Consider the following 114,695-nt stretch of genomic DNA (forward strand, 5'->3'; position numbering starts at 1 on the left):
AATCGCCCAGAAGAACGGCGACACCAGAATCAGCTACGAAGTCATCGGCGAAAGCGGACCCGACCACAGCAAAACCTTCACAGTCGCCGTCAGCGTCAATGACGTCCGTCTCGGCACCGGCACCGGCAGGAGCAAAAAAGAAGCCGAACAAAGCGCCGCCGGCCGGGCGGTCGAACAACTGGGCGCCACCGACTAAAACCGTCAGAAGGATGTTTAAAAGCTCCACCGGGGACTTTTAAACATCCTTTTTGCCTTCAACCGCACCAAGCGCATATTCTTCAGGATGTGAAACAATGAAACACCGCATCATCCCCGTCTTCATCCCCCATCACGGCTGCCCCCACCGGTGCGTCTTCTGCGACCAGCGCACCATCACCGGCGTAGCCCGGCCGCCCGGCGGGGCGGAAGTAGCCGCCCTCATCCGCGAGTGCCTTGCCGCCCCGCGCCCTGACGGCGCCTGGGAAATCGCCTTCTACGGCGGCTCCTTCACCTGCCTGCCCGCCGCCCGCCAGACCGAGCTCCTCGCCCCCGCCAAAGCCGCCCTCGACCGCGGCGAAATAAGCGCCATCCGCCTTTCCACCCGCCCCGACGCCATCGACCGCCAAACCCTCGACCGCCTGATCGCCCACGGCGTCGGCACCGTCGAACTCGGCGCCCAATCCCTCGACGACGCCGTCCTCGCCGCCGCCGCCCGCGGCCACACCGCCGCCCACACCGCCGCCGCCGCCGCCGCCCTCAGGGCCGCCGGCCTCAAATGCGGCCTTCAGCTCATGCCCGGCCTCCCCGGCGAAGACTGGCCCAGCCTCATCGCCACCACCATCCGTACCCTCGCGCTCGCCCCCGACTTCATCCGCATCTACCCCGCCGTCGTCCTCGCCGGCACCGAACTTGCCGCCCTGGCCGCCGCCGGCGTCTACCGGCCGCTCGCGCTCGAAGCCGCCGTCGCCCGCGCCGCCTACATCAAAAACACCTGCGAAAATAACGGCATCCCCGCCATCAGAGTAGGTCTCCAGGCCAGTGCCGAACTCAGCGGCGGCGCCGTCCTCGCCGGCCCGTACCACCCCGCCTTCGGCGCCATGGTCGAAGCCTACCTCTTCAAAATCCTCATCGCCGGCCTCCTGGAGCAAACCGGCCGCCCCCGGCCGGACGCCATCCTCATCCGCCACCACCCCCGCGACGCCTCGGCAGTGCGGGGCATCAACAACGCCAACCTCCTCGGCTGGGCAAAAACCTATCGCCTAGCCGGCTGCCGGCTCGTCCCCGACTGGCCGCGGCGCGGCGAAATCGCCGTCGTACAACGCAATCTGACATATATACTAAATAAAGCGATGATATTTAGCACTTAAAAAATACCAAAGAAGGAATTTTTAGGAAACATGGCGAATAGGTTATACCCAACGAAGCTCCAACCGCAAGGAGGTTATAGCATGGAAGTACTCAAAGTTTCCGCGCAGTCGAACCCCAAATCAGTAGCAGGCGCCCTCGCTGCCGTTCTCAGAGAGAGAGGCACGGCCGAAGTGCAGGCAGTAGGGGCGGGAGCGGTCAACCAAGCCATCAAGGCTGTTGCCATCGCTCGCGGCTTTGTCGCGCCCAACGGCATCGACCTCATCACAATTCCCGCCTTCACCGAAATCTCCATCGACGGCGAAGAGCGCACCGCAATCCGGTTCATCGTCGAGCCGCGTTGAGCGGAAAGGATGTCTAAGAGGTTCATCGTCACGATGAGCCTCTTTTTATTTTGCGGACGCCGCATATCGCCCGGCGCAGAACAGGGTTTTTCGATAATATGTCGTATATACAATAAGACGTGGTAAAAACTTGGTATAGATACTACATCTAGTAGTAAGGGTGGTTTTGGGCTTGTTGCTCCGTAAACTTGAAGCCTATGGCTTCAAATCATTCGCCGAGAAAACCGAAATGGAATTCAAGACCGGCATCACCGCCATCGTAGGCCCCAACGGCAGCGGCAAAAGCAACATCTCCGACGCCGTCCGCTGGGTCCTCGGCGAACAGAACATCCGCAACCTCCGCGGCAACAAAATGGAGGATGTCATATTCTCCGGCAGCGCCAAACGGCGGCCGCTGGGGGTCGCCGAAGTATCACTCGTCTTCGACAACGCCGACGGCCTCCTGCCGCTCGAATTCAACGAAGTCACCATCACCCGGCGCGTCTTCCGCTCCGGCGACGGCGAATACTTCATCAACAAAGCCCCCTGCCGCCTCAAAGACATCCACGACCTCCTCCTCGAAGCCGGCCTCAGCCGTGAATCCATGACCGTCATCAGCCAGAACAAAATCGACGAAGTCCTCAACAGCAAGCCCGAAGAACGGCGCCTGCTCTTTGAGGAAGCCGCCGGCATCGTCAAATACAAGAACCGCAAAAAAGAAGCCCTGCGCAAGCTCGAGGACACCGAGCAAAACCTCACCCGCGTCCTCGACATCACCGCCGAAATCGAAACCCAGCTCGGCCCCATGGCCGAAAGCGCCGAGCGCACCGCCCGTTACAACGAACTCGCCGCCGAGCAGACCGCCTGCCAGGTCACCCTGCTCCTCCACAGACTCACCCAGGCCGAAAAAAACCTTGAATCCGTCACCCTCGAACAAGCCGCCCTCACCGACGAAGACATCGCCGTTGGCACCAGGCTGTCTGTCGCCGAAACCGACAAAGAAAAATACATCGACAACCTCGCCGCCCTCGACGAAAGCCTGCGCGACGCCGAAAGCGCCCTCGCCCAGACCGCCACCGAGCTCGAACGCCTCGACGGCAAAACCGCCGTCCTCAACGAACGCATCGGCCAGGAGCAGAAAAGCCGCGACCGCGTCATCCAGGACATTAGCCGCCTCGAAACCGAAAAAGAGGAAACCCGCGCCCGCCTCCAGGAATGGCAGGCCAGCCACACCGGCAAAAACGCCCAGGCCGAAGAACTCCGCGCCGCCCTCGCCGGCCAGGACCAGGCCCTTCAGCAGGCCGCCGCCGCCATCGACGCCGCCCAGAGCAAAATCAACGCCGCCAAAGACGAAACCTTCGGCCACCTCCAGGAGCTCGTCACCCAGAAAAACGCCCTCCGCACCCTCGAACGCGACCAGGAAAGCCAAAAACTGCGCGAAGGGCAGCTCATAAAAGAACGGGAAAGCTTCGCCGGCCAGTTCCAGGAAACCACCCAGTCCTTAGGCAGCGTCCAGTGGGAGAAACAGGCCCTCGACCAGGACCTCGCCGCCACCGACACCACCGTCGCCGGCCTCGCCGACCGCAAACGCCAGCAAGACGCCGCCTTCAGCGACAACAAAGCCGCCGAAGCCCGCCTCACCGGCGAAATCGGCCAACTCGCCTCCCGCCTCAAAGTCCTCAGCGACATGCAGGAAGAATACGAAGGCTTCGGCCGCGGCCCCAAAAGCGTCCTCAAAAGCGACCGCCCCTGGCGGCAGGGCGTCCATGGCGCCGTCGCCGAAATCATCACCGTCCGCGATCCCCACATCGTCGCCATCGAAACCGCCCTCGGCGGCGCCCTCCAGCACATCATCGTCGCCAGCGACGACACCGCTAAAGCCGCCGTCGAGCACCTCAAAAACCACAACCTCGGCCGGGCCACCTTCCTGCCTTTGAGCACCATCAAGCCAGCCCGCCCCAGAGACGCCGAAACAGCGGCCGCCCACGCCCAAGGCTCAGTCGGCTTCGCCGCCGGTCTCGTCGAATGCGAGCCGCGCTTCAGGCCGATAATCGACTACCTCCTCGCCCGCACCATCGTCGCCGCCGACATCGACGCCGCCCTCCGCATCGCCCGCGGCGCCGCCTTCGGCGTCAAAATCGTCACCCTCGACGGCCAGCTCATAAACCCCGGCGGCAGCATCACCGGCGGCAGCGTCGGCCGGCGCGAAGCCAGCTTCCTTGGCCGCAGCGGCGAAATCGCCGCCCTCAAAGAAACCATGGCCGCCCGCGAAACCGACCTCGTCGCCCGTCGCCGCCAGACAGCCCAGCTCCAGGCCGACATCGCCGCCCTCGACGAAAAAATCGCCGCCGCCCACGGCCGCCGCCGCACCCTCGAAGTCCGCCAGGCCGAACTCACCGTCCACGCCGAAAAAACCGGCCAGGAAATCAAACGTCTCGACCTCGCCCTCGTCACCATCGATGGCGAGCTCGCCGCCAGCCGCGGCGAAGCCGCTGCCATCGCCGCCAAAATGGCCGACGTCGCCGCCGCCATCGCCCTCATGGAAGAACGCGACAACGAGCACAAACGCCTCATCGCCGGCTGGCAGGAAGACCTCAAAAAGCTCCAGGCCGACCGCGAAACCATTTCCGGCGCGCTCACCGACAGCAAAATAAAACTCTCCGCCTTAGAGCAGGAAGTAAATGCGATCGCCGTAAACTGCGAACAATATAAACAAGCCGAAAGCCGCATCAATCGCCAGATCGACGCCCAGCGCGGCGACATCGAAAGAATAGCGCAGGAGATCGCCCGCGCCGAAGCCGACCTCGCCGGCGTCGTCCAAGCCAAAGAAACCCTCGCCGCCGACAAAGCCGCCCAGGAGAAAACCCGCGACACCGTTCTCAAAGACAAGCTCGGCATCCTCGCCAAACAGCAGAAACTCGAACGCGAAGTCAAAGACCTGCGCCGCCGCCAGAACGCCAGCCAGGCCCGCCTCCACGAACTCGACCTCCTCGCCGCCAAACACGGCTACGAAGTCGCCAGCTGCACCGAGCAGCTCCGCGACCACTTCAGCCTCGACCGCGAGCAGGCCCAGGCCGTCTTCCGCGACGACGACCCCGCAATCCTCGCCGCCCGCGTCGACGAACTCGCCCTCGACATCGAAGCCCTCGGGCCCATCAACCCCGCGGCCATCGAAGAATACGCCCGCCTTCAGGAACGCTACACCTTCCTCCGCACCCAGTACGACGACCTCACCGCCGCCAAAGACTACCTCCTCACCATCCTCAAAGACATCGACGCCACCATGGCCAAACAATTCAAAGCCGCCTTCGCCCAGATCAACGAACACTTCGGCGAACTCTTCGTCCGCCTCTTCGGCGGCGGGAAAGCCCAGCTCATCCTCGCCGACCCCAACGACATCCTCGGCACCGGCATCGAAATCGTCGTCCAGCCGCCCGGCAAAAAGCAGCAAAACCTCGCCCTCCTCTCCGGCGGCGAGCGGGCCCTCACCGTCATCGCCCTCCTGTTCGCCTTCCTGTCGTACCGGCCCACGCCCTTTTGCGTCCTCGACGAAATCGACGCCGCCCTCGACGAAGCCAACGTCCAGCGCTTCAGTGAATTTTTACAGGACTACGCCCGCAGCACCCAGTTCATCGTCGTCACCCACCGCAAAGGCACCATGGAAGCCGCCGACGTCATGCACGGCGTCACCATGGAAGAATCGGGCGTATCCAAACTCATCTCCGTCAAATTTATGGACAAGGCAGGTTAACGCACCATGGGCTTCTTCGACCGCCTTAAAGAAGGCCTCACCAAAACCCGTAAAGGCTTCACCGAAAAAATCGAGCAGCTCGTCAGCGGCTACGCCACCATCGACGACGAATTCCTCGACGACCTCGAAGCCGTCCTCATCGCCGCCGACGTCGGCGTCAAAACCGTCGCCGCCCTCATCGCCGACATCAAAGCCGGCGTCAAAGCCAAACAGATAAACAGCCCCGACGACCTCGTCCCCTTCCTCAAAACCCGTATCGCCGCCATCCTCGCGGCAGGGGAGGGCGCCCCCCGCCAAGCCGAAACCGGCCCCACCGTCGTCATGGTCGTCGGCGTCAACGGCGTCGGCAAAACCACCACCATCGCCAAACTCGGCCACTACTACCGCGAACAGGGCCGCCGCGTCCTCCTCGCCGCCGGCGACACCTTCCGCGCCGCCGCCAGCGAACAGCTCGAAATCTGGGGCGGCCGCATCGGCGCCGAAGTCATCCGCCACAAAGAAGGCTCCGACCCCGCCGCCGTCGCCTTCGACGCCGTCCAGGCCGCCAAAGCCAGGAACGCCGACCTCCTCATCGTCGACACCGCCGGCCGCCTCCACACCAAATCCAACCTCATGGAAGAACTCAAAAAAGTCCACCGCGTCATCGCTCGCGAACTGCCCGGCGCTCCCCACGAAGTCCTCCTCGTCCTCGACGCCACCACCGGCCAGAACGCCCTCAGCCAGGCGCGGCTCTTCAAAGAAGCCGTCGAAATCAGCGGCCTCGTCCTCACCAAACTCGACGGCACCGCCAAAGGCGGCGTCATCGTCGCCGTCAAAAGCGAATTAGGCGTGCCGGTCAAATGGATCGGCGTAGGCGAGAAAATGGAAGACCTCAGGCCATTTGTAGCCTCAGATTTCGCGGACGCTCTCTTCGGCTCCAAATAATATAGGGCGACCGCCCATAAGCGCCCATCTGCGGCGTTGCTCCTCGGCTGCCATCCTCAGCGTACGTCCGTGTACGCTTCCGGTGTCATCCTCCGGTGCGCCTTGCATCTGGGCACTTCTGAACGGTCGACGGCGCAAGAATACGAGAAAACGAATAAACGAAGCACCGGGTTTATCCCGGTGCTTTTTGTTTGCATTATATGCATTTAGGTACTTGCAATAGATTTTAATTTACCTGCCCGCGGCTATCTTCAGCAGCGCCGCGCGGTTGTGGCAGTATTCCAGCTCTGCCGCCATCACCGCCGCCTTCACCCGGTCGAGCCGGCCTGTCTCGCCGCCCGCGCCGGCGGTCGCGAGGCGATGCCACAAAGCCTGGAGCAGCCGCGTCGCCCCCGGCAAGCCGTGGAGATAAAACACCTTCTTGAAAATCAGATTCACGAAAAAATGCTCCAGCAGGATATCCGCCGGGGCGAGCGCCGCCACTCCGGCGGCCTCCGCCGCATCCAGGCGGTCGTAGTTTCCGCGGATCAGCCGGTCGACCTCCCGGCCAACGGATGGGGAAGAGGGGAGGGAGGCCAGCGATGCCGCCGTCGCCGCCAGGAAATCCAGCCGCGCCGCCACAGTCAGGCCGCGGCACTGCATAATATCGATGAAATGATGCTCAAGCTCGAAATAATACCCCAGCACGCTATGGAGCGGCTGCTGGCCGGGGAAAACCTCGGCCGTGTAGCCGTCCGCTTCAAGCGGGATAGGCGGCTCCTCGGCGCGGACCACATTGAGCGGCTCCGTCCTCTCCGCCAGCCGCAGCACCTCCGGGCAACTGAAGCTCAGCGTCACCTCCACGCCCCGCGCCGTCCGCATCGGGTAACGGGGAAAAAGGCGGCACACCCCGTCCAGGTGCTCGTGCCCCGCCTCGCGGTGAAGCAGACACAGGTTGTCCTCCCGCAAAAACCAGCAGCCGCCGCCCAACCGCTTGGCGATCGCCGCATACTCCCCGGCGGCCCTCTTTCCCGTCAGCGGCGTAAAAGCCGCCTGAAATTCCACCTCGCGGCCCGTCCGCGCAAAAAAATCGCGGTTGCGTTTATAGCCAGCCTCGTCCACCGTCACCAGCCAGTCGTTGCGGCAGCACGTGCCGCAGCAGGCGCAGGTGAAGTGGGGCACAAAATCAAGATAAATATACATTCTCTTCTCCTTGGTACTTGGGGACCGCCCATAAGGCTCCATCTGCGTTGTTAGGGCTGCGCGTGCTTGCTAGCGTACGCCCAAGTACGCGTCGCTGCGCATGCTCGCCCTGCCTAGCATCTGGGGCCTTCTGAACGGTCCCGGCATTTCATTGTTTTTGGATCCGTAGGGGAGAGGGGGGTGAATTTATAGTTGTCTCGGTAGTAATTCTCCAGTTATAGCATAATAAATTAGGTCTACTGCCATTTCATAGTTTTCATAGAAATCTTCACTATCGAGTTCAGGAACCCAAGATGTTCCAGTTCGAGACTCAGGGTGAACAATTTGTATGCGTTTTTCGTAAACGTCTTGCAACATGTAGACATAGCCAGGGGCATGCTTAAATACTTCATAGATGTGCTCAAGAACAGGTTTTATTTCGAAAGTCCTTAATTTGGCCCGATCTTTACTAATCAATTTAAGGCATCCTTCAATACCAAAAAAAAGATTTGCACATGCGTCTTCGCCGTATATCCGCCTAGGGTCATTCCAAAGAGTCTGTGCCTTTAATAAAAGGAAGCATGTTCTTACAACTAACCGATTTGACTCTTTAAAAGAGTTATATATATTATGTATTTTTTCAGGTTTATTGACTGTAGACGAAAACTCGTAAGGAACCGAAATCTGATAACTGTTTTTATACCCCCAAAACTCTTTAGCGCTTAGTCTTGCTAGCATACACGTAACTGCTTGGGCGCGACGCAATGCATTTTCAGAAAATCTTGTCTCATTATTCATAACTAAATCGTACGGTACATCGTAACACTCATCGGACGGTTGAAATGTTAATGTTCCAATTTCAGTTGAGAGTGCTAAAGATGATAATACTCTTACCTCTTGACGAGTCATGTGCACGAACCAATTTGGGAAAGGCGTTTCTTTGGACTTCGTAATTAATATTGGCTCATAGCCCCAAAACGTATATATCCCTTTTGATGTTTCAACGGTACGTCCGTAATAATAACCACCGCTTGAAAGGAACTTACGAATCCGAATAAACTGCCCCTTCATGTTGAAATATTGCCCATACATTTTTCCTAGCCGCTTTCTGCGTTCTATTCCAATATTATTTCCAAGTCCTAATGATAACGCATAGGCACATTTCGTAAGAATGAAAGGATGCTCATATAGTGAGTCCATAATTGAATCGTGAGGTAGTAGCAACTCCCTCTTTATAGTCTCGATTACGTTAGAGGAGTTTTTTGTAGGGTTATGTTCCAAAACATCCAAAATCAGGTCAATAGCTTCGATATCCGCAGATACTTTAAATGAGGTCATGCTATCGCCCCCCTTTGATATGAGCCTTTTCGACACTTTTCCGACATAACCTGCAATATGACCTTGCAAAGAGTACGCAACTCATCCAAAGACCCAGCTTTCACAAAAAATTTTTAGCGCTGATATGTCTTTCCCTGTCAACCTTCAACCCTTGACAGTCGCCGCATTTTCCTCTATACTAATCAGGTGTAAAGGTATTCACCTTGTCAGCGAGGTTAAACGACATGCTCGATAAGGTACTCAGGATAGCCGAATTGTACGACTTCTACGGCGCGCTGCTTACCGACAAGCAGCAGCGCTGCATCGAAATGCACTACCTCGGCGACGACTCGCTCGCCGAGATCGCCGAGGAATTCCAGGTCTCCCGCCAGGCCGTCCACGACATTCTCCGCCGCGGCGAACAGCTGCTCGCCGAATACGAGGAAAAGCTCGGCCTCGTCGAGCGCCACCGCCGCGACCTGGCCGTCATCGCCCAGGTGCGCGCCAGCCTCGAAGCCCTGCCGGCGGAAGCCCGCAGCCTGCCCGAGACGCGGCAGGCTCTCGATCTTCTCCACCAACTGACCGACCGCTGAAAGGAGGCCCCTCATGGTATTCGAAGGCTTGGCCGATAAACTGCAGCAGACATTCAAAAAGCTCAGGGGCCGTGGCAAACTGTCCGAGTCCGACGTCAGCGATGCCCTCCGCGAGGTGCGCATGGCCCTCCTGGAGGCCGACGTCAACTTCAAAGTCGTCAAAGACTTCGTCGCCAAAGTCAAGGAACGGGCCGTCGGCCACGAAGTGCTCGAAAGCCTCACCCCCGCCCAGCAGGTCATCAAAATCGTCAACGACGAGCTCACCGCCCTTATGGGCGGCACCCAGAGCCGTATCGCCATCTCGCCCAAGCCGCCCACCATCGTCATGCTCGTCGGCCTCCAGGGCGCAGGTAAAACCACCACTGCCGGCAAACTCGCCCTCCTGCTCAAAAAGCAGAACAAGCGCCCCCTGCTCGTCGCGGCCGACGTCTACCGTCCGGCGGCCATCAAGCAGCTCGAAGTGCTGGGCGAAAAGCTCGAAATACCCGTCTTCACCCTCGGCGACCAGGAAAAGCCCGTCGTCATCGCCAAGAAAGCCATCGAACACGCCCAGGCCTACGCCAACGACATTGTCCTCATCGACACCGCCGGCCGCCTCCACATCAACGCCGAGCTCATGGACGAGCTCAAAGCCGTCAAACAGACCGTCCGGCCGCACGAAATCCTCCTCGTCGTCGACGCCATGACCGGCCAGGACGCCGTCACCGTCGCCGAAAGCTTCAACAACGACCTCGGCCTCGACGGCGTCATCCTCACCAAACTCGACGGCGACGCCCGCGGCGGCGCGGCCCTGTCCGTCAAAGCCGTCACCGGCTGCCCGATCAAGTTCGCCGGCATGGGCGAGAAGCTCGAAGCCCTGGAGCCCTTCCACCCCGACCGCATGGCCTCACGCATCCTCGGCATGGGCGACGTCCTCAGCTTCATCGAGAAAGCCGAGCAGGCCATCGACTTCGACAAGGCCCAGGCGCTGGAGAAAAAACTCCGCAAAGAAGAATTCACCCTCGACGACTTCCTCGATCAGCTCCAGCAGGTCCGCAAACTCGGCTCCATCGACCAGATCCTCGGCATGATCCCCGGCATGGGCGGCCTCACCAAAAAGCTGCAGGGCGCCGAATTCGACGAAAAGCAGCTCACACAAGTCGAAGCCATCATCCGCTCCATGACAAAGAAAGAGCGCCGCGACCCCAACATCATCAACGGCAGCCGCCGCAAGCGCATCGCTGCCGGCAGCGGCACCCGCGTCCAGGACGTCAACCGACTTCTAAAACAGTTCGCCGACGCGCGCAAGATGATGAAGCAGCTCCAGCAGCACCAGAAAAGCGGCAAAAAAGGCGGCTTCAAACTGCCTTTCATGCGATAAAACCCAGCTAATTGGTTATTTTATAAAGGAGGTGAATTGTAAAATGGCGGTCAAAATTCGACTCAAACGTATGGGTGCCAAGAAAAGCCCCTTCTACCGCGTAGTCGTCGCCGACGCCCGTTCCCCGCGGGACGGCAGGTTCATCGAAGCCCTCGGCCACTACGACTCCACCACCGAGCCGGCCATCATCAAAATCGATGAGGAAAAGGCCATCGAGTGGCTGCAGAAAGGCGCGCAACCCACCGATACCGTAAAAGATCTCTTCGGCCAGGCCGGTATCATGAAAAAGTGGGATGAAGTCAAGCGCTCCAAGAAAGAGGCGTGATAACTAATGAAAGAACTGATAGAAGTTATCGCCAAATCCCTCGTCAAAAACCCCGGTCAGGTAAGCGTCACGGCCACTGACGACAAAGGCGTCACCGTCTACGAGATCAGGGTCGCGCCGGAAGACATGGGCAAGGTCATCGGCAAACAGGGCCGCATCGCCAAAGCGCTGCGCACCGTCGTCAAAGCCGCGGCCACCCGTGACAACCAGCGGGTCATGGTGGAAATCATCTGAAAAGGTGCTGAACAGAATGGAAAGCATGACTTTGAAATGCCCGGTGTCCGTCAAAGCCAAAGTCACCGAGCAGCTCAAGGGCCAGATGGCGGCCGAGATCCAGGACGCCATCCAAAAAGCCGATATGGAGCTGCAACAGATCGAATTCCACGCCAAGCGCGTCCTGACCGAGCAGGCCAGGGTTGACGCCCAGGGACTCACCATGCTGCGCCAGCAGATCGACGCCGAGAAGGCCAAGCGGGTCGAATTCAAGACCCACATGACCGAAAAGCTCAAGGAAACGGCGGCCCTCGAAATCGGCGCGGAAATCGTCCAGGGCACCATGGAAAGAACGATCACGGTCAGCGTCGGCGACAACCTGCATGAAATAATGGCTGCCGAGATTTTGCTCGAAGACGGCAAAATCATCGCTTTTCGCTCTTAGCCATGACTGACGCGAAACTCATAGCAATAGGCAAGGCAGTTGCCCCGCACGGCGTGCGGGGTGACGTTCGTGTTGTCCCGCTGACCGATTTCCCCGACCGCTTCCGGTCGATGAAGAAAGTCCAGTTCGAGGACGGCCGTACCCTCGACATCGAGAGCGTCAAATACCACAACCAGTACATCCACATAAAATTCCGCGGCATCGACGACCGCGACGCCGCCCAAACCCTAAAAGGCAAGCTGCTCATGGTCGGCCGCGCCGACCTTGTCAAGCTGCCTGAAGGCCACTATTACATCTTCGACATCATCGGCCTCAGCGTCTTCGACGAAGCCGGCGTCAGCCTAGGCACCGTCACCGACGTCCTGCCCACCGGCGCCAACGACGTCTACATCACCGAACGGGAGGGCCAAAAACCCCTCCTCATCCCCGCCATCAAGGACGTCGTTAAAGAGATCGACATCCCCGGCGGCAAGATGACAGTAAGATTGCAGGAAGAATGGGATTGACATGCGCATCGACATTGTCTCGCTCTTCCCCGAGATGTTCGCCGGCCCGCTCGGCCACAGCATCATCAAACGGGCCTGCGACGCCGGCCACCTGACCATCGGCGTCACCAACCCCCGCGACTTCGCCTTCGACAAGCATCGCATCGTCGACGACTACCCCTTCGGCGGCGGCTCGGGCATGGTCATGAAGCCCGATCCGCTGTTCCTGGCGGTCGAAAGCCTCACCGGCGACGACAGCGGGCGGCGGCGCGTCATCCTGCTCTGTCCGGGCGGCAGCCGCTTCGACCAGACCAAGGTGCGCGAACTCGCCGGCTACGACCACCTCGTCCTCGTCTGCGGGCACTACGAAGGCGTCGACGAGCGGGTCAAAGAGCATCTCGTCGACGAAGCAATCTCCATCGGCGACTATGTCCTCACCGGCGGCGAACTGCCGGCAATGGTCATCGCCGATGCCGTCGCCCGCATGATCCCCGGCGTCCTCGGCGCGTCCGACGCCGCCGAGCACGACTCCTTCGCCGGCGGCCTCCTAGAATACCCGCAATACACGCGGCCCCGCGAATTCAGAGGCTGGGAAGTCCCCGAGATACTTGTCTCCGGCGACCACGCCAAAATCGCCCGCTGGCGCCGCAAGGAATCGCTCAGGCGGACCCTGGCCGTCCGGCCCGACCTCTTGGACGAAATCGAGCTCGAAGGCATGGACGCCGTCCTGCTGAAAGAAATCCTCGCCGAGCGGGAGGGAGGCTGACATGGCCGCCCCCGTATACATTGGCCTCGTCCATTACCCCATATATAACAAGAACGGCGAAACGGTCGCCACCGCCATCACCAACTTCGATATCCACGACATCGCCCGCACCGCGCGGACCTACGATGTCGCCCGCTACTTCGTCATCCACCCCCACGACAGCCAGGCCGACCTGGCGCGCGACATCCTCGCCTACTGGCGGGACGGCTATGGCGGCGAATACAACCCCGACCGGCGCGAAGCCCTGTCGGTGCTGGACATCGTCCCCGACATCCCTGCAGCCGTCGCGGCAATAACCGCCGAAACCGGGCGGCCCCCCGTCATCGTCACCACCGACGCCCGCCGCTACGCCAACACCGTCAGCTACGTCGGCCTCCGCGCCCGACTTCAGGATGACGACCGGCCGTGCCTGCTGCTCTTCGGCACCGGCTGGGGCATCGACAAGCAAGTGATGGCCAGCTTCGACCACATCCTCGAACCCATCTGGGGCCGGGGCGAATACAACCATCTGCCCGTCAGGGCCGCGGTCGCCATCATCCTCGACCGCCTGCTCGGCGCCGCCTGGTGGGATAACGGCGGCCAAAGGGAATAATTGTTGTCAATTCGGCAAACATATGTTATAATCCACTGTGTAAAACGGACGGTCCGCTGCCCGCTGCGGCATGAACGTCTAGTATGAGGAGGAACCCCCTTGGACATTATCAAAGCACTCGAACAGGAACAAATGCGCAGCGACATCCCGGTATTCAATCCCGGCGACACCGTCCGCGTCCACGTAAAAGTCGTGGAAGGCACCCGTGAGCGTATTCAGGTTTTCGAAGGCGCCGTCATTAGGCGTCAGGGCAGCGGTGCCCGCGAAACCTTCACCGTCCGCCGCATCTCTTACGGCGTCGGCGTAGAACGCACCTTTCCCGTCCACTCGCCGCGCGTCGAGAAAATCGAAGTGGCGCGCCGCGGCGTCGTACGCAGGGCCAAGCTCTACTACCTGCGCAACCTGACCGGTAAAGCGGCCAGAATCAAGGAAAAACGCTAGCGAAAATGGGACTGGCAGCAGTCCCTTTTTCTTCATCCCCTGGCTTCCGCCCACACCCCTAAACTTGGCGAAAGCCAGGTTTTCCAATCGGCAGGGAGGTATACCGTTGAAAACTTCTCTCGGCGAAGAAATCAAGGATTGGGTAATATCAATCCTGATTGCCGTAGTCCTGGCCTTCTTCATCCGCTATTTCATCGTCGAACTTTACATGGTCGAGGGACCGTCGATGCGTCCGACCCTCGTGAACGGCGAACGGCTGGTCGTCAATAAATTCCTCTACCGCTTCAAAACCCCCGAGCGGGGCGAAATCGTCGTCTTCCGCTACCCGCGCGACCCCAGCCGCGACTTTATCAAGCGCGTCATCGGCGTGCCGGGCGACACTATTGAAATCAAGGAAGGCCGGGTGTTTCTCAACGGCCAGCTGCAGAACGAGACCTATATACTCGAAAAAACCAGGGGCTCGTTCGCGATGGTTACCGTGCCGGCAGGCCACATTTTTGTAATGGGCGACAACCGCAACAACTCGGAAGACAGCCGGTTTCGCGACGTTGGGTTTGTGAGCAACGAGCTGATAAAAGGCAAGGCAGTGTTCGTCTTCTGGCCGATGGAACACCTTAAATCCCTACCCTAAACCATCTGACATTGGCGTGCATTCTCTGGCATTTTCTCGTACACTAGCTGACATTTTTTTCGAACATCCACCCTGACAATTCTTTGACATGGGTTGTGAAGTATAAGACAATGCATATCAACTGGTTTCCCGGCCACATGGCCAAAGCCCAGCGGATGATCCGCGAACAACTCAAACTGGTGGACGTGGCTATCGAGCTGCTGGACGCCCGCATCCCGGCCGCCAGCGCCAACCCGGTCATAGACGAGGTGGTCGGCGACAAGCCGCGGGTGGTAGTGCTTAATAAGGCTGACCTGGCCGATCCGGATGGGACGGAGCGGTGGTTGGCCTTTTTCCGCGCCCAGGGCCGGGAGGGAATCGCGGTGGAATCGCTGGGCGGCGGCGGCACGAAACAGCTCGCCACGAGGGTGGAGAAGGCGGCGGCGCCGATGCTGGCCAGACTGGCCGCCAAAGGCATCAGGCCGCGGGCGGTGCGGGCGATGATTCTCGGTATCCCGAATGTCGGCAAGTCGTCGCTGATTAACCGCCTGCTGGGTACGGCGACGGCGCGGACAGGCGACAAACCGGGCGTCACCCGCGGGCAGCAGTGGCTGAAGATCGGCCGCAATCTCGAACTCCTGGATACGCCCGGTGTGCTGTGGCCCAAGCTCGAAGACCAGGAGGCGGCCTTCCGCCTGGCGGTGACCGGCGCGATCAGCGACGAGGTCTTCGACCGGGAGAAGGTGGTGGCGCTGCTGCTGAACATGCTGCGCAACGATTACCCCGACCGGCTGGCCGCCCGTTACAACCTGACCGGGTCGCTGCCGGAGGACGGGCTGGAACTGTTGGCGCTTGTCGGGACGAGGCGCGGCTGCCTGAGAAGCGGCGGCGTCGTCGACTACGAGAAGGCTGGCCGGATCGTGCTGAGCGAGTTCCGCGACGGCAAGCTGGGGCGGTTCACACTCGATCTGCCGCCCGAATTAGGGTAGAATGAAGGAAGCCGGCTCTGCGAGCCGGCTTTTTTATCGGCAACCGGTCGGCAGGATTTGGGTTGAAGGCCAAGAATACTATTAGGACATATATTTTTCGCCGTTCGGAGGGAGAGCCGTGGCTAACGGTCGGATGACGGTGGCTGAGGCGGCGGCGATGCTGGCCGTCGATGAAGTTGCCCCTGAGACGCTAGATATGCTGTGCGCCGATCCGCGGGCGGCCGTGGCCAGGCTGGTGGCCCGCTGGCGACGCCGGCGGGAGGCTGCGGCCGCGGAGGAACGCCGCCTCGATAAGCTTTTTATGTACGAACGGGCGCTCTATGGGCAGGGCCGGATGCTGGTGGCGGGCGTGGACGAAGCCGGCCGGGGGCCGCTTGCCGGCCCGGTGGTGATTGGGGCTGTTATCCTGCCGCCCGCGTGCCGCCTGCCGGGGCTCGACGATTCGAAGAAGCTGACGGCGGCGGAGCGGGAAGACCTGTATGAGCGCATCAAGGCGTCGGCGGTGGCGGTGAGCCATGTTGTCGTAGGTGTGGAGGATATCGACCGCATCAATATTTACCAGGCGACCGTCCAGGGCATGTACGCGGCCGTGGCCGGCCTGGAACCCGCCCCGGAGGCGGTGCTGGTGGATGCGGTGCCGCTGAAGTTTCTTGCCGTGCCTCACCAGGCGATCATCGACGGCGACGCGCTGAGCGCGTCGATCGCCGCCGCTTCGGTAATCGCCAAGGTGGAGCGCGACCGGATTATGGCCGCCCTCGACGCGGAGTATCCCGGCTACGGGTTTGCCCGCCACAAGGGCTACGGCACGCCGGAGCATCTCGCGGCCCTGCGCAGAGTCGGTCCGTGCGCCATCCACCGGCGGAGTTTCGCGCCGGTAAGAGGGGAGGGGAGTCTATTTGATGAAGATTAATGCCGGTTTGCCGGTCGACCCGGCTGCGACCGCCTCGATCAGCGGCCAGGCCGAAGCGACGAACGGGCCGGCGGCGTCTTCGCAGGCGGCTCTCCGCAGCACGGTCGAACTGATTGCGGACGGCAACATCAAAATGCTTCTCGACGCCCTCGGCAAGACGCTGGGGGAGTTTAACAAGCTTGCGGGGGAACTGCCTGCGGAGGCGGCCAAGGAGGCGCAGAACCTCGGCCGCGCCGCGATGGGGGCGGATACTGTCGTGCAGCGCGGTTTGGCGGCGATGGTGCGCGGGGCGCGGAGCGGCGGGGAAACGACGGCCGCTTTCGCGCAGACGATGGCCGATGCGGCGCTTTTGAGCAAGGCTTTTCCGGAAGGCCTCATGCCGGAGACGGCGGCGGCGGCGACGGTCTTTGCCCGCGCCCTCGGCGAGAGCGGCGATTTGACCGCTCGGCTGATGACGCTGGTTCGCCAGCTGATCGCAACTCCGGAGGACGAGACGACGCCGCTCGCGCTGGCCAAGGCGCTGCTGGCCGAGCTTCCTGAGGATATCAAGGCGCCGGCCGTGCGGGCGCAAATCGAAAAGGCGGCCGCGGCGCTCAGCCGCTCGATCCCGGATACGGTGCGCCAGGCGGCGGCTCTCCACAGCCTGCCTGAGCTTCAGGAGGCGCTGGTGTGGCAGAAGGTCGCCGACAGCCTGCCGTGGCTGAAGATGCCGACGGAGACGCTGGAGCAGGCGAGCCGGACGCTGCGGGAAATGGCTGGCGCGATTAATTCGTCCAAGCAATCGGCCGCAGATACGCCGGGCGGGCAGAAGGTCCTGGTGATCACCATGCCGGTGTTTTTTGCGGACGGGCGCGCTTATCCGGCGTATATTCATATTTCCCGCGACCGGGAGCAGGCGGATAATCCCGCGGCGCCGGTGCGGGAGACGTGGCTGAGGATGTGCGTTGCCACCGATAACCTTGGGGTGGTGGATATGGTTTTTCACCTCCGCGGCGAGCAGCAGCTAAGCATTCGCGTGACGTTCTCGAACCGCGAGGCCGGCGAGGAGTTCCGCGGCGTGCTGCCCGAGCTGCGCGGCGCACTGGCGGAGTCCGAGCTGACGGTGGCGGATATCGCCGTTGTGGCCACAACCGAAAAGTAAGCGCCGAGGTGACATATGGCCGAAACCGACAAGCCCCGCAAGGAAGCGGTGGCTATCCGATACGACAGCAAGGAAGACAAGGCCCCCAAGGTCGTCGCCAAGGGGGCGGGGCTCGTTGCCGAGCAGATATTGGCCACGGCCGAGAAGCATACTGTTCCTGTTTACCGCAATAGAACACTCACATCCATGCTGATGGCGGTGGACCTGGACCGGGAGATTCCGCCCGAGATGTATAAGGCGGTGGCCGAAGTGCTGGCTTATGTGTACCGTCTTGACCAGAAGCGGCGCAGACGGTAAACTGGAGGGCTATTATGCGACGGATATTGCTGGAGAACGTCACTTCGGGGATGAAGCTGGCCAAACCTCTTTACACGGCGGATGGCAAGATATTGCTCAATGCCGGGCTGGAGATGAAGGACCGCTACATCGGGCGGCTGCGCGCCCTCGACGTGACGTATGTGTATATCGAGGACGACCTGACGGCCGATATCGACGTTCCCGATGTGGTCAGCGAACAGGCTCGCGTCGAGGCGGTGGCGAGTGCCAAGCAGGTGATGGAGCAGATTAAGCTAGGCCGCAAGGTCGACGCCAGCGAGGCGAAGAAGGTCGCCAATACGCTGGTTGACGAGTTGTGCCGCAATCACGGCACGCTGGTCAATTTCATCGATATGCGGACCAAGGCCGATTATCTTTTCAACCATTCGGTCAATGTGTGCATTTTGTCGACGCTGACGGGCATCAGCCTGGGCTTCGACGAGCTGCGCCTGCGCGATCTGGGCGTGGGGGCGCTGCTCCACGACACCGGCAAACTGATGGTGCCGCCGGAGATACTGAGCAAGACCGAGCGGCTGACCCTCGCCGAGCTTGAGGAGGTGCGCCGGCATGCCGAATACGGCTTCGATATCCTCCGCAAGAACCCCGATGTCAGCCTGATGTCGGCCCACTGCGCTTTCCAGCATCACGAACGCTTCGACGGCAGCGGCTACCCCCGCGGCCTCAAGGGCAACGAGATCCATCAGTTCGCTCAGATCGTCGCCCTGGCGGACGTGTACGACGCGCTGACTTCCGATGTCATATACCGCAAGGCGGTGCCTGTCTATGAGGCGCTGGCGATCATCACCAAGGCGGCCGGCATGTATTTCGATCCCGAGCTTGTCGACCATTTCGCCGGCAATATCGCCCCGTACCCGATCGGGTCGGTGGTGAGGCTGAGCAATAACCACATCGGCGTGGTGGTGGACATGTCGCGCGAGAGCAAGACCAAGCCGGTGGTGCGGGTGATCGCCGACGCGCAGAAGCAGCGGATGAACAAGATCGTGGAGATCGACCTGTCGAAGAACAGCCAGCTGTATATCGCCGACGTGGCCGAAAGGTAGGGCGGCGATGGAGCATATCCGCACCGGCAACGCGGGAGAACTGGCGGCCGCCGAACATCTGAAGGCGGCGGGCTACGCCATCCTGGCCCTGAAGTACCGTGCCCGGCCGGGGGAGGTCGATATCGTGGCCTCCCAGGGCGGGACACTGGTGTTCGCCGAGGTGAAGACGCGGCGGAGCGGGGCGTACGGCACGCCGGCGGAAGCGGTGACGCGCCGCAAGCAGGGCAAGCTGATGGCGACAGCACTTTGCTATATGAAGCAGCACGGATTATATGATAAGCCGATGAGGTTTGATGTTATCGAGGTAATGATGACTGGCCGCGAGGCGAGTATTAATCATATTATCAACGCGTTTGGACGCTGAGAAGCCTCATCTGCGGCGCGAGGAGAGGGGCGATGAAGGCAAGTTTATAACCAATTAACATGGATATTTCGCTTGAATTCTTTTTGGAGTGTGTAAATATGTCGAGTATTACAGAAATTCAAAAGAAAAGATTCCTGTTCTTAAAAAAACTTTATGAGGTCACAGGTGGAGATCAACATTATTTTATCAACATGTCCAAAATTGGTAATGATTTAGGCTATTCAATAAATGACACTGAGTTGGTATTTCAGTATCTGTATGGACAAGGTTTAGCGAAACTTCAAGCAAAAGGCGGCATAATCTCGATCACGCATAATGGAGTGGTTGAAGTCGAAAAAGCGCTGACTAATCCAGAGGAATCTACACATTATTTCCCCTCAGTAGTCAATATAATTAATATTAAAGAAATGTCCGGCTCACAAATACAGCAAGGAACTTGCAATAGTATACAAGAAGTCAATTATAATCTTTTAGACATTGAAAATATAAAAATTGCCATTGGTGATATAAAGTCACGGATAGATAGTCTTAGTATGAACATAAGCGATTATCAAGAAGCAAAAACTCAAATAGCAACTGTTGAAGCTCAGCTAACTTCAAGGAACCCAAATCCGGCAATAGTAAGTGAATGTGTGAAGACCTTGCGGAGTTTACTAGAAGGGGCTATTGGAAGTGTACTTGCAGCCGAAATTTTGCAACCTTTACTCAAACATATTTGTAATTGACTCAACAGTAAGGTTGCGAGGACTAGCATTGGCGGAAGGCGCAAACAAGTGGCGAGGTTGTGGAGGGTGAATACGCGCCGTTGGCGAAGCGGAGAGCGCCGCCGCACGCGAGTCCATGGACGGACGAGCGAGGAGTCCTCTGCCACGGACGGCAGTGGACGACGGTGCTCGCGGGCGCGCGGAGCGAGCTTACGGCGCGTTCGCCCGGAACATGGGAGCCGCGGTTTGCGGCTGGAGCCGGGGGATAGGCGCCGTCATAGCTCAAGCGCCGCTGTTTTGCGCCTTTTGCCGGGATGCAACCAGAAAAACATACACTCAAAAGACAACCTCCGCGTTATCGCGGGGGTTTTTCGTTTTCCATCCAGTGTTTGGCAGCCGCACGGGGGTAACCGCGCCCATAGGATTGACATAGGATAATATGACTCTGGATAAAGGAGGAATGGGCATGGGTCGTGGCTTTGGCGGTTGCGGCGGAGGCGGCAGCGGGATCGTTGTTGTGGTCATAATTATAATCTTGCTGCTGCTGTTCCTGGGAGAAGAAGACAGCATCTCGATCTAACGGGGCTAGTGAACATGTAGGTGTAAGACGGCGTCCGCCGTGAGTAACTACTTACCGCAAAAAAGCTTTTCCCCCTACCAATATTGCAGCGAGCCCCCCGAGTATGCCGCGGCTTGTGCCGTGGCTGCCCGGGGGGCTCGCTGCATTTGTATCCTCAAGGGTTTCTTTTCATGTGGGTTCCAGTTTTCGCACCCTTTTCGGCCTTGGATTTCTTTTTCTGGCCGTCTTTGTTGCCGCCCATCAGCATCACCTCCGGGGTTAATATTTACCAATAACCGCCGAGAAATACCGCGCAAACGGCAAAGGATGAACGGAACGGCGTTTATGCAGGGAGGGTTTTGGGGGGCGGCTGTAGAATTTACCTATTCAGGCGCCTTTTCGGGTCGCCAGCGAAAAGTAGGAGGTAAAACTGTGCTCGTTATCGCGGAAAAACCTGTTAAACGGATGGCCGTTTTTATTGCCGCACTGTTTATGGCAGCCGTATTCCTGACACTCGCCCCCGCCGGCACGGCCAGCGCGGCGCCCGCCGACGGCATCGGCTATGTCGACATGGTATTACTGATGTCCCATCACCCGGATGCGGTGAAGGTAGATGAGACGCTGAAGACCGCCGCCGAGGAGGCGGAGAAGGAGTTTGCCGCCAAGTCGGCCGGCATGAGCGACATCGATAAGCAGGTGTTGATGAATCAGATCCAGATGCGGCTTGACGTCCAAGGGGCCGAGCAGATGGAGGCGCTCAGGGCCAAGGTTGCCCAGGCGGTCGGCGAGGTCGCGGCCCAGAAGGGCCTGCATGTGGTTTTTGACAAGGGCCTGGCCATCTACGGCGGCGAGGACATCACCGCCGCGGTCGGCAAGAAGCTGGCCGGCCAGTAGCATACATAATGCCGTGCAGCCCCCGCTATTTGCGGGGGCTTTTTACTGCCGGTTTGACAGGCTTGGCGGAAACCGGCCGGGCAAGGAAGGATATGGTCGTTTTTCCTCGAAATGTAAATAAAAATGGCAGTCTGTCGCTTATCGCCGCCGGTATGGGGGTGTGCGCGTCTGACGGAGAAGCCAATCCATGAAGGCCACGGAGAGGTAGGCCCAGATCGTGGTCGCCGCGGTGACGGGCAGGAACAAGCCATCCGGGATTATGATAAGGCCGTGGGCGGCGCCGACGAAATACAGGAGGAAGAGGGCGGCGGCCGCCAGGGCCTTGCGGAGGAGACCGGGCCGCGCATAGTACATATACAGGGCGGCGGCGGCGCCGGGGACGGTGTAGACGGCCAGGACGAGAAGATAGCGGCTGTCGACAGGGTCGGGCAGTATCGCGGCGCTGAAGGAAAGATGGCCGGAGACCATGAGCGCCCATACGATGGTGACGATGTAGAGCGGGAAGAGCCCGATGAAGATACAGCCATAGAGGACGGCAGAGCTGATGCCTCTCAGAAGAAGGGCGGCGTTAAGGTTTTTCGCGAGTTGGAAGTAGAGGAAGAGCCCGATGACGGTCATCCAGGTGCGATACCAGTTGTGGCTGTATATGCCCAGGGCGAGGAAGAGTTCTTCCACAAGGCCGTAGGCGGCGGCCAGCAGGAGCGACCAGCGGAAGTCGAGGCCTAAGATGGCGACGAGCAGCGCGGTGGCGGCGACGGAGAACTGGGAGAAGAGGTTGCCGGCGAGTACGCGGTCGAAGGGGTCGGGGCTTGTCTGGAGGAGCATCGGGTAGTAGGTGTAGGCTTTGCCAAAAATGAGGATCATCGTTTCGAAGCTGAGCACAACGCCGGCGAGGATGAAGTACAGGCCGAATGCCAGCCGGCGGTTGCGGGCCAGGAGGAAGGCGGCGGCCAGTTCGCCGACGGTGGTGAGGCCAAGGAGTATATACCAGAGGGTGTAAGTCCAGAAGTGGTCCAAGGGTTTTCACCCCTTAAGCCTGTTGTCGCTTTGATATTATTTCCGCTTGCGGTTGATAGATGCTCTTTCCAAGGCAATTATCAGCCTGTGACGGATAATGGGTTAACGATGATGATGGCGGGAGGTACGCGGCTATGTCTTACGCGCAGGTGTACGGCGCGGCGACGCTGGGCATCAACGGCGCCCTCGTGACGGTGGAGGTGGATATCGCGAACGGGTTGCCGGGGCTCGATATCGTCGGCCTGCCGGACGCGGCGGTGAAGGAATCGAAGGAGCGGGTGCGGGCGGCGATTAAAAACGCCGGGCTGGAGTTTCCCGTGCGCCGGGTGACGGTGAATCTCGCGCCGGCCGATATGCGCAAGGACGGCTCGGGCCTCGATCTGCCGATCGCCATCGGGGTACTGGCGGCCAGCGGGCAGGTGGACCCGGAGAGCTGCCGGCAGAGTGTGTTTGTCGGCGAGCTGTCACTGGAGGGACGGCTGAGAGGGATCGCCGGTATTTTGCCGATGGCGATGGATATCGCCGCTCGTGGGCTGGGGGCGGTTTTCGTCGCGCCCGACAACGCCCAGGAGGCGCTTTTTGCCGGACAGCTGACCGTTTTTGCGCCGGCGACGCTGGAGGAGACGGTGGCCCATCTGCGGGTCGAGCGCCCGCTGACCGGGGTGGCATGGGCGGGGCGTCCGCCGGCCGCGGGCGGGCCGAACGACGATATGGCGGAGGTGCAGGGCCAGGCGGCGGCTAAGCGGGCTCTGGAGATCGCCGCCGCCGGCGGGCATAATGTGCTGATGGTGGGGCCGCCAGGCTCGGGTAAGACGATGCTGGCCCGCCGTCTGCCGTCGATCCTGCCGCCGCTTACCGACGCCGAGGCGCTGGAGGTGACGAAGATCTACAGCATCGCCGGTTTGCTGCGCGCCGGGGGCGGCCTGGCGGCCCACCGGCCGTTCAGGAGCCCGCATCATACGGTGTCTGACGCGGGAATGATCGGCGGCGGGCGGGTGCCGCGACCGGGGGAGGCGACGCTGAGCCATCACGGGGTGCTGTTTCTTGACGAGTTGCCCGAGTTTCCCCGCATGGTGCTGGAGGTGCTCCGCCAGCCGATGGAGGACGGCGAGGTGACGATTTCAAGGGTGAACGCGACGCTGTCCTATCCGGCGAAGTTTATGATGGTGGCGGCGATGAATCCCTGCCCGTGCGGCTACTTCGGCGACAGCAGCCGCCAGTGCAGCTGCACGCCGGGCGATATCCGCCGTTATTTGAAGAAGATTTCCGGCCCGCTGCTGGACCGCATCGATATCAATATCGCGGTGCCGCGGCTGGAGTACGGGGAGATCGCCGGCGATTCGCCGGCCGAGTCGTCGGCGGCTGTCAGGGAGAGGGTGGAGCGGGCGCGGGCGGTGCAGCAGCGGCGTCTTGCCCGCTACGGGCTGGGGGCCAACGCGCAGATGGGCCACCGCCACGTGAAGGCTACCTGCCTGCTGGAGGATACGGCGCAGAGCCTGCTGAAGCAGGCGTTTGAGCGGCTGAATCTGAGCGCCCGCGGCTACGACCGGGTGCTGAAGGTGGCGCGGACGGTCGCCGACCTGGCCGGGGAGGAGAAGATTTCCGCCCAGGCGGTGGCCGAGGCGGTGCACCTGCGCATAATGTGAAGGAAAGTTTGTTGCGTTAGCTGACGAAACGCAACGCCTGGAAGAGATGTGTCCGATTGTCGTCGACGCCAGGGCACTATTTATTCGCGGTGATATAGAGGCTTATACCGGAAATTTGATGAAAAAGGTTGTCCCTTCATGCGAACTGTTCACATCGATTTTCGCGTGATGGCGCTCGGCAATGCGGTAGCATACCGACAGTCCCAGTCCGGTGCCGTTTTCTTTGGTGGTAAGAAAGGGAGTGCCGATTTTCTTAATGATGTGCTTGGGAATTCCTCGGCCAGTATCTTGCAATGCAAGGATGACGCGACCACCTTCGAAGCTGGTTGAGATGGTCACTGTGCCGCCCGCCGGAGACGCTTCGAGGGCGTTACGGGTTAGGTTAAGGACAAGTTGCCGCAATTCCTTTTCATCGAAGTTGATGTCGGGCAGGGGACTGGTTTTAAGTTCGACGGAGCAGCCGGACAGCAGGGCATCGGCCTGTAGGAGGGGGAAGAAGGCGGTAAGCAAATCATTCAGACTGCCGCGTTTGAATTCGGCAATCTTGTTTTTGGCCAACGAGAGATAATCACTGATGATGGCGTTGGCCCGATCCAATTCATCAATCATAATGCTAAGCTGTTCGCCGTGCTCGGTATATTCTTTTTTGCGCTGCATGATTTGTAAGTAGCCACGTACCGTTGTGAGCGGATTGCGAACCTCGTGGCCAATCGCTGCCGCTATCTCGCCTACCGTGTTTAGTCGATCCAGCCGCAATAGGTCTGCCTCAGTTTTCTTGCGATCAGTGATATCTTGAACAATTGATAGGAGCGATTCGATTCGGCCGTTTTCGTTATATTCAGGGGTAATTTGATTGAGCATATCCCGGACGGCGCCTTGCTTGTCTGGAAATTGAACCTCAAAAACCACGGCAGTACCAGATTGCAGTGCTTCGGTCATATGCCTATGAAACAATTCACAATACTCCTGAGGGATACCAATCTCCGGCAAAGTCTTACCGATTATGGCGCTGTCGTAGCCAAAATCGCGCAATCCCTGGGGGGAAACATAGCGGATGCGAAAATCCGTACCGTATTGCACGATGTACGTCGGGATGTTCTCAACAAGCATCCGGTAGGCTCGCTCGCTGTGTTTAAGTTCCCTAGTCCGCTCTTTGACAAGACCTTCGAGGTTTTCTTTGTGCCGACGAAGCTCATCCTCCATCTGTTTGCGGTCGGTGATATCCACATTAATCCCAACGAGCCCGTGCATCTGGCCGCGCTCGTCGGTTATCGGGGCGGCATATGCACGGATTACTCTGCTGCTGCCGTCAAAGCGGCGAATAGTTAGCTCTACCGGTTCGGTGGGGTGGCCTGTCTGCAATACCTTTACGAAAGGGTAGTCTTTGAGCGAAAGTCTCTTGCCGCTATCGGCATACCAGGCGACGTATTCGGTATACTCGTCGATGCTTTTACAAAGGGGCGCGTCGCCAGACCAAATGATATCAGCCGCCTTGTTTTTTTGGATGATCCTGCCGTTCTGATCGGCTACCCACACACCTACAGGCAGATTATCCGGGATAGCTGCTAACCTGGCCCGTTCTACAGCCAGTGAGTTGGCGAGTTCCGCCAATTCGTCAAGTTGCCCCCTCAGTTTCAGCGAAGGGATAATGTGGTTCAATTTACGAAGTAGCCACTTCTGTATGTTGTTTCCTAAACCCAAGGTCAATCACTCCAACACATAATTTTTATGAGTTGTCCATCAATTTTGACAATTTTCGTAATTGACAGCATCTTCCTGCAAAACTAAAAGAAAAATCATTATTTCCACCCCAGCGGGGGCAGTGGCGATGCATCTGCGAAATAATTTGAAGGAGAGTGTGATGGGCGTGTAGGCTGGGGCGGGGATAAATGAGGCTGGGAATAACCGGGGGAGGGGAAGGTATGGCTGTTTCCGACCGATCGTGGCGAGCGCCTGAGTACACCGTTGTAGTGCTGGTCAGTTTTATTGTGCTGCAAACGCTGCTTGTTATCATGCACGAGTTTATTCACAGCACCGTCGCGTGGCTGCTCGGGCATATGAACAGCCCCTTCGGCATCGTCTGGGGCAATCCCCTGACTTTGACCGGATGGGATGAAGGAGTGGAGTATTCCAGACTGTTCGCGGCCGGGCACCGACATGCCGCCGCCGCGATCGGGGCGAGTCCCCTGGTGGTGCATGCGGCGATTGTGGCCGCCGGATTCAGGCTTATGAAGGCTGGACGTCCGGAGAACAGGTGGCTTTTTCACGTTCTTTTCTGGTTCGTCATAGCGAATTTTATGGAGCTTTTCGCTTATATCACTATGGCATCGTTCGTGCCGGGCGGGGATGTAGGTATCTTCAACCTGGGCCTGATGGTTTCGCCATGGTTTCTTTTTGTCGGCGGGTCGCTGACAATCGCCGCCGGCCTGAAGGTACTGTACGAGCAAGTCTTGCCCCGTATGTACGCCATTTTTGCCCGCGGGAACCGGTCGCTGGAATGGACGATTTTGCAACTGACCGGCTGCGCGCTTTTCTTGTGGGGCAGCGGGCTGAGGGTCGCGGTTTACAGATACCCTGATCCCCAATGGCTTTTCGGCCTCATCGGCGTTGCCGCTTTTTGCCTGACAACGGTTTTGTACAGGCCTAGGTGAACAGGCCGCCGTATATGCCGGCGCGGGGGCGGAGTGCGCCAGCAGCTGCAAATGTTGTTCGTTGAGGACCGTTAGCCGTGGATAATGAAGGTAGTTTGCAAAATAGTACTAATTCACAGGGGTTACTATTATGTAAGTCGTAAATGTTAATTAACTTACGACTAGCAAAATAAGACATTATACGGCAATAAACGACATTGACGGGAGGAACGCGTCGGGGCTGGTGAAGCGCGAGGGTAAAGGTTGGGCAGTGATTTCCTGGAAATATGTGGATATTATTACGGCCTGGACAGTGTAGCTGGCGGCCGGTTTAATGCATTTGGCTGTTTGGATATTGATTTTTTACGGACAGGGGTTATACTTAAAATTGGTATTTATGTATTTTTCAGATAAAAAGAGGTGGCGTCAGTGTCGGAAATGTTGACGAAGTTATGCGGGGCGGCGGAGATTGTTCCTAAACTAGTTACCGGCAGGATCGGGATGGTTGTATGCGACAAGGAGAAATGGCTGGTGTGCAATTCGATTGCCGAGCTGGCCAAACAGGTTGTGGCCGGCGATCCCGTGAAGCCCGGCTCGGCGGCCCATAAGGCGATGGAAAAGCGTGAACGGGTTGTCGTGGAGGTGGCTAAGGAGGTTTACGGCATTCCGTATATCGCAATAAGTATGCCGGTGATCGAGGACGGGGCCGTGGTGGGCGCTGTGGCTATCCACGAGTCGCTGGAACGCCGGGAGACGCTGCTGAATGCGGCCAGGCAGCTTTCCGGCTCGGCGGGCGAGCTTTCCGGCTCGATCGAGTCGATTCTCGCCCAGGCCGAGGAGCTGGCGGCAAGCGGCCGCTGCCTGAAGGATATGTCGGTGGAGGCTACCCGCCAGGTGGGGGATACCGATAAGGTGGTCGGCTTTATCAAGGATGTGGCCAGCCAGACGAATCTGCTCGGCCTTAACGCCGCGATCGAGGCGGCGCGGGTCGGCGAGCTGGGGCGCGGCTTCGGCGTGGTGGCCGAGGAGGTGCGCAAGCTGGCGGTGAACAGCGCCGGTTCGGCGACGCAGATTACAAGTATTTTAGCCGAGATCCGCGATTCGATCGCCAAGATCGCGTCCGAGATTTCGCAGATCGAGGCGGTGGCCGAGCATCAGGCGGAGACTATCCAGCGGCTGACGGCCCATAGCCAGGCGCTGGCGGCGATGTCTGATCAGATGGCGGGTATGGCAGCCAATTTGGGAAGCGAGAGTAAGTAAAAATAAAACCCCGCTGTTGGCGGGGTTTTTGTTTTTACTCTACGATAGCAAGGCGCGGATTCGGTTTGTAGCTGCGGCCTGCTTTGGCGCAGTGCCGGCCGTCGACCATGACGATGTCGGCGGTGAAGTTGACGTTGTCGGCGAAGAGGCTGGCGCCGACGGCGTAGATGTCGGCAGGGACGCGGGCTGCTTCGAATTCGGCGATGCGGTCGGCGTTGAAGCCGCCGGAGACCATGATTTTGATGTGCGGGTAGCCGGCTTCGTCGAGGGCGCGGCGGACGTTGGCGACGAGGGGGGCGCAGACGCCGGTGGGACGGAAGGCGCCCATTTGCGGCAGGACGGAGGCGTCGACGAGGGTGTCGCTGGTGTCGAGGCGGACGGCGAAGAGTTTGCCGTCCATGGCGCGGGCGACGGCCAGGGAGGTGGCGACGCAGTCGTTGTCGTAGTCGACGAGGGCGACGCGGCTGACGGCGGGGTCGATGTGGCGGTCGAAGGCGCGGGTGGCGGCTACGGTGTCGCCGCCGTAGGTGGCGATGAGGGCGTGGGGGATGGTGCCGATGGCTTTGGCGCCCCAGTAGAGGCCGTTGGCGGGGGTGGAGACGCCGGCGGCGCCGCCGATGTGGGCTGCGTAGCCATCGCCGGTTTGGGTGCCCCAGGGGTCGAAGCGGGAGGAGAAGAAGAACAGCGGTTTGCCGGCGGCGGCATTGGCGCAGCGGCGGGTGTTTGTGGCGACTTTGGTCTGGCGGGCGAGGACGCCGAGGTAGACGGTTTCGAGGTGGGAGAAGTCGGCGAGGTCGCCTTCGATGGTCATGACAGTTTCCCAGGGGGCGATGTCGTCGCCATCGTAGAGGGCTTTTATGACGAGGTTTTCGGGGTTGTGGGCGCATTTTTTGATGATGGCGATTGCTTCGTCGACGCCGCAGATGACGGCGTGTTGACGCTGGAAGATCTGCATGGTGACGCGGGGGTGGCGGTTGGCGGCGAGGAGGATGTCGCGGGTGCGGTTGAAGTAGCAGTCGCTGTAAAGGCCGCTTTTTATTTCCTCGGCCGGGAAGGTGAATTTGTCGGGGGAGAGACGCTGTTTCATAAGGGAGACCTCCGCAGGGTTTTTCGGGTGCTTTTTTCCGTTATTGGGCAAATTTGTTTAATACATATACCCATGATACAATAAAATTGTATTTACCAGCAAGAGGAGGGCGGCAATGAATTTTAACCCGCGGTTATTGAATATCGGCAGCGAGGCGCAGGCGCGCGCCGAATTGGCTAGGCTGGGGTGCGATCCGGTCGGGATTAATATTATGTCCGCGAAGGCGGTTTTTAAGATAGTGAGACTGGAGAAGGTGCCGGCGAAGGCCGCGAATCTGCTGAAGCAGACGTTCCTGGCCAAGGGTGGCGAGGTGGCGCTGACGCGGGGGACGGCCGATCTGAGCGTGGCGGAGAGCGATGTGCTGATTTGCGCTACGCTGAAGCAGTACCGCCTGGCGCTGGCCCAGCTGAAGCTTCAGCCGTGGGGGCTGCCGAAGGTGGCGGCGGCGGTTGAGGCGGCGCTGGCGGCGGAGGCTTTTCCGGCGCGGCGGTATGAGTGGCCGGGACGCGAGCTGGCGATAGGGCCGGGTCGGACGGTGATTATGGGGATTTTGAATGTTACGCCGGATTCGTTTTCGGACGGCGGCCGGTTTAATCGCCTGGACGATGCGCTTCGCCACGCGGAGGCGATGCTGGCCGACGGCGCGGATGTGATCGATATCGGCGCGGAGTCGACCCGCCCGTATGGGGGAGCGGTGCAGGTGAGCGCCGCGGAGGAGATGGAGCGCCTGCTGCCGGTGGTGGAGCGGGTGCTGGCGGTGTCGCCGCTGCCGGTGTCGGTGGATACGTATAAGGCGGCGGTGGCGGCGGAGGCGCTGCGGCTGGGGGCGCATATGGTGAACGATGTGTGGGGGCTGCAGCGCGACCCTGATATGGCGGCGGTGTGCGCGCGCTATGGGGCGCCGGTGGTTGTGATGCATAATCAGGAGGGGACGGCGTATGACGGCGATGTGATGGCGGCGGTGTGCGCTTTTTTGCGCCGCAGCGTGGCTGTGGCGACGGAGGCGGGCGTGGCGGCGGATAAGGTTATCGTCGATCCGGGGATCGGGTTCGGCAAAACGCCGGCCCATAATCTGGCGGTGCTGAACCGCCTGGACGAGCTGAAGGTTTTGGGGTGCCCGGTGCTGCTGGGGACGTCGCGCAAGCGGTTTATCGGCGAGGCGTTGGGCGGGCTGCCGCCCGGCGACCGCGTGGCGGGGACGGCGGCGACGGTGGCGTGCGGGATTATGCGCGGGGCGCATATCGTGAGGGTGCACGATGTGAAGGAGATGGCCAAGGTGGCCAGGATGACCGATGTTATTATGAAGGAGGCAATGGACAATGGGTAAGATTACGCTGCAGAATATGATGTTTTACGGTTATCACGGGGTGTACGAGCACGAGCGCGAGATGGGCCAGCGGTTCGCGGTGGACGCGGAGATGAAGCTGGATATGACGAAGGCCGGCGAGACGGACGAGCTGGCGCATTCGCTGGATTATGTGGGTGCGTACGAGGTTATCAGGTCTGTGCTGGAAAATAACAAGTTCAATTTGATCGAGGCTTTGGCGACGCGGATCGCGGATGCGCTGCTGAAGGGGCCGGTGACGGAGGCGACGGTGAGGGTGCGCAAGCCGGGGGTGACGCTGCCGGGGCATCTGGATTTCGTCCAGGTGGAAGTGACGCGGAGCCGCAAGCCGTGATTTGCCTGGGGTTGGGTTCGAACTTGGGAGACCGGGAGGGAAATATCGCCGCGGCTGTCGCGCGCCTGGCCGCGTGGCCGGGGGTGACGGTGGAGCGAGTGTCGTCGCTTTATGAGACGGCGCCGGTGGGATATACGGATCAGCCGGATTTCCTGAACGCGGTTATTTCCGTGCGGACGACGCTGACGCCGCAGGAACTGCTGACGGCCTGCCTGGCGGTGGAGAGGGAGCTTGGCCGCGAGCGAAAGATCCGCTGGGGGCCGCGGACGGTGGACATCGATGTGCTGTTTTACGATGATGTGGTGCTGGCTACGGAGGTGTTGACGCTGCCGCATCCGCGCTTTCACGAGCGTTGTTTCGTGCTGGCGCCGCTGGCGGAGATCGCGGGCGACGCGCCGGTGTACGCCGGCAAGACGGCCGCCGAGCTGGCGGCGGCGTGCTGCGGCGACGGCGCGGTGAGGCTGTTTGGGAAGCTGGAGCGGGGAGGCTGAGATATGAAAGAAGGCCGCAAGGTTTTGTTCATCAGCGCGCCCATCGGGGCCGGGCATGTGCGGGCGGCCCAGGCGGTGGGGGCGGCTTTGCGGCGTCTGGCCCCGGCTGTGGCGACCGAGTATGCGAATGTGTTCGATTTTTTCAGCCCGCGTCTGGGGAAGGCGATCCTCGGCGGGTATCTGAAAGTGCTGGATATTTTCCCGCAGGCGTACGGCGCGGCTTACGGCTGGGGCAACAGCAGCCGCCTGGCGCTGGCCGGGCGGGCGGCGGTGAGCGGTTTTCTGGCCGGGCGGATGGAGAAGTATCTCGCCGCATCAAGGCCGGATTTGATTGTGGTGAGCCATGCGACGCCGGCCGGGCTGGTGGCGCATTTAGCGGGGCAGGGCCGCCTTGCCGTGCCGACGGTGGCGGTGGTGACGGATTTTGTGGTCCACCGTCTGTGGGTGTACCCGGAGCTTGGCATGTATTGCGTGGCCCATGAGGGGATGCGCGATTATCTGGCAGCAGCCGGTGTGGCGCGTGACCGGAGCGTGGCGACCGGCATCCCGGTGGACGGACGGTTTGCGTCGCCGCTGGACAAAGGCGCGGCGCGGGAGGCGCTGGGGCTGCGGGCGGACGCGCCGGTGGCGCTGATCATGGGCGGCGGCGCGGGGGTGATGCCGATGACGGAGATCGTGGCGACGTTCGAAGCGCTGCGGCGGCCGCTGCAGCTTATCGCCGTGGCCGGCAGGAACGAGGCGCTGCGGCGGCAGCTGGCGGCGGAGGCGGCGGGGCTCAGGCACTGCACATTGCAGGCGCTGGGGTTTGTCGACAATGTCGATGTGTTGATGGCGGCGGCCGACGTGCTGGTGTCGAAGCCGGGCGGGCTGACGGCTGCCGAGGCGCTGTCGCGAGGGCTGCCGCTGGTTATCTATCGGCCGATACCTGGACAGGAGGAGGCGAATACCGCTTTTCTGACCGCGCACGGCGCGGCGGTGAAGGTGGATTCGGCGTTGGCGCTCGCCGACCTGGCCTACGGTCTGCTCGACGGCCGGTCGGAAGAGTTGGCTTCTCTCGGGTCGGCGGCTCTCAACCTTGGTAGGCCGGGGGCGGCGGAGGCCGTGGGACGGCTGATTCTCGACCGGTTGGTCAAATAGAGCCTTGACTGATAATTTTTTCCTGGTTATAATTAGGCCAATGTATTTTATGTGCGGAGGAGCGGATGGTGGAGAGGTATTATCAGGCGGCTTTGACTATGGTTCACGGTCTGGGGAATTCCCGGCTCAATTCGCTTGTCGCCTTTTTTGGTAGCGCCCGGCAGGCCTGGTTGGCTTCGCGGCGCGATTTGTTTTTGTGCGGCTGCTTCGATGAGGCCATCGGTAATAATTTACTTGACCTGCGGGAAAAGATAGATATACACAAAATGGCTGAAGCCTGGGAGCAGAAGGGCATCGGCGTTGTGTGCGCAACTGACGCCGATTTCCCGGACAGGCTGCGGCGGATTTTCGACCCGCCGCAGGTGCTGTATTACCGCGGCCGCCTGCCTGCTGACGAGCTGTTGATCGCCATCGTCGGCGCCCGCAAGGCGTCGGCGTACGGCCGGAACGCGGCGGCGTCGCTGGCGTCCGGCCTGGCCTCCGCGGGAGCGGGGGTGGTGAGCGGCGCGGCCCGCGGCGTCGACAGCGCGGCCCACGACGGTGCTCTTGGCGCTGGCGGTTATACTGTGGCGGTGCTGGGCTGCGGCGTGGATGTGGTTTATCCGCCGGAGAACGGTAAATTGCTGGCGCGGATCGCCGAACAGGGGGCGATCGTGTCGGAGTACTGGCCGGGAACCGACCCCCTGCCGCATCACTTCCCGGTGCGCAACCGGATAATCAGCGGTTTGGCCCGTGGCGTCGCGGTGGTGGAGGCGGCCGAGAAGAGCGGCTCGCTGATTACGGCCGACTGGGCTTTGGAGCAGGGCCGCGATGTGTTCGCCGTGCCTGGCAGTATTTTTTCCGCAACCAGCGCGGGCGCGAACAGGCTGATCAAGCAGGGGGCCAAGCCGGTGACGACGGCGGCCGATATTCTCGAGGAGTACGGGCTGGCCTGCGGCGACGGCAAGAAGAGGCCGCCGCGGCCGGAGCCGGCCGGCGACGAGGGGCGGGTATGGGCCGCCTTGAGCTGCGATACGCCGCTGACTGTGGATGAATTGATCATGAGGGTCGGGTTGCCGGCCCCGGTTATTACATATATATTATTGCAGCTCGAGCTGAAAGATATGGCAGCCGAGTTCGGCGGACGACGTTACGTCCGCCTGCCTGGGAGGGAAATGGGTGAGTAAAGCGCTGGTCGTAGTCGAATCGCCGGCAAAAGCAAAGACGATCGAGAAGTTTCTCGGCAAGAACTACACTGTAAGGGCGTCGATGGGGCACCTCCGCGATCTGCCCAAAAGTCAATTCGGTGTGGATATCGAGCATGATTTCGCCCCCAAATATATCAATATCCGCGGCAAGGGCGACCTGATCAAGAATTTGAAAGAAGAGGCCAAAAAGGCCGGCGCTGTTTACCTGGCAACCGACCCTGACCGGGAAGGCGAGGCGATCGCCTGGCATCTGGCCCACCTCCTGGGCATCGGCGAGCAGAAGGCCTGCCGGATCGAGTTCAACGAGATCACCAAGCCGGCCATCCAGAAGGCGGTCAAGCATCCGCGTCCCATCGATCTCTCACGGGTGGACGCCCAGCAGGCCCGCCGCATCCTCGACCGCATCGTGGGCTATAAGCTGAGCCCGCTGTTGTGGCGCAAGGTCCGCAAGGGCCTGAGCGCAGGCAGGGTGCAGTCGGTGGCGGTGCGCCTCATCTGCGACCGCGAGCGGGAGATCCAGGCGTTCGTGTCGGAAGAGTACTGGACGGTGACCGCCAAGCTCAGAACGAAGCCGAAGGGCGGTCTGTTCGACGCCGAGTTGGTGGCGGTGGACGGAAAGAAGCCGGAGATCGGCAGCGAGGCTGCCGCCGGCAAGATAACCGGCGAGATGGAGAAGGCGGATTACCGCGTCCGCGAGGTCAAGAAGCGGGAGCGCCGCCGCAACCCGGCGCCGCCGTTCATCACGAGCAGCCTGCAGCAGGATGCCGCCCGCCGCCTGGGCTTCACGGCCCGCAAGACGATGCTGCTCGCCCAGCAGCTTTATGAAGGCATCGAGATTACCGGCGTCGGACCGGTGGGCCTGGTGACGTATATCCGCACCGATTCGACGCGGGTGGCGACCTCCGCCCAGGAGGAGGCGCGCAGCTATGTCACCGCTAAGCACGGGCGCGATTATCTGCCCGACAAGCCGCCGATCTACAGCACGAAAAAGAACGCCCAGGACGCCCACGAGGCGATCAGGCCGACCAGCCTGGAGCTGAGCCCTGACGCGGTGCAGGGCAGCCTCAGCCGCGACCAGCTGCGCCTTTACGCTCTTATCTGGGAACGGTTCGTCGCCAGCCAGATGGCGCCGGCCGTATACGACACGCTGACGGTGGAGATCGCCGCCGGCCGCTTCGGCCTGCGGGCCTCCGGCTCGATCCTGAAGTTCCCCGGTTATCTCGCCGTGTACGGCGACAGCCGCGACGAGGCCGAGAAGGACGCCCTGCTGCCCGAGGTGGCGGAGGGCCAGGAGCTCAAGCTGCAAAAGTTGCAGCCCAAACAGCATTTCACCGAGCCGCCGCCGCGCTATACGGAGGCTTCGCTGGTGAAGGTGCTGGAGGAGAAGGGCATCGGCCGGCCGAGCACTTACGCCCCGATCATCGAGACGATCCAGGAACGGGGCTATGTGCTGAAGGCCGAGAAGAAGTTTGCGCCGACCGAGCTGGGCTTTGTGGTGGTCGATCTTTTGAAGGAGCATTTCCCCGATATCGTGGACGCCGATTTTACCGCCGAGATGGAGGACCGCCTCGACGGCATCGCCGATGAGAAGGTTTCGCGCGCCAAGGTTTTGAAGGAGTTTTACGACCCGTTCGCCGCCACGCTGACGAGCGCCGACGAGAAGATCGGCAATGTCGAGCTGCCGGTGGAGGTGTCGGATGTGCCGTGCCCCAATTGCGGCCGCATGCTGGTCGTGAAGCACGGCCGGTTCGGCAATTTCCTCGCTTGTCCGGGTTTCCCGGAGTGCCGGACGACCAAGCCGATCCTCAAGGATACCGGGGTGAAGTGCCCGCTGTGCGAGGGGGCGGTCGTGGAGCGCCGCACAAAACGGGGCAAGGTGTTTTTCGGCTGCGCCAATTATCCCGAGTGCCAGTTCACTACCTGGGATACGCCGCTCAAGGATACGTGCGAGACGTGCGGTTCTTTCAAGGTGCGCCATAATTTCAAGGGTGGCCGCTTTATGGTGATGTGCGGCAACGCTAATTGCCCGACCCGCGTCAAGGCGGAAGCGGCGGCAGCGGCGAAAAAGACGGCCAAGCCGACCAAGTCGGCCAAGACGAGCGCCAAACGGAAAGCAGGCAAGAAACGTGGCTAAGGTAATCGTCATCGGCGCCGGCCTGGCCGGCAGCGAGGCCGCCTGGCAGATCGCCGCGGCGGGGGTTGATGTCGAGCTTTACGAGATGCGCCCCAAGGTGCTGAGCCCGGCCCACCACGGCGGCCTGTTCGCCGAACTGGTGTGCAGCAATTCGCTGCGGGCGGCGGCGATCGAGAACGCCGTCGGCCTGCTGAAGGAAGAGATGCGGCGCCAGGAGTCGCTGATAATGCGGGCCGCGGACGCCTGCCGCGTCCCGGCCGGCGGCGCGCTGGCCGTCGACCGCGACGCTTTCAGCGCTTATGTGACGCGGGCGCTGACCGACCATCCGCGGGTGCGGGTGGTGACCGAGGAGGTGACGGCGCTGCCTGCGGACCGTCCGCTGGTCGTGGCGAGCGGGCCGCTGACTTCGCCGGCCCTGGCGGCGGCGATCGGCGCGCTGACCGGCGAGGAGTATCTGTATTTCTACGATGCCGCCGCGCCGATCGTGAGCGGCGATTCGCTCGATATGGACGTGATTTTCCGCGCTTCGCGCTACGGGAAGGGCGACGACGATTATCTCAACTGCCCGCTGACGAAGGAAGAGTACGAGGCGTTCTGGCGCGAGCTGACCAATGCCGCTACGGCGCCGGTGAAGGAGTTCGAGAAGACGGTGTTTTTCGAGGGCTGCATGCCGGTGGAGGCGATGGCCGCCCGTGGCGTCGACACGCTCCGTTTCGGGCCGCTGAAGCCGGTGGGGTTGCGCGATCCCAGGACGGGCGCGCTGCCTTATGCCGTCGTCCAGCTTCGCCAGGACAACGCCGCGGCGACGCTCTATAATATGGTGGGCTTCCAGACTCATTTGAAATGGCCGGAGCAGGAGCGGGTTTTCCGCCTGATCCCCGGCCTGGGGCGCGCCGAGTTCGTCCGCTTCGGGGTGATGCACCGCAACACTTATCTCAATTCGCCGCGCATCCTGGCGCCGACGCTGGCGATGCGGACGGCGCCCGGCCTGTTTTTCGCCGGCCAGATCACCGGGGTGGAGGGGTATGTGGAATCGGCCGCCGCCGGCCTGGTGGCGGGCACGAACGCCGCCCGCCTGGCGAAGGGCCTGGAGCCGGTCGTTTTCCCGCCGGCAACCGCGCATGGCGCGTTGTGCCGCTATATCACCACCGCCGACCCGGCGAATTTCCAGCCGATGAACGTCAATTTCGGCATTATGCCGCCGCTTGAGGTGCGTATCCGCGACAAAAAGGCGAAGAACAGAACGATCGCCGAGCGGGCTTTGTGCGAATTGAGTGAATTTATTGGAATAGTCGGAAAATAATTTTCAAAAAAACTTGCGGCATTATTGCATAATTCAGACTAGTATGCTACTATAAATTAGTGATTTTTCTTTGCGGAAAATCGACAATTAAGCGTGGTAACTATGGAAACAGCAACATTTTACCTGACGGATTTCTTCCGCTATCTCCGGGTGCAGAAGAATGCATCGCCTCATACCGTAAAAAGCTACCGGGCCGATCTTGACCATTTTCTCGTTTTCGCCGCCGCTAAGCTGGGGATGGACGAAGTACCGCTGGCCGCTGTCACGCCGATTCTGATACGGGCTTATCTCGCCAACCTCAAGGATGAGGATTACGCACGGCGTTCCATTGCCCGCAAGATGGCTGCACTGCGGTCCTTTTTTCGTCATTTGTGCCGGGAGGCGATACTGCAGGAGAACCCGTTCAGCGCGGTGAGGACTCCCAAGCTGGAGAAAAAATTGCCGAGTTTCCTCGATCCGGCAGAGATGCTCGCTTTGCTCGAGCTGCCTGACAAGAGCAGCCTCGGACGCCGCGACGCCGCCATCCTTGAGCTGTTGTACGCGACCGGCATGCGGGTCAGCGAGCTGGCCGGCCTGGCGGTGCGGGACGTTGATGCTGACAGCGGCTACGCCCTGGTGTACGGCAAGGGGGCGAAGGAGAGGGTGGTGCCGGTGGGCCGCAAGGCGCTGGCCGCCGTCAAGCTGTATCTCGACCTGGCCCGCCCGCGGCTTTTGGCGGCGGGGCAGCCCCACAACACTCTGTTTGTCAACAGTCGCGGCGGACCGCTTACCGACCGGAGCGTGCGCCGCGTGGTCGATAAGTATGTGGAGGCGCTGGCGCTTGCCAAGCATGTCAGCCCGCATACCATCCGCCATACATTCGCGACTCATTTACTGAACAACGGCGCCGATCTCCGTTCGGTCCAGGAGCTGCTGGGCCACGTCAATCTGTCGACAACCCAGCTTTATACCCATGTTACCAAGGAGAGGCTCAAGTCAGTCTATTCGCAGGCGCATCCGCGCGCATAGGAGGAATGCCCGTGTTTCATGCTACGACCATCGTAGCCGCGCGCCGCGACGGCAAAACGGCCATCGCCGGCGACGGCCAGGTTACTTTCGGCCAGAATACCGTCATGAAGCACAACGCCAAGAAGGTCCGCCGCCTTTACCACGGCAAGGTGCTGGCGGGGTTCGCCGGTTCGGTGGCCGACGCGTTTACGCTGTTTACGAAATTCGAGCAGAAGCTTGAGGAATACAACGGCAACATGATGAGAGCGGCGGTCGAGCTTGCCAAGGAATGGCGACTGGACCGCGTGCTGCGCCGCCTGGAGGCGCTGCTGATTGTCGCCGATGCCGATAATATGCTGATAATCTCCGGCAATGGCGAGGTCATCGAGCCCGACGACGCCGTGACGGCGATCGGTTCGGGAGGGCCTTACGCGTTGGCTGCGGCCCGCGCCCTTATGGCCCACTCGGCCCTGACGGCGCCCGAGGTAGCCCGCGAGGCACTTGCCATTGCCGCCGATATCTGCGTATATACCAACAACCACATCACGGTGGAAGAATTGTAGAGAAGGGGGGAATATCTTGACTGAACTGACGCCAAGACAGATCGTCGCCGAACTCGACAAGTTCATCGTCGGCCAGCGGCAGGCGAAGAAGTCGGTCGCGGTCGCCCTGCGCAACCGCTGGCGCAGCAAGCAGCTCTCAGCGGATCTGAAAGAGGAGATTATCCCTAAGAATATATTGATGATCGGCCCTACGGGGGTGGGCAAAACCGAGATCGCCCGCCGGCTGGCCAAACTGGTCAACGCGCCGTTTATCAAGGTGGAAGCGACGAAGTTCACGGAGATCGGCTATGTCGGCCGCGATGTGGAGTCGATGGTCCGCGATCTGGTGGAGACCGCCATCCGTATGGTGAAGCAGGAGCGAATGGCTGAGGTGGCCGAGAAGGCACGGGAATTGGCCGACGAGCGCATTCTCGATTATTTCCTGCCTGCGGCGAAGAAGGATACGGCCCGCAATCCGTTCGAGCTGCTTTTTTCCGGCGGTCTCGGTCAGCAGCCGGCCACGCCGGCCGCTCCGGAGGAACCGGCCCCGAACACGGCCCGCGACTGGTGGCGCGCCCGCCTTGAACGCGGCGAACTGGAGGAGGAGTTGATCGAGATTACGGTCGAGGACAGCTCACATCCGATGATGGGGATGTTCGCCGGCACGGGCGCGGAAGAAATGGGCATAAATATTCAGGATATGCTGGGAAATCTAATGCCCAAAAAGCAAAAACGGCGCAAGGTAACGGTTTCCGTAGCCCGCAAGATATTTACCCACGAGGAAGCCCAGAAGCTCATCGATATGGATGAGGTTAACGCTTCGGCGGTGACGCTGGCGGAAAACTACGGGATAATTTTCCTCGACGAGATCGACAAGATCGCCGGCCGCGGCAAAAGCGCCGGTCCCGATGTTTCCCGCGAGGGGGTGCAGCGGGATATCCTGCCGATCGTGGAAGGGTCGACGGTGGTAACAAAATACGGGCCGGTGAAGACCGACCATGTTCTCTTCATCGCCGCCGGCGCCTTCCATATTTCCAAGCCTTCCGATCTCATCCCGGAGCTGCAGGGCAGGTTCCCGATAAGGGTGGAACTGGCCAGCCTTTCGAAGGAGGATCTCAAGCAGATCCTGACCGAACCGGCCAACGCGCTGCTCAAACAATACACTTCTTTACTGGCGACGGAAGGGATTGCCATCGACTTTGGCGAAGATGCTATCGATGAGCTTGCCGAGATCGCCTGCAAGGTGAACGCCCAGACGGAGAATATCGGCGCGCGGCGGCTGCACACTATCCTGGAGAAGCTGCTCGAGGATCTGGCCTTCGAAGCCCCCGATATCGCCGCCGGCAAGGTGCTAATCGACCGCGCTTATGTGAAAGGCAAGCTGGATGCGATTGTCGTCAATCAAGATTTGAGCCAGTTTATTCTTTAGGGGAGAGATACAACCGAGAATTAAGGCTGGTTTAAAAGCTCCAGACTATTAAACAGCCGACTAGAGAAAAAAGTCTAGCGAAAGGCAGGATTGATCACAGTGTCGTCAATGTTGGACCGTACCCGGAAAATTAATCGTTTGCTGCAAAAATCCGACAAAGTCAAATATGAAGAGATTTCTTCTGTTCTGAGCCAGGTTATGAGTTCGAATGTGTATATCGTCAGCAGGGAAGGCGCAGTGCTGGGCTTCGCGCTCATCGACCAGTTCGAGTGCGAGATCATGAGGGAGCGGGTTTTGTCCAAAGGGCTGTTCCCCGACCGGTATGTGGAGTTTTTGCTCAAGATCCAGGAGACTTCGCCCAACCTGCGTCTGGAGAACGGGTTGTGCGCTTTTGCCGAGAATACGAGCTGCATCGCCAATGACAAGTTTACGACGATCATCCCCATCCACGGCGGCGGCGAGCGCATCGGTACGCTTATTGTCGCCAAGTTCGACCGGGAGTTTAACGATGACGATCTTATCCTGGCCGAGTACGGCGCGACGGTCGTCGGGATGGAGATTCTCCGCGACCGCAGCGAGAAGATCGAGGAGGAGGCCCGCAAGAAGGCGACGGTGCAGGTTGCGCTGGGCACGCTGTCGTATTCGGAGCTGGAGGCCGTGATGCATATCCTCGGCGAGCTGGAGGGCAACGAGGGCCTGCTGGTGGCGAGCAAGATCGCCGACCGCGTGGGCATAACCCGCTCGGTGATCGTGAACGCGCTCAGGAAGTTCGAGAGCGCGGGCGTGATCGAGTCGAAGTCGCTGGGGATGAAGGGCACGTATATCAAGGTGCTGAACGAGCGCCTGCTCGATGAGCTGAAGAAGCTGAAGAAGTAGGGGAGGCCCGCCAAACGGCGGGCCTTTTTATGTGCCTGCGCGCTTAATATATCAGGGCTTTGCGACGAATTATATGGTGACGGTCGGGCAAGAGGTAGGAGGTTTTCGCGCTTTGCCAGGTTTTTCCCCTCGGCCGTAAGACTGTTGCAGTTGTCGGATTATGGCGGTTGACGGGTAGTTATTGACGAATTTCATAAATTTACATGGAAATTTAATCGTTTAAGCGACATAATAGCGTTATTTGTGAAAGGATTTTCCTGAATTATGTAGAATGATGCAAAAGATATAGTATTTTTGTCTTCATTTTTGACTGTATTGGGGGGCTATCTTGTGGTTAAATCGATTTTATCGTCACCTCAGGAGTCGGTCCTTGAGCAGGCGCTGGGGGCGGCCGCCCTGCGGCATAAGGTTATCGCGAACAATATCGCCAATGTGAATACACCCGGGTTCAAAAAGAGCGATGTGGTGTTCGAGGAAAAGCTGGCCGAGGCGATGTCGGGCAAGAAGGCTAATATGACCCGCACTCATGCCAAGCATCTGCCCGGACGCCAGGGCGACGTTTTTTCGCCGTCGGTGGTGACGGATACGAAGACTTCGCTGCGGACGGACGGCAATAATGTCGATATCGACGCCGAGATGGCGAATGTGGCCAAGAACACGATTTATTACAACGCGGTGGCCCAGCAGCTTGGCGGTTATTTTTCGAATCTGAAGTCGGCGATTAGAGGAGGCAATTAACGATGGGGATGTTCGGGGCTATTGACGCCGCGGCGTCAGGGATGACGGCCGAACGCCTGCGCATGGATGTTATCGCCAATAATCTCGCCAATGTCAATTCGACGAGGACGGCGGAGGGCGGCCCTTATCGCCGCCAGATGGCGGTGTTCGCCCCCCGGTCCGGCGGTTCGACCTTCGGACAGATGCTGGCCGCGAGTTTCGATGGCGGCGCCGGGGTGCGGGTGGTGGGTATTGTGAAGGATAGTTCGCCGTTTAAGATGGTGTTCGATCCTAAGCATCCCGACGCCAACGCCGACGGGTATGTGTCGATGCCGAATGTGAATGTGGTGGCGGAGATGGTGGATATGATGACCGCCACCAGGGCGTATGAGGCGAATGTGACGGCGGTGAACGCCGCTAAGGGGATGGCTACGAAGGCTTTGGAAATTGGCCGCTAGGCTAAGGAGGATTGTGTATGCGCATTGATCCGATTGCCCTTACGCCCGCAGGCGCTGCCCGTACCGCCGCCGGCGCGTCGCCGGCAGCCGCGGAGGGCGGCAAGAGTTTTGGCCAGATCCTCGCCGATAGCCTTGGCGAGGTGAATAAGCTGCAGCTGGACGCCCAGCAGGCGTCGCTGAATCTGGCCGCCGGCAAGATCCAGGATGTTTCCGAGGTTGTAATCGCTACGGAGAAGGCGACGATTGCTTTGCAGCTTACGATGCAGGTGCGAAACAAGGTTGTCGAGGCTTATCAGGAAATGATGCGGATGCAGGTATAAATGCCGGGCGTTAGCCTCGGTCCTTATTTGTCACTTGGAGAGGTGGAGCCATGGCCGACTGGAAGGAGCAGGCATTAAGCCTCTGGCAGAATATCGGCAAACGGGAACGGTATATGATTATCGGGGCGGCGGTGCTACTGTTCGTGGCCATTATCGGCTGGAGCGTGTGGTGGGGCGGCCGGCCTGAGAATGTGCCGCTGTTTACCGGGATGGATGCCAAGGATGCCGGCGAGGTTGCCGCGAAGCTGAAGGAGCTGAAGATTCCGTACGAGATCGGCAACAACGGTACGGCTATCTTGGTGTCGTCGAAGGATGTTTACCGCGTGCGCCTCGATTTGGCTAGCCAGGGGTTGCCGCGCGGTTATAAGGGTTTTGAGATTTTCGACCAGAATAAGTTTGGCGCGACGGAGTTTCAGAATAAGGTTTATTATCTGCAGGCGCTCCAGGGGGAGCTGACCCGCACGATCGAGCAGATGGCCGAGGTGGAGAAGGCCAGGGTACATATCGTGCTGCCGGAGGACAGCCTGTATAAGCGCAACGAGAAGCCGGCGACGGCGTCGATTATGCTGAAGCTGCGCCCTTCCGCCCAGCTTACGCGCGAGCAGGTGAAGGGGATCGTGAATCTTGTGGCCCACAGTATCCAGAGCCTCAAGCCCGAGAATGTGACGGTTGTGGACAGTTTCGCCCGCGTGCTGAACGATCAGCCCGAGTCGCAGCAGTTGCCGACCGCCGCTTCCCTGACTCAGTTGGAGATGACGAAGAAGGTGCAGGATAATCTGCAGAAGAGCGTGCAGTCGCTGCTGGAGCAGGTGCTTGGCCCGAATAAGACGGCTGTGCGGGTGAGCGTGGAGCTGAATTTCGATTTGCGGACGGTGGACCGCCAGGTGTTCGAGCCGGTGGTGGACGATAAGGGGATTATCAGGAGTTCGCAGGATGTGAACGAGAGTTTCAAGGGCACGAGTCCCCAGCAGGGCGGGGTGCCCGGGACGACGACGAATATTCCCGGTTATGTGACGACCAATCAGGGTCAGTCGCAGTATGAGAAGAAGGAATCAACCCGCAATTATGAGATTAATGAGCTTAAAGAGAAGACTGTCGTAGCTCCCGGCTCGATCCGCCGCCTGGCGGTGTCGGTGCTGGTGGATGCGAATGTGAATAATGCCCAGCGGGAGAGCATCCTGAAGGCGGTGTCGTCGGCTGTGGGCTATAATGCCGGCCGCGGCGACGTTATTTCGGTGGAGAGCATCCCGTTCAGCACCGAGCTGGCCGACCGCCAGAAGCGCGAGGAGCAGGAACTGGCGGAGCAGCAGAAGCAGGCTTTGTATATGAAGATCGCGGTGGCGGTGGTGGCGCTGCTGGCCGTGCTGTATGTGGTGCGCACGTTCCTGCGCAAGCGTCAGCCGGAGGAGCCTGAGTTTATGGAGATTCCTGTGCAGTCGCCGGCCCATATTATGGAGGCGGCCGCCGCGAAGGAGCTTTCGCCGCAGGAGAAGGAACGCGCCGCGCAACGGGAGGCTATCGCGAAGATGGCCAAGGCGAAACCGGAAGAGGTTGCCCAGCTTGTCAAGGCTTGGATTAATGAGGAGTAGGCAGGAGGGTAAGGGATGTATCAGCCCTCAGATATGAACGGCAAGCAGAAGGCGGCGATTTTGCTCATCTCCCTCGGGCCGGATGTGGCGTCTCAGGTTTTCAAGCACCTGAAGGAAGAGGAGATCGAGAAGCTGACGCTGGAGATCGCCAACCAGCGCAAGGTGACGCAGGAGAGCAAGGATAAGGTGCTGGTGGAGTTCCATCAGATGGCGCTTGCCAAGGAGTATATTTCGAGCGGCGGTATCGATTACGCCCGCGAGATTATCGAGAAGGCCCTCGGCCAGGAGAAGGCGATGATGATTATCAACCGCCTGACTTCAAGCCTCCAGATCAGGCCGTTCGATTTCGCCCGCAAGACCGATCCTTCCCAGTTGCTGAATTTCATCCAGAACGAGCATCCCCAGACGATCGCCCTGATTATGGCTTATTTGCAGCCTGAGCAGGCGGGGACGATTTTGTCGGCGCTGCCGCCCGACCGGCAGGTGGATGTGGCGAAGCGGATCGCGCTGATGGACAGGACGTCGCCCGATGTGATCAAGGATGTTGAGCGTATCCTGGAGCGCAAGTTGTCGTCGCTGGTGACGCAGGATTTTACGGCCGCCGGCGGTGTGGACGCGATCGTCGAGGTGCTGAACCGGGTGGACCGGACGACGGAGCGGACGATTATCGAGAATTTGGAGATTCAGAACCCGGAGCTGGCGGAAGAGATCAAGAAGCGGATGTTCGTGTTCGAGGATATCGTGCTGCTGGACGACCGTTCGCTGCAGCTGGTGCTGCGCGAGATCGATTCCAAGGATTTGGCGCTGGCGCTCAAGGCTTCGTCGAGCGAGGTCGCCGAAAAGGTGTACAAGAATATGTCGAAACGCGCCGCCGAGATGCTGCGCGAGGAGATCCAGTATATGGGCCCGGTGCGCATCCGCGATGTGGAAGAGGCGCAGCAGAAGGTTGTCAATGTTATCCGTCGTCTCGAGGAGTCGGGTGAGATTATTGTTTCCCGCGGTAAAGGAGACGAGATAATTGTCTAGGATTTTCAAGGGCGTATCCCTGCGCGAGACGCCGCATGTGGTTACATATACGCCGCCCCGCCTGCCGGAGCCGGAGCCTGACGAGGAGCCGCTTGCGGACGAGGAGGGCGCCGACGCCGAGGAGGAGCTTCTGTCGGCGGCCGGCGGCGAGGCGATCGGCATCATTTCCGCGGCCCGCGAGAAGGCGGCCGCGGTGGTGGCGGCCGCCGGCGAGGACGCGGCGAAGCTGCGGCGCGAGGCGTATGACGAGGGCTATGAGAAGGGGTTCGCCGAGGGCCAGGGGCGCGGCGAGGCCGCCGGCCTTGAACAGGCCAGGGGCGCGATCGCCGAGGCGGCCGAGAAGGCGTCGCAGATTATGGCGCTTGCCAGGCAGCAGGCCGATGAGGCGTTCAACGGCGCCGAGCGGCAGGTGGTGGAGCTGGCGCTGGCTGTGGCTTCAAAGGTGCTGGCGCGCGAGGTGGCGGAGAACCCGACGGTGATTCTGCCGATTGTCAAGACGGCGCTCGAAAAGGTGCAGGATCAGGAGCAGATTACGATCCGCGTTAATCCCGAGTGCTACGAGCTGGTGCTGGCCGCCCGGTCCGAGCTTCAGGCCGGTCTGGCGCGCGCCGGCAGTGTGGCGGTGGTGGCGGATGCCGCCCTCAAGAACGGCGACTGCATTGTGGAGACGCCGTACGGGACGGTGGACGCCCGCATTGATACGCAGCTTGAACTGGTGAAGGCGGCGCTGAAGGAGCTGCTGCCGTGACGGCCGTGAATGTCGCCCGTTATGTGGATGGGCTGAAAAGCATAGACTCGATTCAACAGGTGGGCAAGGTCAGCAAGATTATCGGCCTGCTGATCGAATCCCAAGGTCCCCGGGTCAATCTGGGGGATTTGTGTTATATCACCTCGCCAGATGACGGTTTCAGCCTGCCGGCGGAGGTGGTGGGGTTCCGCGACAACAGCGTGCTGCTGATGCCTCTGGGCGAGCTGCACGGCATCGGCCCCGGCTGCCAGGTGGTGTCGGCCCGGCGGAAGCTGTCGGTGAATGTGGGCCGAAGCCTTCTCGGCCGCATCCTCGACGGGCTGGGCAATCCGATCGACGGCAAGGGCCCGCTGACGGGCAGCGAGGAGTATCCGCTCCATGCGGTGCCGCCGCCGCCGCTGTCGCGTCAGCGGATCACCGATAAAATTTCCGTGGGCGTCCGCGCCGTCGACGGTCTTCTGACCCTCGGCCGCGGCCAGCGGGTGGGGATCATGGCCGGCAGCGGCGTGGGCAAGAGCACGCTGCTGGGGATGGTGGCCCGCAACACGGAGGCCGATATAAGCGTCATCGCGCTGGTGGGCGAACGCGGCCGCGAGGTGCGCGAGTTCATCGAGCGCGACCTCGGCGAGGAAGGACTGAAGAGGTCGGTCGTCGTTGTGGCGACGTCGGATCAGCCGGCGCTCCTGCGTCTCAAGGGGGCGATGACGGCGACGGCGGTAGCCGAGTATTTCCGCGACCAGGGTCTGAATGTCGTGCTGATGATGGATTCGGTGACCCGGTTCGCGGTCGCCCAGCGCGAGGTAGGGCTGACGGTCGGCGAACCGCCTGCGACCCGCGGCTATACTCCGTCGGTTTTCGCGCTGCTGCCAAAGCTGCTGGAGCGCTCCGGGACGGGGGATAAAGGGTCGATCACCGGCATTTATACGGTGCTGGTGGATGGCGACGATATGAACGAGCCGATCGCCGACGCGGCGCGCAGCATCCTCGACGGCCATATCGTTCTTTCGCGGTCGCTGGCGGCCCAGAACCACTACCCGGCGATCGACATCCTCCAGAGCGTCAGCAGACTGATGCTGGAGATCGTGGACGAGGAGCACTGGGACGCGGCTCAGAAGCTCAGGACGATGCTGGCGACTTACCGCGAGGCGGAGGATCTGATCAATATCGGCGCATACGCGCATGGCAGCAATCCGGCGATCGACCAGGCCATCCAGATGATCGGCCCGATCAGGGAGTTTCTCCGCCAGAGCGTCCGCGAGCAGACCGGGCTGCGGGACGCGGTCGACCGGCTTGTGGCCCTTACCCGATAATTTTTTACGGCAGGCGAGGTGATCTGCGGTGCGGCCGTTCCAGTTCCGTCTTGAGACGCTCTTAAAGTTACGCCGCATGCAGGAGGAACAGGCGCAGATAAAACTGGCCGAGGCGACGGCGCAGTATGTGGCCGAACGGGAGGCGCTGGCCGCCCTGGAGGCGGAGCTGGCCGACCATGTCGCCGAATACCGCCGCACGCTTTCCGAACCTGTCACGGTGGCAGTACTTAAGATGTTTCGGGATTATAACGATAAATTAAAAGGGGATATTTCTCTTCAGCATATCCGGGTGGAGTCGGCCGCCCACAGACGGCAGGAATGCCTTGCCGCGCTGGAGGAGGCCGCGAGAGCCCGCAAGCTGGTGGAAAAGCTGCGCGAGAAGCGTCTTGCCCAGTATCAGGCCGAAGCGCTGCTCGAAGAGCAGAAGCTGCTGGACGAACTGGGGTTGCAGGCCTTCGTGCGCAACGGCTAGGAGTGCAAATGGAAGGTATGCAACGGGTGATGCAGCGCATCGCCGCCATCGAACAGCGCTTTCAGCAGATGCAGCCGGTGCAGCCGACGGTCCAGGAGGACGGGTTCGCAGCAGCCATGTCCAAGGCGCAGGGCGCCGCAGGGCCGGTGAAGATGTCTGCGGCCGGACGGCAGGAAATCGCGACGCTTGTCCAGGCGGCCGCCAAACGGCACGGCGTCGACGCCAATCTGGCGCTGGCGGTAGCGGTGGCGGAGTCAGACCTTCAGCCGCAGGCGGTTTCGACAGCGGGAGCGACGGGTGTGATGCAGCTTATGCCCGAGACGGCCCGCTCGCTGGGGGTGCGCAATATCCACGACCCGCGCGAGAATATCGACGGCGGGATCCGTTATCTGAAACAGATGCTTAACGCTTTTGGCGGCGATGTCGTAAAGGCTGTCGCCGCGTACAACGCCGGGCCCGATGCGGTGCGGCAGTATGCCGGAGTGCCGCCTTACCCGGAGACGAAGGCGTACGTCAACAAGGTTTTGAGCCTGTGCGGCTGAACCTTACGCAAAAGGTGGGCTGATACCGTTCATGGCTGAAAAGAAGAAGCAGCCCGAGAAAGAGAAACCGGGCGCGAAAACCGCCGCCGCGAAAGCGCCGGCCAAGAAAAACAAATTCCGCTTTCTGCTGATGGCGACGCTCGTCCTGCTGGTGCTGCTGATGCTGGCCGGCGGCAGCCTGTACGCCGCAGTGTTCTTTAAATTCATCGACGTCGACGCGCTGGCCGCCCAGTACAATCTGGCCTCATACCCGGTTATCGGGCGTTATTTCGCCAAGCCGGCGGCCACTAATTTCGAGACTGTCGACCTGCCGCCCGAAGCCGCCAAGGAAACGCCGGCCCCCGCGCCTGCGGCGCAGGCCGCCCCGGCTCCCGCCGCTGCCGCGGCATCGCCCGACGAACTCAAGGCCAGGGAGGCCAAGGCGAAGCAGGAGGAGGCCAAGCGCATTTCCCGGCTGGCCCGGCTGTACGCCGAGATGAAGCCCGACGAGGCGGCGCCGATCCTCAACCAACTGGACGACCCGACCGTCCTGGCGATCTTCAATAAGATGGAAGACAGCCAGGTGGCCAAGCTGATGGCGCTTTTCGACGCCCGGCGGGCCGCCCGCCTCACCCAGGATATGCTGAAAGGCAAGACCATGTAAGTGGCCGGCCTTTTAGTATAGATAGCTCACTGAAAGGAGGTGAATGAATGGATGTAGTATTAATGCAGTTCGCTGCGGAGACTCAGACCGCCGCGCCGCCGAAAGGGCAGGGAAAGCCCGCAACTTCCCAGGGCAAGGACGGCGGGGAGTTCGGGGCGATGTTCGCCGGCCTGGTGGCTGACGGGCAGCCGCAAAACGGCGAGGCGAAGAAGCCGGACGCCGAGGCCCAGGCCGCCGGCGAAACCGTTCAGGTGTTTGCGCCGGGGATGTGGAATGTCGCCGCGCTTATGGTGCAGGCGCCGCTTACGGCGACGGTGGAGCAGACGGCCGCACTGCCATCAGCCCAGGATACGACGGGGGCGATAACGCCTCTGCCGGCCACGGCGGGACAGACCGCCCAGCCAACGCAAACGCTGCCTCTGCCGCAGCTTACCGCTCCGGTAACGTTTGACGCCGGTCAGCAGACGCTGCCCGAAGCGATCGCCCAGCCGGCGGAGCAAAAGCCCGCGACACAGGTTACTGAGCAGGTTCAGCAGGCGCCGGTCTTGAGTGTCGGGCAGACGATGCCAACCAGGCCGCAATTGCCGCAAATGCCGGTAATGACGACAGCTCCGCTACCGACGGCACCCGCGCCAACGAGCGAAGCCCAGGCAGCTCCGCTGCCGACGGCACCCGCGCCAACGAGCGAAGCCCAGGCAGCTCCGCTGCCGACGGCACCCGCGCCAACGAGCGAAGCCCAGGAAATCCCGATTCCGACGGCAGCGGCCATACCGGCGCCGGCCGAAAAGCCCGACACCGCGGCGACCGGACAGGAAACGGCAGCAGAGCGGCAGATCAAGCCGACGGTGATCACGCCGGCGACGATAACGGCGGCAATAGCCGGCGGACCGCGCCAGACAGAGAAACCCGCCGTTGCGCAGGATCCTGTGACCGCAGTTGAAGGCGAAGCCGAAGTGCAGCCCCGGATCGCGCCGGCGGCGGCCATGACGGTTGCAGCAAGCGGCGAGACACAGACAACAGGCGACGACAGCGCTGCGTTTTCGACCGAGAACTTCCCGCCGGCAGCCCGGAATGCCGCGCCGCCCCCCGAGACGGCAACCGCAAACCAGCTGTTCGCGGCGCTCGTCGACCAGACGGCGGGACGCGCCAACGCGGCCGAGAGCATGTTCGCCGCAGCCGGCAATCAGGGGACGACGTCAGCCCAGGACCCGTACAACGTCGCCGGACAGATCGTCGACAATGCCCGCCTTATCACCCGGGCCGAGAACAGCGAGATGGTCATCAGGCTCAAGCCCGAACATCTCGGCGAGCTGACCCTGAAGATCGTGGTCGACAGCGGGGTGGTCAGCGCCACCTTCCACGCGAAGAACGCCGAGGTCCGCGCCGCAATTGAAGCTTCGCTGCCCCAACTCAGGCACGATATGGCCAACCAGGGACTGAAGGTCGATAATGTGGGTGTGTACACAGGTCTCGACCAATTCTTCGCCAACGACCAGCGCCACGCCCCCCAGCAGCAGATGCCGCAGACGGCGCGCCGGCCCAGCGAAGACGCGGTTTTCGCCGATACGGCGGCCGCGGTTACGGCTCTGGGAACCCAGAATGTGTCAGGCGGGTCGGGGATCGACTACCGGATTTGACGCACAGGAGGTGAAACAATGGCGATCGTATCAAATACCGGTTCTTACGCGACCGGGAGCGCGGCCACGACTTCGACAACCAAGGGCACCGGCGAAGCTTCTTCGCTCGGCAAGGACGAATTCATCAAACTGCTGGTCGCACAGATGCAGAACCAGGACCCGCTCAGCCCGATGGAAGACACTGAATTCATCGCCCAGATGGCGCAGTTTTCCAGCCTGGAGCAGTCGATGAACATGACGAAGACGATGAATATGATGCAGGCTACGGGTATGATCGGCGCCGAGGTCTACTGGACGGACGACAAAGGCATCCAGTACGCCGGAGTGGTGAAGTCGGTGAGCATCGTGAACAACGAGCCCAAGCTCCAGATCAACGATACGGCGGTCGAGCTGAGCGCGCTGACCAAATACCCCGAATACAGCGACCCGACAAGCCTTATCGCCAAGGATGTAAGCTGGCAGGACGCGATATCCGGCATCGAACTGAGCGGCACGGTGGCGAGCATCGCGGAAAAAGACGGCAAGAAGTACGCGGTGATAGCCGGACCGAAAATAACGCTCGACAAGGTGACCCAGGTACAGAAACCGACGACGACCGCGTAAGGAGGTGGAAGGATGACCGACAACCGCATTTACTATCAGCAGCCGATCCTGCCGGTGCAGAAACCCGGCCAGGGGACGGCGGCGCAATCCTCCGCCAAGACGGCCGACGGACATTCGTTCAACCAGGTGCTTGCCCAGGAACTGACCGGCGTGAAGTTTTCCCAGCACGCCCTTCAGAGGCTGTCGAGCCGCAACATCAAGCTCGACGGCGGCGATCTCGCCAAGTTATCCGGGGCGGTGGACAAGGCGGCCCAGAAAGGGGCCCGCGATTCGCTCATCCTGATGAACGATCTGGCGCTGGTTGTCAGCGTCAAGAACCGGACGGTCATCACGGCCATGGACGGCACGAATATCAGAGACAACGTATTCACCAACATCGACAGCGCAGTGATTGTGTAGGGCTGGACCTCTCAGGGAGCCCGCGGCCGCCGAACGATTGACGCGGCCGCGCCATCGCGCGCAAGAATTAAGGGAGGTCATTTATTATGATGCGTTCACTTTTCGCCGGCGTTTCGGGTCTGAGAAACCACCAGACCCGCATGGACGTAATCGGCAACAACATCGCCAACGTCAACACCGTAGGTTTCAAGGGCAGCCGGGTCAGTTTCTCGGATGTCATGAGCCAGACCATCCAGGGCGCTTCGGGCAGCACGGGCGACCGCGGCGGCACCAACCCGATGCAGATCGGTATGGGCATGGGCCTGGCCAGTATCGACACGGTCTTCACCGACGGCTCGTTCCAGCCGACCGGCAAGCAGACCGACCTTTCCATCCAGGGCCAGGGCTTCTTCATCCTGTCGGACGGCGACGGCCAGGTTTATACGCGGGCCGGCAACTTCGACTTCGACGACACCGGCAACTACCTGGTGCCCGGCACAGGCTACAAGGTAATGGGCTGGATGGCCGACGCCAACGGCAACATCAATACCGCCGGCACGATCGGCGCCATCCAGATCCCGGTGGGCGCGGCGATGGCCGCGAAGACGACGACGCAGATGGACTTCGCCAACAACCTGTCGGCGGCGGCGATCAACGGCACGAAGGCGACGACGTCGATCAACGTGTACGACTCGCTCGGCATCAGCCACAAGATCGTCCACACCTTTGTGAAGGAATCGGATAACACCTGGCTGTACGGCACGTCGGTGGACGACGCCACCACCCCGCCCGGCGTCACCGGCGCGCTGGGCAAGGTGGTGTTCACCTCGACCGGCGGCGTGCAGTCGATCGGCGGGATAACGGCGACGGTGCCGACGACGGCGCTGACCGTACCGACCTTTAAAATGGACCCGACCCTCAACGCCACCCACACCCAGAATTTCACGGTGTTCGACGATGACAACGTGCCCCATGTGTACAAAGCGACCTTCACGACGACGGGCGCGACCACCTGGTCGTACTCGCTGACCGACCAGGCCAACCCGGAAGGGGTGGCCGCGACCAGCGGCACGATTACCTGGAACGGCGGCACTTCGACCTATACAGGCTTTGGCCCGCTGAATGTCAACGGCACCAATGTGGCCTTCAATATCACCACCCATTCGGACCCCGCTGGCGGACCGACCTTCAACGCAACGTCGACCTCGCCTTACACGGCGACGGCGATAGCGCCGCTGGGCTTCACGCCCTCCGGCGGCGGCGACCCGATGAGCGTCAACCTGGTGCTGTCGAAGCTGACCCAGTTCGGCGGCGCGACGACAATCCAGGCGGTCAACCAGGACGGCTATTCGTCCGGCACGCTGGACACGACGACGATCGACCCGCAGGGGGTCATCATTGGCCGGTTTACGAACGGCCAGAGCAAGAACCTCGGCCAGGTGGCGCTGGCGACCTTCAGCAACCCGGCCGGCCTGAATAAGGCGGGTAGCAGCCTGTTCGCGGAGTCGAACAACTCGGGTGTGGCCCAGGTCGGCACTGCCGGCAGCGGCGGCCGCGGCAAGCTCAGTCCCGGCACGCTGGAGATGTCGAACATCGACCTGGCGCAGGAGTTCAGCAATATGATCATCACCCAGCGCGGTTTCCAGTCCAATTCGAAGATCATCAGCTCCACCGACGAGATGCTGCAGGAGCTGGCGAACCTGAAACGTTAAGCCTGACGCCTGACGGGGCGGGGGAGGGGGCAGCCCCCTCCCGGCCCGCGGGCGAAACTATAGGGGGGCTCGCGAATGATTAAGCTGACGAAATTCAAGTCCCACGACCACGACTTCGTCTTAAACGCCGAACTTATCGAGACTATCGAGGAAACGCCTGATACGGTCATAACTCTCACGAACGGCAAGAAGCTGATTGTCGCCGAAGGGATGAACGAGGTGGTGCGGCGGGTAATGGATTACCGCCGGGAGATTTTCCGCAATATGCGATAGTTGAGGTGTTGGCATGGATCTGACGACAATTCTCGGTTTGGTGATCGGTATCGGGGCGCTGCTTGTTTCGGTTGTGCTGGAGGGCGGGCATCTGGCCAGCCTTATCAGCATTCCGGCATTTGTGGTCATATTCGGCGGTACGATCGGCGCTACCGCCATCGGCTTTACGCTCGAAGAGCTGAAGACGGTGCCGACGCTGATGCGGATCGCTTTCAAGGACGAGAAGCACGATGTGGCGAGCCTGATCGCCACGCTGGTGAGCTTCGCCGAGAAGGCCCGCCGCGAGGGCCTGCTGGCCCTGGAGGAGGACCTGAACGCGATCGAGGACAAGTTCCTCAAGAAGGGCATGCAGCTGGTAATCGACGGCACGGACGCCGAACTGGTCCGCAGCATCATGGAGACCGAGCTGGCTTTCATCCAGGAGCGCCACCACAAGGGGGCGAGTATTTTCGACGCCGCCGGCGGCTACGCGCCGACGATGGGGATCATCGGGACGGTCATGGGGCTGGTGCACGTGCTGGGCAACCTGTCGGACACCGAGTCGCTCGGTCCGGCGATTTCCACGGCTTTCCTGGCAACGCTTTACGGCATTTTTTCCGCCAATATTTTTTTCCTGCCGCTCGCCGGTAAGCTCAAGAACCGCAGCGCCCACCAGGTGCTTGTGTACGAGGTTACCCTGGAGGGCATTCTGTCTGTTCAGGCCGGGGACAATCCGCGCATCGTGGAAGAGAAGCTGGAGGCTTTCCTGGCGCCTACGAAGAGGAAAAATCCGCAGATGCAGGGCGAGGAATAGAGGCCCTGAACGCTGATATACATATGACTGGAGGAGTTGCGGCATGGCAGAAGAAGGCGGCAAAAAGTATTCGGTGATGATGATTGTCGGCTTGATCGTCGTCGGGCTGATATTGGCCGGCGGCATTTCGTATTTCATCGCGACGAAGGTGATCAGTTCGAAGACGGACGGCAAGGCGGCGGCGCGCGAGCCGGGCGTATTCCTGAAGCTCGGCGATCCCAAGGACGGGCTGATTATCAATATCGGTGGTGTGTCTTCGGGTCGATATTTGAAAATAGGTGTCATATTAGAGCTAAAACCTGCGAAGAATGCCCCGCCGGCAGGAGGAAAAGCCGCCTCTCCCGATGAAATTAAATCACTAGATGCGGTGGTTCAACTGCTGCGGTCCCAGAGGGTGGAAGATTTCGAGCCGTCCCGCCAGGAACGGCTTAAGGACTTGATTAAGTCCGAGGTTAACCGAGCTCTGGGCGAAGAAAGGGTTTACGAGGTCTTTATCACCAATTTCGTGCTTCAGTAAGTTTTTGACCCGCGAAAGGAGGTGGTTATGTGGCAGGTGCCGACGTGCTTTCCCAGTCGGAGATAGACGAGCTTTTATCGGCTTTGTCGACCGGCGTGGTTTCGGCGGAAGATATGAAGATCGAGCAGACCCAGCGTAAGGTGAAGGTCTACGATTTCAAACGCCCCGACAAATTCTCCAAGGACCAGATTCGCACTTTATACATGCTGCATGAGAATTTCGCCCGCCTTCTCAATACGTACCTGGCCGCCCACCTTCGCTCGTTCGTGAATATCAACGTGGCTTCGGTCGACCAGCTTACATACGAGGAGTTCATCCGCTCGCTGCCAAACCCCAGCGTTATCAGCATCTTCCAGATGCGCCCCCTGAAGGGCAGCGTGCTGTTGGAGCTTAACCCGAATATCGTGTTCGCGATCATCGACCGCCTGTTCGGCGGTCCGGGCGCCGCTCCGGCCAAGCCCCGGCCGCTTACCGATATCGAGGAGGTCATCGTTAAAAGGGTGCTGGCTAAGACGCTGGAGAGCTTCGCGGAGGCGTGGAAGCAGGTGATCACCCTCGAGCCGCGGATGGATGCCATCGAGACCAATCCCCAATTTACGCAGATCGTGCCGCCCAACGATATGGTGGTCATAATTACGCTGCAGACAAAGATCGGCCAGGCGGAAGGGTTGCTGAACATCTGTATTCCTTATCTGGTGCTTGAGCCGATTATGTCGAAGCTGTCGACGACTTATTGGGTGGCTTCGTCGATGGCCAAGCAGGCGACGGACGAGGGGATAAGCGCCCTGCAGCGCAAGCTGGAGAAAACGCTGATCCCGATCGTGGTGGAGCTGGGCAGTATCGGGGTGAACGTCCACGAGCTGCTGGGGCTGGCCCCCGGCGATGTGCTCCAGCTGGAGACGAGGGCGGACGAGGATCTGAGAATAACTGTCGGCAGTAACGAGAAATTCCGGTGCACGCCGGGAATTTCCGGCAAGAAGCTGGCGGTGCAGATAACGGAAATTATCGCCAAAGGAGATGATGGTGATGAATAACGGCTTTCTTTCGCAAGAAGAGATAGACGCTTTGCTGCGCGGAGAACCTGTCGCGAGCAGCGAGGGGGATCTTAGCGATATCGAGAAGGACGCGATGGGCGAGATAGGCAATATCTCGATGGGCAGCGCGGCGACGACGCTGTCGATCCTGCTGAGCCGCCGCGTGTCCATCACTACGCCGAAGGTCCGTATTTCGAGCATCAACGAGATCAAGAAACAGTATCCGCTGCCGTATCTGGTTATCGAGGTGGGTTATACCCACGGTCTTATCGGCAGCAATATCCTGGCGATCCGCGAGTCGGATGCGCTGATTATTTCCGATCTGATGATGGGCGGCGACGGGACCAATCCTCCGTCTGAGCTGAACGAGCTGTATATGAGCGCGGTGTCCGAGGCGATGAACCAGATGATGGGTTCGGTGGCTACGTCGATGTCGACGGTTTTCAAGAAGAAGATCGATATCGCGCCGCCGGCCTGCAATCTTTTGGATTTTTCGGAGGACACGACTATTACGAGTGTGACGAGCCCCGATGCGCCGATGGTGGAGGTTTCCTTCCGCATGGAGGTCGAGGATCTGATCGACAGCCAGATCATGCAACTGGTGTCGCTCGATGTGGCGAAGGAGATGGTGGCTAACCTGATCGGGGTGGTGGAAGCTAATGCCGCGCCCCAGCCGGTCGCGGCGCCCGCTTCCCCGGCGGCTCCCGCGCCGATGCCGGCCGCGGCCGCCCCGGCTCCGCAACCCATCCCCCAGCCGATGCACCAGCCGATGCCCCAACCGATGATGCCTGCGCAGCCGATGGTGGCGATGCCGATGGCGTCGGCCGCGCTGCCGCCCAATGTGGTGGTGCAGCCGGTGCAGTTCGCGCCGCTGAAGCCGGCGATGCTGCCGGTGGGAGATACGAATATCGGCCTTATTCTGGATGTGCCGCTGCAGGTTACGGTGGAACTCGGCCGGACCCGCAAGCTCATCCGCGAGATTCTCGAACTCGCTCCCGGTTCGGTGGTCGAACTCGATAAGTTGGCCGGCGAACCTGTGGATATCCTGGTAAACGGCAAACAGATCGCCAAAGGCGAGGTTGTGGTTATCGATGAGAATTTCGGTGTGCGGGTCACCGAGATTATCGGCCAGCTAGACCGGACAGCCCTGCAGTAGTTGACAGACGACGAAATTTTGAGAGGGAGAGAATGTGCTATGGCAATTAAGGTCCTGATTGTGGACGATGCAGCTTTCATGCGGATGATGATTAAGGATATCCTGACCAAGAACGGTTTCGAGGTCGTGGGCGAGGCGGAGAACGGCGTCAAGGCGGTGGAGAAGTTTCAGGAGCTGCGCCCCGATCTGACGACGATGGATATTACTATGCCGGAGATGGACGGTATTTCGGCCGTTAAACAGATTAAGAAGATCGACGCCGGCGCGAAGGTTATCATGTGCAGCGCCATGGGCCAGCAGGCGATGGTTATCGAGGCGATCCAGTCGGGGGCCCGCGATTTCATTGTTAAGCCGTTCCAGCCGGACAGAGTGTTGGAAGCTATCCGCAAAGCCATCGGTTGATATGAGCAGACTTAGTTTTTGGCGGGGGGCGGCCGTGCTTGTGGCGCTGCTCTGCCTTTGCGGCACGGTGCTGGCGGCGGGGCAGGGCGGGGAGTACCTGCCTTATCAGGAACCTAAGCCGGCCGGTTCGACCTGGCTTTCGACTATCGCTTATATGATTACATTGTTGGTGACCTTTGCCGTTGTTATCGCGCTCGCTTTCTTCACGTCCCGCTTTTTGGGACAAAGGATGGGGCGTTTCAGCGGCGCAGGCGACAACCGGGTGCTGGTATCTCTGCCGCTCGGCCAAAACCGGGGGGTGTTTGTGGTGGAGGTGGCCGGCAAATTTTTGGTCCTGGGCGTAACCGATCATAGCGTCAATTTTCTGCAGGAGGTCACCGATCCCGCGATGATCGAGAAACTCCGGGTTACGGCTCCGGCGCTGGCGCCGAGCCAGTTCGACGCAGTTTTTAAGAAACAGCTTGCATCTTTACAGCAAATGTCCAACAAGTTCCCGGGTGTTTTTGGACAGTACAGCCGGGGTGACAACGAAATCGATCGCGAGAAGAGGTAAGCTAGTGTCCAGACGCCTTGCAACGATAACCGGCTTGACCGCATTTTTCTGCCTGCTTGTGCAGGCGGCGGTACAGGGCGCTCCTCTTGTCCCTGTGCCCAATATAAATATCGGCGTGGAAGCGGCCAACAATCCCCGCGATGTCGCTTTGAGCCTTCAGGTTCTTTTCGTATTGACTGTGCTTTCGCTGGCACCGTCAATTTTAATAATGATGACTTCTTTCACCCGGATTATCGTTGTTCTGTCTTTTCTGCGCAGCGCGCTGGCGACGCAACAGATGCCGCCCAATCAGGTTCTGGTCGGGCTGGCGCTGTTTTTGACGTTTTTTACGATGTCGCCTTATTGGGACCAGGTGAACCAGAATGCTTTGCAGCCGTATATCGCCGGCACGATGAGCCAGGATGCCGCGCTGACGGCGGCCATGAAGCCGATGCGCGAGTTTATGTTCAAACAGACGCGGGAGAACGATCTGGCGCTGTTTATCAATATTTCCGACGCGCCCCGGCCCAATTCCCAGGAGGATGTGCCGACGTCGTCGCTTATCCCGGCTTTCGTGATCAGTGAGCTGAAAACCGCTTTCCAGATCGGTTTTCTGATTTATATTCCTTTTATCGTCATCGATATGGTCGTGGCCAGTACGCTGATGTCTATGGGGATGATGATGGTGCCGCCGGTTATGATTTCGTTGCCGTTCAAGATTCTGCTGTTTATTCTTGTCGACGGCTGGCATCTGGTTATCCGGTCGCTGGTTACGAGCTTCAACTAGGAGGGTACGGGCATGTCCAACGATTTGGCTATTCAGATAGGCCGCGATGCGCTGGTGATGGTGATGCTTGTTTCGGCGCCGATGCTCGGTCTGGGCCTGTTGGTGGGCATTCTTGTCAGCATTTTTCAGGCGATTACCCAGATTCAGGAGCAGACGCTCAGTTTTGTGCCGAAGATCGTGGCGGTGTTCGTGGCGGTGCTGCTGTTCGGGCCGTGGATGCTTAGCCTGATGGTCGGGTATACCCGCGAGTTGCTTATTAATTTGCCGCAGATGATTCGCTAGGCGGGGGTGGCAAGAGCGGGTGGATATTGTTGCGGTTCTCCTCAATCAGACGAGTTTTTTCCTGCTGATTTTCGCCCGCATCACCGGTATTTTTTCGGTCGCGCCGTTTCTCGGCAGCACGAATATCCCCGGTTACGCCAAGGCCGGCCTGTCGCTGCTGCTGTCGTATATTCTTTTCCCGGCGGTTTATTCCGCCAGCGTTGTGCTCCCCAATGCTATGCTGGCTTATGCCGCGTTGGTGGCGGGAGAGTTCCTGCTCGGACTTATTTTCGGTTTTGTGAGTTCGCTTATTATGCAGGCCGTCCAGATGGCCGGCCATGTTCTCGATATGCAGATCGGTTTCGGTATCGTCAATGTGTTCGATCCGCAATTCGGTCAGCAGATCCCGCTCCTGGGCAATTTCAAGTATATCCTGGCGCTGATGGTGTTGCTGGCGACCAACGGTCACCATGTGATGCTCAGCGCCCTGGTGGCCAGCTTCAAGCTGGTGCCGGTGACGGGGGTGGTTATCCCGGCTTCGCTGGCGGGGTTCATCGTTGATTTGGTGAGCGGCGCTTTCACGCTCGCGTTTAAGATAACGGTGCCGGTGCTGGCGTCGCTGGTTCTTGCGGATGTGGCGTTCGGCATTCTGGCGCGCACGATGCCGCAGATGAATATTTTCGTCGTGGGTATCCCGGCTAAGCTGATTATCGGCATTTTCGCCATGATGATGGCGCTGCCGTTCTATATTGCGGTGATGGAGGTGGGTTTCAATGGCATGTATCAGGACCTCTACCGCCTCTTGGCGGCTGTCCGCTGACGGCAAAGAGCACTGGTACAAGCTGACCGTTTTCGACCTGCAGCTTTTCAATCAGGAGAAGACGGAAGAGGCCACCCCGAAGCGTAAGGAAGAGGCGCGTCAAAAGGGCCAGGTCGCCAAGAGCAACGAGATCAGCTCGGCGTTTGTCATCCTGGCCGCGTTCCTGGCGCTGAAGATGCTGGGGCCGTATATGTACGACCTGCTTTTCTCTTATATGCGGTTCATGTTCACTAATTTGACCACCGCCGATTTCACCATCAACCAGGTTTATCTGCTTATTATCCACCTGGGCATTGTTTTTCTGAAGGCTGTCCTGCCGGTGATGCTAACTGTTCTGGTTATTTCGCTGGCGGTGAATATACTCCAGGTGGGGTTCGTCCTGTCATTCGAACCCTTGATGCCGCAGCTTGATCGCATCAATCCTGTTAAAGGCTTCCAACGCTTGTTTTCGCTGCGCTCGATGGTCGAGATGGTCAAGGCGCTGCTGAAAATCGGCATCATTTCGTATTTCGTGTATCGCTTCATTATGCGCGAGACAGCAATGGTGCCTCAGCTCATCGGCGCCGATCTGGCGGATTCGCTCCGTTACGCCGCCGGCCTGGTAGCCGATTTGGCGCTGGAGATCGGCATGGTCATCCTCGTCCTTGCCGCGGCGGATTATTTCTATCAATGGTGGGAGCACAACAAGAGCCTGAAGATGTCGAAGCAGGAGGTCAAGGAAGAGTACAAGCAGACGGAGGGCAACCCGCAGATCAAGGGCAAGATCAAGGAACGCCAACGGGCGATGGCGATGCGGCGGATGATGCAGGAGGTGCCGCAGGCCACGGCGGTTATCACCAATCCGACTCACTTTGCGGTGGCGATAAAATACGATAAGAAGATGGCTGCGCCCGTGGTTATCGCCAAGGGGCAGGATTTCCTGGCCGAGCGCATCAAGCAGGTGGCGAAGGAGAACCGGGTGGCGGTGGTTGAGAACAAGCCGCTGGCCCGCGCACTGTATTCGACCGTAGAGGTGGGGGAGACCATCCCGCCCGAGCTTTACCAGGCTGTCGCCGAGGTGCTGGCTTATGTGTTCAGGCTGAAAAGGCGGCTGTCCTGACCGCCGGCGGTTGTAAACTCTCGGAACATATCTATTACGCAGCACGTCTGCAGGCAGTAGGTGCCGCAGGCGCGCGCACAGGAAGGAGCGGCGATAGGTGGCTGCGCAAACTTCACCATTCGCGTCGATTTTACGCTATAGCGACATATTCATAGCCATCGCCGTCATCACCATTGTCGTGATGATGATTATCCCCGTTCCGCCGGTGCTTCTCGATATTTTGCTTACTTTGAATATTACCTTCGCCCTCATTATCGTGATGGTGTCGATTTATAACACCGAACCGCTGCAATTATCCGTTTTTCCGTCGCTGCTGCTGATAACGACGCTTTTCCGCCTGTCGCTGAACGTGTCGTCGACGAGGCTGATTCTGCTGGACGGCTACGCCGGGGATGTGATTTTGGCGTTCGGCAATTTTGTCGTCGGCGGTAATGCGCTGGTCGGGTTCATTGTGTTCGTCATCCTCATCATTATCCAGTTCATTGTCATCACCCGCGGCGCCGAGCGCGTCGCGGAGGTGGCCGCCCGTTTCACGCTGGACGCCATGCCCGGCAAGCAGATGAGCATCGACGCCGATCTTAACGCCGGCCTTATTAACGACGCCGAGGCGCGCGTGCGCCGCCGCAATATCCAGCGGGAAGCTGATTTTTACGGCGCGATGGACGGCGCCAGCAAGTTCGTCAAAGGCGACGCGATCGCGGCGATCATTATCATTATTATCAACATTGTCGGCGGGTTCGGCATCGGTATGCTGCAGCGCAACATGGATCTTCTTCAGGCGCTTTCCACTTATACGCTCCTGACGGTGGGCGAGGGTCTCGTCAACCAGATCCCGGCGCTGCTTATTTCGACGGCGACGGGCATTGTTGTTACCCGTGCCGCTTCCGACGTCAATCTCGGCCACGATATCGTCGGCCAGCTGCTGACCAATCCGCGCGTGTTCATGATCGCCTCCGCCGTGCTTGCCGGTCTGGCGCTGGTGCCCGGCCTGCCGGGGTTCCCGTTTTTAGTGCTGAGCCTGTTCTGCGGGGCGATCGCTTTTGTGCTGATGCGCACCGCCAAGAGCGACGCCGCAACGGAGATTACCCGCCGCGAGGAGAAGGAGAACGAAGAGGTGCGCAAGCCGGAGAATGTCGTTTCGCTGCTGGCGGTCGACCCGATGGAGCTGGAGATAGGCTACAGCCTCATTCCGATGGTGGACGTGAGCCAGGGCGGCGATTTGCTGGACAGGATCGTGATGATCCGCCGCCAGTGCGCTCTCGAACTCGGCCTGGTGGTGCCGACTATTCGCATCCGCGACAATATCCAGCTCAAGCCCAATGCGTACGTCATCAAGCTGCGCGGGGTGGAGGTGGCCAAGGGCGAACTGCTGCCCGATCATTATATGGCCATGAATCCCGGCACGGTGGCGGAAGAGATCAGCGGCGTCGAGACGTTCGAGCCGGCGTTCGGCCTGCCCGCACTGTGGATCCAGGAGAACGAGCGCGAACAGGCGGAATTGTCGGGCTATACGGTCGTCGATCCGGTGTCGGTGCTGGCGACCCACCTGACGGAGGTTATTAAGGGCCACGCCGCCGAGATTCTCGGCCGGCAGGAGGTCCAGACGCTGATAGAGTCTGTCAAGCAGACTAATCCTGCGGTTGTGGACGAGCTGGTGCCCAATCTGATGTCGTATGGCGACATCCAGAAGGTGCTGGCGAATCTGCTCCGTGAGCGGATTTCCATCCGCGACCTTGTTACCATCCTTGAAACACTTGCCGATTATTCAACAGCCACGAAGGATACCGAGGTGCTGGCGGAGTATGTCCGCCACGCGTTGGCCCGTCAGATATCGCGCCAGTTTATCTATAACAATATCCTGGCCTGCCTGACGGTGGACCCCCAGCTCGAGAATCTGATCAACGGCGCGGTTCAGCGAACCGAGCACGGTTCGTACGTCGCTCTCGACCCGTCGACTGTGCAGGCGATCGTCAACAGCCTGTCGAACGAGTTGCCGAAACTCACTAATCTTGGCTATCAGCCGGTCGTACTGGCGAGTCCGACGACGAGGCTATATTTCCGCAAGGTGACAGAGCGGGTGGCGCCGAATCTGATTGTTCTTTCTTACGCCGAGTTGGACCCGAAGATCGAAGTACAAGCCGTTGGGATGGTGAGAATTTAAGTGAAGGTCAAGGTTTTTACCGCCAGCAATATACAGGACGCCATGGCCCAGGTGAAGGGCGACCTTGGGCGGGACGCCGTTATCCTTCATACGCGCCGTTTCCGTCGCGGCGGTTTCCTCGGCTTCTTCGGCAGGGAGATGGTGGAGGTGATGGCCGCGCTCGATACGCCGCCGCCGGCCCCCGCTCCGGAACGCAAGGCGCCCGCCCAGCCGGCGGTTGTGCTGCAGCGGCCGAGCGATGACGACGCCAAGGTGACCGCTCTCCAACTGGAGATTTCCAATATGCGCAAGCTGATCGAGCAGGTGCTGGCCAAACTGCCGCGCCAGGAGAAGCACCATCACCCTTTGTACGATCTGCTGGTGAAGAACGATATCGACGCGGCGATCGCCGAGAATCTCGTTCAGGGTCTGCCTGACGAGGGACCGCTTACGGGCAACAATCCGGCGTTCGTTCGCCAGTTGCTGCTGGAGCGGCTGACGAATCACTTGCAGCGGGTGGAGGGCATCGTAGTTCCCGAGTCCGGCTGCAAAGTAGTGGCTTTTATTGGCCCCACGGGGGTCGGCAAAACGACGACGATCGCGAAGCTGGCCGCCAATTTTGCTTTCGGTCAGGGCCTCAAGGTGGCGGTGGTGACCGCCGATACGTACCGGATATCCGCCGTAGAACAGCTCAAGACGTACGCCGATATCATCGATGTGCCGCTTGAGATTGTTTATACGCCCGACGAGATGAAGGCCGCCCTGTACCGGCACCGCGATAAACGGCTGGTGCTCGTCGATACCGCCGGGCGCAGTCCGCGCAATCATTACCAACTGGCCGAACTGCAGGCGTTGCTTGCCGTAGACCCGTATATCGAAACCCACCTGGTACTGAGCACGACAACCAAGTACGCCGATGCGCTGGAAACGGTCAACCGTTTTTCCGTCTGTTCGCCGCAGAAGTTTCTGTTTACGAAGACCGACGAGGCGACCAATCTCGGCACGCTGTTCAATCTGCTTTACCAGTTCCCGACTACCTTGTCGTACATTACGACCGGCCAGAATGTGCCTGACGATATCGAACTGGCGAATCCTGCCAAGCTTGCTAATATGATTTTGAGGGACTGACATGCGCGATCAAGCGGAGCGGCTGCGGCAACTGGCGCAAGGCTACCAGACCGCGGCCAAGAGCCCGATTATAAAGCAGCCCGATTCACGGGCGCGCGTCATCACCGTCACCAGCGGCAAGGGCGGGGTGGGGAAGACCAACCTTACCGTCAATCTGGCTCTGGCGTTAACCAACCTGGGGCAGAAGGTGCTTATTATCGATGCCGATCTGGGGTTGGCCAATGTGGAGTTCGTGCTTGGGCTGACGCCCAAGTACAATCTTCTCAACCTGCTCGACGACGGTTATAACATTAACGATGTCGTGATGGACGGCCCGCGGGGCGTGAAGTTTATGTCCGGCGGCTCGGGCATCTATGAGTTGGCCAACTTGACCGATGCCCAGATACAGAAGATCATCAATCAGGTGGTGCTGTTCGACCGGTGGGCCAATGTCATTCTCATCGATACCGGCGCCGGGCTGCACCGCAATGTCCTCAATTTTGTGATGGCCGCCGACGAGGTGATTATCATTACGACCCCCGAGCCGACCGCGATCGCCGACGCTTATGCGGTCATGAAGGCGTATGCGGCCCATTACGGGCGCGCGCCGCTCCGCCTGGTGGTGAACCGGGTGCTGGAGATGGACGAGGGGCAGATGGTCGTCGATAAGCTGGGCAAGGTGTCGCAGCGGTTTCTCGGGGTCGGCGTCACCAATCTCGGGTTTGTTTACGAGGATCCGAACGTGCTGAAGGCGGTCAAGAGCCAGGTGCCGGTCATGGTCGCCCACCCGGACACGATTGCCGCCCGCTGTATCGATCACATCGCCCAGCGGCTGCTGTACGGCAAGGAGGTCAATCAGCCGACCGGCATCAAGGGGTTCTTCAGCAAGTTCCTCGATCTGATCCGCTGACCGGAATGTGTCAAAAAGGCGGCGATTATGACGATGAAACGCAATTTTTATACGGTTTCTGTAAATTTGTCGAAAATTCGAGAGGTAGCGGGACAAAATTATGGAAATATACAATAATGGCATTGTATTTAGCTGGTATTTGTCCGTAATTTCACGGGAGGTGGGATAGCTGTGATCAAAGTACTTGTTGTCGACGACTCCGCTTTCATGCGCAAAGTGTTATCCGACCTGTTCGCCGCCGAGAGTGATTTTACCGTTCTCGAAGCCGCCCGCAACGGCAAGGACGCCATCGATAAGGTCAAACGCCTGAACCCCGATGTCGTGACGATGGATGTTGAGATGCCGGTCATGGACGGCATCAGCGCCCTGGAGACGATAATGCGGGAGGCGCCGACGCCGGTGGTGATGGTGAGCAGCCTGACCCGCGAGGGCGCCGATGCCACGCTGAAGGCGTTGGAAAAAGGGGCCGTGGATTTCGTCGCCAAGACGGCCGGCCCGATTTCGAGCATTGATCAGATCAGGATCGAGATTCTCGCCAAATGCCGCACTGCCGCCCGCGCCAATGTGAGGCAGCTTATCCGCCCGCCGGCGCCGCCGGCGCCGCCGCCCCCCCAGCCTCCGGCGTTCGCGCCCGGCCACGACGAGCGGATTGTCGCGATCGGGACTTCGACCGGCGGCCCGCGGGCCCTGCAAGAAGTTCTTACCCGTCTGCCGGGGAATCTGCCCTGCCCGGTGGTTATCGTGCAGCATATGCCGCCAGGGTTTACCAAGTCGCTTTCCGACCGCCTCAACACTCTGTCGCCCCTGTCGGTCAAGGAGGCCGAGAACGGCGATGTGCTCCGGCCCGGCCTGGCGGTCATCGCCCCCGGCGATTTCCACATGACGCTGGTGCGCGAGGGGAACAAGACGGTGGTGCGTCTCCACCAGGAGCCGCCGATCGGCGGCCACCGGCCTTCTGTCGACCCGACGATGGAGGCGGTGGCTAGAATCTACGGGCCGCGGGCGGTGGGCGTCATCCTCACGGGGATGGGCGCCGACGGTTCACGGGGGATGAAGGCGATAAAAACGGGACGAGGGTTTACCATTGCAGAGGATCAGTCGACCACAGTGGTGTTCGGTATGCCGAAAGCGGCTATCGAACTGGGGATAGTCGATAAAGTCGTGCCGCTGCCCGGTGTCGCCGGCGAAATCGTCAAACACCTGCAGAGCAAACACGGAGGTGTGTAAAATGGAGTTAAATCAATACATGGGGATGTTCCTGGAGGAGTCGCGCGAACACCTTCAGACACTGAACAGATGTCTTCTGAGTCTTGAAAACGATCCGCGCAACTTGTCGGTGCTTGACGAGATATTCCGCAGCGCTCACACTATCAAGGGCATGTCGGCCACGATGGGGTTCACGGCGATTGCCGAGCTTACCCATGAGATGGAAAATGTCCTCGATTTACTGCGCAAGGGGCAACTGAAGGCTTCGCCCGCGATCATCGACACGCTTTTCAAATGCCTGGATACCCTGGAGCAATCGGTGGAGAGCATCGCCAGCAATAGCGAGGCAACGGTGGATATCAAGCCGCTGGTCGCCAAACTTATCAAGCTGGCCGCCGGCAAGGATCAGGAGGAGGCTGCGCCGGCCGCCGCCGCGACGAAGGCCGCGACTCCCGTTGTCGCGACTTCATCCGGCATTACTTTGAACGATACGGAGATTGATGTCATCAAGGCCGCCAGCCGGCAGGGCTACGCGGCTTACGAGGTGCAGGTGGGCCTGCGCGAGGGCTGCCTGCTGAAGTCGGCGCGGGCGTATATGGTGATGAACGCTCTCGACGAGCTTGGCGATGTTATCAAGAGCGTCCCGCCGGCCGAGGAACTGGAAAAGGAGAATTTCGATTACAGTTTTTCGGTTGTGGCGCTGAGCGACGCCGAGCCGGAGAAGGTTCAGCAGGCGCTGCTGGCAATTTCGGAGATCGAGTCGGCGACGGTGCTACCGCTGGCGATTCCGGACGCGGCTCCTGCCGCCGCCGCTGCGCCGGCGATCAAGCCCGCTGCCGCGCCGGAGGTCAGGCCTGAAGCAGAGGTCCCTGCGGCCAAACTGGATGCGCCGCCGACGGCTGATGCGCCCCTGGCGGCCGATAAGAAAGTCCGCGGCGGCCAGTCTGTCCGCGTGGATATCGATAAGCTCGATACGCTTTTGAATCTGGTTGGCGAGCTTGTCATCAACAAGACCAGGCTGGAGCAGATCGGCCTTAGCCACCGCCTTACCGATCTGACGGAGACGATCGAGCAGATGGACCGGGTTACCACCGATCTGCAGGCTGTTGTCATGAAGGTCCGGATGGTGCCCGTAGGGCAGGTTTTCAACCGCTTCCCCCGTATGGTACGCGATTTGTCGCGCGATCTGAACAAAGAGGTCAATCTTATCATCCAGGGCGAGGAGACCGAGCTCGACCGTACCGTCATCGACGAGATCGGCGATCCGCTGGTCCATTTGCTGCGTAACGCTATCGACCACGGTATCGAGAGCCCGGCCGAACGCGAGGCCAAGGGCAAGAATCCGGTCGGCGAGATACGGCTGATTGCCCGTCATGAGGGCAACAATGTCATTATCATGGTCGAGGACGACGGCGCGGGCGTTAATCCGGAGGTCGTCAAGCAGAAGGCTTTGGAAAAAGGGATGATCACCCAGGCCGAGGCTGAGAAGATGGATGCCGCCGAAGCGGTCCGCCTGCTGTTCCTGCCCGGTTTCTCGACCGCCAAGGTGGTGACGGACGTGTCCGGCCGCGGCGTTGGCATGGACGCGGTGAAAACGAAGATCGAGTCTCTGGGCGGCATGGTGGATGTTGAGACCAAGGTCAACGAGGGGTCGCGCTTCAAGATCAGGCTGCCGCTGACGCTGGCTATCATCCAGGCGCTGCTCGTGAAGGTGTGCGAGGAGATTTACGCTATTCCCCTCGGGTCGATTGACAGTACGATCAATATCACTCCCGGGGATATCAAGACGATTCAGAATCAGGAGGTTATCCTCCTGCGCGGGCAGATTATCCCGATCGTTCGCCTGGGCAACGTTCTCGGCGTGCCTGAGTCCGGAAACGAGGGCGCCGAGGAGCTTTACGTTGTTATCGTCCATATGGGCGAGCAGAAGGCGGGGGTAATTGTCGATACGCTGATCGGCCAGCAGGAGATTGTCATCAAGTCGCTTGGTAAGCTGTTGGCTTCGATTAAGGTTTTGGCCGGGGCCACGATTCTCGGCGACGGGCGTGTGGCGCTTATTCTCGATGTCGGCTCGATAATGCAGTAGGGGGGATAGAGATGGCCGAAAGTACTTACGCGGACAGGGAAATACAGCTGGTTATTTTCAAGCTCGGCCGCGAGGATTACGGTATCAGTATTTTGCAGGTGCAGGAGATCAAGCGGATACTTGACATTACCCGCGTGCCCAATTCGCCGGATTTTATCAAGGGGGTCATTAATCTGCGCGGCAGCGTGCTGCCGGTTATCGATCTGAAGAAGCGCCTCCAGTTGCCGCCGACCGATTATACCGAGGATACCCGCATTATTATTGTCAAGGTGGAGGAGATTGCCGTCGGCCTGATCGTGGATGCGGTTTCCGAGGTAACGACGCTGAGCGGCGAGAATATCGAGCCGCCCACTACGGTGGTGGGCGGTGTGAGCGCGCAGTATCTGAGCGGCGTGGGCAAGCAGGACGACAACCTGCTGATTCTCCTTAATCTTACCGCTATTGTCGGCCTCGGCGCCGAGGTTGGCAAGGCCGGCTAATCATCGTTGATTCTGACCGAACGAGGTGGATGTGTTGTCTGAAGATATTATGAACCTTTCGGTGCTCCAGTTGGACGCTTTGAGAGAGGTGGGCAACGTCGGGGCGGGCAACGCGGCTACGGCGCTGTCGCAGATCATCAATCGCAAGATCGATATGACGGTGCCGAAGGTGGCTATTTTGCCGCTGGGCGATGTGCCTGACGTGGTGGGCGGGCCGGAGATCATGGTGGCCGGCGTGTACCTGCGCGTTTTTGGCCCGGCGCCGAGCAGCATCCTGTTTCTGCTTCCGCGCGAGAGCGCTTTCGCGTTAGTCGATATGCTCATGGGCCGCGAGCGCGGGCTGACCGATCACCTCGATTCGATGGACGAATCCGCTCTTTTGGAAATAGGCAATATTCTGGCCGGCGCTTATTTGAACGCGCTGTCCTTTTTCACGAAGTTTACTCTGTTGCCGTCGATTCCCGCCCTGGCGATGGATATGGCGGGAGCTATCCTGAGCGTCATTCTGAGCCAGCTTGGCCAGATGGGCGATCACGCTCTCGTTATCGAGACCGAGTTTTCCACCGAGGGCGACGGCGGCGTCAAGGGCCATTTCTTTCTCATCCCCGATCCCGGCTCGCTGGGAACCATTCTCGCGGCAATAGGGGTGAAGGAATAATGGCTGAATTAATCAAGGTTGGTATGGCCGATTATAAGGTCGGCCGCGAGCCTGCCAGTCTTATCAGCTACGGTCTCGGTTCCTGCGTCGGTATCGCTCTTTTCGATCCGGTGACCAAGGTTGGCGGATTGGCGCATATTATGTTGCCTGACAGCACCCAGGCCCGTTCGACGGAGAATCCGGCCAAATTCGCGGATACGTGTTTACCGCTGATGTTGAATGATCTGGTGAAGATGGGGGCTATGAGGAACCGCCTGCAGGCGAAGATCGCCGGCGGGGCTCAGATGTTCACGTTCGCGAACGCGACCGATATTATGCGGGTCGGGGAGCGCAACAGCGAAACGGTGCGCGTGATTTTGAAGAAACTCGAGCTGAGGCTGATTGCCGAGGACTGCGGCGGCAATTACGGCCGTACGGTGGAGCTGAAGCTCGATAGCGGCGTTTTCCGTATTAAGACGATCGATAAGGGCGAAAAAGAATTGTAACCGGGGGATCGATATGGTGAAGCTGCGTATAGCGCTCGGATTGGCTTTGATTGTCGCCGCCCTTACCGCCGCCGTCGGGCTGGTGCATGGTTTGAGGACGCCGACCGTTTTCTACCGGGCCGCAATTTCGCTAACCGGAGCCGCGCTTGCCGCTTATCTTGCCGCCAATCTGGCCGAGGCGTATATCCGGCGGCGTTTTGCCGGTGTTAAGCCCGGCAGGAATAAAGTCGATATTATTAGTAAGGACGGGATTATTGAGAACGATGAGCTTCTTAATCCGTCTCACGTTACACCGCCGTTCAGTCCCTTCGTCCCGGAGAATTTCGAGCAGATTTCGGTGAAGTAATTGCTGCCAGGGATGGGAGGGACGTAAATGCCGGACGACGGGCTCGCGCTGCAGAATTTGTGGTCGGACTACCGGGAAAACCGGCGTGCCGAGATCCGCGAAAAATTGATTGAGAATTATCTCCCTTTGGTCAAGCTGGTCGCCGGACGCATCGCGGTCGGCCTTCCTCAGCATGTCGACAAAGACGATCTTATCAGCAACGGTTTCTTCGGTTTGCTCGAGGCGATCGAGCGTTTCGATCTGTCCCGCGGGTTTAAGTTTGAGACTTACGCGGTGGCCCGCATCCGCGGCGCTATGCTCGATTCGCTCCGCGCCCAGGATTGGATTCCGGCCACCGTTAGGCAGAAGGCCCGCCAGTACGAGCATACGCTGGCCGAGCTTGAGCACCGTCTGGGCCGGTCGGCCGCGGATGACGAGGTTGCCGGCGCAATGGGGGTTTCGGTGCCCCAACTCCATACGCTTATCAATACGCTGAACGGCTGCACGCTTGTTCCTCTTGAGGATTACGTCAAGACTGAGTCGCCGGCCAGTCACGCCCCTAATCCGTCCCAGTTCCTCGAGGAGGAGGAGGTCAAGGCTACTTTGGCGAAGGCGATCGAGCGCCTTACGGAGAAGGAGCGGCTGGTTGTCACGTTGTACTATTACGAGGGTCTGACGCTGAAGGAGATTAGCCTGATTCTGAAATTGACCGAGGCGCGAATTTCCCAGCTCCATACGAAGGCGATTTTCCGTCTGCGCGGCGCCCTGGCCCGTTATAAATCCAGCTTGTTGTAGCCTCAGAGTAAGGAGAGGTGTATTTGATGAGTGATGAGGAAAAAGCGACCAATCAGTCCGATGCTTCGGTGGCTGTTGACGGTTCTTTCCAGATAGACCAGAAGGACGACGGCGTTTACCTTACGGTCAATCCTGCCAAGGGAGCGGGGGCGCCGGTCAGGGAGCCGCTTGTGATGGCCGAGTTGAAGAATCGCGATATCCAGGGCGCCAATTTTTCCGCGATTATCCGCATTGTCAAGGAGGCGAGCGGGTCGCCGGTGAAGATTGCCGAGCAGACGGCCGCGGTGCCGGAGCCGGAGGTCCAGGTGCTGGTGGAGCGCGACCGGATGGCGGCTTCGCTTCAGATCACCCGTCCGAAAGGCAGTCGCCCGCTCACTATCGAAGAGGTGCTGGAGAAGATTCACGCCGCAGGTATTGTTCAGGGTATCGATATGGAGGCTGTGAAACGGGCTTTCGACCGCCCGGGTACGCCGGTGACGTGCGCCCGCGGCGATACGGCTGTGAACGGCAGCGACGCGGTTATCCGCTTCGCTTTTGATATGAACGCCAAGGGACGCCCGGTGGAGCTTGAGGACGGCCGGGTGGATTTTAAGGATCTTAATCTTTTTACGGTGGTGGCTGAGGGCGATTTGCTGGCGGAGAAGATTCCGCCGACACCCGGAACGCCGGGGGTGGATGTTCTCGGGCAGCCGATTTTCCCCAAGCCGGGCAAGGATATTCCTTTGCCGGTCGGCAAGAATGCGTATGCCGACGGCAGCAGGATCAAGGCCGCTATCGCCGGCCAACTGCAGTATGTGAATAATAAGCTGCATGTGTCGCCGGTGATCGAGATCAAGGGCGATGTGGATCTTTCGACCGGCAATGTCGAGTTTGTCGGCAATGTGGTTGTGCGCGGCTCGGTGCAGTCGGGGTTCACGGTGAAGGCCGACGGCAATGTGGAGATTTACGGGTCGGTGAGCGGCGGTACGGTGGAAGGGGCCAATATCGTTATCCGGATGGGCATTCAGGGGATGCAGCGCGGTTATGTCCGCGCGAAGGAGAACGTGACAACCAAGTTTATCGAGAATGCCAATGTTTCCGCCGAGGGCGACGTGATGGTGAACGATGTTGTTCTTCACAGCAACGTGAGCGCCGGTAAGCGGGTGATCGTGGAGGGCCGGCGCGGTTTTATCGCCGGCGGCCATGTGATTGCCGCCGAGGAGATCCGCGCCAAGACGGTGGGCACGCATCTGGCGGTGGCCACCGATCTGGAGGTGGGCGTCAATCCTGTTATCCGCGCGGAATATACCGAGCTGCGCAAGGAGCTGCGGAAGAATGAGATTACCCTCGACCAGGCGCAGAAGGCTCTTGTTGTGCTCCGGTCGGTCAACCAGTCGGATTTGTCGCCCGATAAGCGCGAGATGCTGTTGAAGTTGACGAAGGCCCAGTTTCATATGGCTGGCCAGGTGGAGACGATGCGCAGGCGGATTACGGAGATCGAGCTGTTGTTCGAGGAGATGCGCTATGGCCGCATCAGGGTTTCGGATGTGGTTTATCCGGGTGTGAAGATTGTTATCGGCACGTTGGTGAAACCGGTGCGCGAGATGCTGAAATACGCTTCTTTTTACGCGGAGGACGGCGAAATCAGGGTCGGGTCGTTCCGTTAAGCTGAAAGTAGGGGAGGGGAGGACGTGACAATCCGTGCCATCGACCTCCAGGTACTCATTCCCCGGGTTACCGAGGTAAGCAAGGTCCAGCAGATTGCCGACCACCAGGGCGCTTTGCAGCAACAGCAGGGCGCCGACCAGTGGCAGAGGCTGGCTGCCACGCGCCAGCAGCAGGTGCAGAAATCGCCTCAGAATGCCGGCGGCAAGGTCGACCCGGATGCGGACAAGGAAAGACGCCAGGATGATCATAGGAAGGGCAGCCGCCATCATGAGGACGAGGCCGAGGACAGCCCCGATCCCATCCGCGGTCACACGATCGATATCAAGACTTGAGGTGGGTTATGCTAACAGGGATGATTGTCTTTGTCGTCATTATTCTTTTTTTTGCTTTTTTCGTTGTTTATAAGCGCGGCATGATCGTTAGGATGTTTACGCTGAACGCGGCGACGCCCGCCGGCGAGTTCCAGCAGGAGCTGGAAAGGACGGCCGACGCGGCCATCCGCCGTCTGGAGACGCAGATCGCCCACCTGGAGTATCTGCTGGACGAGGCCGACGCGCGGATCGCCGAGCTGGACGCCAAACTGGCGGCTTCCCGGCAGGCTCCCGAACCGGGCGCCGCTTTGGCCGCCGCCGCGCCAGCCGCACCGACGGAAGGGCCGCCGGCAGGGTCGATTGATGTGCGGCTAGCGCCTGAGCCACCGCCGGTTACGGCGGCAGCGCCTGCCGAGGAGACGCCGGGCCGCGAGGCGCCGGGCGCCGACCGGCGCAAGCTGATTTTGTCGATGTCGGAGCAGGGCTATAGCGTTACGGAGATTTCCAAGACGACGGGCGCGGGTAAAGGGGAAATTATGCTGCTGCTGCAGTTGAATAAAAAATGATCTTTTTTTGGATACTAGTAAGCGAATTGCCGGCGATTATGCTTGTGGCGACGCGTTAATTATGCTATACTAGCTTTTGGTGTAATATCACACACGCCTGTCAATTCCCCGACTGTGCCGGCTGAGCCGGTGGGCGGCGGAAAATGCGACTGGCGGCGGAAAAAAACAGGAGGTGTCCAGAGTATGTCGGTTATTTCCATGAAACAGCTTCTGGAGGCTGGGGTTCATTTCGGCCACCAGACCAGAAGGTGGAACCCCAAGATGGCTCCGTACATTTTTACGGAGCGCAACGGCATCTACATCATTGACCTGCAGAAGACGGTCAAGAAGGTGGAGGATGCGTACAATTTCGTCCGCGATCTGGCAGGCGAGAATAAGACGCTGCTGTTCGTCGGCACGAAGAAGCAGGCCCAGGAGGCCGTCCGCGAGGAGGCGCAGCGCTGCGAGATGTTCTTTGTGAACGAGCGCTGGCTGGGCGGCATGCTGACCAACTTCCAGACCATTCAGCGCCGGATCAACCGTCTGCGCGAGCTCGAGTCGATGGAAGAGAAGGGCATGTTCGAGGTTCTGCCCAAGAAGGAAGTCATCGCCCTCCGTCATGAGCAGGAGCGCCTGCATAAGTTCCTTGGCGGCATCAAGAATATGCGTAAGCTGCCTGGGGCGCTGTTCATCATCGACCCGCGCAAGGAGCGGATCGCGGTGGCCGAGGCCCGCAAGCTGGGTATCCCGATCGTGGCGATTGTCGATACCAACTGCGATCCCGACGAGATCGACTATATCATCCCCGGCAACGATGACGCCATCCGCGCCGTCAAATTGCTTACCGGCAAGATGGCCGACGCCATCCTGGAAGGCAAGCAGGGCGAACAACTGGAAGCAGCAGCAAGCGAGAGCGAGTAAATGTGCTAAGGTAAGGGACGGCCAATCGCTCCCTTACCTTAGTTTCCCTTTAGGCTATAAACAAATCTTAGCACAGGCCGGATTTTAATATTCGACAGGAGGATGGGTATGATAACTGCGGAAATGGTAAAAGTTCTGCGCGAGCGTACCGGCGCAGGCATGATGGACTGCAAGAAGGCGCTGACCGAGACGGACGGTGACATGGAGAAGGCGGTCGATTTTCTGCGCGAGAAGGGTCTGGCCGCTGCTGCGAAACGCGCCGGCAGAGTCGCCGCGGAAGGCGTGGTCGAGGCTTACATACACGGCGCCGGCCGTATCGGCGTTATGCTTGAACTGAACTGCGAAACCGATTTCGTGGCCAAGACGGATGATTTCAAGGCTCTGGCAAAGGATCTGGCGATGCAGGTGGCGGCTTCCAATCCGGGTTATGTCCGCCGCGAGGAAGTGCCGGCCGAGATTATCGCCCATGAGCGCGAAGTCCTCAAAGCCCAGGCGATGAACGAGGGCAAACCGGCCAACATCGCCGAGAAGATGGTGGAAGGCCGTATCGAGAAGTTCTACAAGGAAAACTGCCTGATGGAACAGCCGTTCATCAAGGATCCGGATACGACCGTGACCCAGCTTATTACCGCTAAGATCGCCAAGATCGGCGAGCATATCTCGGTGCGGCGGTTCGTCCGCTATCAGCTGGGCGAAGGTATTGAGAAGAAGAGCGCCGACTTCGCTGCCGAGGTTATGGCTACTGTTAAAAATTGCTAGCAGCCCGCTGGCCAAAAAAGAGAACACCTGGTGTTCTCTTTTTTCTAAAGTGCCGGACAGGCAAATAAAGGATTTGGCCGCCGATTCGTAGAAAAGACTTGAAAAATGGGGGTTTTCTGATATGCAGGCCGGAAAATACAAGCGTATTGTCCTGAAATTGAGCGGCGAAGCGCTCGCCGGGAACAGAGGCTACGGCATCGACCCGGAGACGGTGGAACGGATCGCCCGCGAGATCCGCGAGATCAGGCGGACCACCGATCTTGAGGTGGCGATCGTCGTCGGCGGCGGCAATATCTGGCGCGGCCTGGCCGGCAGTTCCAAGGGGATGGACCGGGCGACCGCCGATTATATGGGCATGCTGGCTACGGTTATGAACGCGCTGGCTCTGCAGGACGCCCTTGAGCACTGCGGCGTCGATTCGCGCGTGCAGTCGGCGATCGAGATGCGCCAGGTGGCTGAACCGTACATCCGCCGCCGCGCTATCCGCCACCTTGAGAAGGGCCGGGTGGTGATTTTCGCGTCCGGCACCGGCAACCCCTATTTTTCGACCGATACAACAGCCGCCCTGCGGGCCGCGGAGATCGAAGCCGATATCATCCTGATGGCCAAGCGCAACACGGACGGCGTGTACGACTCCGACCCCCGCCATAATCCGGACGCTAAGAAGTTCACCGCCCTTGAGTATATCGAGGTGCTGCAGCGCGGCCTGGGTGTGATGGATTCCACCGCGACCAGCCTGTGTATGGATAACAGAATTCCGATCGTTGTTTTCAGCATCGACGAGCCCGGTAATATTTTGAAAGCCGCTTGCGGCGAAAATATCGGCACTGTTGTGGGAGGGATGAAAAATGACGGTTAAGGAGATCTACGCCAGCCACGAGGACAAGATGAAAAAAGCCCTTGAAGTGATGCGGAAGGAGTACGGCACTTTGCGCGCCGGCCGCGCCACCCCGGCGCTCCTCGACAAGATCGCGGTCGATTATTACGGCACGCCGACCCCACTGAGCCAGGTGGCCAACATTTCGGCCCCCGAGCCGCGTCTGCTGACCATCCAGCCGTGGGAGAAGACGATGCTGGGCACGATCGAGAAGGCGATCCTGAAATCCGACCTCGGACTTACGCCTAACAACGACGGTTCGGTGATCCGCCTCAATATTCCCCAACTGACCCAGCAGCGCCGGACCGAGCTGGTCAAGGTGGTGCACAAGAAGGCCGAGGATTGCCGGGTGGCGATCCGCAACCTTCGCCGCGACGGCAACGATTCGATCAAGAAGCTGGAAAAAGACCACGTCATCTCCGAGGATGATGCCAAGAAGGGCCAGGAAGACATCCAGAAGCTGACCGATAAGTACATAAAAGAGATCGACCATGTAATGGCTGTCAAAGAAAAGGAAATAATGGAAGTGTAGCATATTGGATACCGTTGGAATGCCGCTGGAGGCCGCCAAGGAGGCGCTGACGGCGCGCAACGTCGCTTTTGCGGTGACTGTAACCAGGCCGTCGCGCAACAACTTCCCCCTTGTGGAGGATGTTCTCTATGTCATAAGGGATACCGAGGGCGAAGATGGACGGCGTCACCTGCTTGTCGCAGCCAAGATGGGGAAAGCCCCCTCGTAAGAGGGGGCTTATCATTACGATGTCGAGGTGCCTTACTGACGTGTGGAAAAAATGGTTCGGACGCACTGACCCGCAGAGCGGAAAAGCTTTCGGCGACCTTGACCCGGCCCGCGTCCCGCGTCATGTCGCCATCATCATGGACGGCAACGGCCGCTGGGCTCAGAAGCGCGGCCTGCCTCGCACTTTCGGCCACCGGGCGGGGGCGGAAGCCCTCAGGGCCATCGTTCGCACGGCGGCCGAGCTTCGCGTCGGCGTACTGACGACATACGCTTTCTCCACCGAGAACTGGAAACGGCCGGCGGAGGAAGTCGATCTGCTCATGAACCTCTTTTCCGATTATCTCGACAACGAGATCGACGAACTGAACGAAAACGGCATCCGGGTTCGTTTCAGCGGCAAGATAGAGGAGCTGTCGCCCGGTCTCAGGTCCAAGATCGACCGGGCGGAAGGCATGACCGCCGCGAACGCCGGTCTGGTGCTCAACATCGCCGTGAACTACGGCGGGCGGGCCGAGATAACCCGCGCGGTGCAGCTTATCGCCGCGCAGGTGGCCGCCGGCAAACTCAAGCCGGAAGATATAAGCGACGAGACCATCGGCCGGCACCTCTATACGGCCGGCATGCCCGACCTCGATCTGCTCATCCGGCCGGCCGGCGACCAGCGGATAAGTAATTTTCTCCTCTGGCAGGCTGCGTACGCCGAGTTCTGGTTTACCGATATCAACTGGCCCGATTTCCGGCCCGAACACCTAATCGCCGCCGTAGCCGATTTTCAGCGGCGCGACCGGCGGTTCGGCGGGCTGACCAAGTAGGTGTATTGATGCTTATCCATAGGGTTATAACGGCCGTAATCGGCATAATCGTCGCCATTTATGTCGTAAACTACGGGCAGTGGGTGTTTGCCGCCGCCGCCCTCGTCCTTACGATGCTCGCCTGGCACGAGTTCGCGGCAATGGCGCGCTGCCGCCAGGTCAATACGGCTTACTGGCTTGGCATGGCCGGCATCGCTCTTATCTGGGGCACGGCCTGGCTGGGCAACGCGCGCGAGACGGTGGCGGTGGTGCTGCTGATCGCGTTTGTCGTAATGGCAAGAATGGTCATCGATCCTGAACGCTTCGACCTGCAGGAGGCGGCTGTCACCATCGCCGGCGTCGTGTATGTCGGCCTGGCGTTCGCCCATCTGGTGCTGCTGCGGTTTACCGACCAATCGCTGCTGATGGCGACAAAATTCGGCCCGCTGTCGGCCGGCGCTGTCTATCTGTGGCTGGCGTTCGTCGGCACCTGGTCGGCCGACACCTTCGCCTACTTCGTCGGCAAGAATTTCGGCCACCGTAAGCTGGCGCCGAAGGTCAGCCCGGGCAAGACGTGGGAGGGCACTATCGGCGGCGTGGCCGGCAGCGTCATCGGCGTGACCGCCATGGGCGCCGCCTGCGCTCTGCCTCTCGGCCACAGCGCCGCCATCGGCCTGCTGGTCGGCATCGTCGCCCCGGTGGGCGACCTTGTGGAGTCGTCGATGAAAAGGTTCTGCGGCGTCAAGGATTCCGGCAAGCTGCTGCCGGGCCACGGAGGGGTGCTGGACCGCTTCGACAGCGTGATGTTCGCCGCTCCGGCCGTTTACTACTATCTACAGCTATTCATCGTGCGCTGACGCGCCGCAAGGAGAATATCATGCTCAAGCGCATCGCGATTTTAGGCTCGACAGGCTCGATCGGCACGCAGGCCCTCGAGGTTGCGGCCGCCCATCCCGACCGCTTCAGGGTTGTCGCCCTGGCGGCCCACCACAACGACAAACTGCTTGCCGAACAGCTGGAAAGGTTCCGGCCGGCTCTGGCGGTGCTCGCCGACGGCGAGGCCGCCGACCGGCTGCGCAGCCGCTACAGCGGACCGGCGAGAATAATGACCGGCGAGGAGGGACTGACCGCCGCCGCCACGCTGGCGGAAGCGGACACCGTCCTGACGTCGCTGGTCGGCTTTGCCGGCCTCCGGCCGACGCTGGCCGCCATCGAGGCCGGGAAGAATATTGCCCTGGCCAACAAGGAAACGCTGGTGGCCGCCGGCGAACTCGTCACCGCAGCGGCGCGTAAACGTGGCGTCGCCATCCTGCCGGTGGACAGCGAACACAGCGCCATTTTGCAATGTCTGCAGGGAGAAGGCAGGACCGGCATACGCCGCCTCATTCTGACCGCCTCGGGCGGGCCTTTCCGGGAGCGGGCGAAGGAGACGCTGCCGAGCGTCACCGTGGCCGAATGCCTGCGCCACCCCAACTGGACGATGGGCCGCAAGATAACCGTCGATTCGGCAACGCTGGCCAACAAGGGGCTTGAGGTCATCGAGGCCCGCTGGCTGTTCGATGTCGGCTACGATAACATCGATGTCGTCGTCCATCCCCAGAGCATTATTCACTCGATGGTGGAGTTCGTGGACGGGTCGGTTATGGCCCAGCTCGGCCGCCCCGACATGCGCCTGCCTATCCAGTACGCTTTCAGCGCTCCCGACCGCTGGCCGGCCGATTTTGCCCGCCTCGATTTCGCCACCCTGACCGGCCTGACCTTCGCGCCCCCCGACACCGACCGCTTCCCGGCCCTGGCTATGGGCTACGAGGCCGGCCGGCGCGGCGGCACCGCGCCGTGTGTTTTCAACGCCGCCAACGAGGCGGCGGTCAACGCTTTTCTGGCCGGGGAGATATCTTTTACCGCTATCGCCGCGTCGATCCGCCGTGCGCTCGACGCCCACGCTACCGTCGCCGCTCCGACCTTTGAGGAGCTTTGCGCCGCGGACGAATGGGCGCGGGCGTTGGTTGCCCGGTTTATTCCCGAGCTGAAATAACCCTTGGAAGAGGTGGAAGTTTGTTAACGACCACGATTATCGCCACTATCTTTGTTCTCGGCCTGCTGGTCCTCGTGCACGAGGTCGGCCATTTCGTCACCGCCCGCCTTACCGGCATGGGGGTGCGCGAGTTCGGCATCGGCTTCGGGCCGACGCTGCTGAGCAAGAGATTCGGCGAAACGGTTTATTCTCTCAACCTCATCCCGCTGGGCGGCTTTGTCAAGATCGCCGGCATGGATCCCGACGAGGAGCAGACGGAGAAGTCCTACGGCGCCAAGCCGATCTGGGCGAGGATGCTGGTCATCGCCGCCGGCTCGCTGATGAATTTCGTGCTGCCGGTGCTGCTGTTTTTCATCGTCATGCTCGGTTCGGGCATCGATCAGGCGTCCGACAAACCGATCATCGGCAACGTTATGGCCGACAGGCCGGCGGCCCGGGCCGGACTGGCCGCCGGCGACCGCATCATGGCCGTGAACGGCGGCAAGATCGAAACCTGGATGGATTTCGTCCAAGTGATCAGGGTCAACGCCAATAACCAGGTGACGATTGTCTACGACCGCGGCGGCGCCACTAAAGAAGCGGTGCTTGTCCCCGAACACGACGCGAAAACAAACCGGGGCATAATCGGCGTTACGCCGCAGATAACGAACTACCGGCCGGGACCGGGCGAAGCCTTCACGCGGGCTGTTAAACAGACGGCGGTCGTGACGGCAGCCATCTTTACCGGCCTGGTGCAGATGCTCATCGGCCAGGCGCCGGCCGACGTTGCCGGGCCCATCGGCGTCGCGCAGATGACGGGCCAGGTGGCCCAGATGGGCTTCCTGCCGCTCCTCCAGTTTGCCGCCTTCCTCAGCATCAACCTCGGGCTCATCAACCTCCTGCCGGTGCCGGTGCTCGACGGCGGCCACCTCATGACGCTGGCTGTCGAGGCGGTACGCGGCAAACCCCTCAGCCGCAGTAAACTGCAGGTCATCCAGACGATCGGTTTCGCGCTCTTAATGACGCTGCTGCTGCTGGCGACATTCAAAGATATTACGCGGATTTTCTGGTGACGGCTATGAAGATAAAGCGCAAACGCACCGCACCGGTGCGCATCGGCAAGATAACCGTGGGCGGCAACGCACCCGTATCGGTGCAATCGATGACCAATACAAAGACGGACGATGTGGCAGCCACCGTGGCTCAGATCGGCCGCCTGACCGCCGCCGGCTGCGACATCGTGCGGGTGGCGGTGCCCGACATGGCGGCCGCCGAGGCGCTGGCTGCCATTAAAGCGGCGGTGGGGGACGTGCCCATCGTCGCCGATATCCATTTCGACCACCGCCTGGCGCTGGCCGCTCTGGAGAGGGGAATCGACGGCCTGCGGCTCAATCCGGGCAATATCGGCGACCCCGACCATGTCGCGGCTGTCGTGAAGGCGGCCAAAAAGCGCCGCGTGCCCATCCGCATCGGCGTCAACGCCGGCTCGCTCGACAAGGCTCTGCTCGCCACACACGGTGGCCACGCCACCGCGGCGGCGATGGTGGAGAGCGCCCTCGGCCATATCCGCATTCTCGAAAAAATGGATTTTTACGATATAAAGGTGTCGCTCAAAGCCCATGACGTGCCGCTTACCCTTGAAGCCTACCGCCTGATGTCGCGGGCGGTGGACTATCCGCTCCACCTCGGGATAACCGAGGCCGGCACGGTCAACACCGGCATCATCCGTTCGGCTGTCGGCATCGGCGCTCTTCTGGCCGAAGGCATCGGCGACACGGTGCGCGTGTCGCTGACCGGCGACCCGGCGGAGGAGGTGAGGGTGGCCAATGAGATCCTCAAATCCCTGGGTCTCAGGGAATACGGCCCGACGCTCGTTTCCTGCCCGACCTGCGGCCGCACCGAGATCGACCTGGTATCTGTCGCCGCGGCGGTGGAGGAGAGGCTGAAGACGATCAGGAAGCCGCTGAAGGTGGCGGTGATGGGCTGCGTGGTCAACGGCCCCGGCGAGGCGCGGGAAGCCGACATCGGCGTGGCCGGCGGCAAGGGGCAGGGGCTGATCTTCCGCAAAGGGGAGATTCTCCGCAAGGTGCCCGAGGACCAGTTGATTGCGGCGCTGTTCGCCGAAATAGATAAACTCGTCGAGGAGGAATAATATTATCATGCGCGCATCCCAGCTTTATGCCCCCACGCTCAGGGAAACTCCGGCCGAAGCCGAGGTAATAAGCCATCAGCTCATGCTGCGGGCCGGATTCATCCGCAAGGCGGCCGGCGGCATATACAACTACCTGCCCCTGGCCTGGCGGGTGCTTAAAAAGATCGAGAAGATCGTCCGCGAGGAGATGGATGCCAAGGGCGGCCAGGAACTGCTGATGCCGATCGTGCTGCCGGCGGAAATGTGGCAGGAGACGGGCCGCTGGGACGTTTACGGCGACGAGATGTTCCGCCTCAAGGACCGCCACGGCCGCGACTTTTGCCTGGGGCCGACCCACGAGGAGATGATCACCACCCTCATCCGCGACGAGGTCCGTTCCTACCGTCAGCTGCCGCTGATGCTGTACCAGATCCAGAACAAGTTCCGCGACGAGATCAGGCCGCGATTCGGTCTGATGCGCGGCCGCGAGTTCATCATGAAGGATCTTTATTCCTTCGACCGCGACGAAGCCGGCCTGAACGAGAGCTATAACAAGATGTACGACGCCTACAGCCGCGTTTTCACCCGCTGCGGGCTGACCTTCCGCCCGGTGGAGGCCGACCCCGGCGCCATCGGCGGCAAGGGCAGCCACGAGTTCATGGTCATCGCCGAATCCGGCGAGGCGGCCATTGTCTACTGCGGCGGCTGCGATTACGCCGCCAACGTCGAAAAGGCCGAGCTGCACCCGATCGAAGCGCCGGCCGAGGCTCCGCAGCCGATGGCCCTCAAGGACACGCCCGGCACGAAGACGATCGCCGCCGTGGCCGAGTTCCTCGGCCTGCCGGCCGACAAAACGGTCAAGACGCTGGCCTATATGACCGACAAGGGGCTGGTGTTCGCGCTTGTCCGCGGCGACCACGACGTCAACGAGATCAAGGTGCAGAACGCCGTCGGCGCTATTTTCCTGCAGATGGCCGACGAGGCGGCCCTGGCGGCCGCCGGGACGGCTCCCGGCTTTATGGGGCCGGTCGGCATCAAGGATGTGACCGTCGTGGCCGACGCGACGGTGATGAAGCTGTATAACACGGTGGTGGGCGCCAACCAGGCCGACAAGCACTACGTGAACGTCAACCCCGGCCGCGATTTCAAGCCGGCGGTCGTCGCCGATATCCGCCTCATCCGCGAGGGCGACCCCTGCCCGCGCTGCGGCGAGCCGGTGAAGGCGGCGCGCGGCATCGAGGTGGGCCAGGTGTTCAAGCTGTACACGAAGTATTCCAAGGCGCTGAACGCCTCCTACCTGGACGAGAACGGCAAGGAGCAGACGATTGTGATGGGCACGTACGGCATCGGCGTCAGCCGCACGATGGCGGCCGCCATCGAACAGAACAACGACGCCAACGGCATTATCTGGCCGGCGGCCATCGCGCCGTTCCAGGCCGCCGTCATCCCGGTCAACAACGCCGACCAGGGCCAGCGCGAACTGGCTGAGAAGATATACGCCGAGCTCGTGGCCGCAGGGGTGGAGACGGTGCTCGACGACCGCGACGAGCGGGCGGGGGTGAAGTTCAAGGACGCCGACCTGATCGGCTATCCGCTGAAGGTCACCGTCGGCGCCAAGGCGGTCAGCGAGAACAAGGTGGAGGTCAAGACGCGGCGCAGCGGCGAGGTTCATTTCTTCCCGGCGGGTGAAGCTGTCGCAGGCATAAAGGCCTTACTGTCCACACTGTAAAAAGTTTTCGCGCCCCGGCATGAGTATGCCGGGGCTTAGCTTTTGTATGGCGGGAAAACGGCGGCTACAGATAACAAAACGCAGCGGAGAGGTATTTTTTTACAGTAAAATCTATTAGTTATAATTGTCGATACTTTTACAACTATAGCAGGAATTGGCGCGGCAATCGCCAAATATTGTACAGTGGCAGTCAAACAGCCACAAAATATAGTTATTCCAGGCGAAACACAGGAGAGTGGCCCTTGCATACCTACTGCATCATCCCCGACAAGACCCAGAACCTCATTGACCTGCTGCCGGAGCTGGAGCTTACCGCCGCCGAGCGCGAATTGCTGGCCGGCGCTGTCGTCACCAAGGTCCAGGTCGACACCGAAGCCCCCGGCTGGGAGGTTTACCTGACCGCCCCGGTGCCGCTGCCGACCGCTGTGCTGGACCGGGCCGCCGGGCACCTTTGCCAGCGCTGCGGCTTGAAGAAGACCGATTTCGTCCTTGCCGCCACCAAGGATTTTGCGCAATATCTGACCGAAAACTGGCCGGAATTCGTCGCCGGCGTCGCGGCCGGCAACCCGACCATCCGCCATTTGCTGTCCGGGGCCAGGTGGCATTTCGACGGGCATACGCTCGCCCTGGAGACGAACGGCGACCTTTCCGGCCAGATTCTTTCCGCCCGCGGCGTCGATAAGGCGATTACCGCATTTGTCGCCGAAAAGTTTTCCCGGCCGTGCGCGGTGGCTTTCCTGACCGTCGCCGCCCCTGAGCCTGAGCGGTGCGACGACGATATATCCGCTAACGGCCACGCGGAGCCGGCGGCCGAGAAAAACGCCGCGCCTGCCAAGAAGAAAGCGCCTGATAACCCGCTGCTGTTCGGCCGCGCCATCAAGAGCGATCCCGTGCCGTTGGCGAGCATCGAGGAGGAAGGACGCAATATCGTCGTCGCCGGGCAGATCGTCAAACACGAACTGCGGGAGCTGAAGTCGGGGCGCACGCTGCTGTCCTTCGATGTGGCCGACCTTGGCGGCGGAATCAGCGGCAAAGCTTTCTTCGACGATAAGGCCCAGATCGCGAAGCTGGCCGCAGGTCTGGCCGACGGCATGCTCGTCAAGGTCAAGGGAACGGTCCAGTATGACAAATACGCAAACGAGCTGGCGATGTTCGCCGACAGCATGTGCCGCCTCGCCAAGCCGGAGCGCTCCGATACCGCTGAGGTAAAACGGGTCGAGCTGCACGCCCACACCCGCATGAGCGCCCTGGATGCCGTCGTGGCGACCAAGGCGCTGATCAAGACGGCCGCCAAGTGGGGACACCCCGCGGTGGCGATCACCGACCACGGTGTGGTGCAGGCGTTCCCGGAGGCGGAGGAGGAGGCGGCCAAATCCGGCATCAAGGTTATCTACGGCATGGAAGGCTACCTGTTCGACGACGACATCAACCAGTCTTACCATATCATCATCCTCGCCAGGAACAGCGTCGGCCTCCGCAACCTTTACCGGCTGGTGTCGCTGTCCCATCTCAAATACCTGCACCGCACGCCCCGCATCCCGCGCGCCATCCTGGCCGAACACCGCGAAGGGCTTGTTTTAGGTTCGGCGTGTGAAGCGGGTGAGTGCATGCAAGCGCTCATTAACGGCGCGAATGACGATGAAGTAAGTAAAATAGCGGCGTTTTACGATTATCTCGAAATCCAGCCGGCCGCGAACAACGAGTTCCTGGTACGCCAGGGGCGCTTCGCCGACATGGAGGGACTGCGCGATATCAACCGGCGGGTCTGCGCCCTGGGCGAGCGGCTGGGCAAGCCGGTCGTCGCGACCTGCGACGTCCATTTCCTTCAGCCGGAGGACGAGGTTTACCGGCGCATCCTGATGACCGGCCAGGGGTACGACGACGCCGACAAGCAGCCGCCGCTGTATTTCCGCACGACCGGCGAGATGCTGGCCGAATTTGCGTATCTTGGAAAGGACAAGGCTTATGAGGTGGTCGTGGAGAACACCCGCCGCATCAGCGAAGAGATCGATTCTTTCAAGCCGATTCCTGACGAACTGTATTCGCCGAAGATTCCCGGCGCCGAGGAGCAGATAAAGTCGATGTCGTACGCCAAGGCCCGCCTGCTCTACGGCGATATGCTGCCGGAGCTGGTGGCCGAGCGCCTGAAATATGAACTGGATTCGATCATCAACAACGGCTTCGCGGTACTATATCTTATCGCCCACAAGCTGGTGAAGAAGTCGCTCGACGACGGTTATCTCGTCGGGTCGCGGGGCTCGGTCGGCTCATCGTTCGTGGCGACGATGACGGACATCACCGAGGTCAACCCTTTGCCGCCCCACTGGCGCTGCCCGGCCTGCCGCTGGAGCGAATTCGTGACCGACGGCTCGTACGGCGGCGGTTTCGATATGCCTGACCGCACCTGCCCGACGTGCGGCGCGGCGGCCGTCAAAGACGGCCACGACATTCCGTTCGCCGTTTTCATGGGTTTCCACGGCGACAAGGTGCCTGATATCGATCTCAATTTCTCGGGCGACTATCAGCCGGTGGCCCATAAGTATACCGAGGAATTGTTCGGCCGCGACAATGTTTTCCGCGCCGGTACGATTGCGACGATCGCCGACAAGACGGCGTACGGGTTCGTCCGCAACTATTTCGCCGATAAGGGCGTCACACCCCGCAACGCCCATATCAACCACCTGATAAGCGGCTGCACGGGGGTTAAGCGAACGACCGGCCAACACCCCGGCGGCATCATGGTCGTGCCGCGGGACATGGATATCCACCATTTCACGCCGATCCAGTTCCCGGCCGACGACAAGAATTCAGCCACGATCACGACCCATTTCGACTATCATTCGATATCGAGCCGGCTGGTCAAGCTCGATATCCTCGGCCATGACGATCCGACGGTGATAAAGATGCTGGAGGATCTGACCGGTCTCGATCCCAAAGCGATCCCCTTCGACGACAAACCGACGCTGAGCCTGTTTTCGTCCACGGACGCTCTCGGTCTCAAACCCGAGGAGCTCGGGTCGACGGTCGGCACATTCGGCATCCCCGAGTTCGGCACGAAGTTCGTCCGCCAGATGCTGGAGGACACCATGCCGCAGAATTTCAGCGAGCTTGTCCGGATAAGCGGCTTTTCGCACGGCACCGACGTGTGGCTGAACAACGCCCAGGATCTGATCAAAAGCGGCACGGCGAAATTGGCTGAGGCAATTTCGGCCCGCGACGACATCATGGTTTACCTTATCCACAAGGGACTCAAGCCGCAGACGGCGTTCAAGGTTATGGAAGATGTCCGCAAGGGCAAAGGGGTCAAGCCGGACGATGTGGCGGTGATGGGGGACCACGGCGTGCCAGCCTGGTATGTGGAGTCGTGCCAGAAGATCAAGTATATGTTCCCAAAAGCGCATGCGGTGGCGTACGTGATGATGGCTTTCAGGATCGCCTACTGCAAGATCCACCACCCGCTGGCCTTCTATGCGTCGTATTTCACCGTGCGGGCGACCGAGTTCGACGCCGACCTGATCGTGAAGGGCGTCCCGGCCCTCCGCCAGAAGCTGGCCGAGCTGGAGCAGAAGGGCCAGGCCGCCTCGGCGAAGGAGAAGGGGCTGGCGACGATCGTCGAGATGGCTCTGGAGATGTATCTGCGCGGTTATAAGTTCGAACGCGTCGATCTCTATAAATCGGATGCAACCTGCTTCCTGATCGTCGATGGCGGACTGCTGCCGCCGCTGGCGTCGCTGCAGGGGGTGGGGGACAACGCGGCCCGCAACATCGTGGCCGCCCGCGGCAATAAGCCGTTCACTTCGGCGGAGGATCTGCGCGTGCGCAGCCGGGCGGCCAAGCCGGTGGTCGATACCCTGCGCGAGCATGGCGCGCTCGGCGATTTGCCGGAGGATGACCAGATCGCCCTGTTCGCATGATTTATTTGCGTAGCGGGTTGTAAATTTTACCCTGCGGTGTTATAATAATTACGGATATGTAGCAGTGTGCGCAGGAGAGTGGGTTGCAACCCACTCTTTCATCTTATGCCAGCCGGTCGCTCGCTCATCGGTATGAGGGGGAACGGCTTAGGCTAAACTAAATGGAGGCTGCTTATCCGCGGCCGCGATAACGCTAATAGAGGTGGGAAAATAATGGCTGCAAAAGAAGTTGAAGTTCTTGTCGAAAAACTGGTGACCGAGATCATCCAGGGGTCGGCCCTGGAGCTGGTGGATGTGGAGTATGTCAAGGAGCGGGACTGGTATCTGCGCGTCTTTCTTTCCAAGGAAGGCGGCATTGGCGTAGAAGACTGCCAGTGGGTGAGCGAGCGTCTGGAGAACAAGCTCGACGAGCTCGACCCGATCAAGGATAGCTATTTCCTCGAGGTTTCTTCGCCCGGTCTCGACCGGCCGCTGAAGAAGGCCAAAGATTTTGCCCGCCATATGGGCGATAAGGTCGAGGTGCATACTTTCGCGCCGATCAACGGCCAGAAGACGCTGGTCGGCACGCTGATGTCCGCCGATGACGGCGCCATCGGGCTCGAAGTCAACGGCAGCCCTATGAGCATTCCGCGCGATCAGGCCTCGCTGGTGAGGCTGCACGTGGAGTTTTGACATAGCGAAAATTGAATAGGGGGTAGAAAATCAAAATGAATGCAGAGTTCATGCAGGCTTTCGAGCAACTGGGAAGGGAGAAGGGGATTGCGCCGGAGGTGCTGTTCGACGCTATCGAGGCGGCCCTGATTTCCGCCTACAAGCGCAACTTCAGTTCGGCCCAGAATGTTCGTGTGGCCCTTGACCGCGATACGGGCGAGATCCATGTGTATGCCCGCAAGGCAGTGGTGGAGGAAGTGACCGACCCGCGGCTGGAGATTTCCCTGCCTGAGGCGCGTGAGCTTGATCCGCGCTACGAGCTGGAAGATGTCGTCGAGCTTGAGGTCACGCCGAAGAATTTCGGCCGCATCGCCGCCCAGACCGCCAAACAGGTGGTCGTGCAGCGTATCCGCGAAGCCGAGCGCGGCATAATCTATGAGGAGTACTCCAGCCGTGAGAGCGATATCGTCACAGGCATCGTGCAGCGCATCGAGGCCAAAAACGTGTTCGTCGATCTCGGCAAGGCTGAGGCTATCCTCCAGCCGTCGGAACAAATCCCCGGCGAGGTTTACCGGCACAGCGACCGCCTGAAGACGTATATCATTGAGGTCAAGAAGACGACTAAAGGCCCGCAGATATTAGTTTCGCGCACTCATCCCGGCCTCTTGAAACGCCTGTTCGAGCTTGAGGTTCCCGAGATCCACGACGGCATCGTCGAGATCAAGTCGGTGGCCCGCGAACCCGGACTGCGCTCGAAGATCGCCGTCCATTCCCGCGACGAGAATGTCGATCCTGTCGGCTCCTGTGTCGGTCACAAAGGCATGCGGGTGCAGACGATTGTCAATGAGCTCAAGGGCGAGAAGATCGATATCGTGAAATGGAACGCCGACCCGGCCAAATATATCGCCAACGCGCTTAGTCCGGCCAAGGTCGTCGCCGTCGATGTCAACGAGACGGAGAAGGCGTCGCGGGTTATCGTGCCCGACTACCAGCTTTCGCTCGCTATCGGCAAAGAGGGCCAGAACGCCCGCCTTGCGGCGAAACTGACCGGCTGGAAGATCGATATCAAGAGCGAGTCCCAGATCCAGACGCCTGTGTAGGGGAGGGACGCCCGATGAAGCAGAAGAAGATTCCGCAGCGGATGTGCGTTGGCTGCCAGAGTATGAAGACGAAGAAGGAACTGCTGCGGGTGGTGCGCACCCCGGAGGGCGAGATCCTGCTCGACAGCACCGGCAAGAAAGCCGGCCGCGGCGCTTATGTGTGCCCGAGCGAGGAGTGCCTGGCAAAAGCGGTTAAGGCGAAGCGCCTGGAAAAGGCGCTGGAGCACGCGATCAGCGAGGATGTTTTCGCGGCGCTGCGGTCCGGGCTGAAGCAGCCATGAACCGCACGCGGCTTATGTCTTTGCTGGGGCTCGCCCAGAAGGCCGGCAAGATAGCCTCGGGCGAGGTCGCCGTGGAATACGCGGTCCGTTCCGGCAAGGCCAGGTTGGTGCTTGTCGCCGCCGATGCCTCGGAAAACACGAAAAAAAGTTATCGCGATCTGTCAGCGTATTATGAGGTCGCGTGTTATGAAGGGCTTTCCAAAGATGAGTTCGGCCACGCCACCGGGAAACCGCCCCGGGCCGCGATCGCCGTAACCGACGCCGGCTTCGGCAAGGCCATCGGAGAGACGTTCAAGGTTTGAACTCACGCAGCGGAAGAATTTTGGGGGTGGATGAATGTCGAAATACCGTGTCTATGAATTAGCCAAAGATTATAACACGACGAGCAAGGTCATTATTGACATCCTGGCTCGTAACAACATAACCGTCAAGAATCATATGGCCAGCCTCGACGATCCGGAGAAGGCGATCATTGATCGAACGTTCGCCCGGAAGACCGGCGTGCCTGAGGAGCCGGCCAAGCCGATGCAGGCGCCCGGCAGGCCGCCGCTGCCTCCGCAGGGTGGGCCTGCGAGGCCTCAACAGCCTCAGCAGCCGCTCCGTCCCGCCGGCCAGGCGCCCGCTCCCGGCGCTCAACGCCCCGGGCAGCCGCTGGCTGTCGGCCCGCAGCGTCCCGGCCAAATGGCCGTGGGTCCCCAGCGTCCCGGCGCCCCCAGACCGCCGATGGGCGGACCGCAGCAGCAGGGGCAACGTCCCCCGATGGGTGGACAGCCGATGCAGCCGAGGCCCGGTCAGCCTCCGTATCAGCAGGGACAACGTCCGCCAATGGGCGGACCGCAGCAGCAGGGGCAACGTCCCCCGATGGGTGGACAGCCGATGCAGCCGAGGCCCGGTCAGCCCCCGTATCAGCAGGGACAACGTCCGCCAATGGGCGGCGGTCAGCAGGGCCGTCCGCCGATGGGTGGGCAGCCTATGCAGCCGAGGCCCGGTCAGCCTCCGTATCAGCAGGGACAACGTCCGCCAATGGGCGGCGGTCAGCAGGGCCGTCCGCCGATGGGGCCGAGACCCGGCCAGCCTCCGCAACAGGGCGGCAGGCCGCCGATGGGCGGCGGGCAGCAGGGGCGTCCGCCGGTGGGCGCGAGACCCGGCCAGCCCCCGCAAGGCGGCAGGCCGGCAGGCGGATCTCCGGGCAGATCTTCGGGTGGACCGCAACGCGGCCGCAGCGACCAGGGCAGGTCATTCGGCAACCGCAACAACAGCGGCAACAGAGGGGCGGCCAGCCGGCATTCTCCTGGCGGCCCGCGCCCGCAGGCTCCCAAGCCCGAACCGATACGCCCGAAGAATATCAAGATCGGTCCTTCGATCACTGTTAAGGACCTGGCGACGAAGATGGCCCGGGAAGTCAGCGAGGTCATTAAGAAGCTCATGATGCTCGGCATCATGGCGACGATAAACCAGGAAATCGATTTCGACACCGCCGTCGTTCTCGGCAGCGAGTTCGGCGTGACGGTGGAGGAACTGCCGCCTGAGGCCGACCCGACCGAGATCGCCGCGATCGAGGACGATGCGGCCAGCCTTCAGCCGCGGCCGCCGGTGGTCACCATCATGGGCCACGTTGACCATGGCAAGACGTCGCTCCTCGACTCGATCCGCCAGACGAACGTAACCGCCCAGGAAGCGGGCGGCATCACCCAGCATATCGGCGCTTACCAGGTTACCCACCAGGGCAAGAAGATCGTTTTCCTCGACACGCCCGGCCACGAGGCTTTTACGTCGATGCGCGCCCGCGGCGCCAACGTCACCGATATCGCCATATTGGTTGTGGCCGCGGACGACGGCGTAATGCCGCAGACCATCGAAGCGCTCAACCACGCCAAGGCGGCCAAGGTGCCGGTCATCGTGGCCATCAATAAGATGGACCGTCCCGGCGCTAACCCCGACCGCGTCAAGCAGCAGCTGGCCGACCACGGCATACTTTCCGAAGACTGGGGCGGCGAGGCGATCATGGTGCCTGTTTCCGCGTACACCAAGCAGGGCATCCCCGAACTGCTGGAGATGATTCTGCTGGTGGCCGAGATGGGCGACCTGAAGGCCAACCCCAACCGGGCCGCCCTCGGCACGATTATCGAGGCCCAGCTCGACAAGGGCCGCGGCCCCGTCGCCACCGTTCTCGTCCAGAAGGGCACGCTGCATGTCGGCGATTCGATCATCGCCGGCGTGGCTTTCGGCAAGGTGCGGGCGATGATCAACGACCGCGGCGACAAGGTCAAGAAAGCGCTGCCGGCAACGCCGGTGGAGGTGCTCGGCCTGTCCGACGTTCCCCAGGCCGGCGATGTGCTGTATGTTGTCGACGAGCGCACCGCGAGGGCGGTGGCCGAGAAACGGGTCGCCAAGAAGCGCACCGAGGATCAGGCCCAGACCTCGAAGGTGTCCCTCGACGATCTCTTCAAGCATATCCAGGAAGGCAGCCTCAAAGATCTGAACATCGTCGTCAAGGCCGATGTCCAGGGTTCGATCGAGGCTCTTCGCCAGGCGCTTGAAAACCTCAAAAACAAAGAGGTGCGGGTCAATATCGTTCATGCCGGCGTCGGCGCGATCAATGAGTCGGACGTCATGCTGGCGTCGACGGCCAACGCGCTGATAATCGGCTTCAACGTCCGCCCCGACACCAACGCCCGACAGGCCGCCGAAAAGGAGAAGATCGATATCCGCCTCTACAGGGTCATCTACGAGGCCCTCAACGATGTGGAAGCCGCCATGACCGGCATGCTCGCCCCCGAGTACAAGGAGGTCATTCTCGGCCGCGTCGAGGTACGGCAGCTCATTTCCGTGCCCAAGGCGGTGGTGGCCGGTTCCTATGTGCTCGAAGGCAAGATAACGAGCACCTCGCAGGTGCGCATCATCCGTAACGGCATCGTCGTCCACGAAGGCAAGCTTGAGTCTCTCAGGCGTTTCAAGGACGACGTCAAAGAGGTCGCCACCGGCTACGAGTGTGGCATCACTATCGAGAAGTTCCGCGACATCAAGGAAGGCGATATCATCGAGGCGTTCACGATGGAACTCGTCAAACCCAGCTAACGAAGCGGGGGATAGATTATGGGTCAGCTACGCACTGAGAAGGTGCAGGAATTCATCAAACAGGAACTCAGCAAGATAATCCTTACCGAACTAAAGGATCCGCGGATTGGCTTCGTGACGGTCACCAGGGTGGACGTTACCGGCGACCTGCGGTCCGCCAAGGCGTATGTCAGCCTTATGGGCAGCGCGGAGGAAAAAACGGCGACCTGGCAGGCGCTCCAGAAGGCGGTCGGTCACCTCAGGAGCGAGATCGGCAAGCGCATCAAGCTGCGCTTCAGCCCCGAGCTGTCGCTGCATATCGACGAGTCGCTCGAATACGGCGCCCATATCAACGAGCTGTTGGCAAAGCTCAAACGCGAAGAGGCGGACAGGTAGGATGGAGATTTCCCTGCGCCGTGCCGCCCGGATGCTCGCCGAAGCAAACCGCATCGTCATCACCGCCCACATCCATCCTGACGGGGATTCCCTGGGGTCGATGCTGGCTCTCTACGCCCCATTGGCCGCCTGCGGCAAAAAGGTGTGGCTGCTCCTCGACGACGAGGTGCCGGCTGTCTACCGCTTCCTGCCCGGCGCCGAGCTCATCCGCCGACCGGAGGACGATTTGGCGGCCGACCTGCTCGTCGTTCTCGACGCCAGCGACGCCGACCGCGTGACCGCCGTCGCCGAGGCCGTAAGGGCGAAGACGCTCAACATCGACCACCATATCTCGAACACGAAGTTCGCCGATTACTGGTATATCGACAGCCAGGCTGCGGCCACCGGCGAGATAATCCTCGACCTTTTGCACCTGATGAAGCTGGAGATCACCGCCGACATGGCCGTGAACCTGTTCACGGCCATCGCCACCGACTGCGGTTTTTTCCGTTATGCGAACGCATCGTCGGCCACGCTCCGCCACGCCGCCGATCTCATCGATCGCGGCGCCCAGCCCCATGTGATTGCCGAGCAGCTTGAGACAAAGCCGCTCGCCAGTATAATGACGCTCCGCAGCGTCCTCGACAGCCTCGAAGTATATGCCGGCGGCCGGATAGCCGCCGTGACGGTGGATATCGACCCGACGGAGAATGGCGCCGAGACGACCGAGGGCTATATCAACTACCCCCGCAATATCGAAGGGGTGGAAATCGCCGTGATGTTCAAACCGGTCGACGATAGCGCCACAAGGGTCAGTTTCCGTTCGCGCCGCTGCGATGTCAGCCGCCTGGCCCTGGCCTTCGGCGGCGGCGGCCATGCGCGCGCCGCGGGCTGTACGGTCAGCAGCGGCCTGGCGGACGCGAAGGAGCAGATCCTGCGGGCGGCCGAGCGCCTCCTGGCGGAAGCGGGCTTATGAGGTCGGGCATCGTCAATGTTCTCAAGCCGCCGGGGGTGACGTCGCACGACGTCGTTTCCTATGTGCGGCGGGTATACGGTCTTAAAAAGGTCGGCCACGCCGGCACCTTGGACCCTGCGGCGGCCGGCGTTCTGCCTGTTTTTCTCGGCCCGGCCACCCGGCTGATCGAGTTCACCGCCGACGCCGACAAAGATTATCGCGCCGAGCTTACTTTCGGCTATGCAACTGACAGTGGCGACGAATACGGCGAGATCGTCGCCTCCCGCGCCGGCTTCAGCTTGCCGCCTGCGAACGAAATTGCCGCCGTGCTCGCCTCATTCCTGGGCGAAAGCGAGCAACTGCCGCCGATGCAATCGGCGATCAAGGTGGGCGGCCGCAAACTGTACGAGCTGGCCCGCGCCGGGATCACGGTGGAGCGGCGGACGCGCACAATCGATATCGCCGCCATCAGCCTCGTCAGGGTCGCCGCACCGACCATCACCTTCGATGTGACGTGCTCCAAAGGCACATATATCAGGACGCTGTGCGCCGATATCGGCGCGCGGGCCGGTTGCCCGGCCGTGATGTCCTTTCTCGTGCGGACCAGGGTGGGGGACTTCACCCTGGCGGCGGCGAAATCTTTCGAGGAGATCGCTGCCAACCCCGAAGCGGCTCTGCTGCCGGGGGATTACGCCGTGAGCCATCTCGCCCGCGTTGTCCTCGGCGACGACGAAGCCGCCAGGTTCGGACACGGGCAGAGCATCGCCCGCGATATTCCCGCGGGCGGCGATTTGTTGGCCGTCTACAGCCCCGCCGGCGGTTTTCTCGGCATTGCCCGCCGCGATCCCCGTGCGCCGCTCCTGGCGCCTGTCAAAGTACTCGGCCAGACCCCGTAAAGGAGCTTGCTATGGAGGTTTATACCCGGCTGACCGATATCCGCGGACGGTTCGTAAATTCGGCCGTAGCGCTGGGCACCTTCGACGGCGTCCACGTCGGCCATCAGCATATCATCCGCACGGCGGCCGCCTGCGCCCGTAAAGCCGGCGGCGCCAGCATCGTTTTCACCTTCAACAATCACCCCCTGTCGGTCATCGACCCTGATCGCAGCCCGCCGCTGCTCATAACCGCCGCCTACCGCGAGGAGCTGATCGCCGCCCTCGGCGCTGACGTGCTACTGTCGGTTTCCTTCGACCGCGCGTTGCTCGAACTGCCGCCCGCCGCTTTCATCGACCTGCTGGTGGACAACCTCCGCCCGTCATGCGTCGTCGTCGGCCCCAATTACTCCTTTGGGCACCGGGGCGCGGGCACGCCGGAGATGCTGGCCCTCGCCGGCCGCGAACGCGGCTTCGAGGTGCTCGTGCCGCCGGCCGTGGAGCTGGGCGGCACGATCGTGAGCAGCACGCTCATCCGCCAACTCATCCTCGCCGGCGATGTCGCCGAGGCTGCGCCGCTGCTGGGGCGCCCATTCCGCGTCAGCGGCACGGTGAACAGGGGAGAGGGGCGAGGCCGCACTCTCGGCTTTCCGACCGCCAACATCACCGCCGCCGCCGGGCAGATCGTGCCGGCCGACGGCGTTTACGCCACCGATGTGTACGTCGACGGCGCCAGCTACAGCGGTGTGGCCAATATCGGCGCAAACCCCACCTTCAGAGGCAAAGCCCGCCATATCGAGGTCCATCTGCTCGGCTTTACCGGCAATCTGTACGGCCGGACGATCGCGGTCGATTTCCTCGCCAAGCTGCGCGACGAACGCACCTTTGCCGGCGCCGAGGAGCTTAAGGCCCAGATTGCCCGCGACATCGCCGCCGCCGGACAGTATTTCAAATAACCCGGCAAGATTGTTTACAGCCGAAATTCTTTATGGTAGAATATAGAGGATAACCAGCCTATCGCGCATTATGGCGGCAGAGCTGGGTATAATAATCACCTGAACCATGGCGAGGATTTTCGACTCTCCGACGATTGTCTTGGCCACTGGGGATCAGCGAAAAAAGGAGGGAATATCGTGCTTACACCGGAACAAAAGCAGCAGCTCATCGAGAAGTATCGCGTCCACGAAAGCGATACCGGTTCGCCTGAGGTACAGATTGCCATCCTTACCGAGCGTATCAACTACCTCACCGGACACCTCAAGGAGCACAAGAAAGACCATCACTCTCGTCGTGGTCTTCTGAAAATGGTCGGTCAGCGCCGGGGTCTTCTCAACTACCTGCGCGACAACGACATTGCTCGCTACCGCATTATCCTCGAAAAACTCAACCTCAGAAAATAACGGAAAGCGGGGAGAACCCCCGCTTTTTTGTTGTTCCCTCAGGGTTAGCAGCCTGGAAAAAAGGGAATAATACAAAAAATGTCGAAGAGTTAACCTTTGGAAAAAGAAGAATAGGGGATTTAGAGGAGGAAAACCGAATATGCACACATTTCAAATGCAGCTTGGCGGCCGGCCGCTTGTCATTGAGACCGGTAAGATGGCCAAGCAGGCGAGCGGTTCGGTGCTTGTCCGTTATGGCGACACCGTGGTGCTCGCCGCCGCAACAGCTTCCGCAACACCGCGCGAAGGTATCGATTTTTTCCCGCTGACTGTCGACTATGAGGAGCGCATGTATGCTGTCGGCAAGATTCCCGGCGGCTTCATCAAGCGCGAAGGACGCCCCAGCGAAGCGGCCGTTCTGGCAGGCCGCCTCACCGACCGCACTATCCGTCCGCTGTTCGACGAGAGCTTCCGCAACGATGTGCATGTTGTGACCACCGTTCTGTCGGTGGACCACGACAGTCCGCCCGATATGCCGGCGATGATCGGCGCTTCCTGCGCTCTCGCCATTTCGGATATTCCGTTCGGCGGACCGATCGCCGGCGTAAGGGTCGGCCTTGTCGACGGGCAGTTCGTCATTAACCCTTCGGTCAAGGAACAGGAGAAAAGCGACCTTAACCTGATCGTCGCCGGCACCAAAGATGCCGTTATGATGGTCGAAGCCGGCGCGAACGAAGTGCCCGAGTCGGTCATTCTCGACGCCATCATGCACGGCCACGGCGTTATCCGTGAGATCGTTGCCCTCCAGGAGGATATGGTCAGCCAGATCGGCAAAGCCAAGCGCGAGCTGAAGCGCTACGAAGTGCCGTCCGAAATCGAGGCGGCGGTGCGCGCTTTTGTCACCGACGACCTGAAAACGGCGGTCGCCAACGCTGACAAGCATAGCCGCGACGAAGCTACCAAAAAGGTCAAGGACGAAGCGATTGCCCATTTCAAGGCAATCTTCCCCGACAACCCCAAGGAAGTTTCCTATATGATCGGCAAAGTCCTCAAGGAAATCGTCCGCAAGATGATTACCATCGATAAAATCCGTCCCGATGGCCGCAAGCTGGACGAGGTACGGCCGATAACCTGCGAGGTCGGCCTGTTGCCCCGTACCCACGGGTCAGGACTGTTCACCCGCGGTCAGACCCAGATCCTTTCTGTCGTCACCCTTGGGACGCTGAGCGAAGACCAGCTCCTGGACGGTCTCGGCGTTGAGGATCACAAGCGTTATATCCATCACTATAATTTCCCGCCGTACAGCGTCGGCGAAACAAAGCCGATGCGCGGCCCCGGCCGCCGCGAGATCGGCCACGGCGCACTGGCTGAAAGGGCCCTGTTGCCGATGATCCCGTCCGAGGCCGAGTTCCCGTACACCCTCCGCCTTGTGTCGGAGGCGATCGAGTCCAACGGTTCGACGTCGATGGGCAGCGTGTGCGGCAGCACCCTGGCGCTGATGGACGCGGGCGTGCCGATCAAGGCGCCGGTTTCCGGCGTGGCTATGGGTCTGGTGAAAGACGGCGAGTATTTCACGATCCTCACCGATATCCAGGGGCTCGAGGATGCCCTCGGCGACATGGACTTCAAGGTGGCCGGGACGGAAAAAGGCGTCACAGCCATCCAGATGGACATCAAGATCGCCGGCATCAACCGCGCCATCCTGGATAGCGCCCTCGAACAGGCGCACCGCGGACGGATGCACATCCTCGGCAAAATGCTGGCCGCCATCGACAAACCGCGCCCCGAGATGTCACCGTACGCGCCGCGGATTATCACGCTGCAGATCGACCCCGACAAGATCCGCGACGTCATCGGCCCAGGCGGCAAGATCATCAAGAAGATCATCGAGGAGACGGGTGTCACCATCGATATCGAAGACGACGGCAAAGTGTACATCGCCGCCGTAGACCAGGAGGCTTCCCAGAAAGCGGTAAAGATCATCGAGACGCTCGTCCGCGACGTGGAAGTGGGCGCAAGCTATCTCGGCAAGGTCACCCGCCTGATGAACTTCGGCGCGTTCGTCGAGATCCTTCCCGGCAAGGAAGGCCTCGTCCATATCTCCCAGCTGGCCCTCGAACGGGTCGCCAAGGTCGAGGATGTCGTCAAAATCGGCGACGAAATTCTCGTCAAGGTTACGGAGATCGACCGCCAAGGCCGCATCAACCTGTCGCGCAAGGATCTGCTCAGGAGCGAAGCGGCGAAAACCAGGGAAGAGTAATAGCATATCTAAATAAGCAGACCGCCCCTGCCGGCAAGACCGGAGGGGCGGTTTTTTTTCATGAAACCGGCGTCAGGATAATAGATTGTAAAAGAGACGGGGAGGAGGGCGACTGATCTGATGCGACTTTTTTTTGTTGGCCGCGTGCCGCGCTGGTATCTCGGCTTTGCCGCCGGCTTTTTTTTCCTGGCCGGCCTGCTGCCAGGGCTCGCCGGGCTGATCGCGGCCGAGAGAAACGCGCCGCGGCCGATTTATAACGGCCATCCCGGCAGACAGCAGGTCGCTCTGGCCTGCAATATCTTTTGGGGCGAAGAGTATCTGCCGGCGATGCTCGACACGCTCGACCGGGCGGGCGTGAAGGCGACCTTCTTTATCGGCGGCAGCTGGGCGAAACGGCATCCCGACCTGGTGCGGGAGCTGGCGGCCCGCGGCCACGAGCTCGGCAACCACAGCTACAGCCACCCGCACCCCAACACGCTCGGCATTGCCCAGAACCAGGATCAGATTCTGCGCACCGAAAAGCTGGTGGAGGAGCTTACAGGGGTGAAAACGACGCTTTATGCGCCGCCGTACGGCGAGTTTAACGCCGCCGTGCTGACGGCCGCGGCCGAGCTGGGCTATACGACGATCCTGTGGAGTGTGGACACCGTCGACTGGAAACGGCCGCCGGCTGAGACCATTCTGAACCGGGTGTTGGGTAAAGTCCACAATGGCGCCATCATTCTGATGCATCCCACCGAACCGACTGCCCAGGCCCTGCCTGAGCTGATATTTCGCCTTCACGGGAGAGGGTATACGATTAAGCCCGTTTCTGATATACTGAACTAAGATAAGCTCACAATACAAACGCCTATAAGTTTAGGGCGCCTAGAATCCTCCATATGCAAGGCGCACCGGAGAATGCGAAGCGACGGCGTACTTGGTTGTGTACGTCTAGCGAGCATTCGAGGAGCAACGCCGCAGATGGGGGGTTATAGGCGCCCGTACACGATTGCCGGTAATTGTTATTGATTAATGGGCCTCACATGTGATACTATGTTAACATAACAAGTGGCTATCTGACGGTTCGAGCTGCCGGGTAGCCGCTTTTAATTGTCGTAAGGGGAGGTAGCGAGATGATTAAGTACAGGCAGTATATCGCCGTGATTACCCTTGTCGTCGTGTTCGCCGCCGTCCTTGCGCCGGCGGCGCCGGCTCAGGCGTTTTCGCTGAGCGATCTCACCGGCCAGACCACCGGCGCCGATAAGTCGTCCGGCAACGGGATTTTCAACATCTTGCTGGGGCTGCTCCTCGGCAACCTGTTTGGCAATATGTTCGGCTCCGATACGGCTACGGGGGACAAGCCCGGCCTGCCGGGGACGCTGACAGGCGGCAAGGAGATGATGGGCTTTTACGCCGAATGGTGGCCGACCGACACGTCGTCCTACACCGCGCTGGCCAAGAACATCGATACGATCAGGACGATCATCCCTTTCTGGGGGACGATCGAGGAGAGCGGCGCGCTCACCGACCGCGGCGGCAACGACCATGCTGCGGTGGTGAAATACGCCCACGCCAACAACGCCAAGGTGCTGCTGCTGGTCAACAACGCCAAGCAGACGGGCGCGTCCGTGCCCGTGCACACGGTGCTGGCCAGCCCTGCGCTGCGCAAGACGGCGATCGACAACCTTGAGGCCTATATCAAGAAGTATAAGCTCGACGGTGTCAACATCGACTTTGAGATGGTGCCGGCCGGCGACCGCGGCAATCTGACGGCCTTCATGAAGGAGCTTTACGGCCGCCTGAAACCCCAGGGCTACATCGTGTCAATCGACGTTTTCCCGAAAACGGACGAGCAGAGCGATGTCGCGGCTGCTTACGATTACGGCCAACTGGCCCTGTACGCCGACCGCATCGTGATTATGGCGTACGATAACCACGGCGTTTGGAGCGGCCCGGGCCCGATAGCGGATATCACCTGGGTGGAGAACAGCCTGAAATACGCGCTCAAGTTCATTCCCAAGAACAAGCTATACCTCGGTGTGGCCGGTTATGGCTACGACTGGTCGAGTAAAGGGGTTGAAAGCCTCGAATACGCGCCGATCATGAGCCTGGCCGAAAAGCACGGCGCGGCGGTGAAGTGGGACGAGGCCGCGAAATCGCCGTACTTCAGCTATACGGCGGCGGACGGCGTCAGCCACACCGTCTGGTTCGAGAACAGCAGGAGCGCCGCGTACAAGCTGGATCTCGTGAAGAAGTACGACATCGCCGGCGCGGCCCTGTGGAAGCTCGGCGAGGAGGACCCGGCGCTCTGGCGGACGGTCAAGGAAAGGTTCGGCCTGTGAGCAGCCCGACAACAATAGTACAGGAGGTCCACAGTGTATAATAAGAAACGCCACAAGCTGCTGTCCTGGATTCTGTTGCTGGCTGTCGTGCTGACCATCCTCGCCCCGCTGTCCGTCTCCCAGGCGGCCGGCGTGGGCGATGTCCTCGGCGCGCTTACCGCACCTACAGCGCCATCATCCGACGGCGGCGGCATATTGAACACGCTGTTCAGCTTCCTGTTCGACAAAATCCTTGGTCCCATTCTCAATATTTTCGGCGGCGGCTCGACTACGACCGGCACCCCGCCGGTTAAGCTGCCGCCTTCCCCTTCGGGTGGCGGGCCGGTCATCGACAGCGGCGTGCTGCGCGGCAAGGTGATCGTCGTCGATCCTGGCCACGGCGGCAGCAATCCGGGCGCGGTGTCGAACGGCACTCATGAGAGCGACAACAACCTGGCCGTCAGCCTCAAGCTGCGCGAGAAGCTGCGCCAGGCCGGCGCCAAGGTGGTCATGACCAGGGAAACCGACCGCACCGTAGCGCAGGCCGGCAGCTCGCTCGGCCAGGAATTGCAGGCCAGGGTGGATATCGCCGAACAGAATAACGCCGATATGTTCGTGAGCATCCATTCCAACTCCAACCCCGATCCTTCAATAGCGGGCGCGATGACCTTCTTCCCCAGCGGCAAGTCGTCCAAACTGGCCCTGGAGGTCCAGAGCGGCATTGTCCGCGAGACGGCTTCCGTCGATAAAGGGACGCAGCCGGCCACATTCTATGTGCTGCGCAACACAACGATGCCCAGCATTCTGGTGGAGATGGGCTTCGTAACCAACGCCGCCGAGGCGGCGAAGCTCCAGAACGACGCTTACCGCAACCGTATCGCCCAGGGTGTGTTCACGGGGATCGTGAAATACTTCCAGGTCAACTGACGAAAAACGCCGCCGCAAAATTGCGGGGGCGTTTTTCTGGGCGCAGGCCGGTTTTTATTTAAACGACAAAGTTATAATAATTAATGGCCAAAAGCAGGATTTACGACGCAACGAGCGAATATAAGGATAGCTTATAGCCAGGATAAAGGAGCATTCTATGTATCAGAAATCGACACTTCCGAACGGTATCAGGGTTGTGACCGAGGCCATTCCGTACGTCAAATCGGTTACGGTGGGCGTTTGGGTCGGGACGGGTTCCCGCAACGAAGAGGACCACAACCACGGTATCAGTCACTTCATCGAGCATCTGATGTTCAAGGGCACTGCCAACCGCTCAGCCAAAGACATCGCCGAAACGGTCGATGCGGTGGGAGGGCAGCTTAACGCGTTTACCGCTAAGGAATACACCTGCTACTATATCAAGGTGCTGGACAACCACCTCGAGCTGGCGCTCGACATCTTGAGCGACATGATGCTGTCCTCCCGCTACGCTCCCGAGGATATCACCCGCGAACGGGAGGTCGTACTGGAAGAGGTTAATATGTACGAGGACTCGCCCGACGAGCTCGTGCACGACTTCTATCTTGACAATGTCTGGCCCAACCATCCGCTCGGCCGGAACATCCTCGGTTCAACCGAGTCCATCGGCCGGTTCGACCGCAATCTGGTGTGCGAGTACTACGACAATTTCTACCGGCCCGACAACATCGTCATCGCCGCCGCCGGCAACCTCACTCACGCCAGGGTGGAGGAGCTTATCGGCAGGTTTTTCGGCGGCTTGGCCGGCAGTAAAAAAGCCAGAGCGGCAAAGCCGCCCCTGCTGACGCCGACCCGCCGCCTGCACGCCCGCGACAGCGAGCAGGTCCACTTCTGCCTCGGCACGGCCAGCGTCGCCCAGGAGTCGCCCGACATCTACGTCGCCCACGTCCTCAACAACATCCTCGGCGGCGGCATCTCGTCGCGCCTGTTCCAGGCTATCCGCGAGGAGCGGGGGCTGGCGTACTCCATTTACTCGTACCTTAGCAATTACAGCGACTGCGGCCTGTTTACCATCTATGCCGGCACCCGCCCCGCCAATCTCGACCAGGTTATCGAGCTCATCCTCGAGAATGTCGAGCAGTTGAAAAACGGCGACCTCAGCGTCACGGAGCTGAATAAAACCAAGGAGCAACTCAAGGGCAACCTGCTGCTCGGACTGGAGAGCTCCAGCAGCCGCATGTCGCGGCTGGGCAAAATGGAGATAACGATGGGCAAGTATACGACCCTTGACGAGGTTGTCGCCAAGATCGAAAAGGTCTCGATGGATGACCTGCAAAAGATGATGGATACCGTATTTGTCGCCGATAAGCTCTCCTTCACCGCGCTCGGTCCGGTGAAGGACAATATCCTCCCCAGCAGTCTGCGGGGCTGAGGCGGCGCGATGAGGAACCGCGGATTCGAGTTTATCGCCGCTTATAAGGATGCGGGGCTGCCGCTGCCGGAGCGCAAGACGGCTGCCAGCGCTGGCTACGATATAACGGCGGCTGCCGACGCCTCGCTGCCTCCGGGCAAAGTCACGCTTGTGCCCACCGGCCTCAAAGCATATATGCAGCCTGACGAGTATCTCGGCATCCACATCCGCTCCGGCCTGGCGGTGAAAAAAGCTCTCAGCCTGATCAACGGCCAGGGGATAATCGACGCCGATTATTACGACAACCCTGGCAACGAAGGCCATATTATGATCGCCGTGTTCAACCACGGCGGCGAAACGGTGAGCATCGCCAGCGGCGAGCGCATCGCCCAGGGCATCTTCTACAAGTACCTGCGCGCCGACGGCGACAAGGCCGCGGCGGGGCGGGAGGGCGGTCTGGGGAGCACCGGAAATTAGGCATCGGACCGAATAGCGATTTAGTACCCGCCAGGCATTCAGCCGGGCGGGTTTTATATGTTTAGGTCGCCTCTTGACAATTATTAGACGTCTAACTATAATGGAAACATGAGGCAGAACAACGCTATTGCGCTAATGAGCAGAATCAGGGAAAAAGCCAACAAATTCATCGTCAGAGAGCTTGCGAATCACGGGGTGGAAGGCATTGTCCCGTCCCACGGGGAGATAATGCTGCACATCTTCGGAGACCGGGAATATACCATGCAGGAGATGGCCCGGAAAATTCACCGGACAAAGCCCACCGTCACCGTCCTCGTCGATAAGTTGGTTAACTACGGGTATGTGACGAAGGAGAAAAGCCCTACCGACAGCAGGGCGACGATTATCAGGCTGACCGCGAAAGGCCGGGCGCTGGGGCCGATTTTCCGCGACATTTCCGCCAAGCTTAACGTCGTGGCGTACGGCGGGTTGTCGGAGGAAGAAGCGGTGGCTCTCGAAAAAACGCTTTGCTCGGTCAGCGAGAATTTTGACGGGTAAAGTGACCAATAATAAATCTACGGAAGTAGATTTATTATTTTAGATAAATGGTTAGACAACGAACCATAATTACGGAGGGACGCAAATGAAAGAGGTAATCGAGTTTCTGTATGCCAATCCGATGGGGAGCCTGGCGACGGTTGAGGGCGGCAAGCCGCGGGTGAGACCGTGGGGGTTTATGCTGGAGCAGGGCGGGAAGCTGTGGTTTTGCACCGCGAACAACAAAGACGTATACCGACAGTTGCAGAAGAATCCCGCGATCGAGTTCTGCACTACGTCGAAAGCTATGGTTACGGTCAGGGTGCGAGGCGAAGCGATTTTCAGCAGCGACCTGGCGATGAAAAACGCTATCCTCGAACACAGCCCGTTGGTCAAGTCGATTTATAAGTCCCCAGACAACCCGGTGTTCGAAATCTTCTGCCTGGAGCACGGCCAGGCGGTGATGTCCGATTTCAGCGGCCAACCGCCACGGGCCTGCGCATTCTGATTGGCCCCCTGAACTAAATGCAAAAGCAAGCGACGGCTTACGCGGCGCTTGCTTTATTTTTTCGCCAATTGTATGGCGCTAATTATTTTTGAGGTATTTGTAGACGATGTTCCCCTGGACGAGGTGGGCGCCCTCCGCCCTCGGCGGGAGTGCTTTCAGCAGTTCGGCGGTGATGTGGGCGACGTCGTCGGAGGTTGCGCACAGCTCTTTGGCTTTGGCGTCGAGGATGGTGAGGTATTCTTTCATGGCGATGATGTCATTCTTGGAGGAGACGGGGCCGTGGCCGGGGATGATGAGGGCGACGTCCATATCGAGAATGTAGTCGAGGGTTTTGAGCCAGCCGTCGATGTCGCCTTCGCCGGCGAAGGCGTGGTAACCGGTGAAGAGGACGTCGCCGGTAAACAGGATCTTTTTGTCGGGCAGGTAGACGAGGATGCTGCCGGGAGAGTGGGAGGGGGCGACGTAGATAAGTTCGATGCGCTGGCCGCCGAGGTCGATGGTCATGCGATCGGTGAAGGTGATGGCCGGGGCGGCGGTGGTCGTGCCGGCGAAGTCGGCGGCGGTCATGCCGTATGTCTGGGGTTTGTTGAGGGCGGCGGGGGCATTGAGGGCGAGCTTATCTTTTTCGCTGGCGTGGGCGATGATGGTGGCGCCGCGGTCGGCGAACCGGCAGTTGCCGAAGGCGTGGTCGAGGTGCCAGTGGGTGTTGACGGCGTACTTGACCGGCCGGGAAGAAATCGCCCTGATGTCTTTGAGGAGGCGGTCAGCCTCTTTGGCGGAAACGAGAGTGTCGACGACCAGGATGCCGTCGCGGCCGACAATGACGCCGGCGTTGGCGCCGAAGCTGTTGGCGGGCGACATGTTTTTGACGTCGGCGTAGGCGAAGACGCCGGCGGCGATTTTCGTCAGGCCGGCCTGGGCCGCGACCGGTGATGGCGCGAGCAGACAGGCGAATGCCAGGAAGAAGATCGCCAGCAGAGCGGCGATGCGGTTGGTGGAAGCCATGGATAATCCCCCTTATGTGTTTGGACTCAATAAATCTATTTTCCCGGAAGTTTTGGTATATCCTTCCACGAAAAATATACATTTGTGGCTATACTGGAAATTATAAAAACAAAACCCTCGGCGATTGCCGAGAGTTTAAAGGCTCATCTTGTTCGCATCTTCACAGCCAGTTCCCGTTTAAAATCCACCCAGGGGAAGATTCTGCCGGGGCAGGTGGTGTCCTTGTAGACGTCGCGGTGGCCGACGATGTTGGCTGCGCTGACGCCGTATTTGCCGGCCAGTTCGGCGGTCAGGGCGATGAGGGAGGCCATCTGGGCGGAGGAGGGGAGGGAGACGTCGAAGTCGCCGACGAGGCTGATGCCGACGCTGTGGCTATTGGCGCCGAGCGCGTGGGCGCCGATGGCGTATTCCGGCCGGCCGTCGGCGACCGTACCGTCGGGGAGGATGATCTTGTGGTAGCCGATGCCGGCCCAGCCGTTCCGCAGATGGAGATCGTGGATGGAGGCGACGGTCATGTTTTCGATCTTGGTGTGGTGGATGACGATCATGTCGGTGTTGCGGCGGGCTACTAGCCGCTCGGAGAAATGCAGTCCGGGGCGGAGGAAATTCGCGACCCGGCGCCAGGAGCCGTCACGGTCGGTCCGCGTCCCGTCTTCGTCGGCCATCAGCATCCGCTCCTTTTCTGCGGCAGTTATTGCGGCGTTAGTGAATCCCCGGATGAGCGAGTGGGTGTTGAGCCTTGTGGTGTCCTTCTTATCGCCGGTAAGGAAGGTGACGAGGAGATCGCCGCCGGGGCGGGGGGCGCGAATGGCAAGCCGGTCGCGGGGATAGCCGCGGATGAGGAAGGTTTCGCTGCCGTCGCCTGAAGCCATGTTTTGGATGGCAGGGAAGGAGCGGCCGATGTCGCGGAGGGTTATCGACCCCTCAAGGATGACGGTCGTTTTGCGAACGATGTCTTTGTGGTCGTAGGTGAGCCAGACCGTCGCCGCCTGGCCGCCGGCTTCGGCAAGATATCCGTACTCGACCGCTGGCGGTGTTTCCGCCGGGCGCGCCATCCATTCGTCGCGCGTCCACAGCTTTCCGCCGCCGTCGGCGACGAGGCGGAAAGCCCCGTAGTGAGCCTCGGCCGCATCCCTGCTCATGCCGACAGATGCGGAGACAGGCGAGAAGACCGAGAGCAGAAGCAGCAGGGCGATTATCGTTTTGAGCATAGCGTTTCCCCCGTATACGGCTTTCTGCCGTGCGATATAAAGAGGAGGCCGCCTGCGCAGCCTCCCGGCTTTATTTGTTCGTTACTTCTTTGAGGATGGCGGCGGCGTTGGCATTGAGATACTCAAGCTCGGCAGGGTTTTTGGTTTTGGGCTTGAGGCCGGTGACGGTGCCGTCTTCGCTTTTGGCAAAGTCGAAATATACCAGCGCCTGATTGCCAGCGTCGTCGATGAGCGACAGTTGGCCGCCCCGTTTGGTGGCGTAACCGATTTCATGTTTTACGAACAATTCTCAACACCCCCGCAGTTATTATATTTCGTAATATTCTCATAACCCCGGCCAATTCCTGCCTGGCGGTCAGGCGTAGGGGCATAAAAGGTTTTTATCGGTCTGCCGGCGGCTGGCCGCAAAGCATATTCGCGCTAGGCGACGCATAACAATATTGGTAAGAGTTGGCAGGAGGGATGGATATGGTCATCGTCCTTTTGCTCGTTTTACTCGCACTCATCGTGCTCTCCCTGTGGCTCAGGGTGCGCCTGCGCCGCGACAGCGTGGCCGGGGTGGAGACTAAGTCGTCGCCGGTGGCTGCGGCCCTTCAGGAGCTTATCGCCACAGCCGGCGGCGTGTACCTCGCCATCGTCGCCCTGACATCTTTTTTGCGCCTGGATATGCCTGAAAAGGTGTCGCTGATGGCGGTGGCGGTCGATCCGCTGGCGGTCACGGCTATCGTCCTGGCGATCGTCCAGCCTTTATTTTCCCGCCTGTTCCTGAAAATTCTCCATAAGTAGGTGACGATGTGCGGCTAAGTGATTTCACCGGTAAGGAAGTAATCAATCTCGGCGACGGGGCGCGCCTCGGCTTCATCGAGGACTGCGACCTCCTGTTCGACGGCCGCACGGGGCGCGTAAACGCCCTGTTGCTGCCTAAGCGGGGCATCCTGACGGCGCTGATGGGCGGCGAACGGACCCATACGGTGCCCTGGCAGACCATCCGCCGCATCGGCGACGAAGTTATCATCGTCGATCTCAACAATGCCTATGAGCGAATGTTTCCCGTCCTCGGCCGCGACGACGACGATTGAAGCGGTATACCCGGCGATTTGCCGGGTACACTAACATTGAATGTCAAGTACTGTCATTTAATGTTAGGAGGAGTCAGTCGATGCCCAATCAGACCGGCAACCAGAGCCAGGGACAAGCTACCAGTCAGAACGTTTTGAGCGGTTATTCCAGCGGGATGATGACCGGAAGCGGCGGCAGCCAGGCCGCAGGACAGCAGGCGACCTCCAGTCAGGGGGGCGGCATGGGCAATCAGGCCGTTATCGGGGTGTTCGATTCGAAAAATCAGGCCGAGCAGGCTATCCAGGCGCTCCGCCAGCAGGGCTTCACCAACGAGAACATCAGCATCGTGACCAAGAAAGGCGGCCAGCAAAAGGGCGGTGAGTACGTCGAGGACGATATCACCGACGGCGCCCTCACCGGTGGCACGCTGGGCGGGATCGGCGGTCTTATCCTCGGCGCCGGCGCTTTGGCTATCCCCGGCGTGGGTCCGATCGTGGCCGCCGGACCGATCGCCGCGGCTCTCGGCGGTGCGGTGGCCGGCGGGGTGGCAGGGGGACTGATCGACTGGGGCATCCCGGCGGAAGTAAGCCGCCGCTACGAGCAGCAGGTGGCCCAGGGCGGCATCCTGGCCGTCATCCATACCGACAGCCAGAAGGTCAACCAGGCCGCCCAGATCCTCCGCCAGAGCGGCGCGAAGGACGTGGAAAGCCACAGCACGAAGAACCAGCAGCAATAGGGTGCCCGTGAAGCGGGGCTCGACTACGAGCCCCGCCGACACTTCTACATGAGGAGCAAAGGCCGTCGAGAAGGCCCAAGATGCAAGGCGCACCGGAGAAGGGCGCTGCGACGCGTACTCGGATGTACGCTAGCAAGCGCTTCGAGGAGCAACGCCGCAGATTGGGCCTTCTCGGCGGCCGGAAACTTTTCTTTTAAAAGCGTTGACATCGCTGGAACCATTATTATACAATGTACGTAAAATAAATAGATTCCTGCGCAGGGAGTTAGAGGCGCGGGCAACAAGAGTACTTTCAGGGTAGAGTGGTGTCGATGATCTGAAAGAAAAGGGTTGTCCGCCGAAGTGGAAAATGCCGCCTTGCATTTCCACTGGGTTTGCATCGAACAGATGCAAAACTGTCGCCAAAGCAAGCTTTGGTGGAGCGCTATCTCTCCTAGGTGATCTGAAAGACAGTGTTGTTTTTCATTTTTCCTATGGATGCTGCCGTACATAACGGTCAGCCGGTGAGAGATAAGCTCGCCGGCTGCTCATATTTTTCGGGAGGTGAGACACAATGATAAGAGTCATGGTATGCGGCGCCTACGGCAAAATGGGCCGGGAAGTGCTCAGAGCCGTACATAAGGACGAACAACTCAGTGTTGTCGGCGCCGTGGACGTCAATTCCGATTTCGGCGATGTGGGCGACCTCATCGGTGTCGGGAAGATAGGGGTGGTAGTAGGCAACGACCTGGCGACGGTTATCAGTGAGACCAAGCCCCAGGTGATGGTGGATTTCACCGCCCCCGAAGCGGTGATGGGCAACATCCGCACCGCCATCGCGAGCGGCGTCTGCCCGGTGGTGGGCACTACCGGCATTTCAGCCGCCGATATCGACGAGGTGCGCGGGCTCTGTAAGAAGCATCGCGGCAACGCCATCGTCGCCCCGAATTTTTCGCTGGGGGCGGTGCTGATGATGCAGTTGGCCGTCAATGTCGCCAAGTATTTTCCGTATGTGGAGATCACCGAACTCCATCACGACCAGAAGTTGGACGCCCCTTCGGGAACAGCCATCCGCACCGCCGAACTCATCGCGGCCCAGCGGGGGTCGATGAAACAGGGCCACCCCAAAGAAGTGGAAAAGCTGACCGGGGCGCGGGGCGCGGAATTTGCCGGCATCCGCCTGCACAGCGTGCGCCTGCCCGGCCTGGTCGCCCACCAGGAGGTGCTGTTCGGTGGCCTCGGCCAGACGTTGACCATCCGCCACGATTCGATTTCCCGCGAATCTTTCATGCCCGGCGTGCTGCTGGCCTGCAAAAAGGTGCTGACCGTCGACGGCCTGGTCTACGGGCTCGAAAATATAATGTCATAAGCATACACGGAGGCAAATATCATGCGCAAATACAACGTAGCCATCCTCGGCGCCACCGGCGCAGTAGGCCAGGAGTTCCTGCAGCTTATAGCCGAGCGCAATTTCCCTTTCGCCGACCTCAAATTGCTGGCCTCGGAGCGGTCGGCCGGGAGGAAGATCGAATTTCTCGGCAAGGAGTACACGGTCGAAGCGGCGACCGCCGATTCTTTCAAAGGGGTGGAGATCGCCCTGTTCGCCGGCGGCTCCGCCAGCAAGACTTTTGCCCCGGCGGCGGTGAAACACGGCGCGGTGGTCATCGACAATTCGAGCGCTTTCCGGATGGACCCCGAAGTGCCGCTGGTCGTGCCCGAGGTCAACCCCGAAGCGATCAAGGAGCACAAAGGCATCATCGCCAACCCCAACTGTTCAACGATTATCATGGTCATGGCCCTCAAGCCTATCCACGACGCGGTTAAGATAAAACGGGTGGTGGTCTCCACTTACCAGGCCGTTTCGGGCGCCGGCAAGGAGGCTATCGACGAGCTCAACGATCAGGTGAAGGCCGTGGCTGAGAACAAGCCTGTCGAGGCCAGGATACTGCCGAGCGCCGGCCTGCCGGCCCATTATCAGATCGCCTTCAATCTGCTGCCGCAAGTCGATGTGTTTATGGACGACGGCTACAGTAAAGAAGAGCTGAAGATGGTTCAGGAGACCCAGAAAATCCTCGCCGATCCGTCGATCGCCGTCACGGCCACGACTGTCCGCGTGCCCGTCTTCCGCAGCCATTCGGAGTCGGTGAACCTCGAACTGTCCGGGCCGCTGTCGGCCGCTGATGCGAAAAAACTGCTGGCCGCATTCCCCGGTGTGGTTGTCGAGGACGATCCGTCCAGGCAGGTTTACCCTATGCCGCTCACCACGTCCGGCCGCGACGAAGTGTTTGTCGGCCGCATCCGCGAGGACGGCACAGTTACCCACGGCCTCAATCTGTGGGTGGTGGGCGACCAGATCCGCAAGGGCGCGGCGCTCAACGCTCTCCAGATTGCCGAGTATATGATCGAACATAATCAAATTTGAGGTGTGAGCATGCGCATCATCATCCAGAAATTCGGCGGCACGTCGGTGGCATCACCTGAGGTCCGGGCAATGGTTGTCGGCAAGATCAGCCAGGCCCGCGAGCAGGGGTATACCCCGGTGGTGGTCGTGTCGGCGATGGGCCGGCGGGGCGACTCCTACGCCACCGATACTCTCCTCGACCTTGCCCGTACGGCTTACCGCGGGATCGCCGCCCGCGAGCTCGACCATGTGATGTACTGCGGCGAGATAATCTCCGCCGTGGTCATGTCCGGGGTGCTGCAGGCCGCCGATCTCGACGCCGTTATGCTTACCGGCGGGCAGGCGGGCATAACCACTGACGACAATTTTAACAACGCGCGCGTAATGAAGGTCGATCCGTCGCGCATAATGAATTTGCTCAAAATGGGCAAAACCCCGGTGGTGTGCGGTTTCCAGGGCATCACGGCCGACGGCGAGTTCACTACTCTCGGCCGCGGCGGCAGCGATACGACCGCCGCCGTGCTCGGCGCCGCGCTCGGGGCCGAGGTTGTCGAGATATTCACCGATGTCGACGGTATCATGACCGCCGACCCCCGCATCGTTCCCACCGCGAAGATCCTCGATATTATCAGCTATAACGAGGTCGCCCAGCTTGCCCACCAGGGCGCGAAGGTAATTCATCCCCGCGCGGTCGAGATCGCCATGCAGAAGAATATTCCACTGGTCGTCAAATCGACATTTTCTGACGCGCCGGGCACGCTGATAACCAACATTTCCAAGGAAGGCCCGGAAAGAAACGTCGTGACCGAAAGGATCGCGACCGGCGTGACGTTTCTGCCCAACATCGTCCAGCTCCGGGTGGCCCTCGATCAGGACGCCACCCCCACGGAAAGTCATAAGATATTCCGCGCCCTGGCTGACAGCAAGATCAGCGTCGACCTCATCAACGTCCACCCCGGTCAGGTGATGTTCACCGTGGCCGAGGATGTCGCCGACAAGGCGGCCGCCAGGCTGCAGAAGCTCGGCTACAACGCCGAGGCCCGCCACGACTGCGCCAAGGTGTCGGTGGTGGGAGGGGGGATCCACGAGGTGCCCGGCGTCATGGCCAACTTCGTCGAGGCCCTGTCGCTGCACAACATCCCCATTTTGCAGACCGTCGATTCCCATACGTCGATTTCCGTCCTGGTCAAGAGAGCCGATGTGGAGCAGGCCGTTAAGGCCCTGCACGAAAAATTCGGCCTGGCGGACTGACGATATATTAAAGTTTCCGCTGAAAGGGAGAGGATAACGTGAAAGCCTTCGGACGTATTCTAACCGCGATGGTAACCCCGTTCCACGACGACCTAAGCGTCAATTACCAGGCGGCGGCCAGCCTCGCCAAGCATCTTGTGGCGAACGGCAATGACGGCCTGGTGGTCGCCGGCAGCACCGGCGAAGCGGCCACCCTCAGCAAAGAGGAAAAGCTCAAATTGTTCGCGACCGTGCTCGACGCGGTGGGCGACAAGGCGACCGTCATCGTCGGCACGGGGTCGAACGACACCCGCGCTTCGATCGCCCTGACCCAGGAAGCGGAGAAACTGGGCGTTCACGGCTCGCTGGTCGTTGGCCCCTATTACAATAAACCGCCGCAGGAAGGCTATTATCAGCATTTCAAGGCAATTGCCGACAACACCGGCCTGCCGCTGATCGTTTACAACGTCCCCGGCCGCACCGCCAGCAATATCCTGCCGGCCACGATCGCCCGCCTGGCGCAGATCAAGAATATCGTGGCCGTTAAAGAGTCCAGCGGCAACCTCGACCAGGTATCGGAGATCGTCCGCAGCGTGCCCAAGAATTTCATGGTCTACAGCGGCGACGACAGCCTCACGCTCCCCATTCTGTCAGTGGGCGGCGTCGGCGTGGTCAGCGTGGCCGGCCATATCGTCGCCAAGCGCATGCAGGACATGATCGCTGCCTTTTTCACCGGCGATGTCGCCGCAGCCCGCGATATTCACCTTGAGCTGCTGCCGTTCTTCAAGGTTATATTCATCACGACCAACCCCATCCCGGTGAAAACGGCCGTCAACCTCGCCGGACTCGGCGCCGGCCCTCTGCGCCAGCCCCTCATCGCGGCGACGGCGGCCGAAACCGAGCAGATCAGGAAGGTTATGCAGGAAATCGGCGCCCTGTAATGAGGAAAGCCCGCTCTGACGAGCGGGCTTTTCGTTATCACCCGGCCCCTTTCTGCGCATAATAGCGACGTGCTGTAAGATGCTCCTTGCTCTGCGGCTTCAAGTAGGCTATAATATACTAGAAGTGTACGGAGCGGTCGAAGAGTTTCTTTTTTTTGTCAAGAGCGGCTAATCCCATAACACGACTTATTTTGCCGGCCACGGGCCGGCTCGGAGGTGTTTTCTTTATTGTCTAAGGGAAAACTGCAAATTATCCCGCTGGGAGGACTGGGGGAGATCGGCAAGAACATGACCGTGATCCGTTACGGAAACGAGATCATCGTCATTGACTCCGGTTTGGCCTTTCCCGAGGATGACATGCTCGGCATCGATCTTGTCATCCCCGACATCACGTATCTCCTTGAGAACAAGGACATGGTCAAGGCCATTTTCCTGACCCACGGGCACGAGGACCATATCGGCGCCCTGCCGTATGTCCTCAAACAGCTCAGCCTGCCGGTATACGGCACCCGCCTCACCCTGGGCATCCTCGAAGGCCGTCTCAAGGAAAACGGCGTGTCCAACAGTTCGCTTGTCCCGGTGAAACCGGGCGATCAGATCCAGGCTGGAGCTTTCAAGGTCGGCTTTATCAAGGTCAGCCACAGCATCCCCGACGCGGTGGCGCTGTCGATCAAGACCCCTGTCGGCACGGTCGTCCATACCGGCGACTTCAAGCTCGACCAGACGCCGGTCGACAATCTCGTGACCGACTTCCACCGCTTTGCGGAGCTTGGCGACCAGGGTGTCCTCGTGATGCTGGCCGACAGCACCAACGCCGAACGGACCGGGTATACGGCCAGCGAACGGGTGGTGGGGGCGACCTTCGACGACGCCTTCCGCAAGGCCCGCGACCGGATTATCATCGCTACATTCTCTTCGAATGTCCATCGCATCCAGCAGGCGATCGACACGGCCTGCAAGTTTAAGCGCAAGGTGGCCATCCTCGGGCGCAGCATGGTCAACGTGGCCAACATCGCCATGGAGCTCGGCTATCTGACCGCCCCGGAAGGCGTCATTATCGATGTGGACGAGATGAACAACTACCCGGCCTCGCAGATCGTGATCATGACGACGGGCAGCCAGGGCGAACCGATGTCCGCGCTCACCCGCATGGCCATGTCCGATCATAAGAAGGTCGACATTGTGCCCGGCGACACGATCATCATTTCGGCCACGCCCATTCCCGGCAACGAGAAAATGGTCTCGCGGACGATCGACTTCCTGCTGCGCCAGGGCGCCGACGTCATCTACGAGTCGGCATCCGGCATTCACGTTTCCGGCCACGCCAGCCAGGAAGAACTCAAGCTGATGCACAATCTTGTCAGGCCGAAGTTCTTCATCCCCGTGCACGGCGAATTCCGCCACCTTGTCAAGCACGCCAAGCTGGCCCACGAGCTGGGCATGCCGCGGGAGAATATCTTTGTCGCCGAAAACGGCCATGTGCTTGAATTTACCGCCGAAAAAGGGGCCATGACCGGCAAGGTCACCGCCGGCAAGGTGCTGGTGGACGGCCTCGGGGTGGGGGACGTGGGCAATATTGTCCTCCGCGACCGGCGGCAGCTTTCCCAGGACGGCATCCTCATCGTGGTCGTCACCATGGACAAGCAGCGCGCCTGCGTGGTGGCCGGGCCCGACATCGTCTCGCGCGGCTTC

Annotated in this window: 121 protein-coding genes and 1 riboswitch (2 of these 122 only partly in view); of the genes, 113 read left to right on the forward strand and 8 right to left on the reverse strand. The window is 60.3% G+C overall.

Going from position 1 to position 114,695, the window contains the following annotated elements:
• From rnc to ftsY, 5 genes are all read left to right on the forward strand, one after another.
• Positions 1–196: the 3' end of a ribonuclease III gene (gene rnc / locus RIN56_01255; protein MDR7865407.1), read on the forward strand. It extends 518 nt beyond the left edge of the window; 196 of the gene's 714 nt are visible here — the last part of the coding sequence; the start codon falls outside the window, past its left edge; the stop codon is at positions 194–196.
• Between the two features lie 97 nt (positions 197–293).
• Positions 294–1,346 (forward strand): radical SAM protein, encoded by a 1,053-nt coding sequence (locus tag RIN56_01260; protein MDR7865408.1) that lies wholly within the window; start codon positions 294–296, stop codon positions 1,344–1,346.
• 81 nt (positions 1,347–1,427) lie between these two features.
• Complete coding sequence (locus RIN56_01265) at positions 1,428–1,688, forward strand: stage V sporulation protein S (GenBank protein MDR7865409.1); 261 nt, start codon at positions 1,428–1,430, stop codon at positions 1,686–1,688.
• Between the two features lie 172 nt (positions 1,689–1,860).
• Complete coding sequence (gene smc, locus RIN56_01270; GenBank protein MDR7865410.1) at positions 1,861–5,418, forward strand: chromosome segregation protein SMC; 3,558 nt, start codon at positions 1,861–1,863, stop codon at positions 5,416–5,418.
• Between the two features lie 6 nt (positions 5,419–5,424).
• The gene (gene ftsY, locus RIN56_01275) at positions 5,425–6,342 is read left to right on the forward strand and encodes a signal recognition particle-docking protein FtsY (protein ID MDR7865411.1); all 918 of its coding nucleotides are present in this window, start codon (positions 5,425–5,427) and stop codon (positions 6,340–6,342) included.
• Positions 6,343–6,573: 231 nt separating this feature from the next.
• Here the strand turns inward: ftsY and fliB are convergent, their stop codons facing one another.
• Together fliB and RIN56_01285 are read right to left on the reverse strand one after the other, a co-directional pair.
• Entirely contained in the window at positions 6,574–7,524 is a 951-nt protein-coding gene (gene fliB, locus RIN56_01280) for a flagellin lysine-N-methylase (protein ID MDR7865412.1), read from the reverse strand.
• 186 nt (positions 7,525–7,710) lie between these two features.
• Entirely contained in the window at positions 7,711–8,841 is a 1,131-nt protein-coding gene (locus RIN56_01285) for a hypothetical protein (protein MDR7865413.1), read from the reverse strand.
• Between the two features lie 224 nt (positions 8,842–9,065).
• Here RIN56_01285 and RIN56_01290 point away from each other — a divergent pair, with 224 nt between their 5' ends.
• The 18 genes from RIN56_01290 to RIN56_01375 all read left to right on the forward strand — a co-directional run bounded on the left by RIN56_01290 (position 9,066) and on the right by RIN56_01375 (position 21,587).
• The gene (locus tag RIN56_01290) at positions 9,066–9,413 is read left to right on the forward strand and encodes a YlxM family DNA-binding protein (protein ID MDR7865414.1); all 348 of its coding nucleotides are present in this window, start codon (positions 9,066–9,068) and stop codon (positions 9,411–9,413) included.
• A gap of 13 nt (positions 9,414–9,426) precedes the next feature.
• On the forward strand, positions 9,427–10,773 hold the full coding sequence (gene ffh / locus RIN56_01295) for a signal recognition particle protein (protein MDR7865415.1): 1,347 nt from the start codon (positions 9,427–9,429) through the stop codon (positions 10,771–10,773).
• A gap of 43 nt (positions 10,774–10,816) precedes the next feature.
• Positions 10,817–11,098, forward strand: coding sequence for a 30S ribosomal protein S16 (gene rpsP / locus RIN56_01300; protein MDR7865416.1), 282 nt, complete (start codon positions 10,817–10,819; stop codon positions 11,096–11,098).
• A gap of 6 nt (positions 11,099–11,104) precedes the next feature.
• Positions 11,105–11,332 carry a KH domain-containing protein gene (locus tag RIN56_01305; GenBank protein MDR7865417.1) on the forward strand — a complete coding sequence of 76 codons (228 nt, stop codon included), beginning with the start codon at positions 11,105–11,107 and terminating at the stop codon, positions 11,330–11,332.
• A gap of 4 nt (positions 11,333–11,336) precedes the next feature.
• Complete coding sequence (locus RIN56_01310; GenBank protein ID MDR7865418.1) at positions 11,337–11,756, forward strand: YlqD family protein; 420 nt, start codon at positions 11,337–11,339, stop codon at positions 11,754–11,756.
• Positions 11,757–11,758: 2 nt separating this feature from the next.
• Complete coding sequence (rimM, locus tag RIN56_01315) at positions 11,759–12,262, forward strand: ribosome maturation factor RimM (GenBank protein MDR7865419.1); 504 nt, start codon at positions 11,759–11,761, stop codon at positions 12,260–12,262.
• Between the two features lies 1 nt (position 12,263).
• Entirely contained in the window at positions 12,264–13,007 is a 744-nt protein-coding gene (gene trmD, locus RIN56_01320; GenBank protein MDR7865420.1) for a tRNA (guanosine(37)-N1)-methyltransferase TrmD, read from the forward strand.
• A gap of 1 nt (position 13,008) precedes the next feature.
• Positions 13,009–13,599, forward strand: a complete 591-nt coding sequence (locus RIN56_01325) for an RNA methyltransferase (GenBank protein MDR7865421.1) — start codon at positions 13,009–13,011, stop codon at positions 13,597–13,599.
• A gap of 99 nt (positions 13,600–13,698) precedes the next feature.
• Entirely contained in the window at positions 13,699–14,040 is a 342-nt protein-coding gene (gene rplS, locus RIN56_01330) for a 50S ribosomal protein L19 (GenBank protein MDR7865422.1), read from the forward strand.
• Between the two features lie 106 nt (positions 14,041–14,146).
• Positions 14,147–14,671, forward strand: coding sequence for a signal peptidase I (lepB, locus tag RIN56_01335; GenBank protein MDR7865423.1), 525 nt, complete (start codon positions 14,147–14,149; stop codon positions 14,669–14,671).
• A 110-nt stretch (positions 14,672–14,781) separates the two neighbouring features.
• Positions 14,782–15,639, forward strand: coding sequence for a ribosome biogenesis GTPase YlqF (gene ylqF, locus RIN56_01340; GenBank protein MDR7865424.1), 858 nt, complete (start codon positions 14,782–14,784; stop codon positions 15,637–15,639).
• A gap of 118 nt (positions 15,640–15,757) precedes the next feature.
• Positions 15,758–16,549: a ribonuclease HII gene (locus RIN56_01345; protein ID MDR7865425.1), complete on the forward strand. Its 792-nt coding sequence runs from the start codon at positions 15,758–15,760 to the stop codon at positions 16,547–16,549.
• Entirely contained in the window at positions 16,536–17,690 is a 1,155-nt protein-coding gene (locus RIN56_01350) for a flagellar hook-length control protein FliK (GenBank protein MDR7865426.1), read from the forward strand. The genes RIN56_01345 and RIN56_01350 overlap by 14 nt, the downstream gene beginning before the upstream one ends.
• A gap of 15 nt (positions 17,691–17,705) precedes the next feature.
• Entirely contained in the window at positions 17,706–17,987 is a 282-nt protein-coding gene (locus RIN56_01355) for an EscU/YscU/HrcU family type III secretion system export apparatus switch protein (GenBank protein ID MDR7865427.1), read from the forward strand.
• Between the two features lie 14 nt (positions 17,988–18,001).
• The gene (locus RIN56_01360) at positions 18,002–19,066 is read left to right on the forward strand and encodes an HD-GYP domain-containing protein (GenBank protein ID MDR7865428.1); all 1,065 of its coding nucleotides are present in this window, start codon (positions 18,002–18,004) and stop codon (positions 19,064–19,066) included.
• A gap of 7 nt (positions 19,067–19,073) precedes the next feature.
• On the forward strand, positions 19,074–19,430 hold the full coding sequence (locus tag RIN56_01365; GenBank protein MDR7865429.1) for a YraN family protein: 357 nt from the start codon (positions 19,074–19,076) through the stop codon (positions 19,428–19,430).
• A gap of 59 nt (positions 19,431–19,489) precedes the next feature.
• Positions 19,490–20,155, forward strand: a complete 666-nt coding sequence (locus RIN56_01370) for a hypothetical protein (protein ID MDR7865430.1) — start codon at positions 19,490–19,492, stop codon at positions 20,153–20,155.
• 970 nt (positions 20,156–21,125) lie between these two features.
• Complete coding sequence (locus tag RIN56_01375) at positions 21,126–21,587, forward strand: OmpH family outer membrane protein (GenBank protein ID MDR7865431.1); 462 nt, start codon at positions 21,126–21,128, stop codon at positions 21,585–21,587.
• 138 nt (positions 21,588–21,725) lie between these two features.
• On the opposite strand, the gene RIN56_01380 is transcribed toward RIN56_01375, so the two are convergent.
• Positions 21,726–22,604 (reverse strand): hypothetical protein, encoded by an 879-nt coding sequence (locus tag RIN56_01380; protein ID MDR7865432.1) that lies wholly within the window; start codon positions 22,602–22,604, stop codon positions 21,726–21,728.
• A gap of 134 nt (positions 22,605–22,738) precedes the next feature.
• Between RIN56_01380 and RIN56_01385 the strand changes: the two genes are divergently transcribed.
• Complete coding sequence (locus tag RIN56_01385) at positions 22,739–24,250, forward strand: YifB family Mg chelatase-like AAA ATPase (GenBank protein ID MDR7865433.1); 1,512 nt, start codon at positions 22,739–22,741, stop codon at positions 24,248–24,250.
• A gap of 102 nt (positions 24,251–24,352) precedes the next feature.
• Here the strand turns inward: RIN56_01385 and RIN56_01390 are convergent, their stop codons facing one another.
• A complete protein-coding gene (locus RIN56_01390) occupies positions 24,353–25,861 on the reverse strand; it encodes a PAS domain S-box protein (GenBank protein ID MDR7865434.1) in 1,509 nt (502 codons plus the stop codon).
• 311 nt (positions 25,862–26,172) lie between these two features.
• Here RIN56_01390 and RIN56_01395 point away from each other — a divergent pair, with 311 nt between their 5' ends.
• On the forward strand, positions 26,173–26,901 hold the full coding sequence (locus RIN56_01395) for a hypothetical protein (protein ID MDR7865435.1): 729 nt from the start codon (positions 26,173–26,175) through the stop codon (positions 26,899–26,901).
• 417 nt (positions 26,902–27,318) lie between these two features.
• Positions 27,319–28,140, forward strand: a complete 822-nt coding sequence (locus RIN56_01400; GenBank protein MDR7865436.1) for a methyl-accepting chemotaxis protein — start codon at positions 27,319–27,321, stop codon at positions 28,138–28,140.
• A gap of 34 nt (positions 28,141–28,174) precedes the next feature.
• Here the strand turns inward: RIN56_01400 and RIN56_01405 are convergent, their stop codons facing one another.
• Entirely contained in the window at positions 28,175–29,227 is a 1,053-nt protein-coding gene (locus RIN56_01405) for a quinolinate phosphoribosyl transferase (GenBank protein MDR7865437.1), read from the reverse strand.
• Between the two features lie 115 nt (positions 29,228–29,342).
• On the opposite strand from RIN56_01405, the gene folP reads away from it, so the two are divergent.
• The 79 genes from folP to RIN56_01800 all read left to right on the forward strand — a co-directional run bounded on the left by folP (position 29,343) and on the right by RIN56_01800 (position 104,441).
• Positions 29,343–30,554: a dihydropteroate synthase gene (gene folP, locus RIN56_01410; GenBank protein ID MDR7865438.1), complete on the forward strand. Its 1,212-nt coding sequence runs from the start codon at positions 29,343–29,345 to the stop codon at positions 30,552–30,554.
• A complete protein-coding gene (folB, locus tag RIN56_01415) occupies positions 30,547–30,906 on the forward strand; it encodes a dihydroneopterin aldolase (protein MDR7865439.1) in 360 nt (119 codons plus the stop codon). The genes folP and folB overlap by 8 nt, the downstream gene beginning before the upstream one ends.
• Positions 30,903–31,397 (forward strand): 2-amino-4-hydroxy-6-hydroxymethyldihydropteridine diphosphokinase, encoded by a 495-nt coding sequence (gene folK, locus RIN56_01420; protein MDR7865440.1) that lies wholly within the window; start codon positions 30,903–30,905, stop codon positions 31,395–31,397. Before folB ends, folK begins: the two co-directional genes overlap by 4 nt.
• A gap of 3 nt (positions 31,398–31,400) precedes the next feature.
• A complete protein-coding gene (locus RIN56_01425) occupies positions 31,401–32,534 on the forward strand; it encodes a glycosyltransferase (protein ID MDR7865441.1) in 1,134 nt (377 codons plus the stop codon).
• A 266-nt stretch (positions 32,535–32,800) separates the two neighbouring features.
• Complete coding sequence (gene dprA / locus RIN56_01430) at positions 32,801–33,700, forward strand: DNA-processing protein DprA (protein ID MDR7865442.1); 900 nt, start codon at positions 32,801–32,803, stop codon at positions 33,698–33,700.
• On the forward strand, positions 33,693–35,855 hold the full coding sequence (topA, locus tag RIN56_01435; protein ID MDR7865443.1) for a type I DNA topoisomerase: 2,163 nt from the start codon (positions 33,693–33,695) through the stop codon (positions 35,853–35,855). Before dprA ends, topA begins: the two co-directional genes overlap by 8 nt.
• Positions 35,848–37,158: a methylenetetrahydrofolate--tRNA-(uracil(54)-C(5))-methyltransferase (FADH(2)-oxidizing) TrmFO gene (trmFO, locus tag RIN56_01440; GenBank protein MDR7865444.1), complete on the forward strand. Its 1,311-nt coding sequence runs from the start codon at positions 35,848–35,850 to the stop codon at positions 37,156–37,158. Before topA ends, trmFO begins: the two co-directional genes overlap by 8 nt.
• A gap of 102 nt (positions 37,159–37,260) precedes the next feature.
• Positions 37,261–38,166: a tyrosine recombinase XerC gene (xerC, locus tag RIN56_01445; protein ID MDR7865445.1), complete on the forward strand. Its 906-nt coding sequence runs from the start codon at positions 37,261–37,263 to the stop codon at positions 38,164–38,166.
• A 5-nt stretch (positions 38,167–38,171) separates the two neighbouring features.
• Positions 38,172–38,708: an ATP-dependent protease subunit HslV gene (hslV, locus tag RIN56_01450; protein MDR7865446.1), complete on the forward strand. Its 537-nt coding sequence runs from the start codon at positions 38,172–38,174 to the stop codon at positions 38,706–38,708.
• 16 nt (positions 38,709–38,724) lie between these two features.
• A complete protein-coding gene (hslU, locus tag RIN56_01455) occupies positions 38,725–40,116 on the forward strand; it encodes an ATP-dependent protease ATPase subunit HslU (protein MDR7865447.1) in 1,392 nt (463 codons plus the stop codon).
• 99 nt (positions 40,117–40,215) lie between these two features.
• Positions 40,216–40,992, forward strand: coding sequence for a GTP-sensing pleiotropic transcriptional regulator CodY (codY, locus tag RIN56_01460; protein ID MDR7865448.1), 777 nt, complete (start codon positions 40,216–40,218; stop codon positions 40,990–40,992).
• A gap of 330 nt (positions 40,993–41,322) precedes the next feature.
• On the forward strand, positions 41,323–41,730 hold the full coding sequence (flgB, locus tag RIN56_01465) for a flagellar basal body rod protein FlgB (protein ID MDR7865449.1): 408 nt from the start codon (positions 41,323–41,325) through the stop codon (positions 41,728–41,730).
• A gap of 2 nt (positions 41,731–41,732) precedes the next feature.
• Entirely contained in the window at positions 41,733–42,167 is a 435-nt protein-coding gene (gene flgC / locus RIN56_01470; GenBank protein ID MDR7865450.1) for a flagellar basal body rod protein FlgC, read from the forward strand.
• A gap of 17 nt (positions 42,168–42,184) precedes the next feature.
• Complete coding sequence (gene fliE / locus RIN56_01475) at positions 42,185–42,487, forward strand: flagellar hook-basal body complex protein FliE (protein ID MDR7865451.1); 303 nt, start codon at positions 42,185–42,187, stop codon at positions 42,485–42,487.
• 50 nt (positions 42,488–42,537) lie between these two features.
• Positions 42,538–44,076, forward strand: coding sequence for a flagellar basal-body MS-ring/collar protein FliF (fliF, locus tag RIN56_01480; GenBank protein MDR7865452.1), 1,539 nt, complete (start codon positions 42,538–42,540; stop codon positions 44,074–44,076).
• A gap of 15 nt (positions 44,077–44,091) precedes the next feature.
• The gene (fliG, locus tag RIN56_01485; GenBank protein ID MDR7865453.1) at positions 44,092–45,102 is read left to right on the forward strand and encodes a flagellar motor switch protein FliG; all 1,011 of its coding nucleotides are present in this window, start codon (positions 44,092–44,094) and stop codon (positions 45,100–45,102) included.
• Positions 45,095–45,850 carry a FliH/SctL family protein gene (locus tag RIN56_01490; GenBank protein ID MDR7865454.1) on the forward strand — a complete coding sequence of 252 codons (756 nt, stop codon included), beginning with the start codon at positions 45,095–45,097 and terminating at the stop codon, positions 45,848–45,850. Before fliG ends, RIN56_01490 begins: the two co-directional genes overlap by 8 nt.
• Complete coding sequence (gene fliI, locus RIN56_01495) at positions 45,847–47,160, forward strand: flagellar protein export ATPase FliI (protein ID MDR7865455.1); 1,314 nt, start codon at positions 45,847–45,849, stop codon at positions 47,158–47,160. Before RIN56_01490 ends, fliI begins: the two co-directional genes overlap by 4 nt.
• 28 nt (positions 47,161–47,188) lie before the next feature.
• Positions 47,189–47,632, forward strand: coding sequence for a flagellar export protein FliJ (fliJ, locus tag RIN56_01500; GenBank protein MDR7865456.1), 444 nt, complete (start codon positions 47,189–47,191; stop codon positions 47,630–47,632).
• Positions 47,633–47,640: 8 nt separating this feature from the next.
• Positions 47,641–48,174: a lytic transglycosylase domain-containing protein gene (locus tag RIN56_01505; GenBank protein MDR7865457.1), complete on the forward strand. Its 534-nt coding sequence runs from the start codon at positions 47,641–47,643 to the stop codon at positions 48,172–48,174.
• Positions 48,175–48,205: 31 nt separating this feature from the next.
• Complete coding sequence (locus tag RIN56_01510; GenBank protein ID MDR7865458.1) at positions 48,206–48,817, forward strand: magnesium transporter MgtE; 612 nt, start codon at positions 48,206–48,208, stop codon at positions 48,815–48,817.
• Positions 48,818–48,864: 47 nt separating this feature from the next.
• A complete protein-coding gene (locus RIN56_01515) occupies positions 48,865–50,454 on the forward strand; it encodes a flagellar hook-length control protein FliK (protein MDR7865459.1) in 1,590 nt (529 codons plus the stop codon).
• Positions 50,455–50,472: 18 nt separating this feature from the next.
• Positions 50,473–51,057: a flagellar hook capping FlgD N-terminal domain-containing protein gene (locus RIN56_01520; protein MDR7865460.1), complete on the forward strand. Its 585-nt coding sequence runs from the start codon at positions 50,473–50,475 to the stop codon at positions 51,055–51,057.
• Between the two features lie 12 nt (positions 51,058–51,069).
• Positions 51,070–51,456, forward strand: coding sequence for a TIGR02530 family flagellar biosynthesis protein (locus tag RIN56_01525; protein ID MDR7865461.1), 387 nt, complete (start codon positions 51,070–51,072; stop codon positions 51,454–51,456).
• Between the two features lie 86 nt (positions 51,457–51,542).
• Positions 51,543–53,147 (forward strand): flagellar hook-basal body complex protein, encoded by a 1,605-nt coding sequence (locus RIN56_01530; GenBank protein ID MDR7865462.1) that lies wholly within the window; start codon positions 51,543–51,545, stop codon positions 53,145–53,147.
• Positions 53,148–53,222: 75 nt separating this feature from the next.
• On the forward strand, positions 53,223–53,420 hold the full coding sequence (locus RIN56_01535) for a flagellar FlbD family protein (protein MDR7865463.1): 198 nt from the start codon (positions 53,223–53,225) through the stop codon (positions 53,418–53,420).
• Positions 53,421–53,433: 13 nt separating this feature from the next.
• Positions 53,434–54,213: a flagellar motor protein gene (locus tag RIN56_01540; GenBank protein MDR7865464.1), complete on the forward strand. Its 780-nt coding sequence runs from the start codon at positions 53,434–53,436 to the stop codon at positions 54,211–54,213.
• A 43-nt stretch (positions 54,214–54,256) separates the two neighbouring features.
• On the forward strand, positions 54,257–54,730 hold the full coding sequence (locus RIN56_01545) for a flagellar basal body-associated FliL family protein (protein ID MDR7865465.1): 474 nt from the start codon (positions 54,257–54,259) through the stop codon (positions 54,728–54,730).
• Positions 54,731–54,759: 29 nt separating this feature from the next.
• Positions 54,760–55,764: a flagellar motor switch protein FliM gene (gene fliM / locus RIN56_01550; GenBank protein MDR7865466.1), complete on the forward strand. Its 1,005-nt coding sequence runs from the start codon at positions 54,760–54,762 to the stop codon at positions 55,762–55,764.
• Complete coding sequence (fliY, locus tag RIN56_01555; protein ID MDR7865467.1) at positions 55,757–56,920, forward strand: flagellar motor switch phosphatase FliY; 1,164 nt, start codon at positions 55,757–55,759, stop codon at positions 56,918–56,920. The genes fliM and fliY overlap by 8 nt, the downstream gene beginning before the upstream one ends.
• A 39-nt stretch (positions 56,921–56,959) precedes the next feature.
• A complete protein-coding gene (locus tag RIN56_01560; GenBank protein ID MDR7865468.1) occupies positions 56,960–57,322 on the forward strand; it encodes a response regulator in 363 nt (120 codons plus the stop codon).
• A 34-nt stretch (positions 57,323–57,356) separates the two neighbouring features.
• Positions 57,357–57,875 (forward strand): flagellar biosynthetic protein FliO, encoded by a 519-nt coding sequence (gene fliO, locus RIN56_01565; protein ID MDR7865469.1) that lies wholly within the window; start codon positions 57,357–57,359, stop codon positions 57,873–57,875.
• A gap of 25 nt (positions 57,876–57,900) precedes the next feature.
• Positions 57,901–58,641 carry a flagellar type III secretion system pore protein FliP gene (gene fliP, locus RIN56_01570; GenBank protein MDR7865470.1) on the forward strand — a complete coding sequence of 247 codons (741 nt, stop codon included), beginning with the start codon at positions 57,901–57,903 and terminating at the stop codon, positions 58,639–58,641.
• A gap of 12 nt (positions 58,642–58,653) precedes the next feature.
• A complete protein-coding gene (gene fliQ / locus RIN56_01575; GenBank protein ID MDR7865471.1) occupies positions 58,654–58,923 on the forward strand; it encodes a flagellar biosynthesis protein FliQ in 270 nt (89 codons plus the stop codon).
• A gap of 19 nt (positions 58,924–58,942) precedes the next feature.
• Positions 58,943–59,722 carry a flagellar biosynthetic protein FliR gene (gene fliR, locus RIN56_01580; protein MDR7865472.1) on the forward strand — a complete coding sequence of 260 codons (780 nt, stop codon included), beginning with the start codon at positions 58,943–58,945 and terminating at the stop codon, positions 59,720–59,722.
• Entirely contained in the window at positions 59,676–60,821 is a 1,146-nt protein-coding gene (gene flhB, locus RIN56_01585; protein MDR7865473.1) for a flagellar biosynthesis protein FlhB, read from the forward strand. The genes fliR and flhB overlap by 47 nt, the downstream gene beginning before the upstream one ends.
• A gap of 97 nt (positions 60,822–60,918) precedes the next feature.
• On the forward strand, positions 60,919–62,982 hold the full coding sequence (flhA, locus tag RIN56_01590; protein MDR7865474.1) for a flagellar biosynthesis protein FlhA: 2,064 nt from the start codon (positions 60,919–60,921) through the stop codon (positions 62,980–62,982).
• Positions 62,983–64,089: a flagellar biosynthesis protein FlhF gene (gene flhF / locus RIN56_01595; GenBank protein MDR7865475.1), complete on the forward strand. Its 1,107-nt coding sequence runs from the start codon at positions 62,983–62,985 to the stop codon at positions 64,087–64,089.
• Between the two features lies 1 nt (position 64,090).
• Positions 64,091–64,978 (forward strand): MinD/ParA family protein, encoded by an 888-nt coding sequence (locus RIN56_01600; protein MDR7865476.1) that lies wholly within the window; start codon positions 64,091–64,093, stop codon positions 64,976–64,978.
• Between the two features lie 171 nt (positions 64,979–65,149).
• The gene (locus RIN56_01605) at positions 65,150–66,205 is read left to right on the forward strand and encodes a chemotaxis response regulator protein-glutamate methylesterase (GenBank protein ID MDR7865477.1); all 1,056 of its coding nucleotides are present in this window, start codon (positions 65,150–65,152) and stop codon (positions 66,203–66,205) included.
• Position 66,206: 1 nt separating this feature from the next.
• Positions 66,207–68,270: a chemotaxis protein CheA gene (locus RIN56_01610; protein MDR7865478.1), complete on the forward strand. Its 2,064-nt coding sequence runs from the start codon at positions 66,207–66,209 to the stop codon at positions 68,268–68,270.
• A gap of 11 nt (positions 68,271–68,281) precedes the next feature.
• Positions 68,282–68,749, forward strand: coding sequence for a chemotaxis protein CheW (locus RIN56_01615; GenBank protein MDR7865479.1), 468 nt, complete (start codon positions 68,282–68,284; stop codon positions 68,747–68,749).
• Positions 68,750–68,783: 34 nt separating this feature from the next.
• Positions 68,784–69,407, forward strand: a complete 624-nt coding sequence (locus RIN56_01620; GenBank protein MDR7865480.1) for a chemotaxis protein CheC — start codon at positions 68,784–68,786, stop codon at positions 69,405–69,407.
• Positions 69,407–69,892 carry a chemotaxis protein CheD gene (locus tag RIN56_01625; protein ID MDR7865481.1) on the forward strand — a complete coding sequence of 162 codons (486 nt, stop codon included), beginning with the start codon at positions 69,407–69,409 and terminating at the stop codon, positions 69,890–69,892. Before RIN56_01620 ends, RIN56_01625 begins: the two co-directional genes overlap by 1 nt.
• Before the next feature lie 13 nt (positions 69,893–69,905).
• Positions 69,906–70,238 carry a hypothetical protein gene (locus RIN56_01630; protein ID MDR7865482.1) on the forward strand — a complete coding sequence of 111 codons (333 nt, stop codon included), beginning with the start codon at positions 69,906–69,908 and terminating at the stop codon, positions 70,236–70,238.
• Positions 70,239–70,265: 27 nt separating this feature from the next.
• Positions 70,266–71,012: a FliA/WhiG family RNA polymerase sigma factor gene (locus tag RIN56_01635; protein MDR7865483.1), complete on the forward strand. Its 747-nt coding sequence runs from the start codon at positions 70,266–70,268 to the stop codon at positions 71,010–71,012.
• Between the two features lie 26 nt (positions 71,013–71,038).
• The gene (locus tag RIN56_01640) at positions 71,039–72,658 is read left to right on the forward strand and encodes a FapA family protein (GenBank protein MDR7865484.1); all 1,620 of its coding nucleotides are present in this window, start codon (positions 71,039–71,041) and stop codon (positions 72,656–72,658) included.
• Between the two features lie 24 nt (positions 72,659–72,682).
• Positions 72,683–72,991 carry a hypothetical protein gene (locus tag RIN56_01645; protein ID MDR7865485.1) on the forward strand — a complete coding sequence of 103 codons (309 nt, stop codon included), beginning with the start codon at positions 72,683–72,685 and terminating at the stop codon, positions 72,989–72,991.
• Positions 72,992–72,999: 8 nt separating this feature from the next.
• On the forward strand, positions 73,000–73,536 hold the full coding sequence (locus RIN56_01650) for a hypothetical protein (GenBank protein MDR7865486.1): 537 nt from the start codon (positions 73,000–73,002) through the stop codon (positions 73,534–73,536).
• A gap of 183 nt (positions 73,537–73,719) precedes the next feature.
• Positions 73,720–74,436: a 30S ribosomal protein S2 gene (gene rpsB / locus RIN56_01655; GenBank protein MDR7865487.1), complete on the forward strand. Its 717-nt coding sequence runs from the start codon at positions 73,720–73,722 to the stop codon at positions 74,434–74,436.
• Between the two features lie 102 nt (positions 74,437–74,538).
• Positions 74,539–75,195, forward strand: a complete 657-nt coding sequence (gene tsf, locus RIN56_01660) for a translation elongation factor Ts (GenBank protein MDR7865488.1) — start codon at positions 74,539–74,541, stop codon at positions 75,193–75,195.
• A 121-nt stretch (positions 75,196–75,316) separates the two neighbouring features.
• A complete protein-coding gene (pyrH, locus tag RIN56_01665; GenBank protein MDR7865489.1) occupies positions 75,317–76,054 on the forward strand; it encodes a UMP kinase in 738 nt (245 codons plus the stop codon).
• Entirely contained in the window at positions 76,044–76,604 is a 561-nt protein-coding gene (frr, locus tag RIN56_01670; protein MDR7865490.1) for a ribosome recycling factor, read from the forward strand. Before pyrH ends, frr begins: the two co-directional genes overlap by 11 nt.
• Before the next feature lie 4 nt (positions 76,605–76,608).
• Positions 76,609–76,812, forward strand: coding sequence for a hypothetical protein (locus RIN56_01675; GenBank protein MDR7865491.1), 204 nt, complete (start codon positions 76,609–76,611; stop codon positions 76,810–76,812).
• 19 nt (positions 76,813–76,831) lie between these two features.
• Positions 76,832–77,623, forward strand: coding sequence for an isoprenyl transferase (locus RIN56_01680; protein ID MDR7865492.1), 792 nt, complete (start codon positions 76,832–76,834; stop codon positions 77,621–77,623).
• Between the two features lie 8 nt (positions 77,624–77,631).
• Positions 77,632–78,459 (forward strand): phosphatidate cytidylyltransferase, encoded by an 828-nt coding sequence (locus tag RIN56_01685; GenBank protein ID MDR7865493.1) that lies wholly within the window; start codon positions 77,632–77,634, stop codon positions 78,457–78,459.
• A gap of 20 nt (positions 78,460–78,479) precedes the next feature.
• Positions 78,480–79,637, forward strand: coding sequence for a 1-deoxy-D-xylulose-5-phosphate reductoisomerase (locus tag RIN56_01690; protein MDR7865494.1), 1,158 nt, complete (start codon positions 78,480–78,482; stop codon positions 79,635–79,637).
• Between the two features lie 20 nt (positions 79,638–79,657).
• Complete coding sequence (gene rseP, locus RIN56_01695) at positions 79,658–80,689, forward strand: RIP metalloprotease RseP (GenBank protein MDR7865495.1); 1,032 nt, start codon at positions 79,658–79,660, stop codon at positions 80,687–80,689.
• Positions 80,690–80,694: 5 nt separating this feature from the next.
• The gene (gene ispG, locus RIN56_01700) at positions 80,695–81,768 is read left to right on the forward strand and encodes a flavodoxin-dependent (E)-4-hydroxy-3-methylbut-2-enyl-diphosphate synthase (GenBank protein MDR7865496.1); all 1,074 of its coding nucleotides are present in this window, start codon (positions 80,695–80,697) and stop codon (positions 81,766–81,768) included.
• Between the two features lie 7 nt (positions 81,769–81,775).
• Positions 81,776–83,476, forward strand: a complete 1,701-nt coding sequence (locus RIN56_01705) for a proline--tRNA ligase (protein MDR7865497.1) — start codon at positions 81,776–81,778, stop codon at positions 83,474–83,476.
• A 242-nt stretch (positions 83,477–83,718) separates the two neighbouring features.
• Positions 83,719–87,390 carry a PolC-type DNA polymerase III gene (locus tag RIN56_01710; GenBank protein MDR7865498.1) on the forward strand — a complete coding sequence of 1,224 codons (3,672 nt, stop codon included), beginning with the start codon at positions 83,719–83,721 and terminating at the stop codon, positions 87,388–87,390.
• A gap of 213 nt (positions 87,391–87,603) precedes the next feature.
• Positions 87,604–88,062 carry a ribosome maturation factor RimP gene (gene rimP, locus RIN56_01715; GenBank protein MDR7865499.1) on the forward strand — a complete coding sequence of 153 codons (459 nt, stop codon included), beginning with the start codon at positions 87,604–87,606 and terminating at the stop codon, positions 88,060–88,062.
• 35 nt (positions 88,063–88,097) lie between these two features.
• Positions 88,098–89,141, forward strand: a complete 1,044-nt coding sequence (nusA, locus tag RIN56_01720) for a transcription termination factor NusA (GenBank protein ID MDR7865500.1) — start codon at positions 88,098–88,100, stop codon at positions 89,139–89,141.
• Positions 89,142–89,155: 14 nt separating this feature from the next.
• Complete coding sequence (locus RIN56_01725; GenBank protein ID MDR7865501.1) at positions 89,156–89,422, forward strand: YlxR family protein; 267 nt, start codon at positions 89,156–89,158, stop codon at positions 89,420–89,422.
• Positions 89,419–89,724, forward strand: a complete 306-nt coding sequence (locus RIN56_01730) for a ribosomal L7Ae/L30e/S12e/Gadd45 family protein (GenBank protein MDR7865502.1) — start codon at positions 89,419–89,421, stop codon at positions 89,722–89,724. The genes RIN56_01725 and RIN56_01730 overlap by 4 nt, the downstream gene beginning before the upstream one ends.
• 34 nt (positions 89,725–89,758) lie before the next feature.
• Entirely contained in the window at positions 89,759–92,500 is a 2,742-nt protein-coding gene (gene infB / locus RIN56_01735; protein MDR7865503.1) for a translation initiation factor IF-2, read from the forward strand.
• An 18-nt stretch (positions 92,501–92,518) separates the two neighbouring features.
• Positions 92,519–92,875: a 30S ribosome-binding factor RbfA gene (gene rbfA / locus RIN56_01740; protein ID MDR7865504.1), complete on the forward strand. Its 357-nt coding sequence runs from the start codon at positions 92,519–92,521 to the stop codon at positions 92,873–92,875.
• Position 92,876: 1 nt separating this feature from the next.
• Positions 92,877–93,830, forward strand: a complete 954-nt coding sequence (locus tag RIN56_01745; GenBank protein MDR7865505.1) for a DHH family phosphoesterase — start codon at positions 92,877–92,879, stop codon at positions 93,828–93,830.
• The gene (gene truB / locus RIN56_01750; GenBank protein MDR7865506.1) at positions 93,827–94,705 is read left to right on the forward strand and encodes a tRNA pseudouridine(55) synthase TruB; all 879 of its coding nucleotides are present in this window, start codon (positions 93,827–93,829) and stop codon (positions 94,703–94,705) included. The genes RIN56_01745 and truB overlap by 4 nt, the downstream gene beginning before the upstream one ends.
• Positions 94,706–94,716: 11 nt before the next feature.
• Positions 94,717–95,637: a bifunctional riboflavin kinase/FAD synthetase gene (locus tag RIN56_01755; GenBank protein ID MDR7865507.1), complete on the forward strand. Its 921-nt coding sequence runs from the start codon at positions 94,717–94,719 to the stop codon at positions 95,635–95,637.
• A 174-nt stretch (positions 95,638–95,811) separates the two neighbouring features.
• Entirely contained in the window at positions 95,812–96,081 is a 270-nt protein-coding gene (gene rpsO, locus RIN56_01760; protein ID MDR7865508.1) for a 30S ribosomal protein S15, read from the forward strand.
• A gap of 139 nt (positions 96,082–96,220) precedes the next feature.
• Positions 96,221–98,320, forward strand: coding sequence for a polyribonucleotide nucleotidyltransferase (locus RIN56_01765; protein ID MDR7865509.1), 2,100 nt, complete (start codon positions 96,221–96,223; stop codon positions 98,318–98,320).
• Between the two features lie 120 nt (positions 98,321–98,440).
• Positions 98,441–99,148, forward strand: a complete 708-nt coding sequence (locus RIN56_01770; protein MDR7865510.1) for a polysaccharide deacetylase family protein — start codon at positions 98,441–98,443, stop codon at positions 99,146–99,148.
• A 287-nt stretch (positions 99,149–99,435) separates the two neighbouring features.
• Positions 99,436–100,644, forward strand: coding sequence for a glycosyl hydrolase family 18 protein (locus RIN56_01775; GenBank protein ID MDR7865511.1), 1,209 nt, complete (start codon positions 99,436–99,438; stop codon positions 100,642–100,644).
• 33 nt (positions 100,645–100,677) lie between these two features.
• Entirely contained in the window at positions 100,678–101,550 is an 873-nt protein-coding gene (locus tag RIN56_01780) for an N-acetylmuramoyl-L-alanine amidase (protein ID MDR7865512.1), read from the forward strand.
• Between the two features lie 157 nt (positions 101,551–101,707).
• Positions 101,708–102,961 carry a pitrilysin family protein gene (locus tag RIN56_01785; GenBank protein MDR7865513.1) on the forward strand — a complete coding sequence of 418 codons (1,254 nt, stop codon included), beginning with the start codon at positions 101,708–101,710 and terminating at the stop codon, positions 102,959–102,961.
• Positions 102,962–102,970: 9 nt separating this feature from the next.
• Positions 102,971–103,417 (forward strand): dUTP diphosphatase, encoded by a 447-nt coding sequence (gene dut / locus RIN56_01790; protein MDR7865514.1) that lies wholly within the window; start codon positions 102,971–102,973, stop codon positions 103,415–103,417.
• A 135-nt stretch (positions 103,418–103,552) separates the two neighbouring features.
• Positions 103,553–103,954 (forward strand): MarR family winged helix-turn-helix transcriptional regulator, encoded by a 402-nt coding sequence (locus RIN56_01795; GenBank protein MDR7865515.1) that lies wholly within the window; start codon positions 103,553–103,555, stop codon positions 103,952–103,954.
• Between the two features lie 85 nt (positions 103,955–104,039).
• Positions 104,040–104,441, forward strand: a complete 402-nt coding sequence (locus tag RIN56_01800) for a pyridoxamine 5'-phosphate oxidase family protein (GenBank protein MDR7865516.1) — start codon at positions 104,040–104,042, stop codon at positions 104,439–104,441.
• A 78-nt stretch (positions 104,442–104,519) separates the two neighbouring features.
• On the opposite strand, the gene RIN56_01805 is transcribed toward RIN56_01800, so the two are convergent.
• The 3 genes from RIN56_01805 to RIN56_01815 all read right to left on the reverse strand — a co-directional run bounded on the left by RIN56_01805 (position 104,520) and on the right by RIN56_01815 (position 106,943).
• Entirely contained in the window at positions 104,520–105,446 is a 927-nt protein-coding gene (locus RIN56_01805; GenBank protein MDR7865517.1) for an MBL fold metallo-hydrolase, read from the reverse strand.
• A 143-nt stretch (positions 105,447–105,589) separates the two neighbouring features.
• Positions 105,590–106,657 carry a peptidoglycan recognition family protein gene (locus RIN56_01810; protein MDR7865518.1) on the reverse strand — a complete coding sequence of 356 codons (1,068 nt, stop codon included), beginning with the start codon at positions 106,655–106,657 and terminating at the stop codon, positions 105,590–105,592.
• 70 nt (positions 106,658–106,727) lie between these two features.
• Entirely contained in the window at positions 106,728–106,943 is a 216-nt protein-coding gene (locus tag RIN56_01815; GenBank protein MDR7865519.1) for a hypothetical protein, read from the reverse strand.
• Positions 106,944–107,125: 182 nt separating this feature from the next.
• On the opposite strand from RIN56_01815, the gene RIN56_01820 reads away from it, so the two are divergent.
• The 8 genes from RIN56_01820 to RIN56_01855 form a co-directional block, all read left to right on the forward strand.
• Positions 107,126–107,443, forward strand: a complete 318-nt coding sequence (locus RIN56_01820) for a hypothetical protein (GenBank protein ID MDR7865520.1) — start codon at positions 107,126–107,128, stop codon at positions 107,441–107,443.
• A gap of 8 nt (positions 107,444–107,451) precedes the next feature.
• Positions 107,452–107,736, forward strand: coding sequence for a YlmC/YmxH family sporulation protein (locus RIN56_01825; GenBank protein ID MDR7865521.1), 285 nt, complete (start codon positions 107,452–107,454; stop codon positions 107,734–107,736).
• Positions 107,737–107,816: 80 nt separating this feature from the next.
• Complete coding sequence (locus RIN56_01830) at positions 107,817–108,452, forward strand: general stress protein (GenBank protein MDR7865522.1); 636 nt, start codon at positions 107,817–107,819, stop codon at positions 108,450–108,452.
• A gap of 258 nt (positions 108,453–108,710) precedes the next feature.
• A riboswitch (Lysine riboswitch) is annotated at positions 108,711–108,887 on the forward strand.
• A 118-nt stretch (positions 108,888–109,005) separates the two neighbouring features.
• Entirely contained in the window at positions 109,006–109,800 is a 795-nt protein-coding gene (gene dapB, locus RIN56_01835) for a 4-hydroxy-tetrahydrodipicolinate reductase (protein MDR7865523.1), read from the forward strand.
• A 21-nt stretch (positions 109,801–109,821) separates the two neighbouring features.
• A complete protein-coding gene (locus RIN56_01840) occupies positions 109,822–110,853 on the forward strand; it encodes an aspartate-semialdehyde dehydrogenase (GenBank protein MDR7865524.1) in 1,032 nt (343 codons plus the stop codon).
• 9 nt (positions 110,854–110,862) lie between these two features.
• A complete protein-coding gene (gene dapG / locus RIN56_01845; GenBank protein ID MDR7865525.1) occupies positions 110,863–112,083 on the forward strand; it encodes an aspartate kinase in 1,221 nt (406 codons plus the stop codon).
• A 38-nt stretch (positions 112,084–112,121) separates the two neighbouring features.
• Positions 112,122–113,003 carry a 4-hydroxy-tetrahydrodipicolinate synthase gene (gene dapA, locus RIN56_01850; GenBank protein ID MDR7865526.1) on the forward strand — a complete coding sequence of 294 codons (882 nt, stop codon included), beginning with the start codon at positions 112,122–112,124 and terminating at the stop codon, positions 113,001–113,003.
• A 228-nt stretch (positions 113,004–113,231) separates the two neighbouring features.
• A protein-coding gene (locus RIN56_01855) for a ribonuclease J (protein ID MDR7865527.1) crosses the window boundary here: on the forward strand, positions 113,232–114,695 show its 5' portion. Its footprint extends 195 nt past the window's final position; the window shows 1,464 of its 1,659 coding nt (coding positions 1–1,464); the start codon lies at positions 113,232–113,234; its stop codon lies off the right edge, out of view.

This window comes from Sporomusaceae bacterium (genome assembly GCA_031460455.1).
In the GTDB taxonomy this organism is placed as follows: Bacteria; Bacillota; Negativicutes; order Sporomusales; family UBA7701; genus Anaeroselena.

Bases quoted from the DNA above. Each gene is read 5' to 3' on its own strand.
- RIN56_01385 (MDR7865433.1), top strand. From the start codon at position 22,739: ATGTCTTACGCGCAGGTGTACGGCGCGGCGACGCTGGGCATCAACGGC.
- dapB (MDR7865523.1), top strand. From the start codon at position 109,006: ATGATAAGAGTCATGGTATGCGGCGCCTACGGCAAAATGGGCCGGGAA.
- rpsB (MDR7865487.1), top strand. From the start codon at position 73,720: ATGTCGGTTATTTCCATGAAACAGCTTCTGGAGGCTGGGGTTCATTTC.
- RIN56_01730 (MDR7865502.1), top strand. From the start codon at position 89,419: ATGAACCGCACGCGGCTTATGTCTTTGCTGGGGCTCGCCCAGAAGGCC.
- RIN56_01405 (MDR7865437.1), bottom strand. From the start codon at position 29,227: ATGAAACAGCGTCTCTCCCCCGACAAATTCACCTTCCCGGCCGAGGAA.
- RIN56_01745 (MDR7865505.1), top strand. From the start codon at position 92,877: ATGGAGATTTCCCTGCGCCGTGCCGCCCGGATGCTCGCCGAAGCAAAC.
- ffh (MDR7865415.1), top strand. From the start codon at position 9,427: ATGGTATTCGAAGGCTTGGCCGATAAACTGCAGCAGACATTCAAAAAG.
- RIN56_01770 (MDR7865510.1), top strand. From the start codon at position 98,441: ATGCGACTTTTTTTTGTTGGCCGCGTGCCGCGCTGGTATCTCGGCTTT.
- RIN56_01540 (MDR7865464.1), top strand. From the start codon at position 53,434: ATGGATCTGACGACAATTCTCGGTTTGGTGATCGGTATCGGGGCGCTG.
- ispG (MDR7865496.1), top strand. From the start codon at position 80,695: ATGAAGATAAAGCGCAAACGCACCGCACCGGTGCGCATCGGCAAGATA.
- RIN56_01625 (MDR7865481.1), top strand. From the start codon at position 69,407: ATGGCTGAATTAATCAAGGTTGGTATGGCCGATTATAAGGTCGGCCGC.
- RIN56_01560 (MDR7865468.1), top strand. From the start codon at position 56,960: ATGGCAATTAAGGTCCTGATTGTGGACGATGCAGCTTTCATGCGGATG.
- RIN56_01600 (MDR7865476.1), top strand. From the start codon at position 64,091: ATGCGCGATCAAGCGGAGCGGCTGCGGCAACTGGCGCAAGGCTACCAG.
- RIN56_01680 (MDR7865492.1), top strand. From the start codon at position 76,832: ATGTCGAGGTGCCTTACTGACGTGTGGAAAAAATGGTTCGGACGCACT.
- RIN56_01635 (MDR7865483.1), top strand. From the start codon at position 70,266: ATGCCGGACGACGGGCTCGCGCTGCAGAATTTGTGGTCGGACTACCGG.
- RIN56_01725 (MDR7865501.1), top strand. From the start codon at position 89,156: ATGAAGCAGAAGAAGATTCCGCAGCGGATGTGCGTTGGCTGCCAGAGT.
- RIN56_01800 (MDR7865516.1), top strand. From the start codon at position 104,040: ATGAAAGAGGTAATCGAGTTTCTGTATGCCAATCCGATGGGGAGCCTG.
- RIN56_01755 (MDR7865507.1), top strand. From the start codon at position 94,717: ATGGAGGTTTATACCCGGCTGACCGATATCCGCGGACGGTTCGTAAAT.
- truB (MDR7865506.1), top strand. From the start codon at position 93,827: ATGAGGTCGGGCATCGTCAATGTTCTCAAGCCGCCGGGGGTGACGTCG.
- fliG (MDR7865453.1), top strand. From the start codon at position 44,092: ATGTATCAGCCCTCAGATATGAACGGCAAGCAGAAGGCGGCGATTTTG.
- dut (MDR7865514.1), top strand. From the start codon at position 102,971: ATGAGGAACCGCGGATTCGAGTTTATCGCCGCTTATAAGGATGCGGGG.
- RIN56_01830 (MDR7865522.1), top strand. From the start codon at position 107,817: ATGCCCAATCAGACCGGCAACCAGAGCCAGGGACAAGCTACCAGTCAG.
- RIN56_01630 (MDR7865482.1), top strand. From the start codon at position 69,906: ATGGTGAAGCTGCGTATAGCGCTCGGATTGGCTTTGATTGTCGCCGCC.
- nusA (MDR7865500.1), top strand. From the start codon at position 88,098: ATGAATGCAGAGTTCATGCAGGCTTTCGAGCAACTGGGAAGGGAGAAG.
- flhB (MDR7865473.1), top strand. From the start codon at position 59,676: ATGGCATGTATCAGGACCTCTACCGCCTCTTGGCGGCTGTCCGCTGAC.
- RIN56_01530 (MDR7865462.1), top strand. From the start codon at position 51,543: ATGATGCGTTCACTTTTCGCCGGCGTTTCGGGTCTGAGAAACCACCAG.
- RIN56_01775 (MDR7865511.1), top strand. From the start codon at position 99,436: ATGATTAAGTACAGGCAGTATATCGCCGTGATTACCCTTGTCGTCGTG.
- RIN56_01690 (MDR7865494.1), top strand. From the start codon at position 78,480: ATGCTCAAGCGCATCGCGATTTTAGGCTCGACAGGCTCGATCGGCACG.
- RIN56_01305 (MDR7865417.1), top strand. From the start codon at position 11,105: ATGAAAGAACTGATAGAAGTTATCGCCAAATCCCTCGTCAAAAACCCC.
- RIN56_01325 (MDR7865421.1), top strand. From the start codon at position 13,009: ATGGCCGCCCCCGTATACATTGGCCTCGTCCATTACCCCATATATAAC.
- frr (MDR7865490.1), top strand. From the start codon at position 76,044: ATGACGGTTAAGGAGATCTACGCCAGCCACGAGGACAAGATGAAAAAA.
- RIN56_01520 (MDR7865460.1), top strand. From the start codon at position 50,473: ATGGCGATCGTATCAAATACCGGTTCTTACGCGACCGGGAGCGCGGCC.
- RIN56_01765 (MDR7865509.1), top strand. From the start codon at position 96,221: ATGCACACATTTCAAATGCAGCTTGGCGGCCGGCCGCTTGTCATTGAG.
- tsf (MDR7865488.1), top strand. From the start codon at position 74,539: ATGGGTATGATAACTGCGGAAATGGTAAAAGTTCTGCGCGAGCGTACC.
- fliE (MDR7865451.1), top strand. From the start codon at position 42,185: ATGCGCATTGATCCGATTGCCCTTACGCCCGCAGGCGCTGCCCGTACC.
- RIN56_01510 (MDR7865458.1), top strand. From the start codon at position 48,206: ATGGCTGAAAAGAAGAAGCAGCCCGAGAAAGAGAAACCGGGCGCGAAA.
- RIN56_01795 (MDR7865515.1), top strand. From the start codon at position 103,553: ATGAGCAGAATCAGGGAAAAAGCCAACAAATTCATCGTCAGAGAGCTT.
- rpsP (MDR7865416.1), top strand. From the start codon at position 10,817: ATGGCGGTCAAAATTCGACTCAAACGTATGGGTGCCAAGAAAAGCCCC.
- RIN56_01260 (MDR7865408.1), top strand. From the start codon at position 294: ATGAAACACCGCATCATCCCCGTCTTCATCCCCCATCACGGCTGCCCC.
- RIN56_01615 (MDR7865479.1), top strand. From the start codon at position 68,282: ATGGCCGAAAGTACTTACGCGGACAGGGAAATACAGCTGGTTATTTTC.
- RIN56_01355 (MDR7865427.1), top strand. From the start codon at position 17,706: ATGGCCGAAACCGACAAGCCCCGCAAGGAAGCGGTGGCTATCCGATAC.
- RIN56_01395 (MDR7865435.1), top strand. From the start codon at position 26,173: ATGGCTGTTTCCGACCGATCGTGGCGAGCGCCTGAGTACACCGTTGTA.
- RIN56_01840 (MDR7865524.1), top strand. From the start codon at position 109,822: ATGCGCAAATACAACGTAGCCATCCTCGGCGCCACCGGCGCAGTAGGC.
- xerC (MDR7865445.1), top strand. From the start codon at position 37,261: ATGGAAACAGCAACATTTTACCTGACGGATTTCTTCCGCTATCTCCGG.
- RIN56_01610 (MDR7865478.1), top strand. From the start codon at position 66,207: ATGGAGTTAAATCAATACATGGGGATGTTCCTGGAGGAGTCGCGCGAA.
- RIN56_01265 (MDR7865409.1), top strand. From the start codon at position 1,428: ATGGAAGTACTCAAAGTTTCCGCGCAGTCGAACCCCAAATCAGTAGCA.
- rimP (MDR7865499.1), top strand. From the start codon at position 87,604: ATGGCTGCAAAAGAAGTTGAAGTTCTTGTCGAAAAACTGGTGACCGAG.
- RIN56_01400 (MDR7865436.1), top strand. From the start codon at position 27,319: ATGTTGACGAAGTTATGCGGGGCGGCGGAGATTGTTCCTAAACTAGTT.
- folB (MDR7865439.1), top strand. From the start codon at position 30,547: ATGGGTAAGATTACGCTGCAGAATATGATGTTTTACGGTTATCACGGG.
- RIN56_01425 (MDR7865441.1), top strand. From the start codon at position 31,401: ATGAAAGAAGGCCGCAAGGTTTTGTTCATCAGCGCGCCCATCGGGGCC.
- RIN56_01820 (MDR7865520.1), top strand. From the start codon at position 107,126: ATGGTCATCGTCCTTTTGCTCGTTTTACTCGCACTCATCGTGCTCTCC.
- folP (MDR7865438.1), top strand. From the start codon at position 29,343: ATGAATTTTAACCCGCGGTTATTGAATATCGGCAGCGAGGCGCAGGCG.
- fliY (MDR7865467.1), top strand. From the start codon at position 55,757: ATGAATAACGGCTTTCTTTCGCAAGAAGAGATAGACGCTTTGCTGCGC.
- RIN56_01545 (MDR7865465.1), top strand. From the start codon at position 54,257: ATGGCAGAAGAAGGCGGCAAAAAGTATTCGGTGATGATGATTGTCGGC.
- hslV (MDR7865446.1), top strand. From the start codon at position 38,172: ATGCCCGTGTTTCATGCTACGACCATCGTAGCCGCGCGCCGCGACGGC.
- RIN56_01285 (MDR7865413.1), bottom strand. From the start codon at position 8,841: ATGACCTCATTTAAAGTATCTGCGGATATCGAAGCTATTGACCTGATT.
- RIN56_01805 (MDR7865517.1), bottom strand. From the start codon at position 105,446: ATGGCTTCCACCAACCGCATCGCCGCTCTGCTGGCGATCTTCTTCCTG.
- RIN56_01535 (MDR7865463.1), top strand. From the start codon at position 53,223: ATGATTAAGCTGACGAAATTCAAGTCCCACGACCACGACTTCGTCTTA.
- RIN56_01365 (MDR7865429.1), top strand. From the start codon at position 19,074: ATGGAGCATATCCGCACCGGCAACGCGGGAGAACTGGCGGCCGCCGAA.
- trmD (MDR7865420.1), top strand. From the start codon at position 12,264: ATGCGCATCGACATTGTCTCGCTCTTCCCCGAGATGTTCGCCGGCCCG.
- RIN56_01810 (MDR7865518.1), bottom strand. From the start codon at position 106,657: ATGCTCAAAACGATAATCGCCCTGCTGCTTCTGCTCTCGGTCTTCTCG.
- dapG (MDR7865525.1), top strand. From the start codon at position 110,863: ATGCGCATCATCATCCAGAAATTCGGCGGCACGTCGGTGGCATCACCT.
- RIN56_01640 (MDR7865484.1), top strand. From the start codon at position 71,039: ATGAGTGATGAGGAAAAAGCGACCAATCAGTCCGATGCTTCGGTGGCT.
- dprA (MDR7865442.1), top strand. From the start codon at position 32,801: ATGGCTGAAGCCTGGGAGCAGAAGGGCATCGGCGTTGTGTGCGCAACT.
- RIN56_01705 (MDR7865497.1), top strand. From the start codon at position 81,776: ATGCGCGCATCCCAGCTTTATGCCCCCACGCTCAGGGAAACTCCGGCC.
- RIN56_01370 (MDR7865430.1), top strand. From the start codon at position 19,490: ATGGATATTTCGCTTGAATTCTTTTTGGAGTGTGTAAATATGTCGAGT.
- flgC (MDR7865450.1), top strand. From the start codon at position 41,733: ATGGGGATGTTCGGGGCTATTGACGCCGCGGCGTCAGGGATGACGGCC.
- rimM (MDR7865419.1), top strand. From the start codon at position 11,759: ATGACTGACGCGAAACTCATAGCAATAGGCAAGGCAGTTGCCCCGCAC.
- fliF (MDR7865452.1), top strand. From the start codon at position 42,538: ATGGCCGACTGGAAGGAGCAGGCATTAAGCCTCTGGCAGAATATCGGC.
- ylqF (MDR7865424.1), top strand. From the start codon at position 14,782: ATGCATATCAACTGGTTTCCCGGCCACATGGCCAAAGCCCAGCGGATG.
- ftsY (MDR7865411.1), top strand. From the start codon at position 5,425: ATGGGCTTCTTCGACCGCCTTAAAGAAGGCCTCACCAAAACCCGTAAA.
- RIN56_01290 (MDR7865414.1), top strand. From the start codon at position 9,066: ATGCTCGATAAGGTACTCAGGATAGCCGAATTGTACGACTTCTACGGC.
- fliB (MDR7865412.1), bottom strand. From the start codon at position 7,524: ATGTATATTTATCTTGATTTTGTGCCCCACTTCACCTGCGCCTGCTGC.
- rbfA (MDR7865504.1), top strand. From the start codon at position 92,519: ATGGGTCAGCTACGCACTGAGAAGGTGCAGGAATTCATCAAACAGGAA.
- RIN56_01685 (MDR7865493.1), top strand. From the start codon at position 77,632: ATGCTTATCCATAGGGTTATAACGGCCGTAATCGGCATAATCGTCGCC.
- RIN56_01650 (MDR7865486.1), top strand. From the start codon at position 73,000: ATGCTAACAGGGATGATTGTCTTTGTCGTCATTATTCTTTTTTTTGCT.
- pyrH (MDR7865489.1), top strand. From the start codon at position 75,317: ATGCAGGCCGGAAAATACAAGCGTATTGTCCTGAAATTGAGCGGCGAA.
- infB (MDR7865503.1), top strand. From the start codon at position 89,759: ATGTCGAAATACCGTGTCTATGAATTAGCCAAAGATTATAACACGACG.
- RIN56_01360 (MDR7865428.1), top strand. From the start codon at position 18,002: ATGCGACGGATATTGCTGGAGAACGTCACTTCGGGGATGAAGCTGGCC.
- RIN56_01525 (MDR7865461.1), top strand. From the start codon at position 51,070: ATGACCGACAACCGCATTTACTATCAGCAGCCGATCCTGCCGGTGCAG.
- RIN56_01505 (MDR7865457.1), top strand. From the start codon at position 47,641: ATGGAAGGTATGCAACGGGTGATGCAGCGCATCGCCGCCATCGAACAG.
- fliQ (MDR7865471.1), top strand. From the start codon at position 58,654: ATGTCCAACGATTTGGCTATTCAGATAGGCCGCGATGCGCTGGTGATG.
- RIN56_01785 (MDR7865513.1), top strand. From the start codon at position 101,708: ATGTATCAGAAATCGACACTTCCGAACGGTATCAGGGTTGTGACCGAG.
- RIN56_01515 (MDR7865459.1), top strand. From the start codon at position 48,865: ATGGATGTAGTATTAATGCAGTTCGCTGCGGAGACTCAGACCGCCGCG.